Below are 115,343 nucleotides of genomic sequence, written 5' to 3' on the forward strand. Positions count from 1 at the left end.
CGCCAGCGGCGCCACTCGCGCCTCGGCAATGTTCCGCCCGCGTTGTTTGCTGAAAAATTCAGCAAACAACCACAGGCGGCTTGAAACAAGAGTGTCCGCTATTGACAGTACACCTCACAATACGCACAGAATGAATTGTTAAATCGGCTGCCGCTCGCACGCGGGCGACGCCAGATACAGGAGGCACGGCGCGGCCGCTTTCCAGCAATCCTGCCGAACACAGGGCCGGGAGATTGCCTTGCATGCTGGTGAGATGGCCGGTGGAGAAAAATTTGGGTAAAAAAGCGGCCTGACTTCTCAGTCATCCCGCCCTTTCGACGAACGGAGCGGTATTGCTGCCGCCATGTTCGCCTTACTATATAAAAACCGTGCATGCAAGTCCCTGCTGAAGAAGCGGCCATCAGCGCCTGCGTCATACCGAGATGCGTTGTACGACTGGAAGCGCTAGCAAGATTTACATAAACGCATCATCCTGACGCAGCGGGCGGAACAGTCGCTGGCCGACTGGGCCCGTCACCAGCCACCGCAAGCGATCACCGTGATGGTGGGCCGGAAGGCGGCTTTACCGAGGCGGAAGAAAAAGCCGCCATCGCGGCTGGCGCCATCGGCTTGGCTATCGGGCCGCGCATCCTGCGCACGGAAACGGCGGGATTGACGGCGCTGGCCACATTGACTGCATTGTGGGGCGGGATGTAGCGACAAAAAAAACCGCCAGGCGAACCTGGCGGGTTGTATTCAGACTATCAGCCAACGCGCCTTGCGGCGCGCCCGATTAGAAAGCCTGGTTGTAACGCACGTAGACGAAACGATCGATAGGCGCATTGGGGTCAACCGAGCTACCCGACGAATTGCCGCTGTAGGTGATGCGTGGAGCCTTGTCGAAAACATTGTTGGCGCCGACCAGGATCTGGCCTTTCCATGGCGTTTTGTAACCAACGCTCAAGTCGGTGTACGTAACCGAACCCATTTTATTGTAACGGCCAAAGCTTGCAACGTCATTTGGATTGCTGCACTCTTCCGTAGGCGAATAGCACTTGCCCTTCACACCGCTCGCATAACGCGAGGTAACAGCGGCGCTCCAGTTGCCCATGCTCCAGTCAACGGTCAAATTAGTCTTGAAGCGATTGTAGTTGTACTCACCGTTGTATTCTTGCCATTCAGCTTCATCGGAGCTCTTGCTCTTGAACGACTTGACCCAGGTTGAGTCCGAACGAATGTTGAATTGGCCATACGCAGTGCGTGGCAGACGATAGCCAAGACCGATGTCGACACCTTCAGTCGACAATTCGCCCAAGTTGGCATTGCCGCGAGCCAAGCTGATCACGTTACCAGCAACATCGCGCTTGATGACCGCGCAATACGACGACACATTTTTCAGGTAGCACTGTTCCAGCACGAAATCGGCGTCAACTGCCGTGATACGGCTCTTGACACTGACTTTGAACCAGTCCAACGAAGCGTTCATGCCAGGAATGAACGATGGGTTGTAGACGAAACCCAAGGTCTTTGTCTTGGCGATTTCCGGTTTCAGCGCGGCATTACCAGCACCTGCCTGGAATGCAACGTTCGACTGATTGCCGCCAGCATCGACAGGGTTGCCCGACTGATCGACTTGACGGTAACCGGCTGGTGCACCACCTGCAAGGCAGTTGGTTGCAACGGCCGGATTGTTACGCTGGCCATTGACGCTGTCGCAGATGTCCATGTATTCATCGAACGACTGCGTGCCGCCACCAAACGTGTCGCCCAGCGATGGAGCACGGAAGCCCTCGGCCCAGGTACCACGTGCCAGGAAGTCGTCAACCGGTTTCCACATGAAACTGACTTTACTATTGGTGGTGCTGCCAAAGTTGCTGTAATCGGAGTAGCGTGATGCCACGTTCAAGGACAGCAATTTTGCAAACGGCTTGTCTTTCAGTACTGGAATGTTTGCCTCCAGATACGCTTCCTTGACCGAGTAGTTACCATAGGTGGCATTGCCGGCTAGGTCGGACGAGTAACCCGATTGCTCAAACTGGCCAGGCTGGTCAAAACCACGCACAGAGCGGTGCTCAAGGCCACCTGCGATGCCGACTGCGCCAGCTGGCAGGGAGAACAACTCACCGGCCATGTCAGCGGTCGCGCTGTTGATCGTGCTGCCATAGGTGGATTGACCGGTGGCCATCACGTAGTCCAGCGCCTGCTTATTCGAAGCGGACGGGCCGCCCAGGACATTGAACGGCACGCAGGCACCCAAGGCAATCGGGTTCTCTGCCGTACCGCACTGTACTACGCCGCTGGCATTCTTGAACGATGGGCCGAGGGCCTTTTTAAGGTTCAGCAAGTTGAGGTTGCCCGTGCCCTTAATATTGCCCGCAACGGAGTTGTGGTTGTAACCTGCGCTCCAGTTCCACGGCAAACCGCGCACTGTGAAGTCGCCTTCCAGCACTGCATCAATATGCAGGGTCTGGCTACGATTTTCTGTTATGCGTGGACGCTCTACAGTTCGGCGGTTGAAGTACAGATCCTGCCCATTGCCAGCGCCTGCGACGGAACTGCCATACGGGTTGTAATAGCTGTCTTTGTCGACGTACACAGGGTACGCTTCTTGCGTCGCCGACTGCAATGGGTAGCCGCCATTTTGCGTGCTCGAAGTACGCTCGGAATACATTGCCGTCGTCTTCAGGCGCAGGTCCTTCGGCAAGGCGATTTCACCTTTGGTGATGATGGTCGTCAGGGCGGTCGGCGCCTGGAACATCATGTCATTGGTGGTGCTGTATTTGTCGTCGTTGATGCTGCTACTGGCAGGATGGTAGTTGGCCGGATTACGTGAATCGGCACCCACACCGTCGCCATACTTGCCGCCAGTGTGATTGAGAACCATTTGATCGCCCCAGTCGCCATCTGCATTCTTCAAACGGATCGCGCCCCACGGGCCGCCACCCAAACCGGCATCTGGGTGGCCAGGACCACGGCTGTATTTAGTAATTTCACGATCGCGGGCCCAGACGGTACGCTGTTCGCTGTGGCTGATGCCAAAAATCATGGACGCTTTTTCATCGCCAGCGCCGTACGTCAGCGAGTAGTCCTCCGATTTGCCGTCGCCGCCTTCGTTGATACCCTTGTAGAGGCTGACAGCGCCACCGGTCATGCGGGTTTTCAGGATGATGTTGATCACGCCTGCGATAGCATCTGAGCCGTAGATCGCCGACGCGCCATCTTTCAGAATTTCGATGCGCTCGATCATCGCCGTAGGCACGGTCGACAGATCGGTATAGCCATTGACGGACTGCGTCCAGCGCTTGCCGTCGACCAGCACCAGCAGGCGCTCGGGGCCGAGGTTGCGCAAGTCGATGTATTGACCGCCCATTTCCAGGTTCGACGTCAGGGTCGAACCCTTGCTGAAGCCGGTAGGAGGAGCCGACGAAGTCATTTGATTCAAAACGTCGCCAACCGTGACCAGGCCAGTAGCCTGAATCTGCTGTGCGGAAATCTTCGAGACCGGTTGTGCCGTTTCCAGGTCGACTTGGCGAATCCGCGAGCCGGTAATTTCGACGCGCTGAGGAGCTTCGGCTTCAGCTTGCGCTTGGGCGAATGCGGTAAGTGCGTTCAATGCCATCGCTACTGCTACTGCAATCTTGGTGCGTTGATGCATAAGTTCTCCGATTTGAATAATACCTACTGATCTAGTCAGGCTCTAGTAAACATAAAATTATGTTTAATGTCTTTCTTCCCGTGCCGTCGGCAGTGTCTCCAACCGTTTATCGCTTTATGAGCGAGTCAGCAACGTTACTATGACAGTACGTCATGAAAACACTTCTATAGCTGCACTGTCAATAATTCCAAAAAATACATTCGACAAAGAAACAACACTTTTTTTACTCTGCCGCCTGAATTCTTAGCCAAAACAATCGCTGCGACACCGATTAAAAATCGTAATCGCACCAGCGCAGTGCAGTCGCTACACAGCCGTATTCGACGCGACACTTTTTGGTGCATACAGACCAAAAATAGAATGGACGGGAGTACATGACGCTGCAAGAAACAACAGTCAATGAAGGTAAAAAACTCGTTTCCCCTATGACATGGCCCTGCATTACGCACCAATGTGGTACAGCATGTATTGGCATTCCCGCAGCCATCCTGCCTGGCATGCGCCCCCAGAAACCAGCCTCTTGGCGTCGGGAAAAAGAAGATGCGTTGGGAAAATACAACAAAATAAACTAAAGCTATCAAAACTCTATTTTTTGTACTACATTACTAATCGGCCTAAAACAAAATAACGTTTATCCAGAATACAACCATTAATGTAGCGACTGAGTTTATTTCATGCATATTTAATTGATTATTCGATACAATATTTTTCGCCTTTTATTGTGCGCCAATATATATTGGATTACCGAAAAAAAAATTAAATTGAACTCAATTCAATATCTTCCCGCGACACCCATCATTTCTGGGTTGCATCCAATATTCAGCAGGCGCATTGCCAGTCCAATTAGAGCGGCTCGCATTAATATTCTCCTGCATTGATTGTTGCTCTTCTCGATAAATTGCTTCCTGTTGCGCCACATTTCGCGTCGTTTCACAAAGCGCTGGAACAGGTATTGTATTTTCCGCGCCGCGCCAGCGATACGGGATCAAGCGGAACGGTCTGCGCGCTGTCATCGCACCACGGGACAGTCAACCCCGCCGCATCAACAAACCGCGCAGCAGGTAAGATAGCGTCCTGATGGCAGAGCAAGCGCCGCCTCACACACTCTCCGCTAACTACGGAGCCCGGTAATTTTTAAAAATACACACCATGTTGCGACTCAACGAAGTAAAACTCCCCCTCGAACACGACGAAGCGGCCCTGCCCGCCGCCATCCTGGCGCGCCTCGGCATCGCCGCAGCGGACCTGCTCGGCTTTACCGTCGTCAAACGCAGCTATGACGCGCGCAAGCGTAGCGCCGTGGTGTTGATTTACTCGCTGCATGTTGACGTCAAGAATGAAGCGGCCGTGCTGGCGCGCCTGCAGCACGATGTACACCTGATGCCCGCGCCCGACACCGACTACAAATTCGTCGCCGGCGGCGAACAGCTGGCCGGCCACACCAATGAACCGCGTCCCATCGTCATCGGCACGGGCCCCTGCGGCCTGTTCGTGGCGCTGATCCTGGCGCAGATGGGTTTGCGCCCCCTCATCCTGGAACGGGGCAAGCAGGTGCGCGAACGCACGGTCGACACCTTCGGTTTCTGGCGCAAGCGCGAACTCAATCCGGAGTCGAACGTGCAGTTTGGCGAAGGCGGCGCCGGCACCTTCTCGGACGGCAAGCTGTATAGCCAGATCAAGGATCCCAAGCACTACGGCCGAAAGGTATTGACGGAATTCGTCAAGGCCGGCGCGCCCGAAGAAATCATGTATGTGAGCAAGCCGCACATCGGCACCTTCCGCCTGGTCAAGATGGTGGAAGAAATGCGCGCGAATATCGAACAACTGGGCGGCGAATACCGCTTCAGCAGCAAAGTGGTCGATCTCGACATCGTGCAAGGCAGCGATGGCGGCCAGGTGCGTGGCGTCGTGCTGGAGAATGGTGAGACCATCGCCAGCAATCACGTGGTGCTGGCCATTGGCCACAGCGCGCGCGACACCTTCGAGATGCTGCATCGCCGCGGCGTGTACATCGAAGCCAAGCCGTTCTCGATCGGATTCCGCGTGGAGCACCCGCAATCCTTGATCGACAGCTGCCGCTTCGGCCCCAGCGCCGGCCACCCGATTCTGGGCGCGGCCGACTACAAGCTGGTGCACCACGCCAGCAATGGCCGCTCCGTCTACAGCTTTTGCATGTGCCCAGGTGGCACGGTAGTGGCCGCCGCCTCCGAACCGGGCCGCCTGGTGACGAACGGCATGAGCCAGTACTCGCGCAATGAGCGCAACGCCAACAGCGCCATCGTGGTCGGCATCACGCCAGCCGACTACCCGGGCGACCCGCTGGCCGGCATCGCCCTGCAGCGCGAACTGGAAGAACGCGCGTTTGCCTTGGGCGGCAGCAACTACGATGCGCCAGGGCAATTGGTCGGCGACTTCGTGGCAGGTCGCGCCTCGACCGAATTTGGCAGCGTGGTGCCATCGTACAAGCCTGCCGTGCACCTGACGGATCTGGCGTCAGCGCTGCCCGAGTACGCGATCACGGCCTTGCGTGAAGCCTTTCCGGCGTTCAACAAGCAGATCAAGGGCTATTACAAGGCCGACGCCGTGCTGACCGGCGTGGAAACGCGCACCTCGTCGCCGATCCGCATCAAGCGCCGCGACGACGACCTGCAAAGCCTGAACACGCGCGGCCTGTTCCCTGCAGGCGAAGGCGCCGGCTATGCAGGCGGCATTCTGTCGGCGGCCGTCGACGGCATCAAGGTGGCCGAAGCGGTAGCCTTATCGATGGCGGCGCGCGGCTAAGTCCCCTGGCCTACGGCTGGCACCATGAAAAAGGCCGAGCCTTGTGAAAGGCCCGGCCGCTTATCCATTGCATTCGATTGCGCCTCCACCAGGCGCCCATTATGCGCTTAGAAGGTGTACTTCAAGCCTCCAGAAAAATAGCGGCCAACGGCGCCAGCATAGTCCAGCGGATTGTAGGACACAGCACCATAGGTCAGCGGATCGAGCGGAGCACGTTTGTCGAACAAATTCTGCACCGTGCCGAACAATTCCATCTTGTCGCTGAGCTTGTAGCGGGCATTCAGGTCGACACTGGTGAACGATGCCAATTGGCAACCTGCCGGTGCATCGTCGCCATTTGCGTAGTGAAAGGCACAACCATCCGGATCATTCTTGAAGTTGGTGTTTTTCAACGCACCACGATAGTTGGCCGTGGTCGAAACACGCAGCTTGTTGAGCTCCCAGGTCAAACCCAGGTTGACGCGATTATCTGGCGTTCCCATGCAGTTACTCACATCGCAATTGCCGTGCGTACCAGCGAAGTCGCGCGAGGTGCCATCCTTTTCCGTCCGTGTGAACGTGAACAGATGCGTCCACTTGGCATCGAAAGTCAGCTTGCCGTAGCCCGCACCCAAATCAAAACCCTGACGGAAATCCAAATCGACGCCCCGTACTTTCGTTTGGGCCGAGTTCACATAGTTTGCCAGCACCGCCGTGATGGCGCCTGGATCGCCAGCAATGCCAGCCTGTGCGGTCGACGGGTCACGTGCCACATGTCCGGCTGCAATCGCCGCATCTGTTTGCTCCTGGTTAATCTCGTTGGTACGCTTGATTTGCCAGAAGTCCACCGTCAGATTTGTTTTAGGTAACGGATCCCAAACGAAGCCAATATTCGAGCTCTTCGATTTTTCTGGCGACAGATTAGGATTCGGTGACGTGATGATGGCAATCGATGCGGCCGAGCAAGCGGTGGTGACACCCAGGGCGCAACGGAGCGGATCGCTGGCCGACGAGAATGCCGCCAGACCACCCTTGCCGTTTTCCGCTGCGCTTGGCGCCCGGAAGCCTTTGGCGAACGAAGCGCGCAGGGCAAATTCCTTGACAGGATTCCATTTCAAGCCGACCTTCGGCGTGTAAGCATTGCCGACATCGGAAAAATGGTCAGCCCGGATCGCGCCCGACAACTCGACGCCTTTCCATACAGGCGCAACCAGCTCCGTATAGGCAGCCGTAACACTGCGGCTGCCTTCGTATGCCGAATAGCCCAAACCGATAATATTACCCTTGTCCGTACCCGCAGTAGGTGCCAATTCAGTCGATTCGTGACGGTACTCCGCACCGATAGCGATGCCAAGGGCGCCGCCTGGCAACGGCATCAGCTCGCGCGAGGCCTTGAAGTCGATCTGCGACATTTTGGTCGTTGCATCATTGGATATTTTCGGTGCCAGGGCAGCATATAACGCGGCCGAGTTCAAACCCGCATTTTCGCCAACGCGCCAATAACTGCCGGCCGGTAACGCAGCATATGCAGGATTTTTCATCGCGGCAGTGACATTAGCGACCGTCGGGTTCAGCAGCGCAAACATCACATCACGCTGCAGATAGCCGGAGCGGTCGTTGGAAACCTTGTTTTGCGAATAGAGCAAAGCTGTATCGAAATCCCATCCGGCTGCGCTACCTTTAAGGCCAGCAACGAAACGTGTGAAAGTCGAGTCGATATTACTGACACGAGGACCAACATCGGCTGCTAGGTAACGAAACCGCGCGGCCGTGCCAAAGTAAGGATTATCTGGATGACTGGCTCCCAAAGCCACGGCCGCATTACTGACCGGGCCACCAGGGTAGCCAACACTGCCACTGATACCGGACGGTGTCGTTGACGAAGATGATTGACTTGTGAAGTAGTTCGCTTCGGCATAAGCCTGAACGTCTTGATTGAGCTGTAACGTGCCGCGCAGGAAAATGTTACCCGTTTCCTGGCTCGGCTGCATCTGGCTGTACAGTTGCGGTGCATCGATCAGACATCCGCCACCTGGATCACCTTGTGGATGGTTGGTGAAGTTGGAGCAGGCAGCACCTGGGAAGGTCCGCGTAAAACCAACGCCATTCGGGTTGCCGCGGTTGTAGTAATCAAGCGTCGTCGGATTACGCACATTGCCGTTGATCGCACTGCCTGCAGCGTTGTTGCCCGTAATGGCACCCGTACCGCCGAGCGCCTGTTGTGCATCAAAACCGTACTTGCGTAAATCCGAAGCGCCAATATAGCCACGGTCGGAGCGGTCACGGTTCCAGACGGCATTTTTCTTGCCATATTCGGCACTCATAACCACGTTGTATTTGTCAGCGACGATATCGCCAAAGCCATGCGTCACGGCCAGGCGCACATCGCCGCCATCGCTGTAACCCGTCTGTCCATAGCTGACCTTCAGGGTGGTTCCCTGAAAATCACTGCGCAGAATGATATTCACCACGCCAGCGATTGCATCGGAACCATAAATTGCAGAAGCGCCATCCTTCAGAATCTCGACGCGCTCCACGGCATCGGCCGGAATGATATTCAGGTCAGAAAACACCTTTTGGCCATCGTCCGCCAGCCCGTAAGGCGCGATGCGTCGGCCATTGAGCAGAACCAGCGTCGAAGCGGTTCCCAGGCCGCGCAAGGAAATACCCGATGCACCGGCAGCAAAACCGTTGCCAAAACTAGTAGGTACCGACCCTTGGTTATCAACTGCCAGCGACTGAAGCAATTCCGCTACCGTCGATTTACCCGATTTTTCGATATCTGCCCGGCTCAGGGTTTGAACTGGAGAAACACCTTCAGCTTGCGCGCGACGGATATTCGATCCGGTGATCTCCACCCGTTGTACAGTAGGAGAGACAGGTGCGGTCTCTTGTGCGAGTACTGGCTGAGCCAGCACGCCAATGGCAATCCCTGAAAACATCAGGCGCACAGAGCGAGATAATACGGTTTCTTTAAGCATTGTTATATCCTTGAATAAGGCAAATTTAAGAAAACCGTCATCGTGTGGATGAGGGTTAATACATTGCAAATCCAACTAGCAGTCTTCGTGTAGCTCAGCCTTCAAAACCGCATCCCACGGAGATGCGCCGAAACAGCTGGGGAGTGTCTTGCGGCACCTTGCCAACTCTGCTACCGATTTACTAATACTTTGTTACAGGCTGATAAATTTCATCAAAACATGACGTAAATTCAGTGTCAATAATTGAATTTCCAGTTCATGCATAGAAACAACACTCGCGCCCGTTTTCACAAATATGCCTTCACATATTTGACGAACGATGCCCTTTGGCAATAAATTTAAGACGGGAAGGGGCGCGCCTTACGAAGCACGCTTGGGTCAACTGGCCAGCGGCAGCCTGATCTGTATATGACAGCCGGGAGTGCAGTCGATGGCGCACACCTGGCCGCCCAGTTGCTGCACGATGGTGTAGACGATGTGCATGCCCAGGCCGGAGCCGCCCTGGCCACGCTTGGTGGTGAAAAACGGTTCAAACATATGCTCGCGCACGGCTGGCGCCAAGCCGATGCCATCGTCGGAAAATTCCAGCAGCAGCCATTGCAAGGCCGCGTCATCCTCGTCCGCCTCGATGCGTGCACGTATCGTGATGCGTCCTGGTCCGCCCTGCGGGTAGCCGTGGCGGGCGCTGTTCATCAGCAGGTTCGAGAGGATTTGCGACAACTTGCCGGCCGCCAGGCGCACCTGGCAATCGGGCGCGATGTCGAGTTCCACGCCCAGCGCCGCTTTGCGCAGTTCCGGACTGTGCGCCGACACCAGGCCGTGCACATAGTCGTGCAGCGCCAAGTCGGCCACGTATTCGCTGACTTGGTCCACGGCCAGCTGCTTGAAATTGCCGATCAGGTCGGCGGCGCGCGCCAGGTTGCGTTCGATCAAGGCGGCCGCGCCTTTCAGGGATTCGGCAATGTCGACCAGTTCGGCACGGCTGACCTTGGCACCTCCCAGCAGCTGCACCAGCTGGTCGGCATAACTGCCCATGCTCGACGCCGCCGTCAGCGCCACGCCGATGGGCGTGTTGACTTCATGCGACACACCGGCCACCAGCGAACCGAGGGCCGCCATCTGTTCTTGCTCGATCAGGTTGGCCTGCGCCGCCAGCAGTGATTCTGTACGCACGCGCACGATTTCTTCCAGCTGCTGCGTGCGCTCCTGGTGCTGCAACTCGGCCGCGCCGCGGGCCGAGAAGATCGACAGCAGCAACAAGGCCAGCAAGCGCTTGTTTTCATCGATGGGACGCGTGTCGATGGCCGACAGGATGCCCAGGGTCTTGCCTTCGGTATCGATCAGCGGCATGCCGACATAGCTTTCCGCATGCATGTCGACCAGGAGGCTATCGAATGGAAAGCGACGCTGGATGTCACTGCCATGAAAACACATGCTCTGGCAGGTCACGTCCTGGCAAGGCGTGTGCTGCAGGCTGTATTCGATATTCGGCTGGTAGTCGTCGCCGCCCCACAAGGCCAGGGTGCGGATGCCTTCGCTGCCATCGGCCATGCGCACCAGGCGCCCCGCGATCACATAATGCACGTCGAGCGCTTCGGCCAGGTCCTTGACGAGGATGCGCAGGAAGTCGTCGCCACGGGCGTGCGCCGTCGAGGCCGTAATCGAGCGCAGGGCCGCTTCCGCCAGCCTGCGCCGCTGCTCGGGATCGAACAGGGGTTCTTGCGAATTCACATCAAACAACGGAATACTCATGAATGCTCCTGCGCAGCACTGGAAGCGCCAGCAAACCTGCCGGCGTGGCAACCCTCAGCCATGGCCCGCCCCAGCGGACCTGCCGCGATTGTACCCCTGGCTATTGTTTAATAATACAGATAGACAGGAATTTTTTACAGCCAGCCGGAACGCTTGAACAAGTAATACATATAACCGCAGACACAGCTCATCAGTCCCACGGCCACAGGATATCCGTATTGCCAGTCCAGCTCCGGCATGAACTTGAAGTTCATGCCCCACACGCCGGCAAACGCCGTGAACACGGCGAAAATAGCCGCCCAGGCTGCCAACTGCTTGTTCACTTCGCTCTCATCGATGGCCACCATCGACAAATTCACCTGGATGGCCGTACTGATGGTGTCACGGATGGTGTCGAGTGTGCCATTGATGCGCGCCAGATGATCGTGCACGTCGCGGAAATACTCCTGGGTATCGTGGCATAGCGGCGGCACCCTGCCTCCGTGTAATTTCCCCACCGCTTCCATCAGGGGCGCCACCACATGGCGCAAGACCATGACCTTGCGCTTCAACTGGTACAGGCGTTCGATATTGTCGCGCTCACTACCACGGTCGAAGATACGGTCCTCGATCAATTCCAGCTCCGATTCCAGTGCGTCGAGCACGGGAAAATAACGGTCGACGACGGCATCCATCAAGGCATACAGCACGAAAGCCGAGCCCTGGCGCAACAGATGCGGCTCCCGTTCGGCGCGCGCGCGCACACCGAGGAAACCTTGCGAGCTGTTGCTTCGCACGGACAGCACATAGTTGGCGCCGACAAAAATATCAACTTCGCCCAGCACCAGCTCATTGCCCACCATTTCCACGGTTTTCACCACGGCAAACAGGGAATCGCCATATTCTTCGATCTTCGGGCGCTGATGGCCCCGCTGTGCGTCTTCGACGGCCAGTTCATGCAGGCTGAACTCGTGCTGCATTTGTTTCAGCTCGTCCGGCGTGGCATCGAGCAGGGCCACCCAGACGAAGCAGTCGGGGCGCTCGACGTAATCGCTGATATCGTCAATCGGCAAGTCGGCCAGTTTTTTGCCATCCTGGTAGGCCACGCAGTTAATCAGCATACGAATCCCGGCATACAATTTCCACAATGTAAGTTAAGACCGGACGAAACAGTCCGGCAGGCGTCAGCTTACCTTATCGCTTGCCATTGTTGTGGGTGTTGTGGCGTGCAAGGGACGCCGGCAGGGAAAGCGGACGGGGCGAGGCCCCGTCCGGACGGGAATCAGTCGTCCTTGGCGCCGTCGATGCCCAGTTCGGATATCTTGCGGGTGATGGTGTTGCGGCCGATGCCCAGGCGCACGGCGGCATCGTTCTTGCGCCCGTGCGTATGCTTGAGCGCCGTCTTGATCAAGGCCGACTCGAATTGCCGCCCCAGCACGGCCATGACTTCCTGTTGCCCGGCGCCCAACATGCCGGCCGCCTGCAATTCCAGCAAGCCGATCCAGCCGGGCGGCGCGCCGGTGGCGGGCGCGGCGGCCTCGAACACCTGGCCGCCGTGCACATGAGCAACATTCGCTGGCGCCACGTCAGCAGACGCCGGCGCGGCTGCGCCATCGCCCTGCCCCTGCGTCAATTCCAGCGGCAAATCCTTGATTTCCACCGTCTGGCCTGGCGCCATCACGGTGATCCAGTTGCACAGGTTTTCCAGCTGGCGCACATTGCCGGGCAAATCCAGGCCGCTGAGAAATTGCATGGTCGGTTCGCTCATGCGTTTGGCTTCCACGCCCAGCTGGCGCGCGCTTTGCACCAGGAAGTGGCGCACCAGGATGGGGATATCCTCGCGCCGCTCCCTCAAACTGGGCAGGCGCAAACGGATCACGTTCAGGCGGTGATACAAGTCTTCGCGGAACAGGCCGTCGCGCACGCGCTGCTCGAGGTTCTGGTGCGTGGCGGTAATGACGCGCACATTCGCCTTCATGGGCTGATGCCCGCCGACGCGATAGAAATGGCCGTCGGACAACACGCGCAAGAGGCGCGTCTGCAGGTCGAACGGCATGTCGCCGATTTCATCGAGAAACAGGGTGCCATTCTCCGCTTGCTCAAAGCGGCCCCGGCGCGTCGTCTGCGCGCCCGTGAACGCCCCCCGTTCGTGGCCGAACAGTTCCGATTCCAGCAAATCCTTGGGGATCGCCGCCGTATTCAGGGCAATGAAGGGCTGCGCCGCGCGCGGACTGTGCTTGTGCAGCGCGCGCGCCACGAGTTCCTTGCCGGAACCGGATTCACCCGTGATGAGCACCGTCACGTTCGATTGCGACAGGCGGCCGATAGCGCGGAAGACTTCCTGCATGGCCGGCGCCTGGCCGAGGATTTCCGGCGTTTCCGACGGGCCCGATTCGACGCTGGTCTCGCGCAGGCTCTCTTCCAGCGCGCGGCGGATCAGCTCGACAGCCTTGTCGATGTCGAAGGGCTTGGCCAGGTATTCGAAGGCGCCGCCCTGGAAGGCAGCGACGGCCGAATCGAGATCGGAAAAGGCCGTGATGATGATGACAGGCAAGCCGGGAAAGCGCGACTTGACTGTCTGCAGCAATTCCAGGCCGGACGCGCCCGGCATGCGGATATCGGACACGAGCACTTGCGGCGTGTCAAATTCCAGTGCGGCGATGGCGTCGCGCGCATTGGCAAAACTCTTGGTGGCGAGATTTTCCCGCGCCAGGGCTTTTTCCAGCACCCAGCGGATTGATTCGTCGTCGTCAACTATCCAGATTGGCTTCATTAGTGTGTGCGTCCCGCAATGGATTTCATGGGTGGGATACCTCCTCGCTTATGGCAAGGGTAGAACGATCCTGAAATCGGTGTATCCAGGCCGGCTTTCGCACTCGATCACGCCCAAGTGCTGTTGCACGAAGGTTTGCGCCAAGGTCAGTCCCAAACCGCTGCCGCCTTCCCTGCCCGATACCAGCGGGTAGAAAATCCGGTCGCGGATCTGGGGTGCGATGCCCGGTCCATTGTCAATGATATGCAAGTCTAATGCCAGGCCGTAACGGACCTTGGCCAGGGTCACCTGGCGCGCCACGCGCGTCTTGAAAATCAGCTCCGCATCGCCCGCCTCGATGCGCTCGGCCAGGGCTTGCGCCGCGTTGTGCGCGATATTGAGCACGGTTTGTATCAATTGTTCCTTGTCGCCGCGAAACTCGGGGATCGAAGCGTCGTAATCGCGTGAAATGGTCAGGCCGCTGGGAAACTCGGCCAGGATCAGGCTGCGCACGCGCTCGCACACTTCGTGGATATTCACGTCGCCCACAATATGCGGGCGGCGATGCGGCGCCAGCAGGCGGTCGACCAGGGTTTGCAGGCGGTCCGCTTCCTTGATGATGACTTGCGTATATTCGCGCAGCTCGCTCAGGTGCAGGGCTGGCAATTCCAGCTCCAGCAGCTGGGCCGCACCGCGGATGCCGCCCAGCGGGTTCTTGATCTCATGCGCCAAGTTGCGGATCAGCTCCTTGTTGACCTGGCTCTGGTCGAGGATGCGCTCCTCGCGGTCGAGTTTTAACTGCTGCACGTTCTCGCGCAGCTCGATCAGCACGCTGTCGCGCGGCGCATCGAGCGCGCTGATGATGCTGTGCACGCGCAGCGGCTCGCGCCCCAGGCGTTCCAGGCTCAGGTCCTGGCGCAAATCGGAAAATTTATGTTCGAGCGCCTGCGCGCAGATGCCGGCCAGCTCCTCGGGATTGAGGAACAGCGCCGTCAGCTTTTGCCGCGACAGGGCTTTCAGCGAGCTTTCCAGCAAGTTTTCTGCCGCCGCGTTGGCATAGCTGATGCGGCCGTCGCCATCGAGCAGAATCACGGCCGAAGCCAGCAAATCAAGGCCGGCCAGGTGGGCGGGACGGCTGGAATGGTTGTCTATTGTCATGGTCTCGTCATCGGATATTGGCGATCTCGCGTTTCAGGGCTTCGACGTTTTGCTGCGTTCGGCCAATGTTGTCCTTCAACTGCGCCAACCGCTCCTGATATTTCGCATAGTTACGCTCATTGCCCTGGCGCTCAGCTTGTCCGGCGTTCAACTCCAGGCGCTGGGCCGCCAGTTTCTGCTCTTCGCTGCGCAATTCGTCCTGCAAGATCTGGCGCCGGTCCAGGTCGCGCGCCCGCTGCTCCGCGCCATCGACCTTGGGAAAAGCGCCGGCGGCAGGGGCCGCCGTGGCTGCCTGCATGGCGGGCCGGGCCGGCACACCGGCCAGCGGCGCCGTCTTGCGTGGCGGCTCCGTCATGGCGCCGGGCAAATCGAGCAGTTGGCAATGCGCGCCAGCACGCTTGTCCGTATACGTCTTGTGTCCCTGCGCATCGGCGCAGACATACAGCTGCGCGTGCGCCTGTGCCGCCGCGCCCAGCAATCCTGCCATCAGCGCTATTCTGTAATGCTTGGTCAATCTTCACTCCTGTCGGCACATGCCATATCGTTCCTGGGCCGACTATACAACACCGCACTCTCACCGCCTTGGCGTACTGCATAAAAAAACGCGGGCAAGACCATCGCCTCACCCGCGTTTTTTATTCACTACCGGCAAGTTGCCGGCATGGCGCCATTACAGCGAGTAGTACATGTCGAACTCGGCAGGATGCGTGGTCATGCGCATGCGCTGCACGTCCTGCATTTTCAGTTCCAGGTACGCGTCGATCATGGAATCGCTGAACACGCCGCCACGGGTCAGGAACTCGCGGTCCTTGTCCAGCGCATCGAGTGCTTCTTCCAGCGAAGCGCACACGGTAGGGATCAGTGCGTCTTCTTCTGGCGGCAGATGGTACAGATCTTTCGAGGCAGCTTCGCCCGGATGGATCTTGTTGGCAACGCCGTCCAGGCCAGCCATCAGCAGTGCGGCGAAGCACAGGTACGGGTTCGCCAGTGGATCCGGGAAGCGCGCTTCCACGCGGCGGCCTTTTGGATTGGCCACGTGCGGGATACGGATCGAGGCGGAACGGTTTTTCGCCGAGTACGCCAATTTCACTGGGGCTTCGTAGCCTGGTACCAGACGCTTGTACGAGTTGGTGCCCGGGTTGGTGATCGCGTTCAGTGCCTTGGCATGCTTGATGATGCCGCCGATGTAGTACAAGGCGAAATCGGACAGGCCGGCATAGCCGTCGCCGGCGAACAGGTTTTTGCCATCTTTCCATACGGATTGATGCACGTGCATGCCCGAACCGTTGTCGCCAACGATAGGTTTCGGCATGAAGGTGGCGGTCTTGCCATAGCTGTGCGCCACGTTCCACACCACGTATTTCAGGTTTTGCGTCCAGTCGGCGCGCTCGACCAGGGTCGAGAAGCGGGTGCCGATTTCATTCTGGCCTGCGCCAGCGACTTCGTGATGATGTACCTCAACCGGGATACCCAGCGATTCCAGAATCAGACACATTTCCGAACGCATGTCCTGGAAGCTGTCCACGGGTGGCACCGGGAAGTAGCCGCCCTTGACGGTAGGACGGTGGCCGCTGTTGCCGCCTTCAATGTCCTTGCCGGTCGACCATGAACCTTCGTCCGAACCAATCTTGACGAAGCAGCCCGACATGTCGATCTTCCAGCGCACGCTGTCGAAGATGAAGAATTCCGGCTCAGGGCCGAAGTAGGCGGTGTCACCCATGCCCGACGATTTCAGGTAGGCTTCGGCGCGTTTCGCGATCGAGCGCGGGTCACGGTCGTAGCCCTTGCCGTCCGACGGTTCGATCACGTCGCACTGCATGAACAGCGTGGTTTCTTCCATGAACGGGTCGATATTGGCCGTGTTTGGATCCGGCAGCAAGATCATGTCGGATGCTTCAATGCCTTTCCAGCCAGCGATCGAAGAACCGTCAAAGGCGTGGCCCGACTCGAATTTATCCATGTCGAAGTGCGACACGGGAACCGTCACGTGCTGCTCTTTACCACGGGTATCGGCAAAGCGGAAATCAACGAATTTGACTTCGTTTTCTTCTACCATCTTCAAGACTTCTGCGGCTGTCATTGCCATGCGTATCTCCTAAATGAATGTGGGGTGAGCCGACCTTAATGCGTCTGGGCTGATGAAGCGAAGCAAACATTGCGTGCCACCAAAACTCATAAGGATCATAGCAGATTCCATGCCAGCTCCAGGAGCACCCTGGCTCCAGCAACAAAATTACTGCCATCCCAGTGAAAGTTTTCCTGCCCGCGATTTTCACGCGCGTTTGCGCCACATCAAGAATGCACTATGCAAGTGCAAAAAACAAATAACGCACTATTATCGGGCATTTTTCGCGGCTTTCTGAAAAATGCCTTGTTGTGGTGCGCGCGCCGTGCACCTTGACTTCCCGTTTGCGGGACGCGGACGGCGCACTATAATCGTTCACACCTATCCACTTTCATCGAGGACGCCATGACTACCGCCGCCGACATCCTGACCACCGCCCGCAGCCGGGCCAATGAAGGTACGCCATATGCCGGCGCCGTCACGCCGCAGGAAGCGCATGCGCTGCTGCAGCACGATGCTGCCGTCAAACTCATCGATGTGCGCACGAATGCCGAGCGCGACTGGGTTGGCCGGGTCGACATCGCCGATACCCAGCATGGCGCGGTACAGTGGGCCACGTATCCGGGCGGCGTGCCGAATCCCGACTTCCTCGCGCAATTGGCTGCCCAGGCCGACAAGGACGAGGTGCTGCTATTCCTGTGCCGCTCCGGCGTGCGTTCGCGCCATGCCGCCAAGCTGGCGACAGAGCACGGCTATATCAACTGCTTCGACATCCTCGAAGGCTTCGAAGGCGACAAGGATGCGGACGGCCACCGCAAGCAGATCGGCGGCTGGTGCAAGGCGGGATTACCTTGGCTGGGCGCCTGACGCTGGCCGCCTGATTAACTGAACAGGGATTGATCCGGCGGGCCGCCGCGCTGCTCGGGCGCAAGCTGTCGACCACCCTCGTTTAAGTGCTCAGGCCGGCTCGCCCGCTTCAAGCGCAGGATGCTCACCCATCAAGGTCAAGATGCGCTTGCGCACGAAATTGATGTGGCTGCGCAAGCCATACAGACCATCGGCAAACGAGAGGGGAATCGAGATCTGGTTGACCATTTCCTCGATCTGGTCCAGCCTATTCAACTGCGCCGCATACACTTGCGCACGCTGCTCTTGCGGTACGTCTTCCAGCGCCTGCTCGACCGTGCGCAACTGGCCATACCAGCGGTACACGCGCGAGCGGATGCGCCACACGTACAGCGGCGGCACCACGCGCGACAGGGGCAGGATCAAGGCACCCAGCGCCACCACCAGCACCCACATGCGGTCAAAGAAATTGGCTAGCCAGAAACTCATATAGCGCTGCAGCACGGGCGCGCCATCCTTGTAGAACTTCAGTGCTTCAGGCGCCACGGGAATTTCCGTATAGCGCGCGGACGGGAACTGCCCCTGTTGCTGGAACCAGCCCGTACCGCCATGAATGCCGGCCGCCGCCTGCACGAACAGGTCGATCAAGGCAGGATGCAAGTCTTCGCGCGCGACTAAAGTGGCGGTCGGCGCGATCAGGTGATAATCCTGCGCGGGAATGTTGCGCCCCAGGTCAACGATGCCACGCGGTAAGACGACATGCGTGAGGAAAGGCAGGCGCCGCGTATAAGCTTCCGCCTGGGAAAAATCAAACAGCTTGATGCCGGGCGTTTGCAGCAGCATCTGGATCAGCGGCGCTTCCGGCGCCGAACTGAACACGAGGCCGTCGATGCGCCCTTCCAGCAACTCGACCGTGGCAGGCGTGTTTTGCAAATCGCTCACGGTCAACTCGTTCGCTTCCACACCATTCACGGACAGCAACTGACGGAACAGGCTGGGCACGCCCGTGCCTTCCGGTCCCAGGTTGATCTTCATGCCCTTCAATTGCGTCAGTTCGGTCACCGCCTTGTCTTCGCGCAAGAACAGCCAGACGGGTTCCGTAAACAGGCTGCCCAGGGAAATGAGACCATGCCGCTCGGCATCCGCGTGTTCCGTTGAGCCGCTTTGCACGAAGGCGATATCGGTCTTGCCGCTATTTAAGCGCTGCAGGTTTTCCTGCGAGCCCAGCGACGGCTGCAAGCTCACCTTGATGCCGTGCTTGGCCAGGGTGGCCGCGTATTTCTTGCCGAATTCTTCATACGCGCTATTGTCCTGCCCCGTCGACAGGCTCACCTGGCGCGGCGGCGCAGGGTCGACCAGCCAGTAAGCGAGCGCACAAAAAGCGCCGACCAGCAGCAGGGTGGGACCGGCGGTGGCGAGGAAATCGCGCACGGAAAAACGGCTGAACGCGAGGATTTTGGACATGTGGTGGCGCATAGGTTTCATGGGTGGCTACGATGCCAAGAAAAGCCCAACTATGCAAGACACTTTCACATGCGCGGCGTGGCCATTTCGGCTACAGTGGCAGATCGATCACCTGCCCCCTGGAGCCCCGCATGTTGAAAATTCTTGGAAAAGCCGCCTCGATCAATGTCCGCAAAGTCTTGTGGACGTGCGAAGAACTCGACCTGCCGTACGAACGCGAAGACTGGGGCAGCGGTTTTCGTGCTACCGACGACCCCGCCTTCCTGGTCTTGAACCCGAACGCCATGGTGCCCGTGCTGCTCGATGGCGACCTGGTGCTGTGGGAATCGAACACGATTTGCCGTTACCTGTGCGCCCAGGCGGGCCGCGATGACTTGCTGCCGAGTCATCCCCGCGCCCGCGCGGAAGTGGAAAAATGGATGGACTGGCAAATGGGTGACCTCAACAATAGCTGGCGCTACGCCTTCATGTCGCTGGTGCGCCACAGCCCGGTGCACCAGGATGCGGCGCAGCTGGCGGCCGGTATTGCCGGATGGAACAAGATGATGGGTGTCCTCGAGCAGCAATTGCAGCGCACGGGCGCGTATGTGTGCGGTGAACAGTTCACCCTGGCCGATATCGTGCTGGGCCTGTCCGTCAAGCGCTGGCTGACGGCGCCGATGCAACGTCCCGACACTCCCGCCATTGCCGCCTACCATGCGCGCCTGGAAGGTAAAACCGCCGTATTTGCTGGCTAGATCTGCTGCATGCTGTCCATGCATCCTTCTCTTCCTCAAAAAAAACCGGCCGTAAAGGCCGGTTTTCAGCTGTCACGGCGCCTTAATTCGTGCACTGTCTGGCCACGCCTTCGGCCGGCGCAGGCGGCTCGATCAGCGGCATCAGACTCGGCGCCAGGGACACCAGCAATTGCACAGGCAAGGCGCTGGTGAAATCGTAGTTCTTCGATTCCGGTCCCCGCACATACGCCGTCATGCTGCCATAGAAGCGTTCGCCGATATTGAACACAAACGTGGCCGAACGGTTCACATAACGCGACTCGATCAGGCGGCCGCCGGCGCCATACACGTCGAAGCGCTGGTCGCCCGTGCCCGTCTTGCCGCCCATGGGAATCGGCACGCCGTCGGCGCCGACAAACGCCGTCTTCGCCCGTTTCGCCGTACCGTCCGACACCACTTCGCGGATGGCCTTGGCGACAGCCTTGGCCACGTCCGGCGACAGCACTTGTTCCGCCTCCACCTTGCTGCCCCGCTTGACCATGGTGTCATACGGCGTATTGGCGGCGAAATGCATGGAATCAATGCGCACGCTCGGCTTGCGCACGCCATCGTTGACGATGATGCCCATCAACTCGGCCAGCGCGGCGGGACGGTCGGCCGAAGCGCCCAGAGTCGTCGCATACGACGGCACCAGCGAGTCGAACGGATAGCCCATCTTCTTCCACTGGCGGTGGATTTCCAGAAAGCCCTCCACTTCCAGCAAGTTGGCGATGCGGCGGTCCTGCGCATGCTTGCGATGCGTATTGAACAGCCATTTGTACACTTCCTGGCGTTCCTTTTCGCTGGCCGCCACCATCTGCGACAGAGTGGAACCTTCGTGTTGGCGCAGATACGCCACCATCCACAGTTCCAGCGGATGCACATTGGCCAGATATCCCCGGTCGGCCAGCGACCAGTTTTCCATCGCGTACTGCTGGTACATCTTGGCAACGCGCTCGGGCGGCACTTCGTTTTGCGATGTCAAGTTGGCGTTGAGGAAATCGCCGAATTCCGCTACCGTGCCCTTCGGATTGACGGTGCGGAAAATATTCGCCAGGCGCACAGGGGTCGGGCGGATGCTGGCCAGCAGGATCTTCTCCTGCTCGTCGACGCTCTTGCCGCGGTACTTCTGGTAGAAGCGGTGCAGGAACTCGCGCCCTTCCTTGTCGGCAAAACGGCTCAGGTACTGCGCGCGGCGCGGGTCGTCCGCATCCGCCAGCAGCGAGGCCGAGGAATCGGGGCGCGAGAACATGTAGTAGCGCGCCACGTCGCGCATCAGGCGCACGAACACCAGGTTGGTCGACTGGCGCAGCGCCTGCTGCAGCGTCATGATGCGGCTGTCGTCGAGCTTGGAAAAGTTGCCAAAATGGTGCAAGCCGCCGCCCGTGAAGAAGCCTTCGCCAGGGTTGCCCGAATATTTACGTTCCATGGCAGCGGCCAGCATGGCGGGCAGCTTGCGCGCCTCGCCGAGCGGCAATGGTTTCAGGTAAGCAATCGCCCACTGCGACAGCATGTCCTTGGGATCGACGGCAATCTTGCCCAGCTCGGCGGCGCCCATGCCGCTGTAGCGCTGGTGCAACTGGTCGATGATGTCCATATATGTCACCAGGGTGCGCAGCTTGGCCGTGGAACCGAGGTCGAGCTTGGCGCCCTCGTTGATGTCGAGCGGCTGGTCGAAGTTATCCGTTTGCACGCGCAGCAAATTGGCTTGCTCGCCCTTTTGCAGCAAGGTAAAGCTGTAGACTACATTGGCCGGGTCGCCATTGCCCAGCATGCCCTTGCCCGTCAGGCCGGCCGCTTTTGCCACTTCCGGATCGCGCAACTCGCGCAAGACCTTGGTGACGGCGTTTTGCGCCTGCGCGTCAAGCGTGCTGACCACTTTCAGGTCGAGGCGGTCGAGGTTGTACAAGCGCGGATCGCCGAGCATGCTGGCCAGGTGATTGCGCACGGCATTCGAGGCCTTGCGCGTGACGAACGAAGTGGACGCTTCCGACTGCACGCCCGAAGCCGTCGACGGGCGCAGCTTCTCGGCGATGGCCGCATTGCGCAACTGCGGCGAAATCACGCCCGCTTGCCCCAGCAAGCGCAGATGGCTGTTGGTCAATTCTTCCAGGTCGGCGCCACCGGCCACCAGATAATGCGAGGGACGGCGCTGCGCGATCAACAGGCTCAGCGCCTGCTTGTAGGCCAGCGCGCTGCCCGGTTGGTCCATCTTACCCTTGAGCATAGTCTTCACTTCGGCGAACGGACGGCCATACCAGACCCACATGCCATCGCCAATGCCGTTGACCTCGCCAAAACCGCTTTTGGCCGACAGCGGCACGGTATTCAGGTAATTGACGACGATCTTGCGCCGCGCTTCCATGGTATTTTCGCCATCCTGGTACGAGCGCAGGCTGGCCGAAATCATCTGCAGCAACTTGTCTTGCATGGAACTGGTGCGGCCGTCTTCCGAATGGCGGTATTTTTCGATCTGCGTGGCCAGGGTGCTGCCGCCACCGCCCCGGTGGCCGCCGAACAGGTTCAGCGCCTTGTCGAGGATGGCTTTGCTCAAACGGTCCCATTCCACGGCGGGATTGCGCTCGGGCGTGCCCGGGTCGAGCAATTCGCGGTTTTCGATGAACAGCAGGCTTTGCACCAGCGCCGGTGGCGCTTCGGCAAAGCTGTCGAACATGCGCTCGGGATAGCTGGCCGCGAACAGCGGCGCGGCGCGGCAATCGAGGATGGTCAGTCCGGCGCGGTTTTTCTCGTGATAGGTGGCAAAGATGCCCCGGTCGACCAGTTGCACCATCTTCGGCAACATGCGCGCCTGCGCCGTGACGGCATAGTCGCGCGCATTCAGCTTGCTAATAAAGTCCGGCAGGCTGGCATAGCCGAGCCGCTCGTCATACGGACCATGCTGCGGATAGCGGATGGCGCCCGCCGGTGCGGGGCCAGGCTCGACCTTGAACGTCACCTGGCGGTCCAGGCGCGTGAAAAACTCGGCCTGCAGGGCCGACGTGCGCACTTCGCGCATGACGAACCACGCCACGCCGGCGATCAGCGCCAGCACAATGATGGCAAAGATCGGCCAGATGCGCGAACGGCGCTTCTTCGGCGGGCTCGCCGGCGGCGGCGCCTCGGCAGCTGGATCAGAGGGGGGCCGCTCTTGCGCGGCCAGGTTGTCGCCTGTGTCTTTCATGGGATGCTGGGGTAAGGTTGGGTTTGGACGGCGCGGAAAATGCGGTAGCGATACCGCTCCGCGCAGGATAAGACGAGGGCCAGCCAGAGCCGGTCACAACAAAACTTGCTTAACATGATGTCCATACCAATGAATCAAAAAACACGCTACTGCACAGGCAGGCAACCCCGCGTTTGACACGCCAGGCTCCTGTTCACCATTCCACCACATCGGCATGAAAACGACTGACGAGCGCACACAAAAATCTTGCTTCATTGAAGATTTTCGCAAAAAAACAACGTCCTGGAACGTACGCTTGCGTACATAGATGCAAGGCGGACTGGACGCTGGCGAAAAAGCCGCCGGCGCCGGGCTGGCAGCAGCTCAGATGGTGGTGTATTCCGCGTGCAGGGCGTCGAGCGCGGCGCGCATGTCCGCAAAGGCGGCCGCCGCTTGCGCCGGTTCGCCCTTGACGCCCAGTTCGATATGCCGGCGCGTCTGCGCATCGCCCACGCTGGGCAGGCTGAACACCTTGATCAGCGGAAACTCCGCTTCCAGACGCACCATCAGCGGCGTCAGCAGGGACTCGGCCGTTTCATACACGAGCAAGGCATGTTCCGCGTGCGGCACCTGGTTGAACAGGTGCGCATAATGCGTGTCGAGTACCCATTCGATCATGGGCCAGGACATGACGGGAAAACCCGGCACGAAATAATGTTCGCGCACGGCAAAGCCGGCAATCTTGTTGTACGGATTCGGAATCAGCTCGGCGCCTTCGACAAACTCCGCCATTTTCAGGCGGTGCAGGTTTTCCGGCGAGTTCAAGTCCGCCGACACGCCCGCTTCCTCGCCCATTTCCGTGATGCGCTGCTCGATATTAAGCTTGCCCTGCGGATGCAGCACCAATGGCAGACCCAGCGCATCGGCCGCCGCCTGGCGCGTATGGTCGTCCGGCGTGGCGCCGATGCCGCCAAAGCTGAAAACGATGTCGCCGCTGGCAAAACTGCGCTTGAGCAAGGCGACCAGGCGGGCCGGTTCGTCGCCCACATATTCCGCCCAGCTCAGCTGCAAGCCGCGCTGCTTGAGCATGCTCACTACTTTCGGGAAATGCTGGTCAGTGCGCTTGCCCGACAGGATTTCGTCGCCGATGATGATCAATCCGATAGCCATGGAACTTCCTCGTAGAATTCGACAAAAATACTCAAGCGTCCGCCGGCGCCACGTCGGTCATGCCGCGTACGCCCCGCAAACGTGACAGTGCTTCCAGGCAGTAATACTGGAACCACAGACCCGTAAAGATAAAGATCAATACATACAGCCAGATGGCGAACGCCGCCAGGAAGGGGAAGAACACCACTGACATCACGCCGCCCATCCATAGCATGCCCGGCACGGCGCCGGCCGCGCCGGAGACCATGCCGATGGCCAGCAGGGGCCAGCGCTGCGTGCGCATGATGGCGTGGCGCTCTTCCACGCTGGCATAGTCGGCCATGGCGTCATACGCCATCACGCGGTAGGTCAGCCAGCCCCACAGCACCGCTTGCCCCACCAATGCGGCGGGCGGAAACGCGTACAGGGGCAGCATGAGCACCCACACGACGATGAACAACAAGAACGTGGCCAGCGAGGTGCCGACGCTGCCAGCCAAGCTGCCGCCATGTTTCTTTTCCAGTTGCGGAAAGTGCCGCCCGCCAATGTGGCGGCCGATGGCCGGCATGGCGAACAGGCCCATGAAGATCAGCGCCGTCAATATCATCAGCGGCAGCAACATGAACATGGCGATCAGGGGCACGATCACGGCTTTCAGCACGCCCAGGCCAAAGGTGGCCAGCACCTGGCCGCTGCTGCGGAAGAAATCGTATTCGGTAAACAGCGCATGCAGGCTGTCGATCAGCGGCTGCAGGCCCACATACAGCAGAGCGCCCCACAGGATCACCGACAGGATGAATGGCGCGACGCTCAGCAGCAGTATCTTGCCATGCAATTGCGACAGCAAGGCGCGGCCATACGAATTCAACACATTACGCATCAACGGCGTCCTTTTCGTTTCAATCTTGCAAATTCCACCATGCGGCGCAGACCCAGCCATTGCTGCTGCCAGAAGCCGTGTCCATAGTTGCGCCCCGGCCGGCCCACGCCATGACTGTCGATGCGAGCCAGCTGGTCGCGCACGCCCGTGCGCGCATAGCCCGCCGAGAAATTCGCGGTGCCCAGCAGCATATCCCAAATCGGCAAGACCACGCCGAAGTTGCAGCCGCCCATGCTGCCCTTGCCTTTCGACTCGTGCCCCACGCCTATCGCATGATGCGTGCGGTGGAAACGGGGCGAGATCAACAGCCGCTCGCCGATACGGCCGAAGTGTATCCGCACATTCGCATGCTGCAAGCTTTGCAGAATGCGCGAAATTGAGACCAGCAGCACATATTGCCCAGGCGGCACGCCAATACCGAGCGCCACCAGGGCCATCACCACGTCGCGCAAGAAGTCATCGAGCAAGTGGTTGCGGTCATCGCTCCACAAGTTCATATTTTGCTGGCTGTGATGCAGGCTGTGCAAGCCCCACCACCAGCCGAAATGGTGCGAGGCCCGATGGTAGCAATAATCGACGAAGTCCAGTATCACAAAATAAATGATAAAACTGAGCAAGGGACTGATGCCGGGCAACAGCGATTCCAGGTTGAAGGGATGGATATTATCGAAACGCAAGGCGCCCGCCAATGCATCCATCAGTGGATCGAGCGTGAAGAAGACCAGCACGGAAAACAGGCCGATGCGGTGCAGCACCGTGTAAATAAAGTCGTTCCATCGGGCGCGCGCATCGGTGATTTTTTGCGCGGGAATCAGGGCTTCGAGCGGACGCAACACAAAAAACAGCAGCACCAGCTCGCACAGGCCGATCAACAGCCACTCCGTGCCTTCGAACGCCTCTTCCGTGAATTCGCCAAAACCCAGGTGATATACGAGCGGGTTGACGATAGTCTGGAACAGCCAGCCTTGCGCCACGCCAAAGGCGTCGATCACCGTGTCGATGACGGGGGTGACGAGGCTGAGGATGTCGGCGGCGATCATGGCTGCCCCTTCTTCGGCGCGTAGGCAGGATGCTCGCGCAGGGTGGCAAAGCAAAAACCCTTGTCTTGCAAGCCGGAAATCAAGGCATCCAGGTTGGCGGGAGCCCATGGTTCCTTGCGCGACCAGATGCCCATGTGTGCAATGAAAATGTCACCGCTGCGCAAGTTCGCCAGGGCCTTTTTCAGCAGCATGGCGTTTGGATACTTGTCGCTGGGCAGCTCATCGCCCGAGTAGCCCGCTGGCGCCCAGCCCGCATGCTGGTAGCCGCAGGCGCTGCCGGCCGCCAAGGTGCGCGGCGACGTATAGCCGCCTGGCGCGCGCCAGAACGGATCGAGCTTGTGCCCGGTCAGCGCCTGGAAGCGCGTATCGACGCGGCGCAATTCCTCGCAGAACTGTTGATCGGTCAAAGACGCCAGCTTGCCGCCCCCCTTGCCGAACTGGGGCTTGACCTGGATCAAGCCATTGGCCAGATCCTTCTTCCAGTACACGTGGTCAAACGTATGCGTGCCGAACGCATGGCCTTCGGCGACCCTGGCTTTCCAGTACGGCGCCCACGACGGATCGAGCGAATAGTCGCCGCGCGTGGTCTTTTCATTGGCCAGGAAGAAGGTTGCCTTCACATGGCGTTTATTCAGCACGTCGGCGATCAGTTGCGCTTGCGACTGGCTGCCCGTATCGAACGTCATATAGATGGTGCCCTTGCAGGCGGCAGTTTCGGCTGATGCCGGTGCTACCGGTGCGGCCGCATGCGCGGGCGACAGCATGGCGCTGGCGCACAGCAGCATGGCGGGCGCACAGCCCGCAAAAATGAGGCGTTTCATCATCACACCCGTCATCACATGCGCGGCGAATGGGTGGCGAAATACACGCCGTGGGGCGAGCGGCCCACCGGTATCGTCTTGATCACTTTGCGCGTGGTCAAATCGATCACGGCCACTTTCTTGATCCAGCGCAACGTCACCCACATGGTCTTGCCATCGGGCGTGATTTCCATGCAGTCCGGGCCGCCGGGCACATTGATGGTGCCCACGTTTTCCAGCGTCTTCTGGTCGATGATGTTGATGGTGTTCGACACGCGGTTCGACACAAACGTCATGCGGTTATCACCGAGCGCGCGAAAATTATGCGTGCCGGCGCCCGCCTTGATGCGCTTGACGGTCTTTTGCGTGCGCCAATCGATCACTTCCACGTAATCGCTGCCCATGATGCCCACCAGCAAATGTTTGCCATCGGGCGTCATGGTGATGCCGGCTGGCGCGGGGCCGACAGGCATGGTCCATTTGACGGTTTGCGTGGCCAGGTCGATGGCGCTGACCTGGTTGCTGCCCTGCTGCGTAATGAAAGCCATGCTGCTGTCGGCCGTGAACGCCATGTGACTGGGCAGCTTCGGCAGCGCGATGCGCTTGGCCAGGGTCAGGTTCTTGCCGTCGTAGCGGTACAGGTCGATGCGGTCCAGACGCAGCGAATTCGAAATGAACCACTTCTGGTCCGGCGAAAAGCCGATCTGGTAAGGATCGAGGATATTACTGATGCGGCGCTGGATCTGGCCCGACACGGGGTCGAGGAAGATCAATTCATTGCCGACGGAACTGGCGACGATCAGCGACTTGCCATCCGGCGTCTCCATCAGATGGTGCGGTTCCTTGCCGACGGCAAAGGTGGACAAGGGAGCATAGGTTTTCTGGTCCAGCAGTTGCACCGTAGCATCACGGGAATTGAGCACCACCACCACTTCGGCTTGCGCCGTAGACATTGCGGAAACCAGGCACAGCGAGGAAAAAACAAGGCGGCGTAGACTGCGGAACATGGAAGAAATCACTGTTAAATACAAAATAGGCATTTTACGTGGAACACTGTACATATTGTGTGAAATCCCCCCTTAAATGCGACCGGTAGCCACACATCGCCGTAATTTCCCCTTTTTCCTTGCGCCGAGCCTGGAATGGCGCTTTGCAACTCATTGCTCTACAATCTGAAGCTTTCATCGCCTACACAAGGATTATCATGACCACCACCACTACCGCTTCCGGCCTGCAATACATCGACACCGTCGTCGGCGAAGGCGCTGAAGCGCAAGCCGGCAACAATGTTGTCGTGCATTACACGGGCTGGCTGCAAAACGACGACGGCAGCGCCGGTTCGAAATTTGACTCGAGCAAGGACCGCAACGACCCATTCGAATTCCCGCTGGGCGCAGGCCGCGTCATTCAAGGCTGGGACGAAGGCGTGCAAGGCATGAAAGTGGGCGGCAAGCGCCAGTTGATCATCCCGGCAGCACTGGGCTATGGCGCACGCGGCGCCGGCGGCGCGATTCCACCGAACGCCACCCTGATTTTCGACGTCGAACTGCTGGGCGTATAAGACTGCCAGGCAGTCCAGACACTGCCTGCCACCAGACGCCGTCCATGAGACGGCGTTTTTTTGAGTGTCTCCTCTAATGCACGGCGCCCTTTTTTCACTATGATGTCAGGCACTGCAGCACGCACGGTGGCCACTCCGCCGGGTCTGCCGCACTTTTCCAGCGATTCCATCAGCACACAGGAGCCATCATGAGTTTACAAGAGCAATTCGAACAAGCGCAGCTCGATTCCAAGACCCTGTCCGAGCGTCCGGACAATATGACCTTGTTGAAAATCTACGCCTTGTTCAAGCAAGCGTCGAGCGGCGACGCCACGGGCGAGCGTCCTGGCATGACCGACTTCGTCAACCGCGCCAAGTTTGACGCCTGGGCGGCCCTGGCCGGCACCTCGAAGGAAGAGGCGCAACAGCAGTACATCGACTTGATCGAAGACTTGAAGGATTAAATGCGACAGATGCCTGTTTTGCAGAGAAATAGGCCGAAAACGGCTGAAAACTCACAAAAAACCACCAAAACAGGCCGAAAACGCAAAAGTGGCTACCAGAACGGTAGCCACTTTTTTTTACGCCGGTAATAGCAGCAAACTTACTTTTTTGCCGCCGCCAGCGCTTGCGCGATCCAGCCGTCAAACTTTTGCTGGTGGTACTTGATCCAGCCGGCCGTGTGGCGCGCGATATCGGCCTGCGTGTTTTCGCCGCGCCGCATGCGCTCGTTCTGCGCATTGATGTCGGCCACCGGCAGTTGCATCACTTCGAACAGCTTGGCCGCCGCCGGGTTTTTCTCCGCCCAGGCCTTGTTGGAAACGATGCGTGCCGTGTTGACGGCAAAGCCGTAATCGCTGCCATCGTCGAGGCGGGTATTCATCTTGTCCGGATTGGCCGAGAATGGCACTTTCAGCCAGACCACATCCTTACCCGGCACCAGCACGCCGCTGACCCAGTACGGCGTCCACGTGTAGTACAGGATGGGTTCGCCGCGCTTATAGCGGCCCAGGGTGTCGGCGATCAGGGCCGCATAGCTGCCCTGCACGTGCGTCACCGTCTCGCGCAATTTGTACGCATCCATGTGCTTCTCGATCAGTGCTTCGCAGCCCCAGCCGGGGTTGCAACCCGTTAAGTCAGCTTTGCCATCGCCATCGTGGTCGAATAACTTGGCCAGGGTGGGATCGCGCAACTGGTCGATATTTGTGATGTTGTACTTTTGCGCCGTCGCCTTGTCGATCAGATAACCTTGCGCGGCTGGCCCAGCATACTGGCCAGTGCGCAACAGCTTGGCGTCGCCGCCTGCATTGTTATAGAAATCCTTGTGCATGGGGTCCCAGTGCACGGCCATGAAGGTGGCGTCGCCGTTGGCGATGGCGATATGCGCGGTCGGGTACTCCACTTCCTTGATCGGCTGCACTTCATAGCCCAGCTTTTCCAGTGCTTTATCGACCAGCATGGTCTGGAAGGTTTCTTCCGCGATCGAGCTTTGCAGCGGCTGTACCTTGACGCCCTTGCCGGGTAGCGCATCGGCGGGGGCGGCCGGCGTCTGCGCCATGGCCAGGCTGGTGGTCAGGGCCAGGGCGGCGATCGCCAGGGCTGAATACCACTGGAACTTGCGTTGCGATTTTTGCGTCACTTTAAAATTGTCAATTTGATGCATGTGTATCCTTTATTGTGCGTTGGCCAGCGTGGCTTGCTGTTCAACATTATTTTTTTCCGTGTTGCCGCGCACCAGGCGCAGCACGAAACCGGCAGGACCCGTCTGATACCAGTGGCGCACGCCACGGCGTGGCTGGCCCATCGCTTGCGTCAAGCGGTCCAGGGTAATAGCCAGCAGCACGATGCCCAGGCCACCCACGGTTGCCAGGCCCATGTCCAGGCGGCCGATGCCGCGCAATACCATTTGACCCAGGCCACCGACGGCGATCATCGAGGCAATCACCACCATCGACAGCGACAACATCAGCGATTGGTTGATACCAGCCATGATCGATGGCATGGCCAGCGGAAACTGTACGCGGGTCAGCAACTGCCACGGCGAGGCGCCATACGCGCGGGCCGCTTCAATCAGGTCCGGACGCACCTGGCGGATACCGAGGTTGGTCAGGCGCACCAGCGGCGGCAGGGCAAAGATGATGGTCACGATCACGCCTGGCGCATTGCCGATACCGAACAGCATCACCACCGGCACCAGATACACGAAGGCGGGCGTGGTTTGCATGGCATCGAGCATGGGGCGCAAGATATTCTGTGCGCGGTCGCTGCTGGCAAGGAAAATACCCAACGGCAAGCCGATGGCCAGGCAAAAAGCCAGCGACGTCAACACCAGCGACAAGGTGGTCATGGCTTCCGGCCAGATGCCCAGCATCGATACCACCAGCAGTGCCAGCACGGTGCCGATGGCCAGGGTGCGGCTGGTAAATTGCCATGCCAGCAAGCCGATGATGGCGATCACCGTCAGCGACGGAGCGGCCAGCAGCACGCCTTCCACGCCGGACAGCACGCTGTCGATCGGCGCACGCACGGCTTGAAAGAAGGGGCGGAAATGCGCCACGACCCAGCCCAGGCCCTGGTTAATCCAGCTTTCCAGCGGCAGCGAGCCGTCGAAAATCTGTGTCAGGTGAAAGCCGCTCGCATGTTCCGGCTGCACCGCAGGCGCGGCGGCGTCCAGCCAGGCGGTGCTGGCCTCGGTGGGCGGCGTCAGCGCCCAGGGGTTGATCTGGACCGCCTGTTCAACAACAGGTTCTACTGTGGAAACGGTGCTTGGGTTCATGCTTGTCCTTTCTGTAATTGTGGCTCGGCAATGGCTGGCGTATCGCGGTCAAGGAACTTCAGCAAGGTAGTCTTGCTGATGGCGCCGCGGAAGCTGCCATCATTGGCCACCACAGGGACGGCGTAAGGCAGTTGCGCCACCTGGCCAAACAGGCCGGCGACTGGCTCATCTGCATTGATAGTCTGCACGTCGGGCAGATAGGCATGCGCCAGGCCCAGCGGGCCGACATGGCCGTCGAGCGCATTGCGCAGCGAATCGACCGAGACGACGCCGAGGAACTTGCGCTGCGGATTGACGACATACGCAAAAGCACGATCCTGCTCTTCCAGCATCGACAGCGCGGCGCGCGAGCCGCGGCTCGGCGATTCCGACACCACGATCTGGCTCTTGCGGGCGATATCGCTGGCCTTGAAGACGGCCGCTGCATCGACGCCGCGCACGAAGTTGCGCACGTAATCGTTGGCTGGTTTGCGCAGGATTTCTTCCGGCGTGCCTACTTGCACCACGTGACCGTCTTTCATGATGGCAACGCGGTCGCCGATGCGCATGGCTTCGTCGAGGTCATGCGAAATGAAGACGATGGTGCGGCGCTTGATTTGCTGCAAACGCAGCAGTTCCGATTGCATTTCCGTACGGATAATCGGATCGAGCGCGGAAAATGCTTCATCCATCAGCAAAATCGATGGATCGCAAGCCAGCGCACGGGCCAGGCCCACGCGCTGCTGCATGCCGCCCGACAATTCGTCGGGATAGCTGGCGCCGTAACCGTCCAGGCCCACTTGCTCCAAAGCTTGCTGGGCCAGCGCATGGCGCTCGGCCTTGGGCATGCCGGCCAGTTCCATACCGAAGGCAGTGTTGTCGAGCACGGTAATTTGCGGCAGCAGCGCGAACGACTGGAACACCATGCTGATGTCCTTGCGGCGCAAAGCGCGCAGCTGGGCGTCCGGCAAAGTATTGATGTCGTTGCCGTCGATCAGGATGCGGCCGGCGGTCGGCTCGATCAGACGGTTCAGCATGCGTACCAGGGTCGACTTGCCCGAACCGGACAGGCCCATGATGACGAAAATCTCACCCGCTTCAATGGTAAAGGTGGCGTCGAAGACGCCGATGGTGCAGTCGGTCTTGGCTAGGATGTCTTGCTTGTGAACGCCCTGACGGACGAGTTCAAGTGCTTCTTCTGGCTTGTCGCCGAACACTTTGAACACATGGTCGATAATGATTTGTTTTGCCACGATGTGGTTCTCCCTCGATTTGACGAATGGAATGAAACCCAACAAGCTGCTAGCTTGCGGCGGGAATCAACAAACCCTGTTGCGTCGGCTACGCCACGGCGCAAAAGCGCACGGGAGCGACAGGAAACAGGGGGTGACACGCGTGTGACCAGCGGGTGGCCAAAGCCGATGCCGGGGTGCCGTGTGCGTGCTAAAAGAGGCTGTGGTTCAGGACTTTTAACAACGCTAGCGCCATGCAAATACATGGCACCAAATGTATTTAACCGAAAAAATCGATTACTTACGTTTAACTGGATGCGGGTGTAAAACCCAAGGAATTATTCACCACTCAGCGAGTGGGGAGTACTGCGAAGCAGAAGGTGAATCGCGGTGTAGCTGTTGTAAAGCTGTTGTAAATATGACTCAAGTATAACGCAAAAAGCCAGCAAAGTCCAATGGCTTTCCAAATAGAAATGTGCTAGCAATGTTCGCTAGCGCACGGTCAAACGTGAAAGAGGCGAAAAGAGACATGTTTTCATCGTCTTTTCGCCCATCACTGCGACACGCTTCCTAGCACTAAACAGGGCGCCAGACAAGCGGGTGAAACGCCATCAAACTGACTCAGTAAACACCTTGCGCATCTTCTCGGCAATCTTGCCTTCGATGGTGGAGGCAAAGGCGCTGAGCATGAAGCCCAGCTTGATTTGCAGTTGCGCCTGCTCTTTTTCCAGCGTCAGCGAACCATCGACGCCGCTGCGCTCGAAGCGCAACACATCGCCATCCCAGGCGCACGCCAGGTCATACTCCTGGGCCAGCTTGTCGGCCACTTGCTGCGCCGCTTCGCGCGCCTTTGCTGCTGTCAGCTTATGTTGCTGAACTATATTTATATCCGCCATCAAACGATCCTTTTATTAAAAACGGGGGCAATACGGCCAGCATCATACCAGCCGCCATGCGGCGGGCGCGACCATGCCCGGCACCGGCCTGGCAAAAAAAACGGCCGCCGCCCCACATGTCGTTTGCGCTGTATCAAACCGGACGCGCCGAAGCAGGACGACTATTCCAGTTCCAGTTGCGCGTGTCTTGGAGAGCTATCATGGACCAGAAAGTCATCGTGCCGGTCGAAGCCATATTGACCAAATGCGTGTCCCTGCCCGTCGGCTATGTCCCTACCCCATCGGCGCCCTACCGCCAGCACCGCAAGCATGCGCAACTGACCCTGCAGCCGGGCCCACCCCGCCTGAGCGAGGCAACGGCCCGCAACCTGGCCGCCGTGCCCATCGGTTCGCGCGTGCTGATCTGGAAACAAGACCCCTCCGTCAGCGACCTGGGCACGCGCAAGGCATTCCTGCCCGGCCTGATCCTGCAAGGCCCGCGCGACGCGCGCATCACGTTTGGCGAACCGGGCATCGCGCAGGTCAGCCCGAATGCCTTCGGCGACTTCATCGTCTCACCCAACACAGACCAGTTCGATGCCGTGCATACGTTTGCCATCGTGCGCATGACGCTCACCATGTACCAGCGCGCGCTGGCCAGCAACGACACGGCGCCGCCACTGCCCTGGCAATGGAATAGCGCCAGCAATACGGCACCCCTGCGCGTATTTCCGCACGGCTTGCCCAATGTTATGAATGCGTATTACAGCCGCAGCGACAAAGCCCTCAAGTTCGGCGACTTCATCCCCAGCGGCGCCACCGAGCGCGTCTACACCTGCCGCTCGCTCGACATCGTCTCGCATGAAACAGGGCACGCCGTGCTCGATGGCCTCAAGCCGAATTGGTTGCTCAACAATAATCCACCGCAGACGGGCGGCCTGCACGAATCGTTCGGCGACCTGACAGCCATCTTCCTCGCCCTGTCGCAGCTGGACCAGGTGGAAGCGGTGATTGCCCAAACCAAGTCCGACCTGCACGACAGGACCTTCCTGGCCGACTTGGCTGAGCAGTTCGGCCTGGCCCTGGGCCGGCCAAACGGCTTGCGCAATGCCGACAACGACATCAAATTGTCGGAAGCGGGCACGGAAGTGCACGCCATCTCGCAAGTGTTTACGGGCGCCATCTACGACATCCTGGCCGACATCTTTGCCCACGAACGCCAGCCCCAGCTGGAAGACGATGCGGCCGTGCTGCACCGCTGCGCCGATTACCTGCGCAGCCTGGTCCTGCGCGCCCTGGTGGCATCTCCCGACCATGCGGCCACGTATGCCGACGTGGCCGGCCACATGCTGACGATCACCGAGGCCGACGGCAACGGCGCCTACCTGGACTTCATTCGCAACAGCTTCACCGTGCGCGAAGTGCTCAAGGCCCATGCCATGACAGAAGATGGCCAGATGAGCTTTGCCCCCGACGTCGTGGACGAGGACGGCGCCGTGCAAGACAGACGCGCCTGCTGCGGTACCATGAGCCATGCGGAATACAGCGAGTCGGATCAATTGCTCGAAGCGGAGCGCGAAGCGCTGGCCGCCTGGTGCCGCAGTTACGCCCCCCGATAAACGCCCTACGCCGCAGGCCCGCCAGCAGTCAGCCGCAGGCGATGGCGATGGCATGCCGCATCACGTCCCACCACCGTTCTCAAGAAGGAGCACCATGAAAATTTCAGCCCGCAGCAGCGGCGGCTTTGCCGGCCTGAGTGAACAGTATGACATCGATACGCAAGCCCATCCGGCTGGCCCCGGGCTGGAGGCGGCATTGGTCAGTAGCGGCTTTTTCACACACCAACAAGCCACGGGCGAACAAGTGGGCGCGGATATCCCCCACTGGAAGATCACCGTCGATGCGCCCGCCGCGCGCCGCACCATCACATTTGCCGAGGATGGCAGTGCAGAAAATGTACGTTGGCAACAGTTGTTAACGCAAATACGTGCCAGCGCCTGATTTTTCTGGCACGCATTTGGTATCGATCTTGATTTGAGTAAAACAAAAACACCACACGGCAAGATAGCACGCCGCCCGCCCTGCACCCTGCCGCATCGGGCGACTGTCGCTTTCTTGCCCCGTTCGTCATGGCAACGTCCCGGATAGTCGCTGAATTGCACTCTCTGCGCGGCAACGGCAACGCGAAAAAATGAATTTGCTTATATGTATTGTATATAAGCGGGATTTGTGAGAAGTAGCGAATTGCCTTAAAATACTATGCTTTGCTTTAGTACGCGCCGCCGAGGTTCCTGCAGGCGTTACAGCACCTCCCCCAAATTGATAGGACTGTTATGACCCACGTTGTCACCGAATCCTGCATCGCCTGTCGCTATACCGACTGCGTCGATGTCTGCCCGGTAGATTGTTTCCGGGAAGGCCCGAACTTCCTGGCGATCGATCCGGACGAATGTATTGACTGCGCCGTCTGCGTGGCAGAGTGCCCGGTGAACGCGATTTTCGCGGAAGAAGACGTACCGGGCGACCAGCAAGCCTTCATCAAGATCAACGTCGATCTGGCCCGCAACTGGCCTTCGATCACCAAAACGAAGGCTGCCTTGCCGGAAGCCGAGCAATACAAGGACGTCAAGGACAAGCTCGACATGCTGGTGCGCTAAGCGCACGGCAGTTGCGGCGGCCATTCCGGCCGGAATATTCCTGCCGCAGGGGCGTGGCGACAAATAAATGTATCAAAAGCAGCGGAAACGCTGCTTTTTTTTACTTTTAAGACATCGTTGTAGGTCTATCCACGCAAGTGTGGCGCGCTATCACATCGATGCGCAAACTATGGACCTATGCGCGGTAAAGCACATTTTGTCCTCAACAAATATCGTAGAATTGGATTATGATCTTTGAGCCGATATTGGCGCTTGGAATTAAACAAGGACTCTATATGCTTTACCAACTGCACGAACTGCAACGCTCTTTCCTCACTCCGGTGATGCAATGGGCAGACATGTCCTCCAAGTTATTTACCAACCCGGTTTCCCCACTGGCCCACACTCCGTTTTCGCAACGCATCGCAGCCGGCTATGAGCTGATGTACCGCCTTGGCAAAGACTACGAAAAACCGCAATTCGACATCCAATCCGTGCTCGTCCAAGGCGAGAGCGTCGACATCCGCGAACACGTTGTCGTGACAAAACCGTTTTGCCGCCTGATTCACTTCAAAAAAGAAGCCACTGGTTTGCAACAGCCCAAAGTTTTGCTGGTTGCCCCCCTGTCCGGTCACCACTCGACCCTGCTGCGCGATACCGTGCGCGGCTTGCTGGCCGAGCACGATGTTTACATCACTGACTGGACGGACGCGCGCATGGTACCGCTGACGGAAGGCCCGTTCCACCTGGACGATTACATTTATTATGTGCAAGAGTTCATCCGCCTGCTGGCGCCTGACTTGCACGTGATTTCCGTCTGTCAACCGACCGTGCCCGTGCTGGCTGCCATCTCGCTGATGGCGACGGCAAAAGATCCGCACATGCCGAAGACCATGACGATGATGGGCGGCCCCATCGACCCGCGTCGCTCGCCCACGCAAGTGAATAACCTGGCGACGGAAAAGAAATTCTCGTGGTTTGAAAACACCGTGATCTACGCGGTGCCGCCGAACTACCCTGGCTTTGGCCGCAAAGTGTATCCGGGCTTCCTGCAGCACGCCGGTTTCATCGCCATGAACCCGGGCCGCCACGCACAAAGCCACCGCGAGTTCTACATGCACCTGGTGACGGGCGATGACGAGCCGGCGGAAGGCCATCGCCAGTTCTACAACGAGTACAACGCCGTGCTGGACATGCCGGCCGAGTACTACCTGGAAACCATTAAAACGGTTTTCCAGGAATTCAGCCTGCCGATGGGCACCTGGAAAGTGGGCGGCCAACTGGTGCGTCCGCAAGACATCACGAATGTGGCGCTGTTTACCGTGGAAGGCGAACTGGACGACATTTCCGGCGCCGGCCAGACGCAGGCGGCGCATGATTTGTGTTCCGGCATCCCTGCCGAGATGCAGCAAGACTTCGTGGCGCCGAAATGCGGCCATTACGGCATCTTCTCGGGTCGCCGCTGGCGCGAGATCATTTGCCCGAAAATCGGCGAATTCATCCAGAAACACGGCTGATAGCCTTCGTTTCGATCAAAACGGCACGCCAGGCTACCCTGGCGTGCCGTTTTCTTTTATGCTCAGCTCATGCGCGCGACGTTTCGATTTTCACTGTCGGACGCGTATTGACAAAGATTTGCTCGACTCTCGGCTCACCTGGCCCCGGCTTCTTCATCGCATAGCCATTCACGGGCTGCGAACGGTTCACCCACAGCGCGTAATACAGATGGTCTGCGCGCGGATCTTCCGTATTCGGGTGGATCAATATCGTCAGGCCCAGGCTGTTCAACTGCAGCCACGGCACGATCACGGGCAGCAAGTCATTGGTGAAGCCGAAATAAAACGAGGGCGTCACGTGCGGGCCGCGCGGCTCCAGGTTCCAGTCGCCCAGTTCGATCTGGAAGCGCTCGGCCGCCCACTTGCGTATCAGCACCGCCTTCTGATAGCTGTCTTCATCAAAATAGATGTGTGCGTGATAACTCTCGATATCCGTGTAGGCACGCGGCTTGCCCGGCAAGGTTTCCTCGCCGGGCCGCACGCTGACAGGGCGCGGCGTGGGTGCCGTATCCGTATGCTCGCCCCACGGGCTTTTCCCGGGCGCCGACGGTTTTACGTCTTTCACGCGTTTTACCGCGCCATCCTGCGCCAGCGCCGAACCAGCCAGGCCCGAAGCTGCCAGCGCCGCCACCAGGCCACCGCCACGCAAGACCGTGCGGCGTTGCGGCGACAGCAGATTCGCCCATTCCAGATCGATGACCACGTGTTGATTTTTGTCAGACATAGAAGATTTCCTGTTCTTGATTATGTGGAGATAGAGATGGCAAATCAAAAGTGCATCGTGGCGCGGGCGTAGTAATAAGCACCAAGGACGCCTAATGGCCCCGAGTTGTCGTACGCGCCCGTGTACTGCGCCAAATTCGACGCGCTGCGCGCTGCGCGCGGCACCTGACTTGGCTTCTGCTCAAAGACATTGTTGGCGCCCACCGTCACGTTGATGCGCTTGCTGATGTCGTAGCCGACGCTGACATCCGTCACGAAGGCGGCCTTCAGCTGATAATCGCCGCCCGTGATGGCGTTCAAGCGCTTGAGCTTGCCATAGCGCGTCTCGCGCACGTTGAATACCCAGCCGGCTTTTTCATACGCCAGCGTGACGATCTCCTTGTCGCGCGGTGCGCGGTACAGCAAGTCGTACTCGGCCGATTTGCTCAAGGTGCCGATATTCGGCAATCCTTGCAGCACGGCGGGCAGTTGCGCTTTGCCTACCAGGCTCGTGTGATTGATATTGGCCGCCGCCGTCCAGCGCAACTTGCCCTCGGCCACGCGCAGCACATCCTCGGCCGTCAAGTCGATGCCGCGCGTGCGCGTGTCGCCCACGTTGGCAAAGTAATGCGCGACGAGGCCATTGCCCACCGTCAAGCCTGCCGAGCGCAGCAGGTTTTCAATGACCGTCGCTTGCGTGGCCGTCAGCGGCCGGCCGCTGCCATCAAGCGCCACGCCCGAGCTGCGGTCGATGCCGATGTTCGACGACACACCCAGACGGTCGCTGACCTTGATTTGATATGCGTCAACGGCAAAGCGCAGGGTGGGCGTCGAATTGAAGGTCAGCCCGGCCGACAGATTCGTCGATTTTTCCGGCTTCAACGCTTGCGCGCCCAGGGCCCGCGCAGCGGTCGAATTCGGCTGCGCCAGAGTGTACGGCACACCCGCATGGTCCGAAGTGTTCGAATACGCTTGCGTCACCAGGCTCGGGGCATGGAAACCGTTGCTGACGGTGCCGCGCACGGCCACGGCGGGCGTGACGTCATAACGGGCAGACAAACGGCCCGTGGTCTTGCTGCCGAAATCGGAGTATTTCTCGGCACGCAGGGCCGTATCGAGCAGCAATTGCGGCGTCAGTTTGGCGCCCAGGCCCCCATATGCCGCATAGCTGTGGCGCGCCGTGTCGGAGGCATCGACGGGCAGGTAGCCAGCCAGCGCCGACGCGCCGCTGCCCTGCCAGGAAGCGGGTTCGCCCGGGCTGCGCTGCTGCGTTTCATGCGAATACTCGAAGCCGACGCTGAGGTCAGCCGGCTCGCTCAACCCCAGTTGCAGCGGGCGGCGCACGTCGACATTGGTGGTCGAACGGCTGTAGCGCTGATTGCCGATGTCAAAATCGGTCTTGCCACCCGGATAAGTCAGCGAGTAATTGGCCGAGTTTTCCACGCCCACGTCGATATCGTCGCGGCCGTAAGTGCTGCTGACATCCCAGCTCCAGCCGGCCGTCTCGCCCTTGATGCCGCCCGTCAGCGCAACATCGTTTTCGCTCGTCGTTTCATACGGCGTGAAACCGTCGGGATACACGGACAGCAAGCCGCGGTTGTTATTGAAAATGGTATTGGGCAGGCGGAAATTCTGCGCCGAGCGGGCATCGCGGTGAGCATACGTGCCAAAGCCGTACAGTTGCACCTCATTCGATACGTCATAGCCGAGGTTGGCGCTGAGCGAGGCAGTCGTGCTTTGCGGCACGCCCGTATTGCGCCATGGATTGCTGTTGCGCTTCGCTTCGGCCGGGTTCGGCGAGGCGCCGGCCGGCAAGCTGTTGTTCGGTCCCAATTTCACCAGTTGCCCATCGCTGTTGCGCACGGCCGGATAGGACAGATAAGCGGGATTCAGGCCGAAATTGCGCACGGCGATGCCCTGGCGCTGGACTTCGGCGCCGAAGTGGGCAAAGCCATGCTCGCCCAGGCGCGTGCCGCCATCGATGCGCACGGAACCGTTCGTGCCATCGCCATCGTAGGTGGAACCGAGCTGCGTGCCGAAGCTGCCCTTGTCATCAGATTTCAGGATGATGTTGATGACGCCGGCAATGGCGTCGGAACCGTAGATGGCCGAGGCGCCATCGCGCAAGATTTCCACGCGGGCAATGGCACCCGTGGGTATCAGGGCCAGGTCGGTGGCGACAGAACCGGGAAAGCCATCTTCATTGACGATGGCCGTGGTATGGCGGCGCTTGCCGTTGACCAGCACCAGGGTATGTGAGGGATCGAGGTTGCGCAACTGCCCGGCGCGCACGATGCTGCCCAGGTCGGGCTGTACGCGGGCTGGCAAGTTAAACGATGGCAAGGCCGTGTCCAGCGCATCGAGCAAATTCAATTTTCCGGTGGCCAGCAATTGCTGCGCGCTGATCACGTCGATGGGTGCGGCACTGTTGGCCACCGTGCGGCCCGTGCCGCGTGCGCCCGTGACGATGACGGTGTCAAACGGGGCACCAGCCAGCACGGCAGCATCGTCCGGCGTCGCTTGCGCATACGCTGCACCGGGCGCTGCCAGCACGAGCACGGCCAGCGAGACGGCGTGCGTCAGTTGCCGCAGGCGCGGGGTGGGGTCTTGCTTGTGAATCAGTTCCCGCATACGAAAACATCCTTTCAAAGTCGTCAACACAGTGGCCGGAGACTAAAGGATGGGCAAACAAACAAGAACGAATGGTTTCGTATTTAGATATTTCGTTTTGGCAATTAACAACAGAGACGTGGGACGTCAGGGGGAGGATGGGGCCGAGGCCAGGCTCTGGTCGAGGCGCTTCCAGTAATCGCGTTCCAGCCTGGCCGTATCGATGTCGCGCGCCGCCTCGTTGAAGCGTTTTTGCTGCGCGGCACCTTCGGCATCGCGCTGAAAGCACACATGCACGGGGCGTTCCTTGAAGACAGTATCGATGATGGCGATGCGCTCGCGCTCGGCCTTGCTGAAGTTGCGTCCCATCAGCAGGTGCTGCAGAACATGGCGCTCGATGACGATCACGCGGTAACGCTTGATGAACAGTTTCTTCAGATTCGTGGCGTCGTTCAAGCCCTCCTCCGTCTTCAGTTCGCCACGCGCCACCATGCCATCGAACTGTTCGCCATTTGAATAGCCGGCCACGGTGCCGATGCGCAGCTTGCCCAGATCGGCCAGGGTGGCGCCGGGAACGCCATCTTCCTTCAGGTAGGCCAGTACGCCTTGCGTATTGCCAACCGGAACAGAGAAGTGACAGAGTTTTTCCCGTTCGGGCGTGCGCCAGACGGCCAGGAAACCCGCGTAGCGGGGACTGGCCAGGCCAAACTGCATGGCGCGCTTCCACGGAAAATACTCATATTTGACGACATAGCCCATGCGTTCGAAGATGGCGCTGACCATCGCCCCGGACATGCCATCGGCAAGCAGACTGCCGGTTATGAACGGTGGCCAGTCTTCCGCAGCGAAGCGAACGATACGTGAGCTGGCAACACCCGGTGCCGCCATAGGGGCACCAGCCTGCTCGTGCGCAAGGGCAAGTGCAAGTGCAGAGTGCATGAAGAAACAGAAGGGCAAACCAACTGTTCGGAGGAAACGCATGTTTTGCTCCTATGGCCTGGCGCGCCGTGTAGTGCAGGCTCGGCAACAGGACTGGCGGTCGGCTTTTTTTAATCACAGGCTTGATAAAAATCATGCTCCCACAAAAAAAAGAAATTTCAAAGTTGTTTATTTGCACTTTGACATTCCTGAGGGAAATAAAATACGATTGCGGCGCGCTTGCAACAGCCCGCCACGGCACACGCTATCCCCTCTCACGACACAGGTTTTTACTTGCTGGCGGCCCAGATGGCCGATAATGATGTTTTACCGTGGAAGATGACCGTGCCGCATCCCGCCTCTCCCTCACTTGCCGACCAGATCGAAGACTTGCTGCCGCAAACGCAATGCACCAAATGCGGCTACAACGGCTGCCGCCCGTATGCGGAAGCGATCGCCGCAGGCAATGCCGACATCAACCAGTGCCCACCGGGCGGCACGCAAGGCATCGTGCGCCTGGCCAACTTGCTGGGCAAAAAGATCATTCCTCTCAATCCCGTCAATGGCCTCGAACGTCCGCGATCTGTCGCTTACATCGATGAATCGCTGTGTATCGGCTGTACCCTGTGCATCCAGGCCTGTCCCGTGGACGCCATCGTCGGTGCCGCCAAGCAGATGCATACGGTGGTCACCGATCTGTGCACGGGCTGCGACCTGTGCGTGGCGCCCTGCCCCGTCGACTGCATCGTGATGTATCCCGTCAGCGCCGACGCCACCGGTTGGGATGCCTGGAGCCAGGTTGAGGCTGACGACGCGCGCGCGCGCCACGATTTCCGCACGCAGCGGCTGCGCCGCGAAGCCGATGCCAACGACGCGCGCCTAGCCGCCAAGGCCGTCGCCAAGATGCAGGAAGTGACGCAGGAAGTGCCCGTCACGCCCGACGAACAGGCGGAAAAGGAGCGCAAGCGCGCCATCATCGCCGCCGCCATGGAGCGCGCGCGCGCCAAGGCTGCCGCCAGCGCCGCCGCCCAGACAGAAGCGCCCGCCCCCAACGCCCCGAAAAAAGACGCATGAACGCTGCCAAACGCCTGGAAATCTTTACGCGCTTCCGCGCCGCCAATCCTTCGCCGAAAACGGAACTCGAGTACACGACGCCGTTCGAGCTGCTGATCGCCGTGCTGCTGTCGGCGCAGGCGACGGACGTGTCCGTCAACAAGGCCACCCGCTTGCTGTATCCGGTCGCCAATACGCCAGCCACAATACTGGCGCTGGGCGTCGACGAGCTGGCCAGCTACATCCGCACCATCGGCCTGTTCCGCACCAAGGCGAAGAACGTCATCGCCACCTGCCAGATCCTGCTCGAGCAGCACGGCGGCGAAGTGCCACGCGACCGTGCCTCGCTGGAAGCCTTGCCCGGCGTGGGCCGCAAGACGGCGAATGTGGTCATGAACACGGCGTTTGGCGAACCGACCATGGCCGTCGACACGCATATCTTCCGCGTCTCGAACCGCACCGGCATCGCGCCAGGCAAGAATGTCGATATCGTCGAGCAAAAACTGCTGAAATTCGTGCCCAAGGAATTCCTGCACGACGCCCACCACTGGCTCATCTTGCACGGCCGCTACACGTGCATGGCCCGTAAACCGCAATGTTGGAACTGCATGATTGCCGACCTGTGCGATTACAAGAGCAAGTCACCGATGCCGGCTGTGGTGTAGGCAACGGCCCGAATAGGCCGTTTTCTATGTCTCTCCTGCAAGCTCGCGCTTACAGCAATACCATATTGTCACGATGAATCAGCTCATGGCCTTCCATGTAGCCGAGAATCACCTCGATCTCGGCAGAGGGCTTGCGCATGATGCGGCGCGCTTCGCCGCTCGTGTAGTTGGACAGGCCGCGCGCCACGGGCACGCCGGCGGCATCGACGCAGGTGATCACGGCACCGCGGCCGAATTCGCCGTTCACGCCCGTCACGCCGATCGGCAACAGGGACTTACCTTCCTGGCGCAGCTTTTGTACGGCGCCCGCGTCCAGCACAACGGCGCCAGCCGTGTGCAGATGATCGGCCATCCACTGCTTACGCGCTGTCAATTGCCCTGTTTGCGCCAGCAACTGCGTGCCGATCGCTTCGCCCTGGGCCAGCCGGCTGAGCACATCGCTGTCGCGGCCCCAGGCGATGATCGTGTGGGCACCGGACTTGGCGGCGCGCTTGGCGGCGAGGATTTTCGTCAGCATGCCGCCACGCCCCAGGCTGCTGCCGGCACCGCCGGCCATCGCTTCCAGCGCCGGATCGCCGGCGATGCCTTGCGTGATCAGGTAAGCGTTCGGGTCCTTGCGCGGGTCGGCCGAGAACAGGCCGTGCTGGTCAGTCAGGATGACCAGCGCATCGGCCTCGATCAGGTTGGCCACCAGGGCGCCCAAGGTGTCGTTGTCGCCGAACTTGATTTCATCGGTGACGACGGTGTCGTTTTCATTGATGATCGGCACCACGCCCAGGCGCAGCAGGGTCGTCAGGGTAGAGCGGGCATTCAGGTAGCGTTCGCGGTCGGCCAAGTCGGCGTGCGTCAGCAGCACTTGCGCCGTGCCCAACTGGTGGGCGCGGAAGCTGCTTTCATAGATTTGCGCCAGGCCCATTTGGCCGACGGCGGCACAGGCCTGCAATTCGTGGATATCGGTGGGGCGCCGCTCGAAACCGAGGCGCAGCATGCCTTCGGCGATGGCGCCGGAGCTGACCAGCACGACTTCCTTGCCCAGGGCGCGCAAGCCGGAAATCTGCGCAGCCCAGCGCGCGATGGCGGCATGGTCGAGTCCACGGCCATCGTTGGTGACCAGCGAGGAGCCGACTTTGATGATGATGCGGGTAGCTTTTTGAATCACGGAATCCATGGGGCGGCGCTCTTCCCTTAATAGACGTCAGCGCGCAGGACGCAGCAGCAGCAAGGCCAGCCCCGCCGTCAGCTCGATTGCGCACATGAACAACACAAAACCCTGGGGCAAGCCGAAGCTGATGGCCGCGTACAAACGGCCGGCGGGCTGCGCCAGGACCAACATTGCAGTGATATCGCCGAGGATGGGCGGTTCGCCCTGCCGTGCTGCGAACAGCGCCAGGAGCGCGGTAGCGCCCCAGACACCGACATGGGAAGCGTAGAACTGGCTGTAGCCATTGACGCCATTGAGGAAGATGCCCATGCCGGCCGCCATTGCATCGGCGAACAGCAGGCAGGCGACCGCGCTCAGCCCGTAAGCATACGCGATCAGATGCAATACACGGCGCTGCCACGCTTGCTTGCGCGATGACGCGACAGCGACCGCCTGTACTGACATCAGGATACAGCCTTAGTCGATAATCTTGAAACGTGGATCATCCGGGTCGATCGACGAGATACCGCGTGCTTCTTCGGTCATCTGCGTTTCTTCGGCACGGCTTTCGCTGTGTTTCTTCGCTTCCAGATGTTGATAAATCGCATTCACCAGTTCCGGGCAACCTTGATGGTTCAGCGCGGAGATCTCGAAGACGGGACCTTTCCAGGCGAAACGCTTGAGAAAGTCCTTCACCAGCTTCTTACGGTCTTCTTCCGGCACCATGTCGAGCTTGTTCAACACCAGCCAGCGCGGCTTGTCGACCAGCGACTCGTCGTATTTTTTCAGTTCCTTGACCAGCGCCTTGGCTTCCTTGACAGGATCGACGTTGGTTTCAAACGGCGCCAGGTCGACGATGTGCAACAGCAGACCCGTGCGCTGCAAGTGACGCAGGAATTGATGGCCCAGGCCCGCGCCTTCGGAAGCGCCTTCGATCAAGCCGGGAATATCGGCGATCACAAAGCTCTTCTCGTGCGACACGCGCACCACGCCCAAGTTCGGGTGCAAAGTGGTAAATGGGTAATCGGCAATTTTCGGGCGCGCATTTGAGACGGCCGAAATGAAGGTCGACTTGCCGGCGTTCGGCATGCCCAGCAGGCCCACGTCAGCCAGCACTTTCAGTTCCAGGCGCAGTTCCCGGCGTTCGCCTTCCTTGCCCTCGCCTTTTTGGCGTGGCGCACGGTTGGTCGAGGACTTGAAGTGAATATTGCCCCAACCGCCTTCGCCGCCCTTGGCCAGCATTTCGATCTGGCCGTGTTCGGTCAAATCGGCCAGGATTTCGCCGCTCGCGTTGTCGATGATCAAGGTGCCGACCGGCATGCGCAGATGGATATCATCCGCGCCCTTGCCATAGCAATCTGCGCCACGGCCAGGCTCGCCATTGCGAGCCTTGTGCATTTTGGAGAAGCGGAAATCGACGAGCGTGTTGATATTGCGGTCGGCGACTGCCCAAATGGTGCCGCCCTTGCCGCCATCGCCGCCATCGGGACCGCCGAAAGGCCGGAATTTTTCACGACAGAAAGAGGCGCAGCCGTTGCCGCCATCGCCCGCGATGACTTCGATTTTTGCTTCGTCGATAAACTTCATAATTTTGCCGCCATAAAACTAAAAAGGCTCTACCTTGGGCAGAGCCTTTCGATTGAAGGCTTGCGCCTTACATCATGCGATCACAGCGGAGCGAACTGGCGCCCCGCGATGAATTACGCTGGTACTGCTGCGTTAGGTACAACGGTCACGAATTGCTTCGAACCGGCGCCTTTGACAACGAACTTCACTTTGCCCGCGATCAGCGCGAACAACGTGTGGTCCTTGCCCATGCCTACGCCTTCGCCGGCGCGCACTGGGGTGCCGCGTTGACGAATGATGATGCCGCCAGCATTGATAGCTTGGCCGCCGTAGACTTTAACGCCCAGACGTTTTGATTCTGAATCACGGCCGTTTCGCGTTGTGCCGCCGCCTTTTTTGTGTGCCATTTAAGACTCCTTGATAGCTGATTAATTCAAACAGCGGCGATTAGCCGTTGATCGAAACGATTTGGATTTCGGTAAAATTCTGGCGATGGCCTTGATGCTTTTGGTAATGCTTACGACGACGCATCTTGAAAATTTTGACCTTATCATGGCGACCATGCGCCACAACCGTAACCAGTACCGTTGCACCTTCGACCAATGGCGCACCAAATTTAATGGTGTCGCCCGCGCCTACTGCGAGAACTTGATCGATGGTGATTTCGGAACCAATGTCTGCCGGTATCTGTTCTACTTTAAGTTTTTCGCCAGCGACAACTTTGTATTGTTTGCCACCGGTTTTTATGACCGCGTACATGATTTGAAACCTCATCAAATGTTGAAAGAATTTGTCCCACTGCCACGCAAAGCAAGCCGTACACAACAGGGAGAACCAGCGATTATACACGGACTGATAAATCGCGTCAAAAACTATTCACAAAGACTGATGATCGTGGTATGTCGACAACCTGACCATCATGTCAGGCTTGCGCCAGGCGGACAGAAAAGCGCGCGCCAGTGCCAACAAGGTCAAACAATTGCTCTACAGTCATAGGCAAACATCACGCTCGCGCAAGCCATGTCGTATAATCGCCGCACCCACAATCTAATGCAGGTTCGCCTTGTCTGACGCTAACAAACACGTTAACCAAAACACCATCGTGCAAACGATTGCCGCCGATATGGACGCAGTCAATACGGTGATCCGCCAAAAACTGCACTCCGATGTGATTCTGATCAATCAAATCGCTGAATACATCATCAGTGCAGGCGGCAAACGCATCCGTCCCGTGCTGATTTTGCTGGTGGCCAATGCCCACGCCTATCGCGGCACGGCGCACCATGAACTGGCTGCCGTGGTCGAATTCATCCATACCGCTACCCTGTTGCACGACGATGTCGTCGATGAATCGTCGATGCGCCGCGGACGCCAGACGGCCAACGCACTGTTCGGCAATGCCGCCTCGGTGCTGGTGGGCGATTTCCTGCATTCGCGCTCGTTCCAGCTGATGGTATCGCTAAATAATATGCGCGTCATGCAAATCCTCTCCGACGCCACCAACGTGATCGCCGAAGGCGAAGTGCTGCAGTTGCTGAACATGCACGATCCGGACGTGACGCAAGACAGCTACCTGAACGTCATCCGCTCGAAGACAGCCAAGCTGTTCGAAGCATCGGCGCAACTGGGCGCCCTGATCGCCGGCGCCAGCGAAGACGATATCGAAGCGGCTGCCGAATACGGCCGCTCGCTGGGCACAGCATTCCAGCTGATCGACGACGTGCTCGACTATGCGGGCGACGCCACCGAAATCGGCAAGAATGTGGGCGACGACTTGCGCGAAGGCAAACCGACCATGCCGCTGATCTGGCTGATGGAAAACGGCACGCCGGCACAGCGCGAACTGGTACGCAGCTGCATCGAACAGGGCGACGAACAGCATTTCGACGCCATCCTGGCCGCCATCACCAGTAGCGGCGCCCTCGACTACACGCGCAAGCAGGCGGAAATCGCCGGCCAGCGCGCCGCCGATGCCATCTCCGGCTGGCCGGACAGTGTCTACAAGCAATCCATGCTGCAACTATGCTCGTTTGCCGTCGACCGCAATCACTGATCGCGTTTTACTCGATACAATACAAAACGGCGCCACTGGCGCCGTTTTTTGATTGCATCCCTACTTACGCTCATGCTCCATGGCCGCGCCCGCCAATGCGCGCACGATGGCCGGCTCCGCTTCCAGCCGTTCGCTGTAGCGGCTACCCAGATAATCGCGGCGATCGCGTACCAGCAGGGTGAATTTGTACAACTCCTCCATCACATCGACCAGGCGCTCGTAGTACGGCGACGGCTTCATGCGGCCCGCATCGTCGAATTCCTGATACGCCTTGGCCACCGAAGACTGGTTCGGAATAGTCACCATGCGCATCCAGCGTCCCAGCACGCGCAAGCCGTTGACGGCATTGAACGATTGCGAACCGCCCGACACTTGCATCACTGCAAGGGTTCGTCCCTGCGTGGGCCGCACGCTGCCCGATTCCAGCGGCAGCCAGTCGATCTGCGATTTGAAGACTCCCGTGACAGCGCCATGCCGCTCGGGACTGCACCACACCTGCCCTTCCGACCAGAGCGAGAGCGCGCGCAGTTCCTGCACTTTCGGATGTTCGGGCGACACGCTGTCGACCATGGGCAAGCCATGCGGATCGAACACGCGCGTGTCGGCGCCAAAGTGGCGCAAGATGCGCTCCGCTTCCAGGGTCAGCAGCTTGCTGTACGAGCGTTCGCGCAGCGAGCCATACAGCAGCAGGATGCGCGGCGCGTGGGTGGATAGCGTGACTGGCGCCAATTTATCCAGGCTGGGCAAGTCCAGGTGCGCGGCGCTGATGTTGGGCAACTCATTGGGCAAATCATCCATCTCAGGCCACCGGTTTGCCATCGGCGCCCACTACTGGCTGGCCATCTTCCTTGGCAAAGGCGCCTTGCTGCGGCAGCGGCAGGATGTCCAGCACCTTTTCCGACGGCCGGCACAGGCGCACGCCCAGTTCCGTGACGACGATGGGACGGTTGATCAAAATAGGATGGGCTTGCATGGCATCGAGCAGGGCCGCATCGCTCAGCTCAGGATTGGCCAGGCCCAGCTCGTCATACAGGGCGCCCTTGTCGCGCATCACCGCGCGCACGGACAAGCCCGCATGCTTGATCAAGTCGACCAACTCGTCACGCGAAGGCGGGTTCTTGACGTAATCGATGATAACGGGTTCGACGCCCGTGTTGCGGATCAGGGCCAGGGTGTTGCGCGAGGTGCCGCAAGCCGTGTTGTGATAGATCGTGATCGTCATGTCGTCGTTTCCTTCAATAAATGTGGTTCGCTGACGCAACAAGGGGCGCCGGCGCAGCAGTTCTCGGTCAAAAAGGCCAGCAAGCCGTTCATGCCCGCATAGTTGGCCGCATAGATGATGGAGCGGCCCGCCTTGCACGCCGTCACCAGATTGGCGTGCGCCAGTTCCTTCAAATGAAACGACAGCGACGATGGCGCAATGGCCAACGCTTCGGCAATTTTCGTCGCGGCCATGCCTTGCGGCCCCGCTTGCACCAGCAGGCGGAACACGGCCAGCCGCGATTCCTGTGCCAGCGCAGCCAGGGCCACGATGGCGGAAGCACTCGTCAGCGGTGTCGCCGGGTCAGTGATCGTCTTTTCATTTTTCATAATTCAATAATACTCGAATTATTGAATCATTTCAAGCGACATGCCTTAGCTACATGCCTTACCTACATGCCTTACCCACGTATCTTACGTACCCCAGCGCACCGACTGTGATGGCCTATCGGTCTACCTTGATGAAAAAATCATTGTGATTGGATTACCATGACACGCTCAACCCCGCTCAACATCCTCGGCTGGAGCCTGGCCGCCCTGCTGACCCTCATCTCCCTCCTCGTCATCCTTGTGTTGACCTTCGACTGGAACCGCGCCCGCCCCTACATCAACCAGAAGGTGTCGGAAAGCACGGGGCGCAGCTTCGTCATCGGCGGTGACTTGCAGGTGCAGTGGCGGCAAGGCTTGAAGACGGAGTCGGGCTGGCGCCGCTATGTGCCGCGTCCCCACATCAGTGCCCAGGACGTGCGCATGAGCAACCCGGACTGGGCCACGGCCGGTCCGCAGCTGGCCAGCGCCAGGCGCATCGACGTGGTCATCCATCCACTGCCCCTGCTGCTGCACAAGGTGGTGCTGACGGACTTGACGCTGGACGCGCCGCAGATCGCCCTGCAGCGGCGCGCCGATGGCAGCAATAGCTGGACCTTGAAGGATAATGGCCCTTTGCCTTGGAAGGTGGAAATCCAGCGCATGGCCTTCGGCAACGGCGCCATCCGCTACCTCGACGATGGCATCGCCCTCGACGTGCGCGCCAAGGTCAGCTCGACGGCACCCGACGCCACGTCGGGCAATGCGCCAGGCAACGCGCCCGTAGAGAAATACGGCATCGCCTTTACCCTGGGTGGCAGTTACCGCAAGGCCCCCGTGACGGGCGGCGGCAAGGCAGGTGCCGTGTTGTCCCTGACCGATAACAACACGGTGTATCCCGTGCAGGCGCACGCCGTGCTGGGCAAGAACAAGGCCAGCATCGCCGGCACCCTGACGGACCCGCGCTCGCTGTCCGGCATCGATTTGCAGCTGAGCCTGGCGGGCGCCAGCATGGCCGACCTGTATCCGCTGACGGGCGTGCTGCTGCCCGAAACGCCGAACTACGCCACCAAGGGTCGCCTGCTGGGCAAGAAGGACGGCGGCACCTGGAGCTGGACCTATCAAAACTTCAAGGGCACGGTGGGCCAGAGCGACCTGGCCGGCACCTTGCAATACCTGCCACGCCAGCCGCGTCCCTTGCTGCGCGGTGAAGTGACGTCGCAGCAATTGCGCCTGGAAGACCTGGGGCCCACCATCGGCGCGGACAGCAATGCGCAGAAACAGGCACGCGGCAAGGCACCCGTGCAGCCCGAGAATAAAGCCTTGCCAGTGGAACAATTCAACACGGCCAAATGGAACGCGCTCGACGCCGACGTGAAATTCACCGGGAAAAAACTGGTGCGCACGCACGATATCCCGCTCAACGATCTCGTCGCCCACATCCACATGAAAGACAAGGTGCTGAGTCTGACGCCGCTCAATTTCGGCATGGCCGGTGGCGACATCACCTCGAATATCACCCTCGATGGCCGCCAGAAGACCATCGCCGCGCAAGCCAAGGTGACGGCGCGCCACCTCAAGATTCGCGAACTGTTTCCCAGGCTGCAATCGATGCAAGCGAGCTTCGGAGAAGTGTATGGCGATGCGGCACTCACGGGTCACGGCAATTCCATCTCGGCCATGCTGGCTAGCGCAAATGGCGAACTGGCGGCCACCGTCAGCGAAGGCTCCGTCAGCCAGTTCATGCTGGAACTGGCCGGGCTGAACCTGGCCAATGCCGTCTTTGTGAAAGTCTTTGGCGACAAGCAAGTCCACCTGAACTGCCTGGCCAGCGATTTCGCCGTCACGAATGGCCAGGCCGACGTGCGCCGCTTCGTGCTCGACACGGACACGGCCGTCGTGAATGTCACGGGCAATGTCAACCTGGCCCACGAAACCCTGAACCTTGACGTACGCCCGCGCACCAAGGGCGCCCGCATCATCACCTTGCGCACGCCGCTGTATGCGAGAGGCACCTTCAAGAACCCGGACGTGGGCCCGCAAAAAGGCCCGCTGGCCCTGAAAACTGCCGCCGCCGTGGCCCTGGCTACCCTGGTGACGCCGCTGGCCGCCCTGCTTCCGCTGGTCAACGTCGACAAAGCCCCCGACACGGACTGCGCCGCCGTCATGGCGCAAGCGAACGCCACGCGCAGGGCGCCCACCTCGCCTGCGACAAATGCACCGGCGAAAAAAGTCAGCGAAGCGGACATCAAAAAGGCGCAGCAAGAAAAGAAATAGGCCTTGACGCGGCAGCTTGAAACCCACCCCGCCATCTGCTGTAATACCAGTAAGCGGAGGGAGGGAGCGGCTCAGCCTGGTAGAGCGCTGCGTTCGGGACGCAGAGGCCGGAGGTTCGAATCCTCTTACCTCGACCAAAATACCCTTGAAAACAAATTGATTAGCGCTGATCTTCATCTTTGCCGAACCGTCCTGCCTGCCAATGGTACAACCTGGTGCAGCACAACGCTGCGGATACCAACGGGGCGGATCATGGCAAAGATAAATCCAAGTTTAATTTCAAGCCGGCATGAGCCTGGACCAATTCATGGCGCTCTACGGCGAGCAGGGGCAATGTGAGGAAGCGCTGGAGCGCTGCCGCTGGCCGAGTGGCTTCGCCTGCCGCCACTGCGACGCACGTCAACACTACGTCGTATGGCACGGCAAGGCGAAGACCTTCCAGTTACCAACCATGCCGAAGCAAAGGCTGACATTACCGATGACATCGTCGGCTTCTACAACTGCAAGCGCATCAATTCAGCATTGGGCAATCTGCCGCCCAGCGTCAATGAACAGAAAATGGCAGCACGCGCACCTATCGTTGTCTCCGAAATTACTTGACCACAGCAAACGTCAACACCTCGCCATCGGCAGGAATGCGCACGCGGTCACCGATCTTATGCTCTTTCACGTGGTCGCGCAGTTCCTTGCGGCTCAGCGTCATGTGATTGATGGCATCCATGTGGGTGGCGATGATGGTCGCGTTGGGCATGGCTTGGTAGGCATGCAGAACGTCGTCCTTACCCATGATGATGGAGCCTGTGTAACCTTTCATGCGGGCGTCGCCGGTGTTGAGGATGACGACATCGGGATTGAATTTTGCCAGCGTGCCATCCACTGTCGCATTCCACACTGTATCGCCCACGATGTACACGGTCTTCGCACCGGGAGCCTGGAAGACCACACCCATCGCCTCACCCAGCATGTCGCCCAGCGGCTTCTTGCCGTACATTTCGTCGGTGCCGTGCTGGCCTCCGGTCTTGGTCAGGCGCACGCCTTCGAACTCGGTACTTCCAGTCATGATACGGACATCGGTATAACCCTGGCCGCGAATCAACGCGGCATCGGCTTCATGCTGCACAAACAGTGGCATTGCCTTCGGTATGAAGTTGTGGTCACCGCCGTCCCAATGGTCGAGGTGCGTATGGGTGACGATTACAGCGTCCACTCCCTTCATGATGTCCTTGACTGGCAGCGGCAGTTCAATCGTCGGGTTGCGCAGCTCACTGTGGAAAGTGCCCGGAAAGCCGGGATAGGTCCCCTTTTTTGCCAGGAAAGGATCGACCAGGAAGGTCTTGCCGGCATACTGAATTTTTGCCGTGGCGTTGCGTATCTGTTGGACTTGTACCTGCACGGTGGCGCCGGTGGCGGCCGTCGCACCGGCATGGGCAGTGAAACTTGTGGATCCCATGGCCAAAGCCATCGCGATCACTAAAACTTTGATTGATTTCATGTTGTTGCTCCATTGAGTGAGTATCGACAAGCAACATTGTGGCGGTGTTAGTGAGAACTTAAAATTGACCCGGATGCCAATTACCGATGATTTTGGGCCAAAGTTAGCTATGGTCTGCCCATCATGCTAAAAACCCGTCTATCATCACTCTGATCCTGTATCCCACCTTCAGCTAACCCCTGCGTGTCCACGCCGATGTGGCGCTTGATGCCTGAAACCTTCTTGCGCGCGTCGTAACCCTTGCTAACGGCTGTATCCGTGTTCTTCACGCTCTGCGCGTCCACGATCAACAGCGTCGGCGTGTCGCTGCGCCCCAGTTTTTCGCGGGCCGCGCCAACCTGATTTTTTTAATGCCTGCTCCAGCACGCTGATACCGTGCTGGTCAGGCTCGCTCCATTTGGCAAAATACGAATGCACCGTCCTCCATTTGGGAAAATCCTTCGGCAATATCCTCCACTGAAAGCCACTGCGTAGCAGATACAACACCGCGCAGAACACTTCATACAAGTCCAACGTAGTCGGCTTCGTGCGTTTCCTCACGCTTTGCAATAGCGGCAGAACTTCTTCAAATTTTTCTCGACTGACGTCGCTGGCGTAGAGCTTTCTCATCCCTCAATTATCCGGCAATTCGGCTAGATCGTGAACACGTTCTTAGAGGTCCTGTGGCCGTACATGGCTGCAAAACGGCGTGCGGATGCTCGCTCATTGGCAAGGTTAACGCGATAGTGGAATAGTTGGCCGTTGGCATCTGTCTCTACGCGCAATCCTTGACCCGCGTGTTGGCATGTTGCCTAAAAGTATGATATTAATTGAACAATTAATTAATTGAACACTTTCATCGTGCAAGGGTACGGTCTTCATGTCTTTCCTGATAGTTCTGGCCGCACTGGCCTTCCTCATGCTGGCCGCCTACCGCGGCTACAGCGTGATCCTGTTTGCGCCCGTCGCCGCACTGGGCGCCGTGCTGCTGACCGATCCGTCTGCCGTGCCGGCTGTCTTCAGCGGCATCTTCATGGAAAAGATGGTGGGCTTTATCAAGCTGTACTTCCCCGTCTTTTTGCTCGGCGCCGTGTTCGGCAAGCTGATCGAGTTGTCCGGCTTTTCCCAGTCCATCGTCGTGGCGGCCATCCGCTACATCGGCAGTACGCGCGCGAATGCCGTGATCGTTGCAGTCTGCGCTGCGCTGACCTATGGCGGCGTATCGCTGTTCGTGGTGGTGTTTGCCGTGTATCCGTTCGCGGCCGAGCTGTACCGCCAGAGCAATATCCCCAAGCGGCTGATGCCGGGCGCCATTGCCCTGGGCGCGTTTTCCTTCACCATGGATACCTTGCCCGGCACGCCGCAAATCCAGAACATCATCCCTACCACCTTTTTCAACACGACCGGCTGGGCCGCGCCGTGGCTGGGCACCATCGGCGCCGTGCTGACGGTGATCATGGGACTGGCTTTCCTCGAATGGCGCCGCCGCTCCGTCATGGCAACGGGCGAAGGTTATGGAGTGGAAGCGGAACAGGCCAAGACCGGCGGTGGCGAGCTGCCCCATCCGCTGCTGTCGGTGGCGCCTTTGGTGCTGGTGGGCGTGGCCAACTTTGCGCTGACCAAGCTGATTCCCCACTGGTATGGCGACAGTTACGTGCTCACCGCCGAGACCCTGCCCGGCTTGCATGTGCCCGTGTCGACATCGATAGGCTCCGTGACGGGTATCTGGGCCGTGGAAGGCGCCTTGTTGCTGGGCATCTTGCTGGTGTGCGTGACAGCCTTCGGGCGCATCCGCACCGCCTTTGCCGAAGGCACCAAGGCGGCCGTGGGCGGCGCGCTGCTGGCGGCTATGAATACGGCGTCCGAATATGGCTTCGGCGGCGTCATCGCGGCGCTGCCCGGCTTCCTCGCCGTCAGCAATACCTTGCGCAGCGTGCCCGATCCCCTCGTCAATGCGGCCGTGTCCGTGACGACCCTGGCCGGCATTACCGGCTCGGCCTCGGGCGGCATGAGCATCGCGCTGGCCGCCATGTCGGACAGTTTTATCCAGGCCGCGCAGCAGGCGCACATTCCGCTCGAAGTGATGCACCGCGTGGTGGCCATGGCCAGTGGCGGCATGGATACCTTGCCGCACAATGGCGCCGTGATCACCCTGCTGGCCGTCACCGGCCTCACGCACCGCCAGTCCTACCGCGACATTTTCGGCATCACCGTCATCAAGACGGTGGCCGTATTCCTCGTCATTGCCATCTATTACCTGACGGGGCTGGTCTGAGGGTTGGGGCAAGCTACAGCCGCGACGACGATGCCGGCTTCGCCGATGCCACTTGCGCCGACTTGAACAAATGGCTGATGCCCATGGTCAGCAGCGGGCCAGCCAGCGCCAGATAGGAACTGTCCACGCCATACGGATTGCCCGCCAGGAACCAGCCGATGGTGGCGATCACGGAGACGATCACGCCGACAAAGGCGCCGCGCGGCGTGCCGAATTTCGGCGCATAGAAGGCCATCAGCACCAGCACGGCCAGGGTGGCGCGCAGGGCCTTGCCGAGGAAGGCGATCATCAGCAGTTTTTCCGCATACAGCGCCAGCACCAGCGGCAGCAAGCATGCGACGACGATGGCGATGCGCAGGAACATCAGCGATTTCGCGTCATTCTTCGCCTTGTTGTACCAGGGATCATAAAAATCCTTCATGGCCAGGGTGGCCGACGCCAGGGTGGTGGCGGAAATGCCGCCGAACAGGGCGCCGGCCAAGCCCACGATCATGATGCTGGCGGAAAACGCCGGCATGTGGGCGATCAGGGTAGGAAAGGCATCGATCGACTTCATGCCCGGATACAGCACGGCGCTGCACATGCCGATCAGGGCCGCCATCAGGCCGAACGGAATCATCAGCGACGACACGTAATAGCAGGCGCGCTTGGCCACGGCCGGGTTGTCCGTGCTGACCAGGGCCTGGATCACGTATTGCGTGGCAAAGATGGAACCGATGCCGCCGATCATCCAGGCAATGATCTGGCCCCAGCCGATCTCGACCCAGTTGAACATCTTGGCCGGCAATTGCGCCTGCAGCGCGCCGATGCCGCCCGTCGCTTCCAGCGCATAAGCCAGCGCCAGGATCACGCCCAGGTACTTGACGATGGAGTGGGCGAAATTGGTGTACACGACCGAGCGCATGCCACCCAGGCTGACATACATCACGGTAATGGCACCCACCAGCAAAATGGCCACGGTTTTATTGATGTGCAGCACCGCTGCCAGCACGGCGCCGCCGCTCGCGTACAGGGCCACGGCAACGATGCTCAGCGCGACGATGGTAAGTATCGATGCGGCATAGCGCACGGGTTCGCCGTAGGTTTGCGCCAGGATGCCGGAAATCGTCGACTGCCCGCTTTCCTTGTATTTTTTCACTAACACGATGGCCAGCAGCAAGAAGCCCAGCGACAGCGCCACCAGATTCCATGCAGCGGAAATGCCCAGTTCATAGCCTTTTTGCGCCGTGCCGATGCTCACCGAACTGCCGATGAATTCCGACAGCAGCAGCGCGCCGATCAGGTAAGCGGGATAATTGCGCCCGCCCGCCGTCATGCCCTCGGCGCTGTTGGCATGCTTGCGCACGCTGTAAGTAATGTAGGACATGAGGGCGAAATAGCCCACCGTGACCGCGGCGATAATGATCAATCTGTTTTCCATCCGTCTACTCCAAGTCTGCTTTTCTTATTATTATTTTTCAAGAAAGCTTCCCCTGCCGCATGCCGTACCAATTGGTGGCAGTGCTCAGAGGAAAGTCAAATTCCTGCCGTACCGATAAGGTACAGCAAGCCTCACACTAAAAAAGTCCGCAACTGCGCCGTAAACAAGTCCGCCGCCTCGATATTCGAGATATGCGAAGCGGGCAGGCTTGCCAGGCGGGCGCCAGCAATCTGCTGCTGCAGCCAGCGCCCGTCGTCGATGGTGGTGACGGGATCGTGCTCGCCCACGATGATCAGGGTGGGCACGGCTATCGTGCCGACGCAGGCGTGCAAGTCCGCCTGGGCCAGCACTTCGCAGCAGGCCGCGTAGCCGCCGGCATCCTGGCCGCGCAAGGTGCTTGTCAGGCGCGCCACCGTGTCCGCCTCGCGCGCAATAAACTGCGGCGTGAACCAGCGCACCGCGGCGCTCTCGGCCACCGCGGCCATGCCGTCGCTGCGCACTTGCTCCGCCCGCAGCTGCCACGGCGCGGCGCCACCGATGCGCGCCGCCGTATTCGCCAGCACGAGCTTCGTCAAGCGCAGCGGCCGGTGTATGCCCAGCCACTGGCCCGTCAAGCCGCCCATGGAAATGCCGCAGAAGGCGGCACGGGCGATATCGAGGTGGTCGAGCAACGCCACCACGTCCAGGCCCAGTCGCTCGATGCCGAACGGCGCGCTGCCGCTGGCCGACTGGCCATGGCCGCGCGTGTCGTAACGCACGACAAAAAAGTCGCCGGCCAGCGCGGCCGCTTGCGCATCCCACATGGACAGGTCCGTGCCGAGGGAATTCGACAGGACCAGGCAGGGCTTGCTGCGCTCGCCATCGGTACGGTAATGCATGCGGGTAGCGTCCACCTCGCACATTTTCCCGGCAGTGTCGTTGCCTGTATGCGTCATCGCATGTCTCCTCAGGAATCGTCGTCGCGCACCGACGAAGAATGGCGGCACAGCGGCATCACGTCGATCTGCATGTAGGGGAACAGGGGAAGCGAGGTCAGTAAATGATGCAGTTCGTCGACACTATCGACGTCGAAGACGCTGACGTTGGCGTACTGGCCGGCGATGCGCCACAGGTGGCGCCATTTGCCCTCTTGCTGCAAGCGCTGGGCCAGTTCCTTTTCCGTCTGCTTCAGCCGCGCCGCCTGTTCGGCGGGCATGCTCAATGGCAGGTTCACGTTCATGCGTACATGGAATAACATGGTTGCTCCCTTATTGACGCTGCATGGAGTGCAGTTTGTCGGTATCAATCTCGACGCCCAGGCCCGGGCCAGTCGGCACTTGCAGCATGAAGTCGCGATACACGAGCGGCTCGCGCAAGACTTCCTGCGTCAGCAGCAAAGGCCCGAACAATTCCGTGCCCCAGGCCAGTTCGGCAAACGTGGAGCACACGTGGGCCGTGGCGGCCGTGCCGATGCCGCCTTCGAGCATGGTGCCGCCGTACAGGCCCACGCCGGCCAGGCGCGCCACGGTGGCCACCTCCAGTGCGGGCAGCAAGCCGCCCGATTGGGTAATTTTGACCGCATACACGTCGGCCGCATCGGCCTGGGCCAGCGCCAGCGCATCGTCGGGGCCGTGCAAGGCTTCGTCGGCCATGATGGCCACGTCGAAGCGCTGCGTCAGGCGTGCCAGCGCGGCGCGGTTGCCCGCCTTGACCGGCTGCTCGATCAGGTCGATGCCGCCCGCTTCCAGCGCGGCGATGCCGCGCACGGCGTCCATCTCGCTCCAGGCCTGGTTGACATCGACGCGCACGCTGGCCCGTTCGCCCAGCGCCCGTTTGATCTCCAGCACGTGGGCCACGTCATCCATCACGTCACGCAGGCCGATCTTCAGCTTGAAGATGCGGTGGCGACGCAAGTCCAACATTTTTTCCGCTTCGGCGATATCGCGCGCGGTGTCGCCGCTGGCCAGCACCCAGGCCACGGGCAGCGCATCGCGCACCCGTCCGCCCAGCAGTTCCGACAGCGGCACGTTCAGGCGGCGCGCCTGGGCGTCCAGCAGCGCCGTTTCAATCGCGCACTTGGCGAAGCGGTTACCCTGGATGACCTTGCGTACCTTGGCCATCGCCTTGGCGACCTCGCTCGCTTCCATGCCGACCAGCAGCGGCGCGATATAGGTATCGATATTCATCTTGATGCTTTCCGGGCTTTCGCCGCCGTAGCTCAAGCCGCCGATGGTGGTCGCTTCGCCCCAGCCGGTGATGCCGTCGGCGCAGCGCAGCAGCACCAGCACCAGCGTTTGCGTGTTCATGGTGGCGACGGACATCCGGTGGGGACGAATGGTTGGCACATCGACCAGGTAGGTCTCGATATTTTGAATCATATTTATTCCGTATAATTCCATGGATTGGTGACACGATATTCCCCGAATGTTCCCACGTCCAACACCGAGTTGGTATTGAACCTATACCTGAAAGGTATGAAGATGGAATTACGCCACTTGCGCTACTTCGTTGCGGTCGCAGAGGAAAGGAACTTCACGCGGGCGGCCGCGCGCCTGCATATCGCGCAGCCGCCACTCAGCCGGCAGATGCAGCAGCTGGAAGAAACGCTGGGCGTGGCGCTGATCGAGAAAGGCTCGCGGCCCCTGCGGCTGACGGAAGCGGGCGAGTTTTTCCTCGCCCATGCGCGGCCTCTGCTCGACCAGGTGCGTGACCTGAAGGCGATGACGCAGCGCGTGGGCAAGCTGGAACGCACCCTGTCGATCGGCTTCGTCGCCTCGACCCTGTATGGCGAATTGCCCGACATCGTGCACCGCTATTGCGAGCGCCATCCCGAGGTCGACGTGAGCCTGCACGAAATGACGACGGTGCAGCAGCTCAAGGCCCTGAAGGAAGGCCGCATCGACGTGGGTTTCGGGCGATTGAAAAGCGAAGATCCCAGCATCCGCCGCATCCTGCTACGCGAGGAGCGGCTGGTGGTGGCCCTGCCGCCCGGCCACCGGCTGGCCGAGGGCGAAGGCGGATTGCGCCTGACCGACCTGGTGCATGAAACCTTGCTCGTGTATCCGAAAGCGCCCCGCCCCAGCTTTGCCGACCAGGTACTGACCATGTTCAGTGTAGGCAATGTCACGCCCGGCCGCGTCACGGAAGTGCGCGAGCTGCAGATTTCCATGGGACTGGTGGCGGCCGGCCAGGGCATTTCCATCGTGCCCGAAAGCGTGCAGGCCATGCATCACAGGAACGTGGTCTACCGCAAGCTGGACGACAAGCATGCGTTCTCGCCCATCCTGTTCAGCATGCGGCATATGGATCGCTCGCCGGAACTGGACAACCTCCTCGCCGCCGTGTATTCGATCTACGATGAACACGGCATTGCGCACGTCAAGGAAAGCCTGTAGCAACTAGAGGGCGGCGTCGGCCAGCAATGCCGGGCGCAGCGCGCGGATGCGCAGCTCCGTGAAATAGCCGCCCGCTTCGTTGTAGCGCAGATAGTGGCGGCCGCAGTTCAGGCAACGCGCCACCTGGCTCAGGTTAGCGGGGTAGTAACGCGGTGCGATGGGCGCGTCCATGCTGTCATAGCGCGTGCCGTGCGGATGGTATTCGGCGAACGTCGGTTCCTCGTACGGATCTTCGCGCAAGGTGCCAATTTCTTCGAAGCGGTCCAGCTCCAGCGAAGTAGGAAGACGCTGCCAGGCGTCCAACGGCACGGCGCAGCAACTGCATTTTTTTGTCACCAGCGCCGACGTGGCGGCCAATGCGGACAAGGCGGGAAAGTCGATGAATAACATGCGTCAACCAGTACAAAGGGGCGGCCCATGGCAACGAGCCTGGCCGCGCCCCTTATTCTAGCGCAGACGCATCCTGCCGATACGCGCCCCCCATCTTGCCAGGATCAGCTCCAGCAGCATCAGCATGCAGGCGGAAATAAGCAGCAATGGCATCAGCGCGCACATGGCGGCGGCAAGCAGCCAGGCCAGCGCCGAAGGCGAGGTCCAGGCACCTGGCAGCAGCCGGGGCAAGCCCAGCGAACCTGGCAAGCGCCGCTTGAAAAACATCACCCAGCCCGACACCAGCGAGAACAGCACGCTGGCGCCGAACAGCAGTAACAGCGCCTGATTCCACCAGCCGAATTCGCCCCGATGGAAGGGGATGCCGATGGCCGTCGCCTTGCCGAACGCAGTCTGCGCCTCCCACCCCGCGTAATACAGAGGCTTGCCGCTGTAGGCATCGAATTGCAGATCGAAGCGCAAGGTGGGCTGGCTGCGGTCGGCCATGGTGGCGCGCCACACATCGTCCTGGCTTGCCGGCGCCGTCAGTTGCACGGCGATGGCGGGTGCATGGCTGCGCGCCACCCGCCAGGCATCCTGCCAGTCGAGCGGAGCACCCTCCTCGGTCGAGTGTAGGCCGCGCGGCACGGGCGGCGGCGCCTGGCCGCTGACGTCACGCAGCGCGCGTATGCGCCCGCCCGCTTGCTGGCTCCACGTCAAGCCTGTCGCCAGGATGACCAAACTGATGACGCCGAACGCCACGCCCAGGAAGGCATGCCATTGGCGCCAGCCATTGCGCCCCCGCGCGCCCCGCTTCGGCAAGCCCGCTTGCGTGCCGCGCGGCCACCACAGCACCACACCCGTCACCAGCATCACCATTAGCCAGCTGGCCGCCAGCTCGATCATCCAGCGCCAGTCATCGTTTTGCAGCAGGCGCGAATGCAGCTTTTTGGCCCAGTTGCCGAAGCGCTCACTGCTGGCCAGGCTGCCCAGCACGCGCGCGTCATAGGGATTCACATACACGATGATGGCTTGCGCGGGCAGGCCGAACTTCGGCCTGGGGGGCGTGGCCGGCGCGGCATGTCCGCCATGGCCCGCATGTTCATCCTGCACGCCGCCGGGCGGCGCGAACGCCACCTGCACCGCATCGTCCTGTTGAAACGGCGGCACCACGTGCTGCACTGCCCAACCGCGCGGCGCCGCCTGTTCCGCTGCCGCCACGGCGGCGTCCAGCGGCAGCATGGACGCTTGCGGCGCCACATGGTCAAGGTGCTGGTACAGCCGTGCCTCGATCTGCGGCGTAAACACATACAAAATGCCCGTCAGGGTAGCCACCAGCGCAAACGGCGAGGCGATCAGCGCGGCCCAAAAGTGGATGCGCCAGTACAGGCTTTTACGCCGTGCGATGAGAAAAGTTGCGTCGTCCATGACCATCCTCACAGTGCGTTGAAGGTATAGCCCAGGCCCAGCATCACGCTGCGCGGTGCGCCGGGCGTGTACTGGTTCTGGCTGTTCGGCGCATAGCTGCCCACGCCGGCGTAACTGCTGCTGGCCGAATCGGCATAGCGTTTATCGGCCAGGTTACGCACCTGCGCCCACGCTTCCAGGCCGCGCGCAAGCTGGTAGCTGGCACGCAGGTTCAACAACGCGTGGCCCTTGTACTCCACCGTGTTGGCATTGTTCATCCAGTAGCGGCCCTGGTGCACGACTTCGAGCGCTACCCTGGCGCCAGCCACGGGCTTGTAGCCGACCTCGAACGAAGTGATGTCGCGCGGCGCCTGCGGCATGGCGCGGCCGCTGTAATCGAGGCTGGACGACACCTGGTAGCGCAGGTAGCGATGGCGCGCGATGGCCGTGGCGAAGCGCGCGTCGAACGGGCCGCTGTCGTAGTTCAGCCCAAGCTCCAGGCCTTCGCTGCGCGTGCGTCCCGCATTGCGGTTTTCGCTGTTGCCCGGCGAGAGCGTATAGCTGACGATGGTGTCACGCCCATCGAGCCGGTACAAGGCCGTATCGAGTTTCAAGCGCCCCTGCAGGAAGGCCCAGCGCAAGCCCAGTTCATAGTTGTTGTAGACGGACGGCTGCAGGTCGGCGATGCCCGTCTTGCCATACAGTTGGCTGACCTCGGGCGGGGTAAAGCCCTGGCTGACGTTCGCATACGCGCTGCCCGCATGGCCGATGGCGTAGGTGGCGCCCAGTTTCGGGCTGACGTGGGAAAAGCTGCGCGACTCGTCGGGCGCGCCGTAATTGACGCTGCCGCCCGGTGCCAGCTTGTTGTGGTAATCGTAGCGGATGGCATCCGAGCGTCCGCCCAGCACCACACGCGTGCCCGCCAGCGGAGAAAACTCCCATTGCGCGAAGACGGCCGTGTTCAGAATGTCCGTCTGGTAGTCGCGCACGCCCTGCGGATTGCTGGCATTGGCCAGCGTATAGCGCAGATAGCGGCCCGTGGCGGCATCGCGCACGATGGACAGGTTGTCGCTGACAAAGGGATTGTCGCTCTTATCCACGTACACACCAAAGATCAAACGCGCATTCAGCCACGCAAAATTCTGCTGGTGTTTCACGTCCAGCCCCAGCGAATCGACGTGGTTGTTGTTGATGACGCCCTTGCACAGCATGCCCGCGCAACTGCCGATGGAATACGCGGGAATCTGCCCATGGCCATTCTTGCGCGTAAACACGGTGACGGTGCTCGTGCCATTGTCCGACGTCGGCCCTTCCCACGCCAGATTCATGCGCGTGGTCTTGTCCTTGCGGTAGGTAAACGTGTTCAGACTCCTGCCGCGATTGTTACGGTAATCGTTCTCGAACAGGCTGCCCGTCATGGCCGCATCGAGATCCGTATGGACGATGGTGGCGCGCAGCTGCGAGGTGGGGCTGAGCGCATAGTCGGCGCGCAGCGAAAACGAATCCTTGTCGCCATAGCTGTACTCTTGCCAGTTGTCGCGCGAACGGCGCGAACTGTAATGGGAAAAGCGCAGTCCCAGCGGGCCCCAGGTATCGCTGGCGGAGGTGTCGTAGCGGGTGTAGCCGCCCACATTATCGCGCCGCACGCCCACCTTGGCCGTCGGCGTGGCGCTGGCGCCGGCCGTCAGGAAATTGACGGCGCCGCCCACGGCATTGCTGCCGTACAGCGAGGAAGCAGCGCCCTTCACCACTTCCACGCCGCTGGCCCCCGCCATGTTCATTTCATTGAGCGAGTTGTGGTTGAAGACGCCCAGCGGGCGGATGGGGATGCCGTCTTCCAGGTACTGGTAGACGGCATTCGTGCCGATGGGCTGGCGGATGCTCATGCTGTGCTGCTCGTTGCCCAGGTCATTCCAGTACACGCCGGCGATGCGGTTGAGGATATCGCCCATGGTCTTGGGCTTGTCGCGTTCCAGCATTTTGGCATTGACGACGCCGATGGCCTGCGGCGTCTCGGACAGCCACGCTTGCGCGCGTGAGCCGGAAACGACGACGGTGTCGATGGCGTGATCAGTTTGGTCAAGTTGCTGCGCCTGCGCGCAGGGGTAAGCCACGGTGATGGCCACGGCCAGCACCAACAGTTTCTTGTTCATGTGATTCTCGTTTAAGTGTGCGGATGCTGCCCGTCGCGCTGGAGGGCGCGCAGGGCAAGCACTAAATATGCAAAGACTTAAATGAGGGCGGGCGGCGCGCGCGATTGCGCGGTGGACCAGATGAACAGCGGTGATGGCGACTGGTAGTACAGGGCCGGGAAAATCGCCGTGCCGCTGGCGACGGACAGCGGCAGCACAGGACTAGGTGGTAAGCCCACGGAACCCGCATGCGTGGAACAGAAGGCGCAATGCTCCATCTGCATGGCCTTGCCGCCAGACTTGTCATCGGCGGCGCCGTCATCGTCGACCTGGACAAGCTGGACAAAACGGATGCCGGCCACCGAGCAGATTTCCGCCCAGCCGGAGCTAGACTCCTGCTTGGCGTTGGCGACGGCCTGGGAAATCGATGGCGCGAGCGCCGCCAGCAGGATCGCAAAACAGGCGATCCATGCGGCAAAGCGGCGCGTGAACAAGGTCATTCCCATGGCCGCATTTTACCAGCGGCCGCCGGGACTGGGTAGTGGAAAGCGGCTCAGGCGGCCGGGCAGGCGGCGTTACCGCTGTCAAAAGCACGCACTACGCTCGCCGCATCGGCGGCGATGCGGTTCACGGCGCGGCGGTGGCCCAGCACCAGTTCATCGTAGCCTGCGCCCACCTTTTCATTGGCTATCGTGCGGCAAGTGACCACCTTGTTGCTGGCCAGCTGACGCACGCTCCACACGGCATCGATCAGCGCATACTGGCCCATCACGGACTCGAAGCGCTGCACATTGGTGCTGATGCGGTACACGGGCAGGTTCTCGGGGTGCGGCGTGCGGAACACATCGATGGCGCCCAGGTCGTTCGTCACGGCCGTCGACAGGGCCTGGCCGATTTCGCCTGCCAGCGGTCCCGCCCAGCGCTGCTGCTCCAGCAATTCGATGCGTCCCGATGGCGCCGTCACGACGAACTGGTTGCGGCTCACCTGTTGCGGCACGCTGACGGCCAGCACCTCGACATAGTATTTGACGGGTTTGGCCGGCTGCGCGTCGGCACCGCCGCTGAGCGTATAGAAATGCTCGGACTGGGGAGTGGAGCAGGCGCCGAGCAGGCTGGCCACCATCAGTAGCGCAAAAATTGGTTTCCTCATTTTTTTTCATCTCCTTTTTTACCGCGGATCAGGGACTCGGGATGACGTTCCAGATAATCCGACAGCGCGTTCAGCGATTGCAGGGTTTGCGTCAGCTGCTGCAATGCCTGGCGCACGTCAGACTGCAGCGGCGAATCCTTTTGCAGCACCTGTTCGGCCGTGCCGAAGGTCTGTTTCGCCGCCGTCAAGGTATCGCGCATTTCCGGCACCACCTGGCCATCGAGCTGCTTGAACAGGGTATTGGCCTGCTTGATGGTGGCGTTCAAATTGTTGCCGATCTCCGCGTACGGCACCTGATCGAGCTTGCGGGCGATGCTGGCAATCTGCGTCTGCAGTTCATCCAGAGTATTCGGCACGGTGGGCACTTCCAGCGGATAGCTGTTCAAGTCCAGCGCCACCTTCGGCGCTTTCGGGAAGAAGTCCAACGCGATATACAGCTGGCTGGTGAGCAGGTTGCCCGTGCGCAGCTGGGCACGCAAACCGCGGCTGACCATGCGTTCGATCAGCTGGTGGCCGGCCGATCCTTCCGCATCGTCGACGGCCGCCTTGAAGCGCATGCCCAGGCGGGCCGGGTACAGATTGACGGTGACCGGCATGCGGAAGTTCTTTTTCACAGGGTCGAATTCGATACCCACCGAGCGCACTTCACCCAGTACGATGCCGCGGAAGTCCACCGTGGCGCCGGGCTGCAAGCCACGCAGGGACTGGTCGAAATAGAATACGGTGGTAATGGCTTCACCATCGGGCTCGCGCATGGCACTGGCCTCGTCGGCCGCCAGACGGAAATTGGTATCGGCCGGCGCCGGTTCTTCGGGCTTGCGGCCATTTTCCGCCTCGAAGGCGATGCCACCCACCAGCATGGCGGCCAAGGACTGCGTATTCAATTTGAAACCGTTGGAGTCGAGGCGCACGTCGACGCCACTGGCATGCCACCAGCGCGCGTTCTTGCCGACGAACTGGTCGTACGGCGCATTCACGAAGACCGACAGGGTGATGCCATTGCCATCCTTGTCCAGCGCGAAGCTGACCACCTTGCCCACGCGCAGGCGGTGGAAGAACAGGGGCGAACCCACGTCGACAGAGCCGAGGCTGTCCGCATGCAGGGTGTACAGCTTGCCCTTCTGGTCGCCGGCCACGGCGGGCTGATTTTCCAGGCCGACGAAGTTGTCCTTCTTCTGCTCAGACTTGCCCGTGTCGACGCCGATGTAGGCGCCCGACAGCAAGGTGCCCAGGCCCGTCACGCCGCTGGCGCCGATCTGCGGGCGCACCACCCAGAAGCGCGAATCGGCCGTGGCGAAGCGCCGCGCTTCCTTGCTCATGTCGATCGTCACCAGCACCTTGCTCAAGTCGTCGCCGAGGGTAATGCCGCGCACCTGGCCGATATCGACATCTTTGTACTTGACCTTGGTCTTGCCCGGCTCCAGGCCTTCGGCGCTCTTGAAGCTGACCGTTACCGTGGGGCCCTGGTCAAGGATGGACTTGGCGGCCAGGCCGGCGCCGATCAGCGCAGCCAGCAACGGAATGAGCCATACCAGCGACGGCAGCCAGCGGCTGCCCTGTTCCACATCGGGTTCCGTCAATGGCCGGCCACCCGTTTCGGCAAGGTCGCCTGCTTCTTTGTCAGACATGCTGTTCTCCATTCACTGTATTGTTTCCGGTATTTGTCACCACCACGGGTTCTTCCTCGCCAGGCACCTGCCCGTCGACGGGGTCCCAGATCAGGCGCGGGTCGAACTGCATCGCCGCCAGCATGGTCAGCACCACCACGGCGCCAAAAGCCAACGCGCCGGGACCTGCCGTGATCACGGCCAGCGACTTGAAACGCACCAGCGCCACCGTCAGGGTAACGACAAAGATGTCGAGCATGGACCAGCGGCCGATGAATTCCACCATGCGGTACAAGATGGTACGCTGGCGCGGCCGCCAACGCGAACGCCGCTGCGCCGTGAACGCCAGCAGCGCCAGTACGCCCAGCTTGAGCATGGGCACAACCACGCTGGCGATGAAAATGATGATAGCCAGGCCCTTCGAGCCGCTGGTCCAGAACAGCACCACGCCGCTCATGATGGTGTCGTTCTGCGCGCCAAACAGGGAATACGTGACCATCACGGGCAGCAGGTTGGCGGGAATGTAGAGGATCATGGCAGCGATCAGCAAGGCCCAGGTGCGGTTGATGCTATCTGGTTTACGCACATGCAGGGCCGTGCCGCAGCGCACGCACGCCAAGTGCTTGCCCTTGCCCAGAGGCGGCGCCACCAGGCCGCAGGCATGGCAAGGCACCACCTTCGCGCCGGGCGCGAAGGCCTTGTAGCGGATGCCGGGCAGCGCTTGCCGCGTCAGGTCATCGCCCAGGTTCCACAAGGCCTTGGGGTCGAACGAGACGACGATGGCCAGCAACAAGGTCAAGGCGCCAAACGCGAACAAGCCAGGTTGCGGCAGCACCGTGGCCAGGCTGGTCATCTTCACGACGGTGATCAGGATGCCGATCATCAGCACTTCCGTCATGCCCCATTCGCGCGCCGTCTGCACGGCGCGCAGCACGCGGTTGAAGCCGGGCACCTTGACGCCGCCGCGCAGACCCAGCGCCACATACAGCAGAGAGCCCAGTTCGATGGCCGGGAAGAGAATGGTAAACAGGAACACCATGGTCGCCACCACCTGCATCTGCTCGGACCACAGCACGCGAATAGAGCCGAGCAAGGTGGCGCTGGAGGTCAGGCCATTGACGTCAAGTTCGACGATGGGAAAAAACTGGGCGATCAGGAAAACCAGGGCGGCGCCCAGGGTGAGCGCCACCACCTTATCCAGTCCTGCGGAGGCGCCCCGGCTCGATACGGCCCGGTACAGCACCGAGCGGCAACGGATGCAGCGCGCCTTCTCGCGCGGACGCAGCGGACGTTTGCGGTATAGCACGCCACAGTCATGACAGCTAATCAGGTCGTATCGGTGCACAGTGTGAAGTTTGCCGGCGCACGAAGCGCGACTATCCATGTCAATGCCAGTCATCATGACAGAGTTGGCATTTTCCTGCACCTCAGCACTATTTATTCTTGTGCGTCTAACAATATCTCGACCGCCCGGCCAATTTGCAGCACTCTTTCATCCGCGCCCGCCAGGCCGCAGATACCCAGTCCCACGGGCAGTTCACCGTCGGCATGGCAAGGCAGCGACAGCGCGCAGCCGTCGAGGAAGTTGATCACGCTGGCGTTGCGCAGCACCAGGCCATTCGTGGCAAAAAAAGTGGCGTCGTCCACTTCCAGCGGCGCGACTTCCGGCGCTAGAATAGCCACGCTGGGCATCAGCCAGGCATCGAATGGCGCCAGGCGCTGCTCTGCGATGGCGATCAGGCGCGCGCGCGCATCGAGCAAATCAATGTAATCAGCTGCGCCCTGCTGCTGGCCGCGGCGAATGCGCGCCGCCACGCGCTGGTCGTACTGCGCGCCTTTCTCTTCGAGCAACAGCCTGTGCCAGTGCCAGGCTTCCGCAGCCACCAGGCCACCGCCGCCATTGATCGTCGGCAGCTCCAGCAACTCGGGGAAATCGAACTGTTCTACCTGCGCACCGGCCGCGCGCAATTTGTCCAGCGCGCGCTCGAAAGCCTGCTGCACTTGCTGCTCCAGGTGCGTGCCGACGTAATCGATGGTAAAGCCGAAGCGCAAGCCTTTCAGGGCTGGCGCGCCATCGGGGATAGCGTGGCCGGACAAGGCCGCATACAGGATGGCGCAGCAATCGACGCTGTGGGCAATGGGCCCGGCCGAGTCGAGAGAGCGCGACAAAGGCACCGTGCCCGCCAACGACACGGAAGCCGCCGTCGGCTTGAACCCGGTCAGGCCGCAAAAGGCGGACGGGATGCGGATCGAGCCGCCCGTGTCCGTGCCCAGCGCGCCGGCCGCCATCGCCAAAGCCACCGTCACGGCGCCGCCAGAAGTAGAGCCACCCGCCACGCGTGCGCGGTCGTACGGATTGCGCGGCGTGCCGTAGTGGGGATTCAAGCCCAGGCCGGAAAACGCGAATTCACTCATGTTGGTGCGGCCCAACAGGATGGCGCCGGCCGCGCGCAGGCGCGCCACGGCGCCCGCATCGGCATCGGCGGGCGGCGCATCGGCCAGCGCCAGCGAGGCGGCGCTACTGACCTGCCCCCTGACGTCGAACAAGTCCTTGACCGAGATGGGCACGCCGGCCAGGGACGAGGCAACGATGCCCGCCGCGCGCGCAGCGTCGCTGGCACGCGCTTCCATCAGCGCCTGTTCGCCATCAAGACTGACATAGGCATGGCCACCTTGCGCCCGGTGCGCCTCGGCGCGCGCCAGCATGCGCTGCGTCAGTTCCACGCTGGTGATGCAGCCGGCGGCCAGGTCGGCCGCCAGTTCCCTTATCGTCCTCTTGCCAGTCAAATCCATGCTGCCTCCTCGATTTTCCAGGCATGCATCTTACCGGATGCAAGCGGCATAGTCGCCGCCTTGTCAAGCAGCCAGGAAGTCGAGCAATGTCAAGGCGACGATCTTGCTGGCCTTGCGCAAATCGTCCAGCGCCAGGCGTTCATCGGCCTTCTTTGCATTCGATTCAGGCACCGTGCGCGGACCGGCGCCATACAGCACGGCAGGAATGCCCCGTTCGCCATACAGGCGCGCATCCGCATACAGGGGCGTGCCGACGGCGGGTATCATCTCGCCGAGGATGACTTGCGCATTCTTTTGCAGGCTGCCGACCAGCTGCTCAGAACCGGGCAAGGGCCGCAGCGCATGCGACAGCAGCAGGCGGCGAATCTCGATGCGGATGCCTGGCTCGCCGCGCACGGCGTCTTCGATCAGCGCGCGCACCTGCGCTTCCACCGCCACCGGATCTTCTTCCGGAATCATGCGGCGGTCCATCTTCATGACCACCTTGCCTGGCACCACATTGGTATTCGTGCCGCCGTCGATGCGCCCCACCAGCATGGTCGGCGAGTCGATACCCGCCACTTTGGATTTGATCTTTTTCAGCTCCGGCAACTGGCCATAGATGGCGTTGAGGATCTTGTTGGCTGCCTGCAGGGCGTCATGCCCCGTTTCCGGCATGGAGCCGTGGCCCGACTTGCCGTGCACAGTGATTTCCAGCTGCAGACAGGCGTTGTGCGCGGTGACGATGCCGTAGCTGAAACCGGCGGCGATGACGAAATCGGGCTTCGTCAGTTGCTGCTCCAGCAGCCAGCCCGGCCCCAGCAAGCCGCCGAATTCCTCGTCGTAGGTAAAATGCAGTTCCAACTGGCCTTTCAAGAAAATGCCCAGCGCTTCAAGCGCGCGCGCGGCGAACACATAGGTGGCGAAATCGCCTTTTGAGACAGCCGTCGCGCGGCCATACATATATCCGCCGTCGATCTGGCCGCCATACGGCGGATACGTCCAGTTGTCGCCAGGCGGCACCACGTCGCCATGCGCATTCAGGGCCACCGTCGGCCCGCCCGCCGCATACGGCCGGCGCACGATCAGGTTGGTGATGCTCTGCATGCCGTACGCCACCACCTGGTCCGCTGGCACGGCATGCTTTTCCGCCTGCCAGCCATACGCCTGCAGCAACTGCGCCACCAATTCCGCATGGGGCGCGTTATTGCCGGGCGGCGTATCCGTCGGCTGCTGCACCACTTTCTGTAAAAATGCGACTTCTTCGTCGAAGTGTTCGTCGATCCAGGCCGTGATTCGTTCCGCGTGCGTTGTCATTTTGCTCCTTGCATGGTCTGTTGCAGCCAGGCGCCCAGTTCACTGCGCTCGGCGTCGGTCATGTTGGTCAGGTTCCCGATCGGCATGGCTTTGAGCTCGATGGCCTGCTTGTAGATTTGCGCCGCGTGCTGGCGAATCTCCGTTTCATTATCCAGCATCATGCCGGCCGGCGCCGTGGCGAAACCGGGCTGCGTGGGCCGGAGCGAATGGCAGGTGGCGCAGCGCTGGGCGATGATGGCATGCACGCCCTTGAACTGCGCTGCCGGGTCCACCGCCGGTACGGCCGCCACGGCCACGGGCGCTTTCGGCGCGATGGCCACGGCCACGCCCAACAGCAGGGCCACGCCGATGGCCGGATAGCGCCACTCGACCCGGCCCTTGTGGCGCAGGTTGAAGAAGTGGCGAATGAACACGCCGGCCGCCATGATCAGCGCCAGCACCAGCCAGGCGTGATCGTTGCGGTAGGTCATCGCATAGTGGTTGCTGATCATGATGAACAGTACCGGCAAGGTAAAGTAATTGTTATGCACGCTGCGCTGCTTGGCTTTCAAGCCGTGCTTGGGGTCGGGCAGCTTGCCGGCCGCCATGGCTTCGACCATCTTGCGCTGGCCGGGAATGATCAGCATCAGCACATTGGCCACCATGATGGTGCCGATCATGGCACCCACGTGGATGTAGGCGGCGCGCCCGCTGAGCAAATGCGTGAGCACGTACGCGGCACCGACGATCAACGCGAACACCGTCACGCCGAACCACAATTCATGTTTGGCCAGCGGGGAACGGCACAGCAGGTCGTACACGGTCCAGCCGATGACGAGCGTGGCAATGCCGATGCCGACGGCCTGGCCGCTGGAGATATCGGCCACGGCTTTGTCTATCATCATGGCCTGCGCATTGAAGTAGTAGGCAATCGTCAGCAGCGCGAAACCGGACAGCCAGGTCGAATACGCTTCCCACTTGAACCAGTGCAGTTCCTTCGGCAGTTCGGCGGGCGCCACCAGGTATTTTTGCGGGTTGTAGAAGCCGCCGCCATGCACGGCCCACAATTCTCCCGAGACGCCCTTCTTTGCCAGCTCGGAGCCGGGCGCGGGCGGGCGGATCGAGTTGTCGAGCCAGACGAAATAAAAGGAAGCACCGATCCAGGCGATGCCCGTGATGACGTGCAGCCAGCGGACGATCAGGTTCAGCCACTCCAGGCCGTACGGAATCAGGTAGGCAAATACTTCCATAAATTTCCTCTAGTCAGACCGAACCCATATTCGTGCCAATCTACACAAGATAAACGGATTTACCGCCCATCACATGAAAAATATCGTATATTTGACATATTCAAATCGATATACAACCGAGCCGCCGCCACATGTCCAGCCTGCCGCAACACCTCGACCTGCACCTGATCCGCATTCTCTACCTGCTGCTGGTGGAAAAGAATGTCTCGCGCGTGGCGCTCAAACTCAATCAGCCGCAACCCTCGATCTCCGCCTCCTTGCGCAAGCTGCGCGAACTGACGGGCGACCCGCTGCTGGTGCGCGGCGCGCGCGGCATGGTGCCCACCCAACATGGCGAAAGCCTGCTCAATCCGGCCAAGCGCATCCTCGACCAGACGGAGAGCCTGTTCGTCAAGAAGACGCCATTCGTGGCGCAGGAAGAGGCGCGCACCTTCCATATCGCCGCGCCCGACTACCTGGACAGCCAGTTCCTGCCCAACGTGGTGGCCCTGCTGCGCCGCGGTTCACCGAAAAGCCGCGTGGTGCTGCATAGCCTGGGGCCGGGCATCGACCATATCCGCCAACTCTCCGATGGAGGCCTGGACCTGGTCATCGCCAACTGGGACGAGCCGCCCGCCCATCTGCATATCTCGAAACTGTTTGAAGACCCCATCATCTGCGCCATGCATGCGGAAAACGCCTATGCGCGGCGTACGGCCAGCGATGCCATGACCCTCGACGATTATTTGAGCCTGCCCCACGTGGCGCCGTCGCAGATGATGCCTGGCTACCACGGCGTGATCGATTCCTTCCTCGAACGGCAAAACCTGCAGCGCAACGTGGTGGTCGAATCAGCGTACTTCGGCCTGATCCCCTACATGCTGACGCAGACCGATCTGGTGCTCACCACGGGACGGCAATTCATGCGCTTCTATGAAAAAACCCTGCCGCTGAAAACGTATACCGTGCCCTTGAAATTCCCACCCATGCGTTTTTACCAGTTGTGGCACCAGCGCGTGCACCAGGCACCCGAGCACAAATGGCTGCGCGACCAGGTCAGCGCGGCGGCCAAGGCGCTGGTGCAGCGATAGCAGCTATCAGCACGCGCATATAATGGAGACAGGAACGGGGCGCTATCATCACCGCTTGCATGATCGGAAAACCATGACCACCCTTTCAGACCTGAACGCCGGCAGCCAGGCCGATTTTATCGCGCACCTGCACGGCATTTACGAACATTCGCCCTGGATCGCCCAGCGCGCGGCCCCCGCCCGGCCATTCGCCAGCCTGACGGTACTCAAGACGGAATTGCAGCGCGTGCTGGCGCAAGCCTCGCCCGAAGAGCAGCTGGGGCTGATACGCGCCCACCCGGAGCTGGCCGGCAAGGCCGCCATCGCGGGCCAGCTGACGGCGGAATCGACGCGCGAGCAGGCCAAGTCCGGCTTGAACCTGTGCAGTCCTGATGAATTTGCCACGCTGCAGCGCCTCAACAGCGAGTACAACGCCAAATTCGGCTTTCCCTTCATCCTGGCCGTCAAGGGTCCGACGGGCGAAGGCTTGACGCGCCAGGACATCATCGCCACGTTTGCGCGGCGCCTGAAAAACCGTCACGCCGATGAGCTGGCCGAATCGCTGCGGCAAATCAAGCGCATCGCCGAGCTGCGCCTGAACGACCTGTTCGACGTGCGCCTGGACTTCGGCCCGGCCATCATGCAGCACGCGGAAACCCTGGCCGGCTGGAGCGACAGCGACTACAACCTGACCTGCGCCTACCTGACGCCGGCGCACCGGAAAACGGCAGCGCAGCTGGCCGACTGGATGCGGGACGCGGGCATGCAGGTACAGATCGACGCCGTCGGCAATGTCGTCGGACGCTATCTGTCCGACGCGCCAGGTGCAAAAACCCTGATGACGGGATCGCATTACGACACGGTGCGCAACGGCGGCAAATACGATGGCCGGCTGGGCATCGTGCTGCCGATCGCCGTCGTGCGCCACCTGCACGAACGAGGCGAAAAACTGCCCTTCCACGTCGAGATCGTCGGCTTTGCCGAGGAAGAAGGCGTGCGCTTCAAGAGCACCTTCCTGGGCAGCACGGCCGTGACGGGCAAGTTCGACGTGGCGCTGCTGGAACAGCTTGATGCGGACGGTGTGAGCATGCGCGAGGCGCTGGCCGCCGCAGGTCACGAGGCGAGCGCCATCGGCGCCATCGCGCGCGATCCGGCCGACTTGCTTGGCTATGTGGAAGTGCATATCGAACAGGGGCCCGTGCTGCTGGAGCGCGACCTTCCACTGGGCATCGTTACGGCGATTGCCGGCAGCTCGCGCTACCTGGTGACTCTTGGCGGCGTGGCCAGCCACGCAGGCACCACACCCATGACCATGCGCAAAGATGCCGCCAGCGCGGCCGCCGAAATCATCCTGCTGGTGGAACAGCGCTGCAACCAGGGCGTAGCGCTGGTAGGTACCGTAGGCCAGCTGCAAGTGCCCAACGGCTCCGTCAACGTGATCGCCGGCGCTTGCACCCTGTCGCTCGATATCCGCGCCGCCAGCGATGCTGTACGCCAGGCGGCCGTCGACGATATTCTCGATGGCATCGCCGCCATCTGCGCGCGGCGCCAAATCGACTATCAGCTGGAGCTGCTGCTGTCGGCACGTGCCGCGCCGTGCGCGCCATGGCTAATGGCGCAGCTGGCGCAGGCAGTGGAATCCGTCGGCATCGCACCGTATGCGCTGCTATCGGGCGCCGGCCACGACGCCATGGCCATGGCCGCCATCACCGACGTGGCCATGCTGTTTACGCGATGCGGCAACGGCGGCATCAGCCACAACCCGCTGGAAACCATGACTGCGGACGACGCCGACATCGCGGCGCAGGCGCTGCTGGCCTTCCTGCGCAACTTCCAACCCAAACCCTAGGTGGGGGACGTGGGCCGGTGACCTACACCGCCACGGCCCGCTCCAGCATCGCGTGCAACAGCACGTTGCAACCCGCTGCCAGGTGCTCGGGCTTGGCGTCCTCGATTTCATTGTGGCTGATGCCATCCTTGCACGGCACGAAGATCATGCCGGCCGGCGCCAATCTGGCCGCGTAGATGGCGTCGTGACCGGCGCCGGAGACTACGTCCATCACGGAGTAACCGAGTTTGGCCGTGGCATTGCGCACGGCACCCACGCAGTCGGGGTGGAACGGGCATGGCGGGTAATAGGAAACCCGTTCAAGAGATATATCCAGTCCCGTGCCGGTGCGCGTGGCGTCGATGAAGGCCGTGATCTCGCCATGCATGGTATTGAGCAGTTCATCGTTCACATTGCGCAGGTCGATGCTGAATTTGACTTCCCCGGGGATCACGTTGCGGCTGTTCGGGAACACCTGCACCATGCCCACTGTGCCGCGGCCATATGGCGGATAGCGCTTGGCAATGGCGACGACTTCCTGCATGATCGTGGTGGCCACCTGCAGCGCGTCCTTGCGCAGCCCCATGGGCGTGGGTCCCGCATGCGCCTCCATGCCCGTAACGACGCAGTCGTACCACGACAACCCCATCACGGCCGGCACCACGCCGATGACCTTGTCGGCATCTTCCAGCACGGGCCCCTGCTCGATATGCGTTTCAAAGTAGGCGCCGATGGGATGCTCGCCCGGCACCTGGTCGCCCTTGTATCCGATGCGCGCCAGTTCCTCGCCTACCGTCTTCCCTTCCATGTCCCTGGCCGCATACGCGGTTTCGAGCGAGAAGGCGCCGCAAAATACGCCGGAACCCATCATCACGGGCACGAAGCGCGAGCCTTCCTCGTTGGTCCAGAACGCCACCTCGATGGGCGCTTGCGTCTTGATCTGCAAATCGTTCAGGGTACGCACCACTTCCAGGCCGGCCAGCACGCCATAATTGCCATCGAACTTGCCGCCCGTGGGTTGCGTATCGATATGGCTGCCCGTCATCACGGGCGGCAGGGTATTGTCGGTGCCGTCGCGGCGCATGAAAACATTGCCGATCTGGTCGATGGTGATGCTCATGCCCGCCTCGCGGCCCCAGCGCACCACCAGGTCTCGCCCCTGCTTGTCCAGGTCCGTCAGGGCCAGGCGCTTGACGCCGCCTTTCACTGTCGCGCCGATCTGCGCCAGCTCCATCAGGGCCGCCCACAATCGTTCGCCATTGATGCGTAAATCATCCCGTAGATCATCCATTGTTGTCTCCTGACTTCATGCTGTGGTGGCGGAAAACGCCGGGCGCTCGATATAGCGCCCCGCGCCCTCGACGGCCGTCAGCTCGCCCTGGTGGAACACCACCTTGCCGGCGGCAATCGTGGTGCTGGGGATGCCGCGCACGGTGCGCCCTTCGAAGACATTGAAGCCCCCTTTGGCGAACTGCGTGGCGGCGGAAATGGTGCGCGTGCCTTGCGGGTCCCACAGCACGATGTCGGCATCGCTGCCCAAGGCGATGACGCCCTTGCGTGGATACATATTGAATATCTGCGCCGCATTGGTGGAGCTAACCTTGACGAATTCGGAGGGCGTGAGCATGCCGGAATTGATGCCAGCATCCCACACCACGGCCATGCGTTCCTCGACGCCGCCACAGCCGTTCGGGATACGCGTGAAGTCGTCCTTGCCAGCCGCCTTCTGTTCGGCGCAAAAGGTACAGTGGTCGGTGGCGGTCGTGTGCAGGTTGCCGCTCTGCAGGCCATGCCACAAGGCCGCTTGATGGTGCTTGCCACGGAACGGCGGGCTCATGACGTGGCCCGCCACGTAATCGAAATCATCGCTCTGGTAGACGCTATCGTCGATCACCAGATGGCCCGCCAGCGCTTCGCCATACACGCGCTGGCCATTCGCGCGCGCCCGCGTGATGGCGTCGAGCGACTCAGCGCACGAGACGTGCACGATGTACACGGGCGTATTGAGGACATTGGCGATGGCAATGGCGCGGTTGGCCGCCTCGGCCTCCACGGCGGGCGGGCGGGACAAGGGATGCGCCTGCGGTCCGGTGATGCCCTTTCTCAGCAAGGCTTGCTGCAATTGAAAAACCAGTTCGCCGTTTTCCGCATGCACGGTGGGCAGCGCCCCCAGTTCCAGCGACCGGCTGAAGCTTTTCACCAGCGTTTCATCGTCGGCCATGATGGCGTTCTTATAGGCCATGAAGTGCTTGAAGCTGTTCACGCCATGTTCGCGCACGAGGATGCCCATCTCTTCATATACCTGCTCGCTCCACCAGGTAATCGCCACGTGGAAGGTGTAGTCGCCGGCCGCCTTGGCCGACCACTCGCGCCACTGGTGATACGCCTCTATCAGGGACTGCTTGGGTGCCGGAATGACGAAATCCATAATGGTGGTGGTGCCGCCCGCCAATCCCGCTGCCGTGCCCGTGAAAAAATCGTCCGATGTCACGGTACCCATGAAGGGCAGATTCATATGCGTGTGGGTGTCTATCCCGCCCGGCATCACGTACAGGCCGCCCGCGTCGATCACGGTGGCACCAAAGGGAACAGCGAGATTCTCGCCGACGGCGGCGATCGTGTCGCCCTCGATCAGCACATCGGCGCGAAAGGCGCGGTCGGCGTTGACGACAGTACCGCCACGTATCAGTGTAGTCATCTTGTCTCCTTCTCGAAAAGATCAGGACTGCGGCGCCCGCTGCACGTGCGCCACGGCCTTGCCCTTCATCATGACGCCGTAGACGACTGCGGCGATGGCCACGCCCACGAACCAGGCGTAGGTGTAAATGGTTTTAAAGCCTTCGGCCACATCGGGAAACGCCGTGGGAAAGGCTGCATTCAGGAAGCCCGGGATATTCGGCAGCACGGCGATGACAAAGGCAATCAAGGCTGCCATATTCCAGCCATTGCCATACGAGTAGATGCCATCGTCGCGGTACAGCTGCCGGACGTCGAGCTGCGTCTTGCGCACAAAGTAGTAGTCGACGATCAAGATGCCGGCGATGGGGCCCAGCAGGGCCGAATAGCCGATCAGCCACGTGAAGATATAGCCCTGCGTCGATTCGAGCACCTTCCACGGCATCATGACGATGGCGATGAAGGCCGTGATATAGCCACCCATCTTGTACGAAATCTGCTTCGGTGCCAGTGAGGAAAAGTCATAGGCCGGGCCCACCAGATTGGCCGCCAGATTGACGCTGACCGTGTCGATCAGCAGGATGATCAGGGCGATCAGCACGGCGGCGCCCGTCATGCGGCTGGCCAGGTCCACGGGGTCCCAGATAGCCTTGCCGTACATGACCACGGAGCCTGCCGTGACGATCACGGCCAGCATGGCCAGCAATCCCATGGGCACAGGCAAACCGATGGACTGGCCGATCACCTGGTCGCGCTGCGTCTTGGCGAAGCGCGTGAAGTCGGGGATGTTCAGCGCCAGCGTTGCCCAGAAGCCCACCATGGCGGTGAGCGACGGCCAGAAGACGCTCCAGAACTGGCCCGCCTTTTTACCGCCGGGGATGAATTGCGATGGCTGGTCCAGCAGGCTGGCCACGCCGCCGGCCTTGCTGTGCACCCAGTACAGCAGCACGAAGCAGATGAGGATTTTCAGCGGCGCCGTGTACGTTTCCAGCTTGCGGATCGACTCCATGCCATGCAGGATGTAGTAGAACTGGATGGCCCAGAAAGCCAGGAAGCACAGCAACTGGCTGCCGTTGATGCCCAGGCCTGCGATCTTTTCGCCGCCCAGCTCATGGCCCACCAGCACGCCCATCAGGGTGTAGATCATCTGCCCGCCAAACCAGGTCTGGATACCGTACCAGCCGCAGGCGACGATGGCGCGCATCAGGGCCGGCAAGCGCGCGCCCATGGTGCCGAACGAGGCGCGCGCCAGTACGGCATACGGGATGCCGTACTTGGTGCCCGCATGGCCGATCAAGAGCATGGGCAAGAGCACGATGGCGTTGGCGAGAAATACCGTGAGCACGGCCTGGTAACCGGACATGCCGCTGTCGATCAGGCTGGCCGACAGGGTGTAGGCGGGAATGCACATCACCATGCCGACCCACAGCGCGGCGAAGTGATACCAGCGCCAGGTGCGCTGCGCCGCCGTGGTGGGCGCCAGGTCTTCATTCCAGAGTTGCGTGTTGCCTGAATAGTCTTGGTTCACAGGTATGCTCCATCGGTTGGGAGGGGATCGGTTTTATAGAAACGGCTCGACTTTTAAGTCAATCTAGCTTACCGCAAAGGCCAGCCGCTGTTTATAAAATAAACACACGCAAGATATATGCCTTGATGCGTGCCCTACACCGTCTCTACCAACGCATGCGGGTTGCGCGGATCCTGCGTCCAGTTCATGTACGGTTTGTCCGTGACCTGCGGCACCATCGTGATGCAGCCCTGCACCGGACAGGTGATCTCGCACAGGTTGCAGCCCACGCATTCCTCCTTGATCACCTCATACGTGCGCGTGCCGGCAGCGTCGATCAGTTGCGCAATCGACTGGTGCGACGTGTCTTCGCAAGCCACATAGCACTTGCCGCACTTGATGCAGTCGTCCTGGTTGATCTGCGCGATGACCTGATAATTCATGTCCAGGTATTTCCAGTCCGTCGTGTTGGCCACGGCCTTGCCGGAAAAGTCGCTGATGCGTTCGTAGCCCTTCTCGTCCATCCAGCGCGACAAGCCATCCTTCATCTCTTCGACGATGCGAAAACCATGCAACATGGCCGCCGTGCAGACCTGCACGCAGCCGGCGCCCAGAGCGAGGAATTCGGCGGCGTCGCGCCAGTTGCCGATGCCACCGATGCCGGAAATGGGCAAGCCACGCGTCTGCGGATCGCGGGCGATTTCCGCCACCATGTTCAGCGCGATCGGTTTGACGGCCGCACCGCAATAGCCGCCGTGCGTGCTGGCGCCGCCCACGATGGGCAAGGCCACCATGCGGTCCAGGTCCAGTGAGGTAATCGAGTTGATGGTGTTGATCAGCGAGACGGCGTCCGCACCGCCCGCCTTGGCCGCGCGCGCCGGCATGCGCACGTCCGTGATGTTGGGCGTGAGCTTGACGATGACGGGTAATTTGCTGTGCTTTTTGCACCAGGCGGTCACCATTTGTACATACTCGGGCACCTGGCCCACGGCCGCGCCCATGCCCCGCTCCGGCATGCCGTGCGGGCAACCGAAATTGAGTTCGATGCCGTCCGCCCCCGTCGCCTCGACCTTGGGCAGGATGTCGGCCCAATAGTGTTCTTCGCAGGGCAGCATCAGCGAGACGATCATGGCGCGGTCCGGCCAGTCCTTTTTCACCTGCGTGATTTCGCGCAGATTGATTTCCAGAGAACGGTCGGTAATGAGTTCGATGTTATTGAAACCGACCACTTCGCGGTTCTTGCCATACAGGGCCGAGTAGCGCGACGAGACGTTGACGGCGGCCGGGTCTTCACCCAGGGTTTTCCACACCACGCCGCCCCACCCCGCTTCGAAGGCGCGTACCACGTTATAGGCCTTGTCGGTCGGCGGTGCGGACGCCAGCCAGAAAGGATTCGGCGCCTTGATGCCGAAAAATTCGATGCTGAGATCAGCCATTATGCAGCCTCCACTTTGGAAAGAAGATCGTGATGGATGGCCAGTGCGGCCAGCTTGCCATGCTGGACAGCTTGCACCGTCAAGTCCTGCCCCGGCACCACGCAGTCGCCGCCCGCGTAGATGCCCGGCAGCACCGTGCGAAAGCCCGTGTCGACGGCGATCTTGTCGCCCTCACGTTTCAGCAATGAAGCCATGGGATCGCGCAGCACTTGCGCATCGAGGCTCTGGCCGATGGCCTTGAAAATGGCATCGGCCGCCACGTCGAACGTTTCGTCCCTCCCCGCCAGGCGCGTGCCCTGCATCCGCGTTTTCTCGAAACGCATGCCCGCCACATGGCCAGCCGCGTCGAGCAGCACCTGCTGCGGCTGGGCCCACGTCAGCATGCGCACCTGGTTGGCCTTGGCGATATCCTGTTCGTGGTGGGTGGCCGTCATGGCGTCGAAACCGCGTCGGTACACGAGGGTGACTTCCTCCGCGCCCAAACGGCCAATCTGCACGGCCATGTCGATGGCCGTATTGCCGGCGCCAATCACAATCGCCCGCTTCGGCACGGGCAGCGCGGCCAGGTCGTCCGCCTGGCGCAGCGCACTGATATAGTCGACGGCGGCCAGCAAGCCCGGTGCATCCTCGCCCGTCAGGCCCAGCTTGCGGCTGGCACCCAGGCCCAGGCCCAGGAAGACGGCATCGTACTGCGCGTGCAGGTCGCGCAGCTGCAGGTTCGTGCCCAACGCCTGGCGACATCGGATCTCGATGCCGCCTATCTGCAGCAGGAAGTCGATTTCCTTTTGCGCAAAATCTTCCGTGAGCTTGTACTTGGCGATGCCGTATTCATTCAAGCCGCCCGCCTTATCTTCCTTTTCAAAGATCACCACGTCGTGCCCCAGCATGGCCAGACGGTGCGCGCAGGACAGTCCCGCCGGTCCCGCGCCGACGATGGCTATCGTCTTGCCCGTGGCGGCCGCCCGCTGGAACGGGTGCTGCGCGAAATGCATGTGGTCGACAGCGTAGCGCTGCAGCAGGCCAATCTTGACGGGCTGGCCTTCCGCGTCGTGGTTGCGCACGCAGACGTCTTCACACAGGATTTCCGTGGGGCAGACGCGGGCGCAGCTGCCGCCCAGGATGTTCTGCTTCAGGATGCCGGCGGCGGCGCCGTTGATGTTCTTGTCGTGGATATTGCGGATGAAGCTGGCAACGTCGATTTCCGACGGACAGATACGACTGCACGGCGCGTCGTAGCAATACAGGCAGCGGGCGCTTTCGATGGCCGCCTGGCGCGCCGTCAGGGGCGGCGCCAGGTCCGTGAAATGACCCGCCAATTCCTCGTTGGGCAGGGCGGGATGCGGCAAATACTTCAAGGACTCGATCATCGCGTTTTCCTTCTTTGAGCCTGCGGTGGATTTAGTGTATAACCGTCACTTCATCTGGGGAAAAGCAAATTCCACACCAGCGCTTGCCGTGTTCGGCCAGCGCTGCATCACGGCCTTGTGGCGCGTGTAGAAACGCACGCCTTCGGGTCCATACGCGTGGTGATCGCCGAACATGCTGCGCTTCCAGCCGCCAAAGCTGTTGAAGGCCATCGGCACGGGCAAGGGGATATTGACGCCCACCATGCCGACCTGGATCTGGCGCACGAATTCGCGCGCCACGCCGCCGTCGCGCGTGTAGATGGCCACGCCGTTGCCATACTCGTTGGCGTTGATCAGCTCCACCGCATGCACCACATCAGGACAGCGCAGCACGCACAGCACGGGGCCGAAAATCTCTTCCTTGTAGATGCTCATCTCGCGGGTCACATGGTCGAACAAGGTACCGCCGACAAAGAAGCCCTTCTCGCGGCCCGGCACCACATGGTTGCGGCCATCGACCACTAAAGTCGCGCCCTGCTCCACGCCCGAGGCGATGAGTTTTTCGATGCGCTGCTTGGCTGCCAGCGACACGACCGGCCCCATTTCCGCACCATCAGCCATGCCGTCGCGCACTTTCAGTGCAGCCGTGCGCGTTGCCAGTGCATCGATCAACTTGTCGCCCGCGTCGCCCACGGCCACCACCACCGAGATGGCCATGCAGCGTTCGCCCGCCGAACCGTAGGCCGCGCCGATCAACGCGTCGACCGTCATCTCCATGTCAGCATCGGGCATCACCACCATGTGATTCTTCGCGCCACCCAGGGCTTGCACGCGCTTGCCGCTGGCGCTGCCGCGCGCATAGATATATTCGGCGATCGGCGTCGAACCGACAAAGCTGATCGCCTGCACCACCGGGTGGTCGAGCAAGGCGTCGACCGTGACCTTGTCGCCCTGCACCACGTTGAAGACGCCGTCGGGCAAACCCGATTCTTTCAGCAATGTCGCGTGCAACAGGGAGGCCGACGGATCGCGCTCGGACGGTTTCAGGACGAAGGTATTGCCGCAGGCGATGGCGACGGGGAACATCCACATCGGCACCATCACAGGGAAGTTGAATGGCGTGATGCCGGCCACCACACCCAGCGCCTGGCGCATGGACCAGGCGTCGATGCCGCGCGAAATCTGGTCCGTAAATTCGCCCTTTAACAATTGCGGAATACCGACGGCAAATTCCACCATCTCGATGCCGCGCGCCACCTCGCCCTGCGCATCGGCAAAAGTCTTGCCATGCTCGCGCGTGAGCATGGCGGCAAATTCGTCCGTGTGCTGTTGACACAGCTGCAGGTAACGGAACAGGACACGGGCGCGGCTCAACGGCGGCGTGGCCGACCATGCGGGAAAGGCGGCGGCGGCCGCCTGCACGGCAGCGTCCACGTCTTCCACGGTGCCGAGTGCGACCCGGGCGACCGGTACGCCCAGTGCCGGGTTATACACGTCGCCATAGCGTCCGCTGGTGGTGTCGACCTTGGCGCCGTTGATGAAGTGGGTGATGGTGTCGAGAGTGTTCATGGTGTTCCTTAGTCGAGATTTCTTAATACCTTGGCCAGCTTGCCAAACAGCTCATCGACATGCTGTTTTTCCAGCACCAGCGGCGGCGACAGGGCGATGATGTCACCCGTAGTGCGTATCAGCACGCCGTCAGCGAAGGCCTGCTTGAAGGCGTTGAAAGCGCGCGCGCCGGGTTTACCGGCGATGGGGGCAAGCTCGATGCCAGCGATCAGGCCGATGCTGCGCAAGTCGATCACGTGCGGCAGTCCCTTGAGCGAATGCACGGCGTCGCTCCAATACGCCTGCATCGCTTTAGCGTGGCCCAGGATGTCCTGTTCCTCGAACACTTGCAGGGTCGCCAGCGAGGCGGCGCAGGCAAGAGGGTGGCCGGAATACGTGTAACCGTGGAACAGTTCGATGCCGGCTGGCGCGTCCATGAAGGCATCATGGATGTACTGTTTGCTGAACACGGCGCCCATCGGCACCATACCGTTGGTCAAGCCCTTGGCCGTCGTCATCAGATCAGGCTCGACGTCAAAATAGTCGGCTGCAAATGGCGTCGTCATGCGGCCGAAACCCGTGATGACTTCATCGAAGATGAGTAGGATGCCATGCTTGGTGCACAGCTCGCGCAAGCGTTTCAAATAGCCTTTCGGCGGAATCAGCACGCCAGTGGAACCGGCCACCGGTTCGACGATGACGGCGGCAATCGTCGAGGCGTCGTGCAGCGCGACGATGCGTTCCAGTTCATCGGCCAGGTGCGTGCCGTATTCGGGCTCTCCCACCGTGTAGGCGTTCTTGTCCAGGTTGTGCGTGTGCGGCAGGTGGTCCACGCCCGGCAGCAAGGGGCCAAAGGCCTTGCGGTTGCCGCCGATGCCGCCCACGGAAATGCCGCCGAAGCCCACGCCGTGATAACCGCGCTCGCGCCCGATCAGGCGGGTACGTGCGCCCTCTCCGCGCGCCCGGTGGTAGGCCAGCGCGATCTTCAACGCCGTATCGACGGCTTCGGAACCGGAGTTCGTATAAAACACGTGGCCAAATTTATGCCCCGTATAGTCCATCAGTTTTTCCGCCAGGTCGAAGGCGGCCGGATGACCCATCTGAAAGGTGGGAGCGAAGTCCAGCTGGCCCACCATGTCGCGGATGGCGCCGACGATTTTCGGCTGCGCATGGCCGCACGGCACGCACCACAGGCCGGCCGTGCCATCGAGGATAGCGTTGCCATCGACGTCCTTGTAGTACATGCCTTCGGCCGAGACCAGCAGGCGCGGATTAGCCTTGAAATCGCGGTTATTCGTAAACGGCATCCAGAATGCCGACATCGATTCCGGCCTTGTTTCGTTCATGACCTTCTCCTTGGGATGGGCTGCCGCAGCGCCAAGATCGTTTTTGACGAAGCGTAAAATAATTTACCAGTTGGCAAAAAGCTGATGTAATAATAGACAGGCCATCCCCAATGGCACAGATACACAAACGGCAAAGTATCCCAACCGTACAGGTCGGAAAAACAGTACAGTTTTGTGCAAGGCCGCATAAGGAGCCACCGTGAAGTACAGCGACAGCACAGACGATGCCCCCGAGCAAGCGACCGGCTGGCCCGTGCTGGACATCGACCGCCAGAAAAAGGGTGGCCTCGTCGAGCAGATCGTCATCGCCATCAGCGTCATGGTGGGCAGCCGCGCCCTGCGCATCGGCACGCGGATGCCGTCCGTGCGCCAGTTCGCCAGATGCAATGGCGTATCGACCTTTACCGTCGTCGAATCGTATGACCGCTTGGTCAACCTGGGCCTGTTGTCGTCACGGCGCGGCTCCGGCTATTTCGTCGCGCGCCACGATATCGCCGCCTCGCCGCAAGCGGCCCTCATTGCCAACACCCTTGCCAGCCCCACCGCCATCGACGCCCTCACGCCCGACCTGTATTCGGGCGTCTCGGAAGCGCTGCCAGTGGGTGCGGGCTGGCTGCCACCCGAGATGTATGGCGAAGCGACCGTGCTCGATGCCGTGCGCCAAGCCATGCGCATTCCCGCCAGCCGCCTGCGCGGCTATGGCCATCCGCTGGGCTTTCCCTCGCTGCGCCAGCACCTGGCAACAAGCCTGTCGGAAGAGCTGTTCCAGGTGGCGCCGGACCAGGTCTTGCTGACGCACGGCGCTACGCATGCCTTCGATCTGATCCTGCGCAGCCTGACCAAGCCGGGCGACACGGTGCTGGTGGAGGACCCCGGCTACAGCAATTTGCAGTCGTTGATCCGGCACCACGGCTGCATCCCCGTCGGTATAGCGCGTGGCGAGGCGGGCCTCGATCTCGATACGCTGGCCAGCGAGGCCGCGCGCACCCAGCCCAAACTGATGTTCGTCAACACGGTGCTGCAAAATCCGCTCGGTACCTCGCTCAGCCAGGCGCAAACGCACCGCCTGCTGGCGCTGGCCGAACAATTCGATTTCTGGCTGGTGGAAGACGATATCTACCGCGAACTGGCGGCGCGCGGCGAAGCATCGCTGGCGGCGATGGATGGCTTGCGCCGCGTGATCCGCGTGGGCAGTTTTTCCAAAACCCTGTCGCCGGTGCTGCGCGTGGGGTCGATTTGCGCCTCGCTGTCGCTGGTGGCCGAACTGGTGCGCGTGAAAATGCTGGCGGGACTGACGACGTCGGAAATCAACGAGCGCGCCGTCTACCACGCCATCTGTGCGCGGCCCTACAAGCGCATGGTCGAGCGCCTGGTGGCGCAACTCGATGCGGCCCGGGAACGCAGCATCGACTGCCTGGCGCAGGCAGGCATGGCGCCCGTGGCGCGGCCCCGCGGTGGCATGTTCGTCAGCGCCGGCTGGCCCGACCTGCAAACGCCGGAGTGGAATGGCAAGATCATCGCCGACATGGCTTTGAAGGCCGGCATCCTGCTGTCGCCGAATGAATTTTTCATGCTGCGCGCGCCCGAGACGGTGTGGTTCCGCTTCAACGTGGCCTACACCGATACCCCCGTGCTGCAAGTTTTCCTGCAATCGATACGCCCACGCTAAAGAATCCGCCATGGCCAGCGATAAATCCCCTGCCCTTCCTGTGAAAAATGCCGGCGGCCGGCGCCTGCAAAACCGCGACCGCCTGGAAGCGGACATCCTGGAACAAGCCGTGCGCGTGTTCGCGGAAAGCGGCTATGAGGGCGCCTCGATCGCCACCATCGCCGAGCGGGCTGGCCTGTCGAAGCAAAACCTGATGTATTACTTCCCGTCCAAGCAGCTGCTGTACCAGCGCGTGCTCGACGACGTGCTCGACGACTGGCTGGCGCGCATGGAGTCGCTGGCCAATGAGCACGACGAACCGCGCGATGTGCTGCGCGCCTATATCGGCGCCAAGCTGCGTTTTTCGCGCGAACAGCCATGGGCTTCGCGCGTGTATGCGCTGGAAGTGATCAATGGCGCGCCTCTGTACGGCGCGCAGATACGCGACAGGGTCGTGCCCCTGCTGCGCAAGGATATCGCCGTCTTCGAAGGCTGGATCGCGGCCGGCAGGATCGCGCCCGTCAACGCCACGCACCTGATGTTCGCCATCTGGGCGATGACGCAATCGTATGCCGATTTTTCGGCGCAAATGGCCCTGGTGCTGGAACGCAAGCAGCTCACGCGCAAGGATTACGAGGATGCCGAAATCCTGCTCACGCACATGGTGCAGGCGGCGGTGTCCATGCCGCCAGCAGGCGAAAAAAAACCGCCTTGAAAGGCGGTTTCCTGAACAGCGCGAACGCTTACGCTACCGTCTTGCTTTTGCGGCGGCGCGCCATGCAGCCAACCAGCCCCAGGCCTGCCAACAACATCGCATAGGTTTCCGGTTCCGGCACGGCCGAGACATAACCGGCCACGTTGGTAGCGTTGAAATAATGGTTGGCGTTGACCTGGATGTTAGAGGCCCAGTTACCCACCACCACGTTGCCGTTGATCTGGCCATTGCCACCGGCCAGGGTCGCCAGCGGCGCCAGAATGCTGCCATACAGGCCCACGCCGTTCAAGGTAATGCTTTGTGCTTCATAGAAGTTGTATAACACATTGTATTTGCTGAAATCGCCGTAGCCACCGGACAGCTTCACGTTCGTGCCGCTGATATTGAGGATCAGGGTGTCGTTCGTGTGCAGGTTGCTGAACTTGAAGTTGTTCACAGAGCCCAGCGTCGCGGAAGTCAGGTCGAACACTTGCACATTGCCCGTGCCACCCTTCAGGGTCATGCCACCATAGGCTACCGAGCTGCTGCCCGTGGACGCCACTTTCGCCAGCGAGGTCGAGGTGTTTTTCAGTTGGGCCGAGGTGGAGGCAAACGATACCGGCGACACCGTGGTCTTGGTCGCCTTGTTCAGGCCCACGCTGCTCGTCGTCGTGCTGCCGCCCACAAAGTAGTTGCCGTTCTTGATCGAACCGGAGCTGTAGTTCAGGTTGCCGCCAACGACCAGCGCATAGCCGGTATTACCGTGCTTGACGTAGGCGTCCTTGTTCTTGTCATTGATCGAATAGTTAGACCCCGTCAGATTACCGGCGACCAACACGCCGCCTTCAACATCGCTGCCGGACGCGCTGAAGTTGCTCAGAGAATACAAATTGGCGCCACCGATACCCAGATCGACAACACCGGCTTGCGCGGCGCCGGCAGTGAACACGGTCGACAGAACGAGAAGGAGTGACAATTTAGGCATGTTTGACATTTTATTTCCAGAAAGAAAATTAACTTGACGTCAGAATATCATATACATTGGATTTGAGATGTCGCAAACCAACAAATTTTGTAACAATAATACAAACATAGTTGCACAATGAGAATTATTCTCCTGTCGCTGCCCGAAGAACGCCCAAGCCAGCCGCATTACGCTTAAAACAGACGAGCAAACAGCCGTCTGTTCTGCACTTTCAATATTGCTTAGAAGCATAGCCAACTTGGTGATACGATCGCGGCAGCGCCAGACGAGGCCAGCCCACAGAGTACGAAATCATAAGGATAAAGCACGCATGAAACGATTGTTCCTAGGCGCACTGATGCTGGCATATGCCTGCGGCGCACACGCCGATGTTCTTAACATGATCGACAATCAGCCGCTCAGCGAAACCTGGCTCAACGCAGGCTTTTATTCGTACCACTTTCAGCGCGACAAGAACCTGAACGACAGCAATCCGGGCCTGGGCGCCGAATACCGCTTTTCTACGGTCGCGTCGGTCACGGCCGGGCGCTTCTACAATAGCGATCGCGCCTACTCGAACTACCTGGGCGTGTACTACCAGCCCATCAAAGTAGGCCCGCTGCGCATCGGCGCCGTCGTTGGCGGCTTCAGCGGCTATCCAAAGATGCGCGATGGCGGCTGGTTCCCGGCGCTGGTCCCCACCATCAGCTATGAATACCAGCGCGTAGGCGTGAATATCGCCATCGTGCCTTCCTACAAGGACCGTTTGTATGGCGCCCTCAGCGTCCAGCTGAAACTCAAGGTCTTTGAATAACCGTTTGTCCCAGCCTTTCACCGTTCGCTCCGCCATTCCTGCCATTCGTCGCATACGCGATGTTCGGCGGCAAGGTTTTGCCTATAGTGGACTCATCGCCAGCCTGCATACGGCAGCGGCAACCACAGGAGAACGGCATGAAAGACATCAATTCGGCACCGGGCAGCACTTCCTTCAGCGCTTTCTGGAGCGAACTGTGCGCTTACGCGCGCCAGGGCATGGCCGCCCTGCGCGCCATGTCCTGGCCCATGCTGCTGGGGTGCTGCCTGGGACTGGCGTTCTTGATCACCATCTTGCCACTGGCCATCATGCTGTTTGCCCTCGTCATGCTGCTGAGATGGTCAAGCAACAGCGACGACACGGGCACGGAGACGAAGGCGGCGAACTCTCCTCAGTCAACGCAATAAAAATTTTCGTCGTGGCAAGAGTGCAATGATTGTTCTATGGCACTATGAGTGCGCGCAGCATTGACGGGCATCAAACCCATCTCGATCGATGGGTTTGAGACGGAACGCTACGCAGGATAGACAATCAAAGCTACTCCCCCTCTGCCATAGGAGTTTTCTGATGACCACGACAGCAAAAGCCACAGCAGCTACGACCATTCCCTGCCTGCGCTACCGCGATGCCCCCGCCGCCATCGAATGGCTGTGCACCGCACTCGGTTTTGAAAAACAATTGATCGTGCCTGACGGCAACGGTGGCGTTGCCCATGCGCAACTGAGCTTTGGCAATGGCATGGTCATGGTGGCACCGGCCCTCGACAGCGACTATGGCCGCCTGATGAAGCTGCCTGGCGACATCGGTGGCGCCAACACGCAGAACTGCTACCTGGTCGTCAGCGACGCAGACGCCGTCTACCGCAGCGCGCGCGAGGCCGGCGCCGAGATCGTGCTCGACATCAAGGATGAAGACTACGGCGGACGGGGCTTTACCTGCCGCGACCCGGAAGGCCACATCTGGAGCCTGGGCACCTACGACCCATGGTAAGACGGAGAACAATGATTATCAGCACCCTCACCGCCGCCAGCCTTGCGCTGGTCGGTGGCTTCCTGTCCGCTCCCGTCCTCGTCGACGAGCACCTCAACCGTGTCCACCCGCCGTCCGGCAAGGTGCCATCGACAGCCACTGTGGCCCTGCACCAGAGCCTGTGGATCGCCGACCTGCACGCCGACAGCTTGCTATGGCAACGCAATCTGAACCGCGACAGCCAGCGCGGCCATGTCGACTTCCCCCGCCTGCAGCGGGCCAACGTGGCGCTGCAAGCGTTTTCCGTCGTCACCAAGACGCCGCGCAAGATGAATATCGAGCGCAATGGCAGCGATACGGACAACATCACGACACTGGTGATGGCGCAAGGCTTGCCGCCCGCCACCTGGAACAGCCTGCTGGCACGCGCCACCTACCAGGCCGACGAGCTGCGCCAGCAAGCGGCCAAGAGCCATGGCAAGGTCCGCGTGATCGGCAGCCGCGCCCAGCTGCGCGGTTTCATCGCCGCGCGCGAAAAGGATCCCGCCCTGCTTGCCGGCTGGCTGACACTGGAAGGCGCGCATGCGCTCGAAGGCAAGCTGGACAACCTCGATACCTTGTACCGGGCGGGCTTCCGCATGGCCGCACCCACGCATTTCTTCGATACGGAACTGTCCGGCTCCCAGCATGGTTTGAAAAAAGGCGGCCTGACGCCACTGGGCCGGCAATGGCTGCGCGCCATGGAGCAGCGCAAGATGATCGTCGACCTGGCACACGCCTCGCCTGCCACCATCGACGACGTGTTAACTTTGACGAAACGCCCCGTGATGGTGTCGCACACGGGCGTGCGCGGCACCTGCGCCAATGGACGCAACCTGAGCGACGCACAATTGAAACGCATCGCCGCCCAGGGTGGCCTGGTGGGCATCGGTTTCTGGAATACGGCCGTCTGCGGCAAGGATGCGGCATCCATCGCGCGCGCCATCAAGTACACGGTAAAACTGATCGGCGCGGAACACGTGGCCTATGGCTCGGACTTCGATGGCGCCGTCACCACGGCCATCGATGCAAGCGGCTTGCCGCGCTTGACGCAGGCGCTGCTCGATGCGGGCTTGTCGGAGGCGCAAATCCGCCGCGTGGCGGGCGAAAACGTGCGCGACTTCTTACTCAAGAACCTGCCCGACGACGACGCCTAGCCCAAGGCGCTGATCAAAGCCTGGTGAGCCACCTGGCGTGGCCGGATGCGTATCAGCTTGCGGTACAGGGGCGGCATGGCGTCGCACAGCGCCAGCAGCGCGTCTTCCGCCATGGCCGGGTGCACGTACTGGAATTGTGCCGGATTATTCTCCGGCAGCGCCCCTTCCATGGTGGAGCCATAGGCGCCCAGAGTCATGAAACTGGCGGCGCTGTCGTCCGGGCCGATGGCCAGCACGAAAGTGCCATACTTGGGGTGACCCAGGTAGCTTTTGATCTCCTCCTGCCGCGCCGGCTCCGCATTCACCATCAATTCATAACGCAATTGCGCATACTGGCGCGTGCATTCCATAAATGGCGTACGGATGGTCGACTGCGCCAATTTTCCCGGCATGCACAACAACAGGTTGCCAAAGGAATCGAGCAAGGCGGCCGCGTCGCCCTGGCCGCCATCGCGCACATCCTGCTCCATGGCCGCCTGCAGGAATGGCGCCAGGCCAGCATCGGGCGCATGTGGCTCGCAGCGGTAAGTCAAAGCGTCGGGATAGCGGCGGCGCAGAGCGCGCACCACGGCATGCTCGGACGGCAAGGTGGCCGGATCGCGTAGATGCACGTCGTCGCCGGCGTTCAGCAACTGCATCACCTGCGCCGATGTCGCTTCGAACACGAGCGAGCACAATGCCTGCGTCGCCTCGTGGATGCTCTTGCCGATGAAAAAAGATCTGGGCGCGGCGCCGGACGGCAGGCGCGCATACTCGGTGGCACCGCGCACGGCCGGATAGCAAAAGCTGCGGCCGGCCTGGGCCTGCAGCGGCGCCGGCAAAGCCGTGAACGTGGCAGCGCCATCGTAATTGATGCCCGCCTTGACGTCGGGCGCGGCTACCACTACGTTGAAACCGGCCGCCAGAATGGCACCCGTGCACATGCAGCACGGGTCGAGCGAGGTGACGATGGTCAGCTCACCCGGCGGCGGCAAGGGCGTGCCCTTGGCCCGTTCGGCAAAATACCAGTCCACCAGTTGGCGCTCGCCATGCGCGGTGGGGTCGAACACCAGGCCCTGGCGCACGACATTGTTATGCATCGATTGCAGCACATTGCCGGCGCCATCGAGCAGCACGCCACCCACGCCGAAGGTACCCTGCGTCTTGGCGGCCATGGCTTCGGCCGCGGCAATCGCCACGGCGGCCTGGATGTCGATCGTCTTGTTCAAGCGGATCCTGTTACTGCATGTCCAGGTCGGAATTGCCGAAGCCGTGCGGCAGCAGCCAGCCCGCCGTCACTTCCATGACATCGTTTTTCAGGTTCGTCAGGATCACCGGCAGGTCGGCGCCGCCCATCTCGAAGATCACCTGGCGGCAGGCGCCGCATGGCGAGATCGGTTCCGCCGTATCGCCCGTGACGGCCAGCTTGGCGAAATCGCCCGGCTTGCAGCCATGCGCGATGGCGCTGAAAAACGCCGTGCGCTCGGCGCAGTTGCACAGGCCATACGCGGCGTTTTCCACGTTACAGCCACGGAAGACGCGGCCATCCTTGCACAGCAGGGCTGCGCCCACCTTGAAACGCGAATACGGCGCGTAGGCCAGTTCACGGCCAGCATTGGCTTCGGCGATCAGTTCTTGGTTATTCATTTTTATATCTATGTGTTGAGGTCACCCCAGATCTTGCTATGGGGCTAAAAGTATTTACGGACGAATGGTACGGTAAATGACAGGATTGGGCGTCAGCGCCACTGCGCTGATGGCATACGCATCCTGGATTTCCTTGACGGCTTGCTGCGCTGCCGCTGGCGTACGCGCATGCACCATGGCCAGCGGCTGGCCGACAGCCACTGGCTCGCCCAGGCCCACCAGATCCGTCAGGCCGACAGCGAAATCGATACTGTCCGTCGGGCGACGGCGGCCACCACCCAAGGCCACCACGGCCAGGCCGATGGCGCGGCAATCGCGCACATTCGCGTAACCGGACGACAGCGCTGGTGCCGGCACGACGAACGGCGCCTGCTCCAGGTGCTTGTCCGGATCCTCGATCAAGTCCGCCGGGCCGCCCAGCGCGGAGACCATGCGCGAGAAGCGCTCGGCCGCTTCGCCCGAATCGAGGGCAGCCATCAATTTCACGCGCGCTTCTTCTTCAGTCGCAGCCAGGCCGCCCAGCACCAGCATCTCGGCGCACAGCGCCAGGGTGACTTCATGCAGGCGCGCGGGACGCGAACGGCCCGTCAGGTAATCCATGGCGCCACGCACTTCCAGCGCATTGCCAGCATATGGCGCCAGCGATTCGTTCATGTCCGTCAGGATGGCCGACGTCTGCATGCCCGCGCCATTGCCGACGGCGACAATGCTCTCGGCCAGCTCCACCGACTTGTCATAGGTCGGCATGAAGGCGCCCGTGCCCACTTTGACATCCATCACCAGCGCGTCCAGGCCGGCCGACAGTTTCTTCGACAGGATGGAGCCGGTGATCATGGCCACCGATTCCACCGTGGCGGTGACGTCGCGGATGCTGTAAAAACGCTTGTCGGCCGGCGCCAGCTGCGCCGTCTGGCCAATGATGGCCACGCCGATATCCTGCACCACCTTGCGGAACAGTTCATTGTCCGGCACGGTGCAGTAGCCGGGAATGGCATCGAACTTGTCCAGCGTGCCGCCCGTGTGGCCCAGGCCGCGGCCCGAGATCATCGGCACGTAACCGCCGCACGCGGCGACCATAGGGCCCAGCAGCAGGGAAACGACGTCGCCCACGCCGCCCGTCGAATGCTTGTCGACGACAGGGCCGGGCAGGTTCAGCGAACGCCAATCGAGCACGTGGCCGGAATCGCGCATGGCCAGGGTGAACGCCACGCGCTCGTCCATGTTCATGTCGTTGAAAAAGACGGCCATTCCCAGCGCCGCGATCTGGCCTTCGCTGACGCTGCCGTCAGTGATGCCACGCACGAAAAACTGGATTTCCTCGGCGCTCAACACGCCCTTGTCGCGCTTCTTGCGAATAATTTCCTGGGTTAACAACATCGAATAACTCCGATCATGAGATTTGGGGTCAGAGCCGACAGCTCTGACCCCAGCTTTGCCAGCACTACTTATCGATTAGACGCCGTAAGGAATCCACACGTTTTTCACTTGCGACGCATGCGCCAGCACGGCACGGCCGCCGCTTTGGGCGGCGCTATACCAGTCGCGGCCTTTGGCGCCGCCGACCCAGGTGCGCTTCAGGGTAGCAGCCGACAAGCGCTCGACTTCCGCGCAGCCTTCGGCGGAACCGTCGTGGCGCCAGACGGCGTCGATGTCGGCGTGCGTGGCCAAGGTGCGCGCCAGTTCATCGGCGTTGCCGCTGATGATGTTGACGACGCCGCCAGGCAAGTCGGACGTATCGAAAACCTGGTACAGGTCCAGCGCGGAGAGCGGATGCGCTTCCGATGGCACCACCACCACGCGGTTGCCCAGCGCGATGGCCGGCGCCACCAGCGAGATGAAGCCCAGCAAAGGCGCTTCATTCGGGCAAACGATGCCGATCACGCCAACCGCTTCGTTCAGCGCCACGGTGATGCCCTTGGTGGGCGGCTGGTGCGCCAGGCCATCGTACTTGTCGGCCCAGGCCGCGTAATAGAACAGGCGTTCAATCGATGCCTGCACTTCCTTCTCAGGATCTTTACTGCCCGTCATGGCGGCAATGCGGGCGGCAAATTCATCGGCGCGCGCCGCCAGGTTTTCGGCGATGTAGTACAGCACTTGCGCGCGATTGTGCGCCGTCGCGCTGCTCCAGCCGGACGCTTTATGCGCCGCTTCGACAGCGTTGCGGATATCCTTGCGACTACCCACGCCCACTTCGGCCAGCAGGGCGCCGTTCGCGCCGAATACGGGCGCGCTGTAGGCGCTGTCAGGGCGCGCCTGCTTGCCGCCGATGTACATCTTGGCCGTGCGGTCGATGGCGATGGGGTCGGCTACCGCCGGTTTCGCATTCCCTTTGGCCTTGGCCTGCACCACCGGCAAGGCCGGGCGCGCATCTTCGGCCAGGGCCGTCATGTATTCCAGCATGCCTTCGCGGCCGCCTTCGCGGCCGAAGCCCGATTCCCGATAGCCGCCGAAGCCGCAAGCGGCATCGAACTGGTTGGCGCTGTTGATCCACACCACGCCAGCCTTGATGGCGGGAGCGATATCGAGGGCCAGGCTGATCGACTCGGTCCACACGCTGGCGGCCAGGCCGTACACCGTGTTGTTCGCCAGTTGCACCGCTTCAGGCGGCGTGCGGAAGCTCATCGCCACCAGTACGGGACCGAAGATTTCAGCCTGTGCCACGGCGGCCGACGTGGACGCGCCCGTGATCAGGGTGGGCGGGAACCACGAACCATCGGCAGGCAATTCACACGCCGGTTGCCACACGTCGCAGCCTTCGGCGCGGGCGGTATCGACCAGCGCGGCGATGCGCTGGCGCTGCACCGGATCGACCAGCGCGCCCACGTCCATCGATTTGTCCAGGGGCGAACCGAGGCGCAGGTTTTCCATGCGCGCGCGCACCTTGTTCAGGAAGCGTTCCTGGATCGATTCCTGCACCAGCAGGCGCGAACCGGCGCAGCACACTTGTCCCTGGTTGAACCAGATCGAATCGACCAAGCCTTCCACGGCGCCATCCAGGTCCGCGTCTTCAAAGACGATGAACGGCGACTTGCCGCCCAGCTCCAGCGACAGCTTCTTGCCGCTGCCGGCCGTCGCTACACGAATCAAACGGCCCACTTCCGTGGAGCCCGTAAACGCGATCTTGTCGACGCCAGGATGGTTGACGATGGCCGAACCCACGCGGCCGTCGCCGGTGACGATATTGACCACGCCGGCCGGCACGCCAGCTTGCAGGCACAACTCGGCGAACAGCATGGCGGTCAGCGACGTGAATTCAGCCGGCTTGAAGACCACCGTGTTACCGGCCGCCAGGGCCGGGGCGATTTTCCACGACAGCATCAGCAGGGGGAAATTCCACGGCACGATCTGGCCCACCACACCCACGGCGCGGTAGTCGGCGAATTCTTCCGATTGCAGCTGCGCCCAGCCGGCGTGATGATAAAAATGGCGCGCGGCCAGCGGCAGATCGATATCGCGCGTTTCGCGGATGGTCTTGCCGTTGTCCAGGGTTTCCAGTACGGCGAACAGACGCGAATGCTTCTGCAGCAAGCGTGCCAGCGCGTACATGACCTTGGCGCGGCCATGGCCACCCATGCCTTGCCAAACGGGCAGCGCGCGGCGCGCCGCTTCCACGGCGCGTTCCACGTCAAGGTCGCTCGCTTGCGTCAGCTCGGCCAGGGCACTGCCGTCGGCCGGATTGGTCGAAGCGAACAGCTCGGCCGGCTCGCTCCAGACATTGTCGATGAACAGGCCGAATGTGCGCTGGTGGCCGTCGAGCCACGCCTGTGCTTCTTTTTGACTTTCGGGAGCAGGGCCGTAGTCCATAGTAGTGAGAATCTCGTTAATTGTAGGCATGACGAATGTTCTTTAAGGTTGTGCGTGACGATGATTGGCCGAGTAGCTGCCGGTGACGTAGTGCTCGAGCTGGCGCTCGATGTCGGTCAGCAGGCTGGAAGCGCCGATGCGGAACAGGTGCGGCTGCAGCCATTCGTTGCCCAGTTCTTCCTTCATCAGGGTCAGGTATTGCAGCGCGCTCTTGGCCGAGCTGACGCCGCCGGCAGGCTTGAAGCCCACCTGGAAGCCCGTCTGCTCGTGGTATTCGCGGATCGTGCGCACCATCGTCAGGGCCACGGGAATGGTGGCGTTCACGCCTTCCTTGCCGGTGGAGGTTTTGATGAAATCGGCGCCTGCCATCATGCAAACCCACGAAGCCTTGGCCACGTTTTCCATGGTCAGCAAATCGCCCGTGGCCAGAATCGCCTTCACGTGCGCTTCGCCGCAGGCCTTGCGGTAAGCCAGCATTTCGTCGTACAGCACTTGCCAGTTGCCGTTCAGGACATGCTGGCGCGTGATGACGATATCGATCTCGGAAGCGCCGGCGGCGACCGACAGTTCGATCTCGCGCAGCTTCGTTTCCATGCTCGTCAGGCCGGCCGGGAAACCCGTCGACACGGCGGCGATGGGCAAGCGGCCCTGGATGACTTTCACGGCCGGCTGGATCATCTCGTGGTACACGCACACGGCGCCGGTGCTCAATTGCGTCAAGCCCAGGGCATCCATCAGGTCGGAGCGCAAGGGGCGCATGGCCTTCATGCACAGGCGTTCCACGCGGCCCGGCGTATCGTCGCCGCCCAGGGTGGTCAGGTCGATCATCTGGATGGCTTTCACCAGCCAGGCGGCCTGGTATTCCTTTTTCACCGTACGGCGGTTCGCCAGGCTGGCCGCGCGGCGGTCTGTCGCGGCGCGGTTGACGCGGATCTGGTTGATCCAGCCCAGGTCGAGGCCTACGGCCTCGTTACGCTTGAATTCGGGGTGCATGAGTGTCATAACAAGCTGGTTCCATTAGCAAGTGGTGGTACGCCAAGGTGCTTGGCGAGGGTTTGGCCAATATCGGAGAACGTCTCGGAAATACCCAGTGCGCGCGGGGCGACGCCGGGACCGAAGAAGATCATCGGAATGTGTTCGCGGGTGTGGTCGGAGCCGTGCCAGGTCGGGTCGCAGCCATGGTCGGCGGTGATCACGACCAGGTCGCCTTCCTTGAGCTTGGCCATGAATTCCGGCAGGCGGGCATCCATTTCGCGCAGTGCGTCGGCATAGCCCTCGACGTTGCGGCGGTGGCCGAAGGCCTGGTCGAAATCGACGAAATTGACGAAGGTGAGCGACTTGTCCTGCACTTCATCGGCCGTCTTCAACAGCGCTTCGAACAGCGCCATGTTGTCGACGCCCTTGACGACGCGCGAGATGCCTTGAGCAGCGAAAATGTCGCTGATCTTGCCCAGGCCGACGACTTCGCCACCGGCATCCTTGACGTGATCGAGCAGGGTCTTGCTTGGCGGCGCGACGGCATAGTCGTGGCGATTGCTGGTGCGCGTGTAGTTGCCATTGCTGCCGGTGAACGGGCGTGCGATGACGCGACCGATGTTGTACGGTTCGACCAGCTTGAAGGCCATTTCGCACACCTGGTACAGGCGCTCGAGGCCGAACGATTCTTCGTGCGCGGCGATCTGCATCACCGAGTCGCCCGACGTATAAATAATCAGCTTGCCGGTGGCGACGTGTTCATCGCCATGCTTGTTGATGATGTCCGTGCCCGAAGCATGGCAGTCGCCGAGGAAGCCGGGCACGCCCGACATGGCTTTTAGTTTGTCGGTCAAGTCGGCGGGGAACGACGGCGTGGTGCGGGGAAAATATCCCCAGTCGAATTCCACGGGCACGCCGGCGATTTCCCAATGGCCGCTCTGTGTATCCTTGCCGGTGGAGCGCTCGCGCGCCGCGCCGTAGGCGCCGGTGAAACCGTCGCGCTGGTCGAAGCCCGTGGCCCATTCGCCGCTGGCCAGGTGCGCCGCGGCGCCCAGTCCCAGGCGTTCCATGTTCGGGAGTTTCAAGGTCTTGCCGCTTTTGGCGACAGTGCTGGCAATGTGGCCAAAGGTATTGGCACCTGCGTCGCCATACTTGGCGGCGTCTGGCGTCGCGCCAAGGCCGAAGGAATCAAGCAGGAGGATAAATGCGCGTGACATGATAAGGCTCGCTTTATGGAATGATGCGGGATGATGCGGATAGTGTAGGCCGGATTTCCCCGGCCTGCCGCGCGGCAGCGCCGGTGGCCGGCGCGCCGCTACTGCGTAAAAAAGTGCTTAAGCTTGCGGTTTTTCAGCAACCTTGGCCAGGAAAGCCAGGATCAGCTTGACCAGGTCTTTCGCGCCGATGGCCGCGTATTTCAGGGTTTGTTCGTGCGACAGGGCGAATGGCGACATGCCTTCGGCCAGGTTGGTGATGACGGACACGCCCACCACTTTCAGGTCGCAATGACGGGCCGAGACCACTTCCGGCACCACGGACATGCCAACCGTGTCGGCGCCCAGGCGGGCCATCATGCGGATTTCCGCAGCGGTTTCGAAGTTCGGGCCAGGGTAGGCGACGAACACGCCTTCGTGCAGGGTGATGCCGCTGGCGGCCGCCGTGTCCTTGACTTGCTGGCGCAGTTCGGCGTCATAGGCGTTGGCCATGCTGAAGAAGCGCGGACCGAAGCGGTCGTCGTTCGGGCCGACCATCGGCGTGCCTGGCAGCAGGTTGATATGGTCGCTGATGGCCACCAGGCTGCCGGCGTCCACTTCAGGGCGCAGGGAACCGGCGGCGTTGGTGACGAACAGCATTTCGCAGCCCAGCAGTTTCAGGGTGCGGATGGCGCTCGTCATCACGCCCATGCCATAGCCTTCATAGAAGTGGCCACGGCCCTTCATGCAGACGACGGCGACGCCCGACAGGTTGCCGACCACCAGTTCGCCGGCATGGCCGTGCACGGTGCTGATCGGGAAACCCGGCAATTCGTCAAAGCTGATGCTGACGGCGTCCGTCATCTGCTCGGCCAATACACCCAGGCCGGAGCCGAGGATCATCGCCACGCGCGGCTTGAAATTTTCTGGGGCGCGGGCACGGATGATTTCGGCGGCGTGGAAAGGGGTGTTATTAGACATGGTTATCCTCTGTTTGACTGATGATGATGGTTGCTTCCCCGGTAAGGGACTGCGGCCCAGGTATCGGGTATGTATGGTGTTACAGGTATATCGAAATGCGTATTGCCTCTATTTGCCGCCACTATGCATCAAACGGAATATGTATGGCAAATACCATTTTTCTTGCCCATTTATATAATTCAAATATAAATGGCCGATATTATAGTCGAGACAAGCCCAGGTTCGCCATGCCCGGGAAATGCATGCATACAAGCTCCATACGACCACTTTTGGCGCATGCCTGACACGAATCTCACACACGCTTGACACAACAAAGACAAATGTTTACAGTTTAAGACAAATGTTTAACCCTTCGACGAAAACCCAGTGAACGATACCAATAAAAAAGACCAGCTGTACACGCTGATCCGCAACAACCCCTTCATCTCGCAGCAAGACCTGGCGAGCGAGCTGGGCTTGTCGCGCTCGGCCGTCGCCGGCCATATCGCTGGACTCATACGCGAGCGGCGCCTGCTGGGACGCGCTTACGTGCTGCCCGACAGCCGCCCCGTGCTGTGCATCGGTGCCGCCAACCTCGACCGCAAGATGCGCACTCTGGCGACCCTGCAGATGGGCACCTCGAATCCCGTGCGCTCGGAAGAAGTGTTTGGCGGTGTAGGCCGCAACATCGCGGAAAACCTGGCCCGCCTGTCGATCCCGGTCGCCCTGCTGACGGCGCTGGGCGACGACGCTGCCGGCCACGCCCTGCAGACGCATGCGGAAGACGCGGGTATCGATATGCGCGGCAGCTTACATCTGAGCAACACCAGCAGCGGCACTTACACGGCCGTGCTCGACGAACATGGCGAAATGCTGCTGGCGATGGCCAACATGCAACTCTACGAACAGCTGACCCCAACCTTTTTGCATAGCCGCCAGCCGCAGCGCGCCGCCGCCGCTCTCACCGTCTGCGACCTGAACCTGGGCCACGACAGCGTGCAAACACTGCTGGCCGACGCGCGCCAGGACGCGGCCCACGCAACGCCGCTCGTCATCGTCGCCGTCTCGCAGCCAAAGATGGCGCACCTGCCGCAAGACCTGACGGGCTTGCACCTGCTGATCTTGAACCGGGGCGAACTGGAAACGCGCGTGGCGCGCGCCTTGCCGACGGCGTTTGAGGTGCGCGCCGCCTGCCGCGAAGTGCAGCGCCAGGGCGCGCGCCAGGTGATCGTCACCTGCGGCGGCGAAGGCGTGTACTTTACGGATGGCGACAGCCCGGACGCGCCTATTGTCCACCTGGCCGCGCGCGAAGTGGACGCCGTCGACGTGACGGGCGCTGGCGACGCGTTTTCCGCCGCCGTCTGCTGGTCGCTGTACCACGACAGCAGCGATTTGAAACTGGCGTGCCGGCGCGGTCTGAAGCTGGCCGCCATGACCCTGGAATCCGACGCCACCGTCTCGCCCCTGATTTCGGCCGGCGCGCTCGACGACATCGACGACGCCGATCTGGCGCCGCCTCCCCCTAGCCTCTTTCAACAGGACTAACATGACCCAATTACAGAATTTCCTCTTGTTCTCGCAAGAAGTACTCGACGCGCGCGCCGCCGGCAAGGCCATCGTGGCGCTGGAATCGACCATCATTTCGCACGGCATGCCGTATCCGCAAAACGTGGAAATGGCGCGCGAAGTGGAACAGATCATCCGTGACGGCGGTGCCGTGCCGGCCACCATCGCCATCATCGGCGGCAAGATTTGTGTGGGCTTGTCGCCAGAGCAGCTGGAACTGCTGGGCACCTCGCCCGACGCCATGAAGGTCAGCCGCCGCGACCTGCCGTTCGTCTTGTCGCAGGGTAAATTGGGCGCCACCACCGTGGCCGCCACCATGATTTGCGCGCAGCTGGCCGGCATCGCCGTGTTCGTTACGGGCGGCATCGGCGGCGTGCACCGCGGCGCGGAAACCAGCTTCGACATTTCCGCCGACTTGCAGGAACTGGCGCAAACCTCGGTGGCCGTCGTCTGCGCGGGCGTCAAATCCATCCTCGACATCGGCCTGACCCTGGAATACCTGGAAACGCATGGCGTGCCCGTCATCAGCGTGGGCCAGGAAGGTTTTCCCGCTTTCTTTACGCGCGAAAGCGGCTTCAAGGCCGATTTCCGCCTCGATACCGCCGCCGAGCAGGCCGCCTTCATCGACACCAAGTGGCAGCTGGGCTTGACAGGCGGTGTGATCGTCAGCAACCCGGTGCCGGCCGCGCAAGCCATGCCGAAGGAAGAAATCGACGCGATCACCACGCAAGCGCTGCAAGAAGCGGACGCGGGCGGCGTGAAGGGCAAGCAAGTCACGCCATTCCTGTTGTCGCGCATCAAGCAGTTGACGGACGGGCGCAGCCTGGCGACGAATATCGCCCTGGTCAAGCACAATGCCCAGGTCGGCACCGCGCTGGCCATTGCCATGCAGGCGCTCGTGGCACGATAATAAGACTGCTGTATAGAAGTGTGCGCACTGCCAGCGGTGCACACACAGTTCCATCGCCTAGCAAGACGCAACGCCAAGGAAAGCATGTCCATCGATCTGAAACAGTTAAAGTATTTTCTTGCCGTCGCCGAGGAGAAAAGCTTCAGCCGCGCCGCCGAGCGCCTGCATATCTCGCAGCCGCCCCTGAGCCAGCAGATCATGAAACTGGAAAGCGAATTGGGCGTGCGCCTGTTTGCGCGCACCACGCGCACCTTCGAGCTGACCGTGGCGGGCAAGGCGCTGATGAACGAGGCAGCCGATCTGCTGGCCAAGATGCGCATGACCATCGACACCATCCGTCAGATCGACCGCGGCGAAGTGGGCCGCTTACGCGTGGGCATCGTCGGCTCGGCCATGTGGGGTCCCATCCCCAGCCTGCTGGAAGAATTCCAGACCAAATTTCCCCGCGTCACCTGGACCATCCATGAATTCGGTCCCACGGTGCAATACGAAGCCTTGCGCGCCAAGCAGATCGACGTGGGTTTCTGGCGCGAACCGAAGCTTAACGACGACGACTTGCGTCACGATAATTTACGCCAGGAATTGTGCTTCCGCGAAAACGTCTGCGTGGCCGTCAATGAACACCATCCGCTGGCAAAAAACACGGCCATCGAGCTGATCGACATCGCTCACGAGCCCATGCTCACCTTGAACCTCGACAAGTCGGCCTTTCCCCGCTACCTGGTGCAATGCTGCATCAATGCCGGTTTCGAGCCCGTGATTTTCCAGGAAGCGAGCGAGCCGCAAACCTTGCTGGCCATGGTGGGCGCGGGCCTGGGCGTGACCCTGGTGCCGGAAACCACGAGCCGCATCGGCTGGCCCGGCGTCGTCTTCCTGCCGATCAAGACCAATCCCCCATCGGCCAATCTGTACATCAGCTACACCACACTGGACGACGCCCCTGTCGTGCGGGCCTTCCTGAATATCATCAATCCCCCGTCAACCTGACGCCAGGCTGACGCGGCCCGGTCTGACGCGGCCAATTTATATGACTTTCATATAAATAGCTAAACAAAAACGTATTTGTCATACATATCTGGCATGATGCATAGTGATCCGGACGCCCATCGCGGCGCCGGTTCCGTGCTTGCCCTGCCCGTCAATTGACGGCGCATCCCAGCCCGCTCCGGCAGCCACATTCGATGTTGTACCTATAAAAGAGACGGGGCGCGACTGTTGCATGAGCATCACATTGACGACATTAAAGCAGACAAGGCCAGCAATGATCTTGTGCAATACAGTGCAATGTTGATAAGGAATCATCACCTCGTGCATCAAAAACAGGCTAAATCGGCCCCAAATTATATGTTTCACCTATAAAAAATATACAATATCGATCTTCCAGGAGCCACTCATGAAACTTACACAATTTAGTTTGACGATCGCAGCCGTATTTTTAACTGCTCAAGCGTCCGCGGCTACCCCAAAACTGGGTGTCGTGTATGACGCGGGCGGCAAGTTCGACAAGTCGTTCAACCAATCCGCTTTCGAAGGCGCATCACGCTTCAAAAAAGACACAGGCATTTCCTTCATCGAAGTGCAGGCCTCAAGCGATACGCAGGCTGAACAAGTCATGCGTGGCCTGGCCCGCAAGAAACTCGACATGATTGCCGCCATCGGCTTTGCGCAAACGCAAGCCGTGCAAAAGGTCGCCAAGGAATTTCCGAATGTGAAATTCGTGCTGATCGACGGCCAGGCTGCCGGCAGCAACGTCAATTCCGTCGTCTTCAAGGAAGAAGAAGGCTCCTACCTGGTGGGCGTGGCTGCGGCCATGGCCAGCAAGAGCAAGAAAGTCGGCTTTATCGGCGGCATCGATATTCCCCTGATCCGCAACTTCGCCTGTGGCTACGCGCAAGGCGTCAAGGCCGTGAACGCGAAGACGGAAATCACGCAAAACATGGTTGGCACCACCTCCGGCGCCTGGAATGATCCGGCCAAGGGTGGCGAACTGGCCCGCTCGCAATTCGAGCGCGGCGTCGATGTCGTCTTCGCCGTCGCTGGCGGCAGCGGCATGGGCACCCTGCAAATGGCCAAGGAAAAAGGCAAGCTGGCGATCGGCGTCGATTCGAACCAGAATGGTTTGTATCCAGGCAGCATCCTGACTTCGATGGTCAAGCGCGTCGACAACACCGTGTATGACAGCTTCATGCAAGTCAAGAACGGCACCTGGAAGGGCGGCGTCAGCTACAAAGGATTGAAAGAAGGCGGCGTGGATTGGGCGCTCGACGCCAACAACCGCAAGCTGATTACGCCAGAAATCGAAAAGCGCGTGTTGGGTGCGCGTAAGGACATTATCGATGGCAAGATCAAAGTGATCGATTACCGCGTCGGCAGCAGCTGCCCGGTTTAATTTTTCTCCGTATCTTCTAGCGCGCCGCCGGGGCCTGTCCCCGCGCGGCGCGTTTCCATGAAACTATCCAGTTATGAACCTATGCAGCCAGCAGTAGAATTTCGCAGCATTTCCAAGCAGTTTGGACATGTGAAGGCGAACGCCGACGTCAGCTTCTCCATCGCCAAGGGCAGTATCCACGGCCTGGTGGGGGAAAACGGCGCCGGCAAATCGACCTTGATGAGCATCCTGTACGGGTATTACCGTGCCGACGGCGGAGAAATCTTGCTCGACGGAAAAGTACAGCCTATCCGCAACAGCCAGGAAGCGATCAATCTCGGCATCGGCATGGTGCACCAGCATTTCATGCTGGTCGAGAACTTCACCGTCCTCGACAATATCATGCTGGGCACGGAAGGCGGTTTTCGTCTGGCCAGCCATCGCACCGAAGCGGAAGCCAAATTGCGCGACATTTGCACGCGCTACCGCCTCGACGTCGACCCGCTGGCGAAGATCGAAGACCTCTCCGTCGGTGCGCAGCAGCGGGTGGAAATTCTCAAGCAGATTTACCGCAGCGCCAATATCCTGATCCTCGACGAGCCGACGGCCGTGCTGACGGCGCAAGAAACGGCCTCGCTGTTTGAAATCCTGCGTCTGTTCAAGGAGCAAGGCAAAACCATCATCCTGATCACGCACAAGCTGCAAGAGATCCTGGAAATCACCGACAACGTCACCGTCATGCGCGGCGGCACGGTGGTGGGCGCCGTCGCCACGGCGACCACCTCGAAAGAGGAACTGGCCAATATGATGGTCGGCCGCCCCATCCAGAGCCATCTGCCGCGTGCGCCCTACAACCCGGGCGCCACGGTGCTGGAAGTGGATGGTTTGCAACTAGCCGACGCGCAACAGGTCAAATTGCTGGCCGACATCGGTTTCAACTTGCGTGCCGGCGAAATCGTCGCCATCGCGGGCGTTTCCGGCAATGGCCAGAGCGAACTGCTGGAAATTTTGTCCGGCATGCGTTTGCCCACTTCGGGCAAGCTGCGCTTCCTGGACAAGGACTTGCCATTTGCCAAGCGCACTGACGCCGACGGTTTGCCGCTGGCCTTCCGCGAACTGGGCATCGCCCATATTCCGGAAGACCGTTTGCGCGATGGCGTGGTGAAGAATTTCTCCGTCATGCAAAACACCATCCTCGGCTACCAGGATCACCTGAAAAACCGCTGGGGCTTGTTCAACTTCAAGGCTATCGGCGCCCGCTGCGCGGAACTGCTGAAGACTTTCGACGTACGCCCGGCCAACCCGGACTTGCGCATCGGCTTGTTGTCGGGCGGTAACCAACAAAAGGTGGTGATCGCGCGCGAAGTGCTGGCCAAGCCGAAACTGATGCTGGTGGGCCAGCCCACGCGCGGCGTCGACATCGGCACCATCGAAAGCATCCATACGCAATTGCTGGCCCTGCGCGACGCAGGCGTGGCGATCCTGCTGGTGTCCGTCGAACTGGAAGAAGTGCGGGCGCTGGCCGACCGCATTCTCGTCATGTGCGGCGGACGCATCACCGGCGAACTGAAAATTGAAGAATTCGATACCACCCGCATCGGTCTGTTGATGGGGGGAATGCATAAATCATGAATAACGACTTGCCACGCTGGGCGACAGCCTTTGTCATGCCCATGTTAAACCTGCTGTCGGCCTTGCTGGTCGCCGCCCTGGTAATTTATATGCTGGGCGAAGACCCAGCCGAATCGCTGGGTATCCTCGTCAACAGCGCCATCCTCAATCCGGAAGGCCTGAGCTACACCCTGTTCTACGCCAGCACCTTCATTTTCACGGGCCTGTCGGTTTCCGTGGCGATGCAGGCCGGCCTGTTCAATATCGGTTCCGAAGGCCAGATGTATATCGGCGGCCTGGGCTTGACGGTGGCCATGCTGGCCTTCGATCAGACCCTGCCCGCCTGGCTCTTGATTCCCGCCGCCATGATCGGTGCGGCCCTGTTCGGCGCGCTGTGGGGCTTGCTGCCCGGCTATCTGCAAGCTAAGCGCGGCAGCCATATCGTCGTCACCACCATCATGTTCAACTTCATCGCCGCCAGCCTGATGAACTTCATCATCGTGAAGTACCTGATTCCACCGGGCGAGCAGAACACGGCCAGCCGCGTGTTTGCGGAAAGCGGCGAAATGCCGCGCCTCTCCACTTGGTTCCCGTCGCTGGGCGACACGCCGCTGAACATCAGTTTCCTGCTGGCAATTGCCGCGCTGGTCATCTATGGCGTGATGGTCTGGCGCTCGTCGTGGGGCTTCAAGCTGCGCGCCACGGGCCTCAACAAGCATGCGGCCCACTATGCGGGCGTGTCAATCAGCAAGATGATCATCATCGTCATGCTCATTTCCGGCGCGCTGGCGGGCTTGGGTTCCGTCAATTCCATCATGGGTTCGACGCATTATTTGTCGCTCAACTTCGTCGGTGGCGCCGGCTTCATCGGCATCGCCATCGCGCTGATGGGCCGCCAGCATCCGGTCGGCATCTTCCTGTCGGCCGTGCTGTTCGGCGCGCTGATCCAGGGCGGCTTCGACCTGTCGCTGGAAAAACCGAATATCCCGACGGAAACCTTCATTTTCATCCAGGGCTTGATCATCCTGTTCTGCGGCGCGATGGAAAACTTTTATGCTCCGGCCATTTCCGCCCTGCTCAAGCGCACCAAAGGCTAAACCATGACACTCGACGACTTCCATTTCGCCAGCATCCTGGTATCGACCGTGCGCAATGCGCCCGTCCTGATCTTTGCCGCCATGGCCGGCCTGTTTGCCGAACGCAGCGGCATGATCGACATCGGCCTGGAAGGCAAGATCCTGGCCAGCGCCTTCGCTTCCGCCGCCGTGGCCTACACGACGCAAAACCCGTACTACGGCATGGCGGCCGGCATGCTGGTCTGCGTCGCCCTGGCCCTGCTGCAAGCGTATGTCAGCATCACGCAAAAGGGCAATCAGCTGGTAGCCGGCATGGCCATCAATATCGCCATGAGCGGCCTGACGTTTGTTCTGGCGCAATTTTTCTTCCAGCAAGGCGGCCGCACGCCCGACCTCGGTTCGGCGCGGCTGTTCGACGTGGTCTTGCCGGGCACACAGTACGTGGAGCACATTCCCTTCATCGGCTGGGTGTATGCCCATCTGATCGGCGGCCATTCCATCCTCGTCTACGTGGCCTTCCTGCTGATTCCGCTCGTGCACTGGCTGCTGTACCACACGCGCTTCGGCCTGCGCCTGCGCGCCTGCGGCGAAAACCCGCATGCGGCGGACTCGGCCGGCGTCAGCGTGGAAGCGACGCGCTACCTGGCCATGCTGGTGGCCGGCATCCTGTGCTCGTTCTCGGGCGCCTACCTGGCCATCGTGCAAAGCGGCTTCTTCCTGCGCGACATGTCGGCCGGCGCCGGCTACCTGGCCCTGACGGCCATGGTGTTCGGCAACTGGCGTCCCGTCTACACTTTCCTGGGCTGTCTGATGTTCGGCTTCTTCGCCGCCATCCAGATCCAGATCGAAGGCGTGGACTTGCCTGTCGTGGGCCGCATCCCCGGCTCGCTGATCCAGATGGTGCCGTACGTGGTTACGGTGATCGTGCTGGCGGGCTTGATGGCGAAATCCATCGCGCCAAAGGCTATCGGTATCCCATTCGTGAAATCGCGTTAGGAGCACCTGAGAAAATACCCATGGCGTCGTTGCATTGCCTCGTCGTACATTCGTACTGCCTTCGGCAAGACGCCTAGCCCTGGGAATTTTTCAGGCGCTCCCTAAAATGACAAAAAGCGAAGCCCGTGGGCTTCGCTTTTTTTACGCCTGTGCAATCTCGTCCAGCGAGAAAAATACAGGGAGACCCAGGCCGCGCGCCACGGCCACCATCTGGTCGGCGCCCTGGGACGCGCCGACTAGGCGCAGTACGGCATCGCAATGGCTGAGCAAACGCGTCGCATGCGCGTGGAACAGTTCCTCATACACGGCATCGCCCACCCGGATTGAACCGGCCAGCGCCAGCATAGGCAGAGCCAGCCATTCACCGAGCACGGGCATGTGTCCCTTGGCATACAGCGGCAGGCAGACGGCTTGCATGGCCGCCAAATTCGCCGCCATCAGGGCGGGATCGTCGCCCGTGCCGGAACGGTAGGGGCCGGCAACCAGAATCTGCAGGCCCCGCCGCATCGCTTGCGCTGGCGGCATCAAGTGCAACTGCGCATGCTGCAGCAACATGATGGTCTTGCCATCGCAGATGCGGCCATCGGCCACCATCTGCAGCGCTTGCGCCAGAGGCAGCTCGAGCACTTCAATATCCTCGCCTTCATGCGCCAGGCCGCCGCCGTTGCCGATGCGGCTGGCGGGGTCGTATTCGGCAACAAAGAAATGCAGGCGCTCCGTCACGGAACCGGGGCTCATGAAAGCCTGGAATATCTTTTGCACCTGCCCCACCCGGTAACCGGTTTCCTCTTCCACTTCGGCGCGGATGCGCTGCTCCGCACTAGCCTCTTCCAGCAAGCCGGCCGCTGTTTCGATGAGGAAACCATCGTGGCCCTCGCGGTAAGTGGGAAAGCGGAACTGGCGGATCAGGATCACCGTGCGTTTGACTTTGTTGTAGAGCAGGATGGTGGCCCCATCGCCGCGGTCATAGGTTTCCCGCGTCTGCGTCTGCCACCGGCCATCGTGGCGCAAGTAATCGAACGTGGTCTTTTGCAATAAATACCAGTCGTGCGACAGGGTCTGCACGTGCTGTATGCGTACCCGTTGCTGTTCAATATTTTCTTCGCGCATAGTGTCTCCGTGTGCTTGCGTGTGCTTGCCTTTGTCGACTTTATCATGCAAACTCGTGCAATATCAAGAAAATATAAGATAACTCAAGAAACCCATGCTGACACATCAACGCAAACAGTACTTGCTGGACTTGCTCCAGCGCGACGGGCAAATCGTCGCCAGGGCCGTCAGTGATGCCTTGGGCTTGTCGGAAGACACGATACGGCGCGACCTGCGCGAGCTGGCAAAAGAAGGGTTATTGGAACGCGTACACGGTGGCGCCCTGCCCTTGCTGCCGCGCTCGCCCGCGCTGGCGGCGTTTGCGGGGCGCGAACGGATATCGCCCGAAGCCAAACCCGCCATTGGCCGCGCGGCGGCCGCCATGATACAAACGGGACAAGTGGTGTTCCTCGATGGCGGCACGACCGCCGTGCAACTGGCGCGCCAGTTGCCGCGAGAATTGCGCGCCACCATCGTCACGCATAGTCCGTCGATTGCCGTCGAACTGGTGAATCACCCTGGCATCGAGGTGCTGATACTGGGCGGACGCCTGTACAAACACTCCATCGTGGGCGTCGGCGCGGCCACCGTGGAAGCCATAGCCCGCATCCGCGCCGACCTGTATTTCATGGGCGTGTCCAGCCTGCATCCGCAAGCGGGCATCACCACGGGCGATTACGAAGAAGCATGCGTGAAGCGCGCGCTGAGCGAGGCGTCAAACCGCACCGTCGTGCTAGCCTCGCCGGAAAAATTCAATACGGCTTCGCCGTTCCAAATCGTGCCCTTGAGCCAGGTCAACGACATCATCGTGCACCGTGACGTCGACGATGCGTTACTGGCCCCCTACCGCGAGATGGGAATTACCGTTACCCTGGCATGAAAAAAGCGGCCCACAGGCCGCTTTCAAATGACACTTTTACTGTGGCCAGATCGCCTGCAACACGGCGGCCAGGTGATAGCCGCCCTCGATCAGCTGCTGCTTCGCCAGCGCCGAACTGGGCACGGGATAATTGTCCGGCACCGTCAAGGCCCAGACGTTATACACCTCGCCCTTGCGGCTGGCCTGCTGGGTGGCGGGGCCGGCCACCACGTCCGTAAAAGCAATCTTTGACGCCGCCAGCGAGGCATCGGCCCACTGATACGGCCAGATGGAAGGGTCGCCGCTATTGGCGCTCACCACAGGCGAGCTGGCGATCACGGTGCGGGCGAACTGCTGCGGCGTACGCGTGCTCAGGCGGCGCATGGCGTAATCGACCACGGTCGTATCCCAGTAGGAATGCAGGGGCTTGGTGGGCGACTTCGGATACGCGCTGGCGGGCTTGAGCGCGCCCTCTTCCGCCGGTAGCGGCGCGGGAATCACGGCGTCCGACAGTGCCGTCATCTTCGCATCGTCGAGCAGCAGGTCGTTGCCGCCGCGTGCGTTGAAAATGGCGACGTCGTCGATTTGCGCCTGCGTCGCGGGCACGAAAAACTGGCCATCCTTGCCGAGAAACGCATTGCCCACATGCAAAGGCTGGTGGATATCGCCCACCAGGTGCGTGATCAGGATCAGGGCTTCGCGCTGGCTGAAGCCATGCGAATTGCTGGCCGCATCAGCCTTGCCTTGCAATACCAGGATCGCCTGCTTAAGCGTCTGCACGATATCGTCATCGGCCGTGCCCACGCCATGATCATGGTAGTGCGCGTTCTGGAACGGCACATTCGTGTAATGGTATTCGCCATGCTTGGGGTTTGCCGCGACAAAGGTCAGCATTTCCGGCGTTTGCGGACCGCAATACGTGCCCTTCACGCAATCGGGCCAGTTGGCGATCTTTTCCAGGTTTTCGCCAGGCAACAGCAATTGAGTGATGTGCGCCTGCGCCGCACTACCCTTGAGCAATTGATCGGCGATGGCGCCCACGGCGCGGTGACCATCGTTGCCCCACGCCAGTACATTGCCGGAAGCGAAAGCGGCGCCCAGCGCCAGCACGCAGAGTAATTTTTTCATGTTCAGCATTACTCCTTGCCTTGCGGCGCGGCCTTGGCCGGCTTCGGATACTGCTTGTTGATGTCGATGGGCTGCGCATAGACCGAGCTCCACGTCTGCTCATGCAGCGCGGCAATACGCTGTGCCATGGCGTCGTTGCGCAGCACCACTTCCAGGTTGCGCGACAAATCGAAATAGCCGCCCGCCCAATTGCTCGTGCCGACCCAGGCCAGCTTGCCATCGATACTCATGGTCTTGCTGTGGATCACGCGCGCAAATGGAATGAAACCCGTCGAAGCGGCAGGAATCGTCACGATGCGGATTTCCACGTTCGGCACCAGGGCCAGGCTTTTCAGGTAGGCGATGGCGGGCGCTTCCGTGTTCCAGCTTGACACCATCAGCTTGATCTTGACGCCACGCTGGGCGGCTGCGCGCACGGCGTTGTCAATCACGGCATAGTATGGCCGCGTGCGGTTCGGGCCGTAGGACAAGGGCGCGTAATCGAGCAGCTGGATGCGCACTTCGCTTTTCGCTTCCGCCAGCAAGGCGGGCAAACCCGTTTCCGAGTCGCCCACGCCGGCCGGGTTATACGCATTCGGGCTGGCCAGCAAAAAGGCGTTTTGCGCGTAGTTAGCCGGCACGACCTTGCTGTTGAGCACCGTGGCACGGCCGCCTTGCGACGTCAACGCCTGGGCTTGCCAATCCTGCTCGAAGATGGCTTGCACCTGGCCCACCATCGTCGCTTCCGTGATCTTCAAGCCCGCCTCATGGATGTGCTCGAACGAACGCCAGTCGAAATTCTGGCTGCCGATGTACGCCACCTGGCCATCGACGGCCAGGTATTTCGCGTGCACGATACCGTTGCCCGTGATTTTATTGAAATCGATGAGGCGCAAGTCCAGGTTGGGAATGGCCTTGATCTGGGCGATGGTCGCCGCTTCCGACAAGCCCACGCCCTTCTGGTCCAACAGGAAGCGGATTTTCACGCCACGCTGGCCGGCCGCCGTCAAACTGGCCAACACCTTGTCAAAAGCCGTGCCCGGCTTGCTGACAGCATAAAACTGGGCGATGACGATTTCTTTCTTGGCCGAATCGAACAGCTCGCTCCACACGGCAACGGGTTCGCGCAGGTCGGGATTGGTCAAGCTCGTTTCCACGGGCGAAGTGTGCACCAGCTCAAAGCCGGGAATGGTGAAATCCGCGTGGGCCGTGCCCGCGAACAGGGTAGTGACGAGCAGAGAAACAGATAAACGACGCATGGTTATTCCTTGTAAATTATTTGATGCGCACGATGCGCCCGGCCGCCGTGGCGCTGCCAGCGGGCTTGCCGGCGCGCGCACGGTCGATCAGGTAATTGCTGAAAGCGTCGATGTCGCGCACGCCCGTGTCCAGGCGGCGCGTGCCCGCCGCCAGCACGGTAAAGCGGTCGCCGCCATCGGCCAGGAAACTGTTGGCGGCGACACGGTATCGTTGGCCGTCATCAATGGCCACGCCATTCAGCATGATGCTGCCCGGCAGCACGCGCTGGCCCAGCGGCTGCGTGCTGTCCCAGCGGTAGCTGAAGCCTTCCGACACTTGCAGCAGATTGCCCTCGCCGGCCTCTTCGCCCGGCCATTGCTGTTCGAGCAAGGTACGGATTTGCGCGCCAGAAAGACTCACGACGATAAGGGTATTGCCGAACGGTACAACTGCCTGGTTCTGGCCCACGTTCGTCATCAGGTCGGCGCCCGCTTCCAGGTCCTTGCGGATGCCGCCATTATTCATCAGGGCGATTTGCGCACCGGCAGCGCGCGCGCCGAACAGGGTGCTGTCAGCCACCAGGTCGCCCAGCGCGGAAGCACCGCCACCCTTGGTGCTGCGGCCCACGTTCGGCACGGCGATGATAGCCACGGGGCGCGACAATTCGGCCGCACTACGCTGCTTCACCGATTCCAGGTAGGCTGCCACGGCCGGGTCCGGCTCATACATGCCTGGCAGCATGACGACGTTTTGCGCGCTGGCATCGACGACCGCATTCTTGACGGGATCGACCTTGAGCTTGATGCGCGTCAACATGTGTCCGCCCATCTGTGCCTGCGTCACCAGCCGGCCATCGACACGGCACAGATAGCCCTGATGCGAATGGCCGCTGATGACCAGCTGAATGGCCGGGTCGAGGCGTTTCACCACGTCGACCACTTCGCCCTTCAAATGGCTGCAATCGGCCTGATCGACGGCTTCCTTCGTCTCGCCGCCCTGGTGCAGCAGCACGACGAACACGCCCACGCCTTGCGCGCGCAACTGCGGCAAGGTGGCGTTGATGGCGTCCGCTTCATCGCCGAACTGCAGGCCGGCAATGCCAGCGGCCGTCACCACGGACGGCGTATCCTTCAGCACGGCGCCGATCAGGCCCACCTTGACGCCATGTGCCTCTTCGATCCGGTAAGCGGGCAGCAGGGACTTGCCCGTTTGCGTATCGATCACGTTGGCTGCCAGATAGGTATAGCTGGCGCCCTTGAAATTGGGTGTGAACTTGCACGCCTTGTCCGCGCGCGCGGAGTCGCAACCGCCGCGCTGCTGGCGCAGCAATTCCGCCTTGCCCTGGTCAAATTCATGGTTGCCGACCGAACTGGCCTTCATGCCCAGCATGTTCATGGCCACGATGCTGGGCTCGTCCGCCCACATCGCCGACATGGCGGGGCTGGCACCGACCAGGTCGCCATTGCCGACAAAAATCAGTTGCGCATCTTCGCCCCGCCACGCTGTCAGGGCGCCAGACAAGGTATCGATGCCACCGGCCTGCACCGTCCTGCGCTCGGCATCGGCGGTACTCGTGTAGGTGAATTTGCTGCGGTCGAGGTTGCCGTGGAAGTCGTTCAGGGCGACCAGATTGATATCGACGGGCGCCACGGGATGGGTGGCGCAACCGCTCATCAACAGGGCAAGCATGAGCAGACGTGGCAACCTCGCTAGAGGCAGGTGGAGGGAAAGGGGTGGGATCATGCGGAGACTCCTGGACAGGGGGCACCAATGGCAAAGACGGTGAAACATCCTTACCCATAAAAAAACAGGCCCGAAGGCCTGTACTCTTGTTATCTCAGCCTGGTGGATACAACTTCGCGCTGCTCTGCAGGGCAGCTACGAAGTTGACAGCCATGCTTAGAAGTCGACGCGCAGGGTGACCGATGCAAAGCGCGGCGCACCCATATAGTAAGTTGGTGCGCGACCGGCGAACGTACCAGCAGCCGTAACGATATCATTGGCGCCAATACCAGTGCCGGAACTTGGGTTGCGGTACTCACGGTTCAACAAATTCGATACGTTCAAGGTCAGCTTGGGATTCTTGAACATGCCGAAAGT

98 protein-coding genes, 1 tRNA gene and 4 pseudogenes (1 of these 103 running past the window's edge) are annotated in these 115,343 nt (G+C 60.8%); 36 read left to right on the forward strand and 67 right to left on the reverse strand.

Going from position 1 to position 115,343, the window contains the following annotated elements; all coding sequences use genetic code 11:
• Window positions 1–448: 448 nt before the first annotated feature.
• Window positions 449–696 (forward strand): annotated as a pseudogene (locus tag ACQ4W7_RS23380) (RsmE family RNA methyltransferase); the annotation flags it as partial.
• Between the two features lie 76 nt (window positions 697–772).
• Here ACQ4W7_RS23380 and ACQ4W7_RS23385 read toward each other — a convergent pair.
• Window positions 773–3,634 carry a TonB-dependent receptor domain-containing protein gene (locus ACQ4W7_RS23385; protein ID WP_436533630.1) on the reverse strand — a complete coding sequence of 954 codons (2,862 nt, stop codon included), beginning with the start codon at window positions 3,632–3,634 and terminating at the stop codon, window positions 773–775.
• A 374-nt stretch (window positions 3,635–4,008) separates the two neighbouring features.
• On the opposite strand from ACQ4W7_RS23385, the gene ACQ4W7_RS23390 reads away from it, so the two are divergent.
• On the forward strand, window positions 4,009–4,206 hold the full coding sequence (locus tag ACQ4W7_RS23390) for a hypothetical protein (RefSeq protein ID WP_436533632.1): 198 nt from the start codon (window positions 4,009–4,011) through the stop codon (window positions 4,204–4,206).
• Window positions 4,207–4,783: 577 nt separating this feature from the next.
• Window positions 4,784–6,415, forward strand: coding sequence for an NAD(P)/FAD-dependent oxidoreductase (locus ACQ4W7_RS23395; protein WP_436533634.1), 1,632 nt, complete (start codon window positions 4,784–4,786; stop codon window positions 6,413–6,415).
• A 107-nt stretch (window positions 6,416–6,522) separates the two neighbouring features.
• Here ACQ4W7_RS23395 and ACQ4W7_RS23400 read toward each other — a convergent pair whose 3' ends face one another.
• The 7 genes from ACQ4W7_RS23400 to glnA form a co-directional block, all read right to left on the reverse strand.
• On the reverse strand, window positions 6,523–9,375 hold the full coding sequence (locus ACQ4W7_RS23400; RefSeq protein WP_436533636.1) for a TonB-dependent receptor: 2,853 nt from the start codon (window positions 9,373–9,375) through the stop codon (window positions 6,523–6,525).
• A gap of 378 nt (window positions 9,376–9,753) precedes the next feature.
• The gene (locus tag ACQ4W7_RS23405) at window positions 9,754–11,127 is read right to left on the reverse strand and encodes an ATP-binding protein (RefSeq protein WP_436533638.1); all 1,374 of its coding nucleotides are present in this window, start codon (window positions 11,125–11,127) and stop codon (window positions 9,754–9,756) included.
• A gap of 134 nt (window positions 11,128–11,261) precedes the next feature.
• Entirely contained in the window at window positions 11,262–12,227 is a 966-nt protein-coding gene (gene corA / locus ACQ4W7_RS23410; RefSeq protein ID WP_436533640.1) for a magnesium/cobalt transporter CorA, read from the reverse strand.
• 161 nt (window positions 12,228–12,388) lie between these two features.
• A complete protein-coding gene (ntrC, locus tag ACQ4W7_RS23415) occupies window positions 12,389–13,879 on the reverse strand; it encodes a nitrogen regulation protein NR(I) (RefSeq protein ID WP_436533642.1) in 1,491 nt (496 codons plus the stop codon).
• 48 nt (window positions 13,880–13,927) lie between these two features.
• Window positions 13,928–15,016, reverse strand: a complete 1,089-nt coding sequence (gene glnL / locus ACQ4W7_RS23420) for a nitrogen regulation protein NR(II) (protein WP_426074290.1) — start codon at window positions 15,014–15,016, stop codon at window positions 13,928–13,930.
• Window positions 15,017–15,023: 7 nt separating this feature from the next.
• Window positions 15,024–15,530 carry a DUF4124 domain-containing protein gene (locus ACQ4W7_RS23425; RefSeq protein ID WP_436533644.1) on the reverse strand — a complete coding sequence of 169 codons (507 nt, stop codon included), beginning with the start codon at window positions 15,528–15,530 and terminating at the stop codon, window positions 15,024–15,026.
• Between the two features lie 156 nt (window positions 15,531–15,686).
• Complete coding sequence (glnA, locus tag ACQ4W7_RS23430; protein ID WP_225243482.1) at window positions 15,687–17,102, reverse strand: type I glutamate--ammonia ligase; 1,416 nt, start codon at window positions 17,100–17,102, stop codon at window positions 15,687–15,689.
• 384 nt (window positions 17,103–17,486) lie between these two features.
• Here glnA and ACQ4W7_RS23435 point away from each other — a divergent pair, with 384 nt between their 5' ends.
• Entirely contained in the window at window positions 17,487–17,948 is a 462-nt protein-coding gene (locus tag ACQ4W7_RS23435; RefSeq protein WP_426074288.1) for a rhodanese-like domain-containing protein, read from the forward strand.
• Between the two features lie 90 nt (window positions 17,949–18,038).
• Here the strand turns inward: ACQ4W7_RS23435 and ACQ4W7_RS23440 are convergent, their stop codons facing one another.
• On the reverse strand, window positions 18,039–19,391 hold the full coding sequence (locus ACQ4W7_RS23440) for a TAXI family TRAP transporter solute-binding subunit (RefSeq protein WP_436533647.1): 1,353 nt from the start codon (window positions 19,389–19,391) through the stop codon (window positions 18,039–18,041).
• Window positions 19,392–19,522: 131 nt separating this feature from the next.
• Between ACQ4W7_RS23440 and ACQ4W7_RS23445 the strand changes: the two genes are divergently transcribed.
• Window positions 19,523–20,128 carry a glutathione S-transferase family protein gene (locus ACQ4W7_RS23445; protein WP_426074286.1) on the forward strand — a complete coding sequence of 202 codons (606 nt, stop codon included), beginning with the start codon at window positions 19,523–19,525 and terminating at the stop codon, window positions 20,126–20,128.
• 82 nt (window positions 20,129–20,210) lie between these two features.
• On the opposite strand, the gene ACQ4W7_RS23450 is transcribed toward ACQ4W7_RS23445, so the two are convergent.
• From ACQ4W7_RS23450 to ACQ4W7_RS23475, 6 genes are all read right to left on the reverse strand, one after another.
• Window positions 20,211–23,327, reverse strand: a complete 3,117-nt coding sequence (locus ACQ4W7_RS23450; RefSeq protein WP_436533649.1) for a transglycosylase domain-containing protein — start codon at window positions 23,325–23,327, stop codon at window positions 20,211–20,213.
• A 363-nt stretch (window positions 23,328–23,690) separates the two neighbouring features.
• The gene (locus tag ACQ4W7_RS23455) at window positions 23,691–24,476 is read right to left on the reverse strand and encodes a competence/damage-inducible protein A (RefSeq protein ID WP_426074284.1); all 786 of its coding nucleotides are present in this window, start codon (window positions 24,474–24,476) and stop codon (window positions 23,691–23,693) included.
• A 31-nt stretch (window positions 24,477–24,507) separates the two neighbouring features.
• Complete coding sequence (locus ACQ4W7_RS23460) at window positions 24,508–25,335, reverse strand: EI24 domain-containing protein (protein WP_436533651.1); 828 nt, start codon at window positions 25,333–25,335, stop codon at window positions 24,508–24,510.
• Window positions 25,335–26,375 (reverse strand): sterol desaturase family protein, encoded by a 1,041-nt coding sequence (locus tag ACQ4W7_RS23465; RefSeq protein WP_436533653.1) that lies wholly within the window; start codon window positions 26,373–26,375, stop codon window positions 25,335–25,337. Before ACQ4W7_RS23465 ends, ACQ4W7_RS23460 begins: the two co-directional genes overlap by 1 nt.
• Complete coding sequence (locus tag ACQ4W7_RS23470; protein WP_436533770.1) at window positions 26,372–27,196, reverse strand: polysaccharide deacetylase family protein; 825 nt, start codon at window positions 27,194–27,196, stop codon at window positions 26,372–26,374. Before ACQ4W7_RS23470 ends, ACQ4W7_RS23465 begins: the two co-directional genes overlap by 4 nt.
• Before the next feature lie 14 nt (window positions 27,197–27,210).
• Window positions 27,211–28,182, reverse strand: a complete 972-nt coding sequence (locus ACQ4W7_RS23475) for a YVTN family beta-propeller repeat protein (RefSeq protein ID WP_495542749.1) — start codon at window positions 28,180–28,182, stop codon at window positions 27,211–27,213.
• 197 nt (window positions 28,183–28,379) lie between these two features.
• On the opposite strand from ACQ4W7_RS23475, the gene ACQ4W7_RS23480 reads away from it, so the two are divergent.
• Both ACQ4W7_RS23480 and ACQ4W7_RS23485 read left to right on the forward strand, forming a co-directional pair.
• The gene (locus ACQ4W7_RS23480) at window positions 28,380–28,736 is read left to right on the forward strand and encodes an FKBP-type peptidyl-prolyl cis-trans isomerase (RefSeq protein ID WP_010395194.1); all 357 of its coding nucleotides are present in this window, start codon (window positions 28,380–28,382) and stop codon (window positions 28,734–28,736) included.
• A gap of 188 nt (window positions 28,737–28,924) precedes the next feature.
• Entirely contained in the window at window positions 28,925–29,179 is a 255-nt protein-coding gene (locus ACQ4W7_RS23485; protein WP_034782468.1) for an acyl-CoA-binding protein, read from the forward strand.
• A 140-nt stretch (window positions 29,180–29,319) separates the two neighbouring features.
• On the opposite strand, the gene proX is transcribed toward ACQ4W7_RS23485, so the two are convergent.
• The 4 genes from proX to ACQ4W7_RS23505 form a co-directional block, all read right to left on the reverse strand.
• A complete protein-coding gene (gene proX, locus ACQ4W7_RS23490; RefSeq protein WP_436533655.1) occupies window positions 29,320–30,378 on the reverse strand; it encodes a glycine betaine/L-proline ABC transporter substrate-binding protein ProX in 1,059 nt (352 codons plus the stop codon).
• A 9-nt stretch (window positions 30,379–30,387) separates the two neighbouring features.
• Entirely contained in the window at window positions 30,388–31,491 is a 1,104-nt protein-coding gene (gene proW / locus ACQ4W7_RS23495; RefSeq protein WP_436533657.1) for a glycine betaine/L-proline ABC transporter permease ProW, read from the reverse strand.
• Entirely contained in the window at window positions 31,488–32,723 is a 1,236-nt protein-coding gene (proV, locus tag ACQ4W7_RS23500) for a glycine betaine/L-proline ABC transporter ATP-binding protein ProV (RefSeq protein ID WP_436533659.1), read from the reverse strand. Before proV ends, proW begins: the two co-directional genes overlap by 4 nt.
• Before the next feature lie 590 nt (window positions 32,724–33,313).
• Window positions 33,314–33,598: a polyhydroxyalkanoic acid system family protein gene (locus tag ACQ4W7_RS23505; RefSeq protein ID WP_099760480.1), complete on the reverse strand. Its 285-nt coding sequence runs from the start codon at window positions 33,596–33,598 to the stop codon at window positions 33,314–33,316.
• Between the two features lie 200 nt (window positions 33,599–33,798).
• Between ACQ4W7_RS23505 and ACQ4W7_RS23510 the strand changes: the two genes are divergently transcribed.
• From ACQ4W7_RS23510 to ACQ4W7_RS23525, 4 genes are all read left to right on the forward strand, one after another.
• Window positions 33,799–35,196, forward strand: coding sequence for a gluzincin family metallopeptidase (locus tag ACQ4W7_RS23510; RefSeq protein WP_436533661.1), 1,398 nt, complete (start codon window positions 33,799–33,801; stop codon window positions 35,194–35,196).
• A gap of 94 nt (window positions 35,197–35,290) precedes the next feature.
• Window positions 35,291–35,578 (forward strand): protealysin inhibitor emfourin, encoded by a 288-nt coding sequence (locus tag ACQ4W7_RS23515; RefSeq protein ID WP_436533663.1) that lies wholly within the window; start codon window positions 35,291–35,293, stop codon window positions 35,576–35,578.
• A gap of 332 nt (window positions 35,579–35,910) precedes the next feature.
• Entirely contained in the window at window positions 35,911–36,234 is a 324-nt protein-coding gene (gene fdxA, locus ACQ4W7_RS23520; RefSeq protein ID WP_010395176.1) for a ferredoxin FdxA, read from the forward strand.
• A gap of 275 nt (window positions 36,235–36,509) precedes the next feature.
• Window positions 36,510–37,730: a polyhydroxyalkanoate depolymerase gene (locus ACQ4W7_RS23525; protein WP_070260064.1), complete on the forward strand. Its 1,221-nt coding sequence runs from the start codon at window positions 36,510–36,512 to the stop codon at window positions 37,728–37,730.
• Between the two features lie 67 nt (window positions 37,731–37,797).
• Here ACQ4W7_RS23525 and ACQ4W7_RS23530 read toward each other — a convergent pair whose 3' ends face one another.
• The 3 genes from ACQ4W7_RS23530 to ACQ4W7_RS23540 form a co-directional block, all read right to left on the reverse strand.
• On the reverse strand, window positions 37,798–38,493 hold the full coding sequence (locus ACQ4W7_RS23530) for a DOPA 4,5-dioxygenase family protein (RefSeq protein WP_436533665.1): 696 nt from the start codon (window positions 38,491–38,493) through the stop codon (window positions 37,798–37,800).
• A 44-nt stretch (window positions 38,494–38,537) separates the two neighbouring features.
• Entirely contained in the window at window positions 38,538–41,102 is a 2,565-nt protein-coding gene (locus tag ACQ4W7_RS23535) for a TonB-dependent receptor plug domain-containing protein (protein ID WP_436533667.1), read from the reverse strand.
• 126 nt (window positions 41,103–41,228) lie between these two features.
• A complete protein-coding gene (locus ACQ4W7_RS23540) occupies window positions 41,229–42,062 on the reverse strand; it encodes a substrate-binding periplasmic protein (protein WP_436533669.1) in 834 nt (277 codons plus the stop codon).
• A 246-nt stretch (window positions 42,063–42,308) separates the two neighbouring features.
• Between ACQ4W7_RS23540 and rsxB the strand changes: the two genes are divergently transcribed.
• Both rsxB and nth read left to right on the forward strand, forming a co-directional pair.
• Window positions 42,309–43,073, forward strand: a complete 765-nt coding sequence (gene rsxB / locus ACQ4W7_RS23545) for an electron transport complex subunit RsxB (RefSeq protein ID WP_426074271.1) — start codon at window positions 42,309–42,311, stop codon at window positions 43,071–43,073.
• Entirely contained in the window at window positions 43,070–43,717 is a 648-nt protein-coding gene (gene nth / locus ACQ4W7_RS23550; protein ID WP_426074270.1) for an endonuclease III, read from the forward strand. The genes rsxB and nth overlap by 4 nt, the downstream gene beginning before the upstream one ends.
• 49 nt (window positions 43,718–43,766) lie before the next feature.
• Here nth and proB read toward each other — a convergent pair whose 3' ends face one another.
• The 5 genes from proB to rplU all read right to left on the reverse strand — a co-directional run bounded on the left by proB (window position 43,767) and on the right by rplU (window position 47,183).
• Window positions 43,767–44,885 (reverse strand): glutamate 5-kinase, encoded by a 1,119-nt coding sequence (gene proB, locus ACQ4W7_RS23555; RefSeq protein WP_426074263.1) that lies wholly within the window; start codon window positions 44,883–44,885, stop codon window positions 43,767–43,769.
• A 27-nt stretch (window positions 44,886–44,912) separates the two neighbouring features.
• Window positions 44,913–45,323, reverse strand: coding sequence for a hypothetical protein (locus tag ACQ4W7_RS23560; protein ID WP_426074262.1), 411 nt, complete (start codon window positions 45,321–45,323; stop codon window positions 44,913–44,915).
• A 12-nt stretch (window positions 45,324–45,335) separates the two neighbouring features.
• Window positions 45,336–46,445, reverse strand: coding sequence for a GTPase ObgE (gene obgE, locus ACQ4W7_RS23565; protein ID WP_101484030.1), 1,110 nt, complete (start codon window positions 46,443–46,445; stop codon window positions 45,336–45,338).
• Between the two features lie 113 nt (window positions 46,446–46,558).
• Entirely contained in the window at window positions 46,559–46,831 is a 273-nt protein-coding gene (rpmA, locus tag ACQ4W7_RS23570) for a 50S ribosomal protein L27 (RefSeq protein ID WP_010395157.1), read from the reverse strand.
• 40 nt (window positions 46,832–46,871) lie between these two features.
• Window positions 46,872–47,183, reverse strand: a complete 312-nt coding sequence (gene rplU / locus ACQ4W7_RS23575) for a 50S ribosomal protein L21 (RefSeq protein ID WP_038500602.1) — start codon at window positions 47,181–47,183, stop codon at window positions 46,872–46,874.
• A gap of 304 nt (window positions 47,184–47,487) precedes the next feature.
• On the opposite strand from rplU, the gene ispB reads away from it, so the two are divergent.
• Window positions 47,488–48,477: an octaprenyl diphosphate synthase gene (gene ispB / locus ACQ4W7_RS23580; RefSeq protein ID WP_426074260.1), complete on the forward strand. Its 990-nt coding sequence runs from the start codon at window positions 47,488–47,490 to the stop codon at window positions 48,475–48,477.
• Between the two features lie 60 nt (window positions 48,478–48,537).
• Here ispB and arsH read toward each other — a convergent pair whose 3' ends face one another.
• Genes arsH through ACQ4W7_RS23595 form a run of 3 tightly spaced genes read right to left on the reverse strand, consistent with a single transcriptional unit; the run spans window position 48,538 to window position 50,067 of the window.
• Complete coding sequence (arsH, locus tag ACQ4W7_RS23585) at window positions 48,538–49,266, reverse strand: arsenical resistance protein ArsH (protein WP_436533772.1); 729 nt, start codon at window positions 49,264–49,266, stop codon at window positions 48,538–48,540.
• Between the two features lie 10 nt (window positions 49,267–49,276).
• On the reverse strand, window positions 49,277–49,699 hold the full coding sequence (arsC, locus tag ACQ4W7_RS23590; protein ID WP_436533673.1) for an arsenate reductase (glutaredoxin): 423 nt from the start codon (window positions 49,697–49,699) through the stop codon (window positions 49,277–49,279).
• Window positions 49,696–50,067: an ArsR/SmtB family transcription factor gene (locus tag ACQ4W7_RS23595; RefSeq protein ID WP_426074256.1), complete on the reverse strand. Its 372-nt coding sequence runs from the start codon at window positions 50,065–50,067 to the stop codon at window positions 49,696–49,698. The genes arsC and ACQ4W7_RS23595 overlap by 4 nt, the downstream gene beginning before the upstream one ends.
• Window positions 50,068–50,226: 159 nt before the next feature.
• On the opposite strand from ACQ4W7_RS23595, the gene ACQ4W7_RS23600 reads away from it, so the two are divergent.
• The 4 genes and pseudogenes from ACQ4W7_RS23600 (at window position 50,227) to ACQ4W7_RS23615 (ending at window position 52,920) form a co-directional block, all read left to right on the forward strand.
• Window positions 50,227–52,320: an AsmA family protein gene (locus ACQ4W7_RS23600; protein ID WP_436533675.1), complete on the forward strand. Its 2,094-nt coding sequence runs from the start codon at window positions 50,227–50,229 to the stop codon at window positions 52,318–52,320.
• 59 nt (window positions 52,321–52,379) lie between these two features.
• Window positions 52,380–52,457, forward strand: a tRNA-Pro gene (locus ACQ4W7_RS23605).
• 170 nt (window positions 52,458–52,627) lie between these two features.
• Window positions 52,628–52,711: pseudogene (locus ACQ4W7_RS23610) on the forward strand (transposase); the annotation flags it as partial.
• Window positions 52,712–52,734: 23 nt separating this feature from the next.
• Window positions 52,735–52,920, forward strand: coding sequence for a hypothetical protein (locus ACQ4W7_RS23615; RefSeq protein WP_436533677.1), 186 nt, complete (start codon window positions 52,735–52,737; stop codon window positions 52,918–52,920).
• On the opposite strand, the gene ACQ4W7_RS23620 is transcribed toward ACQ4W7_RS23615, so the two are convergent.
• The gene (locus tag ACQ4W7_RS23620) at window positions 52,913–53,812 is read right to left on the reverse strand and encodes an MBL fold metallo-hydrolase (RefSeq protein WP_436533679.1); all 900 of its coding nucleotides are present in this window, start codon (window positions 53,810–53,812) and stop codon (window positions 52,913–52,915) included. The genes ACQ4W7_RS23615 and ACQ4W7_RS23620 overlap by 8 nt on opposite strands.
• Before the next feature lie 173 nt (window positions 53,813–53,985).
• Window positions 53,986–54,421: pseudogene (locus ACQ4W7_RS23625) on the reverse strand (IS5 family transposase); the annotation flags it as partial.
• A 250-nt stretch (window positions 54,422–54,671) separates the two neighbouring features.
• Here ACQ4W7_RS23625 and ACQ4W7_RS23630 point away from each other — a divergent pair.
• Complete coding sequence (locus ACQ4W7_RS23630; protein WP_436533681.1) at window positions 54,672–56,066, forward strand: GntP family permease; 1,395 nt, start codon at window positions 54,672–54,674, stop codon at window positions 56,064–56,066.
• Between the two features lie 13 nt (window positions 56,067–56,079).
• Here ACQ4W7_RS23630 and ACQ4W7_RS23635 read toward each other — a convergent pair whose 3' ends face one another.
• From ACQ4W7_RS23635 to ACQ4W7_RS23650, 4 genes are all read right to left on the reverse strand, one after another.
• Entirely contained in the window at window positions 56,080–57,486 is a 1,407-nt protein-coding gene (locus ACQ4W7_RS23635; RefSeq protein ID WP_436533683.1) for a sodium:solute symporter family protein, read from the reverse strand.
• Window positions 57,487–57,617: 131 nt separating this feature from the next.
• The gene (gene pcaD / locus ACQ4W7_RS23640) at window positions 57,618–58,421 is read right to left on the reverse strand and encodes a 3-oxoadipate enol-lactonase (RefSeq protein ID WP_436533685.1); all 804 of its coding nucleotides are present in this window, start codon (window positions 58,419–58,421) and stop codon (window positions 57,618–57,620) included.
• 11 nt (window positions 58,422–58,432) lie between these two features.
• On the reverse strand, window positions 58,433–58,723 hold the full coding sequence (gene catC / locus ACQ4W7_RS23645) for a muconolactone Delta-isomerase (protein ID WP_436533687.1): 291 nt from the start codon (window positions 58,721–58,723) through the stop codon (window positions 58,433–58,435).
• A gap of 10 nt (window positions 58,724–58,733) precedes the next feature.
• Entirely contained in the window at window positions 58,734–59,843 is a 1,110-nt protein-coding gene (locus tag ACQ4W7_RS23650) for a muconate/chloromuconate family cycloisomerase (RefSeq protein ID WP_436533689.1), read from the reverse strand.
• Between the two features lie 102 nt (window positions 59,844–59,945).
• Here ACQ4W7_RS23650 and ACQ4W7_RS23655 point away from each other — a divergent pair, with 102 nt between their 5' ends.
• On the forward strand, window positions 59,946–60,860 hold the full coding sequence (locus tag ACQ4W7_RS23655) for a LysR family transcriptional regulator (protein ID WP_436533691.1): 915 nt from the start codon (window positions 59,946–59,948) through the stop codon (window positions 60,858–60,860).
• A 3-nt stretch (window positions 60,861–60,863) separates the two neighbouring features.
• On the opposite strand, the gene ACQ4W7_RS23660 is transcribed toward ACQ4W7_RS23655, so the two are convergent.
• The 10 genes from ACQ4W7_RS23660 to ACQ4W7_RS23705 all read right to left on the reverse strand — a co-directional run bounded on the left by ACQ4W7_RS23660 (window position 60,864) and on the right by ACQ4W7_RS23705 (window position 72,843).
• Entirely contained in the window at window positions 60,864–61,250 is a 387-nt protein-coding gene (locus ACQ4W7_RS23660) for a hypothetical protein (protein WP_426074241.1), read from the reverse strand.
• A 57-nt stretch (window positions 61,251–61,307) separates the two neighbouring features.
• A complete protein-coding gene (locus tag ACQ4W7_RS23665) occupies window positions 61,308–62,657 on the reverse strand; it encodes a PepSY-associated TM helix domain-containing protein (RefSeq protein ID WP_436533694.1) in 1,350 nt (449 codons plus the stop codon).
• An 8-nt stretch (window positions 62,658–62,665) separates the two neighbouring features.
• Window positions 62,666–64,789, reverse strand: coding sequence for a TonB-dependent receptor family protein (locus ACQ4W7_RS23670; protein ID WP_436533696.1), 2,124 nt, complete (start codon window positions 64,787–64,789; stop codon window positions 62,666–62,668).
• A 77-nt stretch (window positions 64,790–64,866) separates the two neighbouring features.
• A complete protein-coding gene (locus tag ACQ4W7_RS23675) occupies window positions 64,867–65,274 on the reverse strand; it encodes a DUF2946 domain-containing protein (protein WP_436533698.1) in 408 nt (135 codons plus the stop codon).
• Window positions 65,275–65,321: 47 nt separating this feature from the next.
• A complete protein-coding gene (locus ACQ4W7_RS23680; protein WP_436533700.1) occupies window positions 65,322–65,918 on the reverse strand; it encodes a PqiC family protein in 597 nt (198 codons plus the stop codon).
• The gene (locus ACQ4W7_RS23685; RefSeq protein ID WP_436533702.1) at window positions 65,915–67,546 is read right to left on the reverse strand and encodes a PqiB family protein; all 1,632 of its coding nucleotides are present in this window, start codon (window positions 67,544–67,546) and stop codon (window positions 65,915–65,917) included. Before ACQ4W7_RS23685 ends, ACQ4W7_RS23680 begins: the two co-directional genes overlap by 4 nt.
• On the reverse strand, window positions 67,539–68,909 hold the full coding sequence (locus tag ACQ4W7_RS23690) for a paraquat-inducible protein A (RefSeq protein WP_426074333.1): 1,371 nt from the start codon (window positions 68,907–68,909) through the stop codon (window positions 67,539–67,541). Before ACQ4W7_RS23690 ends, ACQ4W7_RS23685 begins: the two co-directional genes overlap by 8 nt.
• Window positions 68,910–68,962: 53 nt before the next feature.
• The gene (locus tag ACQ4W7_RS23695; protein WP_426074235.1) at window positions 68,963–70,318 is read right to left on the reverse strand and encodes an amidase; all 1,356 of its coding nucleotides are present in this window, start codon (window positions 70,316–70,318) and stop codon (window positions 68,963–68,965) included.
• A gap of 63 nt (window positions 70,319–70,381) precedes the next feature.
• Window positions 70,382–71,614, reverse strand: a complete 1,233-nt coding sequence (locus ACQ4W7_RS23700) for a M20/M25/M40 family metallo-hydrolase (RefSeq protein ID WP_436533704.1) — start codon at window positions 71,612–71,614, stop codon at window positions 70,382–70,384.
• Window positions 71,611–72,843 (reverse strand): urate hydroxylase PuuD, encoded by a 1,233-nt coding sequence (locus tag ACQ4W7_RS23705; RefSeq protein ID WP_436533706.1) that lies wholly within the window; start codon window positions 72,841–72,843, stop codon window positions 71,611–71,613. The genes ACQ4W7_RS23700 and ACQ4W7_RS23705 overlap by 4 nt, the downstream gene beginning before the upstream one ends.
• A 131-nt stretch (window positions 72,844–72,974) precedes the next feature.
• On the opposite strand from ACQ4W7_RS23705, the gene ACQ4W7_RS23710 reads away from it, so the two are divergent.
• Window positions 72,975–73,913, forward strand: a complete 939-nt coding sequence (locus ACQ4W7_RS23710; RefSeq protein ID WP_034754583.1) for a LysR family transcriptional regulator — start codon at window positions 72,975–72,977, stop codon at window positions 73,911–73,913.
• Window positions 73,914–73,986: 73 nt separating this feature from the next.
• Entirely contained in the window at window positions 73,987–75,741 is a 1,755-nt protein-coding gene (locus ACQ4W7_RS23715; protein WP_436533708.1) for an allantoate amidohydrolase, read from the forward strand.
• Window positions 75,742–75,763: 22 nt separating this feature from the next.
• Here ACQ4W7_RS23715 and ACQ4W7_RS23720 read toward each other — a convergent pair whose 3' ends face one another.
• The 7 genes from ACQ4W7_RS23720 to aptA all read right to left on the reverse strand — a co-directional run bounded on the left by ACQ4W7_RS23720 (window position 75,764) and on the right by aptA (window position 85,579).
• A complete protein-coding gene (locus tag ACQ4W7_RS23720) occupies window positions 75,764–77,011 on the reverse strand; it encodes a Zn-dependent hydrolase (protein WP_436533710.1) in 1,248 nt (415 codons plus the stop codon).
• 15 nt (window positions 77,012–77,026) lie between these two features.
• The gene (gene hydA, locus ACQ4W7_RS23725; protein ID WP_436533712.1) at window positions 77,027–78,418 is read right to left on the reverse strand and encodes a dihydropyrimidinase; all 1,392 of its coding nucleotides are present in this window, start codon (window positions 78,416–78,418) and stop codon (window positions 77,027–77,029) included.
• Between the two features lie 21 nt (window positions 78,419–78,439).
• Window positions 78,440–79,924, reverse strand: a complete 1,485-nt coding sequence (locus ACQ4W7_RS23730; RefSeq protein WP_426074229.1) for an NCS1 family nucleobase:cation symporter-1 — start codon at window positions 79,922–79,924, stop codon at window positions 78,440–78,442.
• Window positions 79,925–80,058: 134 nt separating this feature from the next.
• Entirely contained in the window at window positions 80,059–81,339 is a 1,281-nt protein-coding gene (preA, locus tag ACQ4W7_RS23735) for an NAD-dependent dihydropyrimidine dehydrogenase subunit PreA (RefSeq protein WP_436533715.1), read from the reverse strand.
• Window positions 81,339–82,706: an NAD(P)-dependent oxidoreductase gene (locus ACQ4W7_RS23740; protein WP_436533717.1), complete on the reverse strand. Its 1,368-nt coding sequence runs from the start codon at window positions 82,704–82,706 to the stop codon at window positions 81,339–81,341. The genes preA and ACQ4W7_RS23740 overlap by 1 nt, the downstream gene beginning before the upstream one ends.
• A gap of 45 nt (window positions 82,707–82,751) precedes the next feature.
• A complete protein-coding gene (locus ACQ4W7_RS23745; RefSeq protein ID WP_436533719.1) occupies window positions 82,752–84,254 on the reverse strand; it encodes a CoA-acylating methylmalonate-semialdehyde dehydrogenase in 1,503 nt (500 codons plus the stop codon).
• An 8-nt stretch (window positions 84,255–84,262) separates the two neighbouring features.
• Complete coding sequence (gene aptA, locus ACQ4W7_RS23750; RefSeq protein ID WP_436533721.1) at window positions 84,263–85,579, reverse strand: omega-aminotransferase AptA; 1,317 nt, start codon at window positions 85,577–85,579, stop codon at window positions 84,263–84,265.
• A 199-nt stretch (window positions 85,580–85,778) separates the two neighbouring features.
• Here aptA and ACQ4W7_RS23755 point away from each other — a divergent pair, with 199 nt between their 5' ends.
• On the forward strand, window positions 85,779–87,248 hold the full coding sequence (locus ACQ4W7_RS23755) for an aminotransferase-like domain-containing protein (protein ID WP_436533723.1): 1,470 nt from the start codon (window positions 85,779–85,781) through the stop codon (window positions 87,246–87,248).
• Window positions 87,249–87,258: 10 nt separating this feature from the next.
• Window positions 87,259–87,942 (forward strand): TetR/AcrR family transcriptional regulator, encoded by a 684-nt coding sequence (locus ACQ4W7_RS23760; protein WP_436533725.1) that lies wholly within the window; start codon window positions 87,259–87,261, stop codon window positions 87,940–87,942.
• A 28-nt stretch (window positions 87,943–87,970) separates the two neighbouring features.
• Here ACQ4W7_RS23760 and ACQ4W7_RS23765 read toward each other — a convergent pair whose 3' ends face one another.
• Window positions 87,971–88,915 (reverse strand): choice-of-anchor A family protein, encoded by a 945-nt coding sequence (locus ACQ4W7_RS23765; protein WP_436533727.1) that lies wholly within the window; start codon window positions 88,913–88,915, stop codon window positions 87,971–87,973.
• Between the two features lie 301 nt (window positions 88,916–89,216).
• Between ACQ4W7_RS23765 and ACQ4W7_RS23770 the strand changes: the two genes are divergently transcribed.
• The 4 genes from ACQ4W7_RS23770 (at window position 89,217) to ACQ4W7_RS23785 (ending at window position 91,864) form a co-directional block, all read left to right on the forward strand.
• On the forward strand, window positions 89,217–89,699 hold the full coding sequence (locus ACQ4W7_RS23770; protein ID WP_436533729.1) for a hypothetical protein: 483 nt from the start codon (window positions 89,217–89,219) through the stop codon (window positions 89,697–89,699).
• A gap of 137 nt (window positions 89,700–89,836) precedes the next feature.
• Window positions 89,837–90,106, forward strand: a complete 270-nt coding sequence (locus tag ACQ4W7_RS23775) for a hypothetical protein (RefSeq protein WP_426074220.1) — start codon at window positions 89,837–89,839, stop codon at window positions 90,104–90,106.
• A gap of 160 nt (window positions 90,107–90,266) precedes the next feature.
• Window positions 90,267–90,689 carry a VOC family protein gene (locus tag ACQ4W7_RS23780; RefSeq protein ID WP_426074219.1) on the forward strand — a complete coding sequence of 141 codons (423 nt, stop codon included), beginning with the start codon at window positions 90,267–90,269 and terminating at the stop codon, window positions 90,687–90,689.
• An 11-nt stretch (window positions 90,690–90,700) separates the two neighbouring features.
• Window positions 90,701–91,864, forward strand: coding sequence for a dipeptidase (locus tag ACQ4W7_RS23785; protein ID WP_436533732.1), 1,164 nt, complete (start codon window positions 90,701–90,703; stop codon window positions 91,862–91,864).
• Here ACQ4W7_RS23785 and ACQ4W7_RS23790 read toward each other — a convergent pair.
• The 7 genes from ACQ4W7_RS23790 to xapA form a co-directional block, all read right to left on the reverse strand.
• The gene (locus tag ACQ4W7_RS23790) at window positions 91,861–93,078 is read right to left on the reverse strand and encodes a nucleoside deaminase (protein WP_436533774.1); all 1,218 of its coding nucleotides are present in this window, start codon (window positions 93,076–93,078) and stop codon (window positions 91,861–91,863) included. The two genes, ACQ4W7_RS23785 and ACQ4W7_RS23790, sit on opposite strands and share 4 nt — an antisense overlap.
• Before the next feature lie 4 nt (window positions 93,079–93,082).
• A complete protein-coding gene (locus ACQ4W7_RS23795) occupies window positions 93,083–93,490 on the reverse strand; it encodes a cytidine deaminase (protein WP_116743284.1) in 408 nt (135 codons plus the stop codon).
• A 54-nt stretch (window positions 93,491–93,544) separates the two neighbouring features.
• Window positions 93,545–94,867, reverse strand: a complete 1,323-nt coding sequence (gene deoA, locus ACQ4W7_RS23800) for a thymidine phosphorylase (RefSeq protein ID WP_436533734.1) — start codon at window positions 94,865–94,867, stop codon at window positions 93,545–93,547.
• Between the two features lie 75 nt (window positions 94,868–94,942).
• Window positions 94,943–97,324: an aldehyde dehydrogenase family protein gene (locus tag ACQ4W7_RS23805; RefSeq protein WP_436533736.1), complete on the reverse strand. Its 2,382-nt coding sequence runs from the start codon at window positions 97,322–97,324 to the stop codon at window positions 94,943–94,945.
• A gap of 12 nt (window positions 97,325–97,336) precedes the next feature.
• A complete protein-coding gene (gene deoC, locus ACQ4W7_RS23810; protein ID WP_436533738.1) occupies window positions 97,337–98,296 on the reverse strand; it encodes a deoxyribose-phosphate aldolase in 960 nt (319 codons plus the stop codon).
• A complete protein-coding gene (locus tag ACQ4W7_RS23815; protein WP_436533740.1) occupies window positions 98,293–99,486 on the reverse strand; it encodes a phosphopentomutase in 1,194 nt (397 codons plus the stop codon). Before ACQ4W7_RS23815 ends, deoC begins: the two co-directional genes overlap by 4 nt.
• A gap of 117 nt (window positions 99,487–99,603) precedes the next feature.
• The gene (gene xapA / locus ACQ4W7_RS23820; RefSeq protein WP_436533742.1) at window positions 99,604–100,443 is read right to left on the reverse strand and encodes a xanthosine phosphorylase; all 840 of its coding nucleotides are present in this window, start codon (window positions 100,441–100,443) and stop codon (window positions 99,604–99,606) included.
• Window positions 100,444–100,809: 366 nt separating this feature from the next.
• On the opposite strand from xapA, the gene ACQ4W7_RS23825 reads away from it, so the two are divergent.
• The 3 genes from ACQ4W7_RS23825 to ACQ4W7_RS23835 all read left to right on the forward strand — a co-directional run bounded on the left by ACQ4W7_RS23825 (window position 100,810) and on the right by ACQ4W7_RS23835 (window position 103,885).
• Window positions 100,810–101,967 (forward strand): carbohydrate kinase family protein, encoded by a 1,158-nt coding sequence (locus ACQ4W7_RS23825; RefSeq protein ID WP_436533744.1) that lies wholly within the window; start codon window positions 100,810–100,812, stop codon window positions 101,965–101,967.
• A gap of 1 nt (window position 101,968) precedes the next feature.
• Window positions 101,969–102,898, forward strand: coding sequence for a pseudouridine-5'-phosphate glycosidase (locus tag ACQ4W7_RS23830; protein ID WP_436533746.1), 930 nt, complete (start codon window positions 101,969–101,971; stop codon window positions 102,896–102,898).
• Between the two features lie 84 nt (window positions 102,899–102,982).
• A complete protein-coding gene (locus ACQ4W7_RS23835; RefSeq protein ID WP_426074212.1) occupies window positions 102,983–103,885 on the forward strand; it encodes a LysR family transcriptional regulator in 903 nt (300 codons plus the stop codon).
• Between the two features lie 78 nt (window positions 103,886–103,963).
• Here the strand turns inward: ACQ4W7_RS23835 and ACQ4W7_RS23840 are convergent, their stop codons facing one another.
• On the reverse strand, window positions 103,964–104,200 hold the full coding sequence (locus ACQ4W7_RS23840) for a hypothetical protein (RefSeq protein WP_426074211.1): 237 nt from the start codon (window positions 104,198–104,200) through the stop codon (window positions 103,964–103,966).
• 91 nt (window positions 104,201–104,291) lie between these two features.
• Between ACQ4W7_RS23840 and ACQ4W7_RS23845 the strand changes: the two genes are divergently transcribed.
• The 4 genes from ACQ4W7_RS23845 to ACQ4W7_RS23860 all read left to right on the forward strand — a co-directional run bounded on the left by ACQ4W7_RS23845 (window position 104,292) and on the right by ACQ4W7_RS23860 (window position 108,949).
• Window positions 104,292–105,287, forward strand: coding sequence for a BMP family lipoprotein (locus tag ACQ4W7_RS23845; RefSeq protein WP_426074210.1), 996 nt, complete (start codon window positions 104,292–104,294; stop codon window positions 105,285–105,287).
• An 81-nt stretch (window positions 105,288–105,368) separates the two neighbouring features.
• Window positions 105,369–106,898, forward strand: coding sequence for an ABC transporter ATP-binding protein (locus ACQ4W7_RS23850; protein ID WP_426074209.1), 1,530 nt, complete (start codon window positions 105,369–105,371; stop codon window positions 106,896–106,898).
• Entirely contained in the window at window positions 106,895–107,974 is a 1,080-nt protein-coding gene (locus ACQ4W7_RS23855) for an ABC transporter permease (RefSeq protein ID WP_436533749.1), read from the forward strand. The genes ACQ4W7_RS23850 and ACQ4W7_RS23855 overlap by 4 nt, the downstream gene beginning before the upstream one ends.
• A 3-nt stretch (window positions 107,975–107,977) precedes the next feature.
• Window positions 107,978–108,949, forward strand: coding sequence for an ABC transporter permease (locus ACQ4W7_RS23860; RefSeq protein WP_086145100.1), 972 nt, complete (start codon window positions 107,978–107,980; stop codon window positions 108,947–108,949).
• A 525-nt stretch (window positions 108,950–109,474) separates the two neighbouring features.
• Here the strand turns inward: ACQ4W7_RS23860 and ACQ4W7_RS23865 are convergent.
• Window positions 109,475–110,059, reverse strand: a pseudogene (locus tag ACQ4W7_RS23865) (NUDIX domain-containing protein); the annotation flags it as partial.
• 94 nt (window positions 110,060–110,153) lie between these two features.
• Here ACQ4W7_RS23865 and ACQ4W7_RS23870 point away from each other — a divergent pair.
• Window positions 110,154–110,918, forward strand: a complete 765-nt coding sequence (locus tag ACQ4W7_RS23870) for a DeoR/GlpR family DNA-binding transcription regulator (RefSeq protein WP_436533751.1) — start codon at window positions 110,154–110,156, stop codon at window positions 110,916–110,918.
• A 36-nt stretch (window positions 110,919–110,954) separates the two neighbouring features.
• On the opposite strand, the gene ACQ4W7_RS23875 is transcribed toward ACQ4W7_RS23870, so the two are convergent.
• The 4 genes from ACQ4W7_RS23875 to ACQ4W7_RS23890 all read right to left on the reverse strand — a co-directional run.
• A complete protein-coding gene (locus tag ACQ4W7_RS23875; RefSeq protein WP_436533753.1) occupies window positions 110,955–112,025 on the reverse strand; it encodes a S1/P1 nuclease in 1,071 nt (356 codons plus the stop codon).
• Between the two features lie 8 nt (window positions 112,026–112,033).
• Entirely contained in the window at window positions 112,034–113,263 is a 1,230-nt protein-coding gene (locus ACQ4W7_RS23880; RefSeq protein ID WP_436533755.1) for a phospholipase D-like domain-containing protein, read from the reverse strand.
• A gap of 16 nt (window positions 113,264–113,279) precedes the next feature.
• Window positions 113,280–114,986, reverse strand: a complete 1,707-nt coding sequence (locus ACQ4W7_RS23885) for a bifunctional metallophosphatase/5'-nucleotidase (protein ID WP_436533757.1) — start codon at window positions 114,984–114,986, stop codon at window positions 113,280–113,282.
• 156 nt (window positions 114,987–115,142) lie between these two features.
• Window positions 115,143–115,343 carry the 3' portion of a TonB-dependent receptor gene (locus tag ACQ4W7_RS23890; RefSeq protein ID WP_436533759.1) on the reverse strand. The gene runs 2,223 nt beyond the window's last position, so only the last 201 of its 2,424 coding nucleotides appear in the window; the start codon falls outside the window, past its right edge; the stop codon is at window positions 115,143–115,145.

It is taken from the genome of Janthinobacterium algoris (genome assembly GCF_051380935.1).
Lineage (GTDB): Bacteria > Pseudomonadota > Gammaproteobacteria > Burkholderiales > Burkholderiaceae_D > Janthinobacterium.

Excerpts from the sequence above, each read along its gene's own strand:
- ACQ4W7_RS23860 (WP_086145100.1), top strand. The coding sequence starts at position 107,978 with ATGACACTCGACGACTTCCATTTCGCCAGCATCCTGGTATCGACCGTG.
- ACQ4W7_RS23635 (WP_436533683.1), bottom strand. The coding sequence starts at position 57,486 with ATGGAAAACAGATTGATCATTATCGCCGCGGTCACGGTGGGCTATTTC.
- pcaD (WP_436533685.1), bottom strand. The coding sequence starts at position 58,421 with ATGACGCATACAGGCAACGACACTGCCGGGAAAATGTGCGAGGTGGAC.
- arsC (WP_436533673.1), bottom strand. The coding sequence starts at position 49,699 with ATGACGATCACGATCTATCACAACACGGCTTGCGGCACCTCGCGCAAC.
- hydA (WP_436533712.1), bottom strand. The coding sequence starts at position 78,418 with ATGACTACACTGATACGTGGCGGTACTGTCGTCAACGCCGACCGCGCC.
- ACQ4W7_RS23690 (WP_426074333.1), bottom strand. The coding sequence starts at position 68,909 with ATGGATAGTCGCGCTTCGTGCGCCGGCAAACTTCACACTGTGCACCGA.
- ACQ4W7_RS23880 (WP_436533755.1), bottom strand. The coding sequence starts at position 113,263 with ATGCGTCGTTTATCTGTTTCTCTGCTCGTCACTACCCTGTTCGCGGGC.
- ACQ4W7_RS23835 (WP_426074212.1), top strand. The coding sequence starts at position 102,983 with ATGTCCATCGATCTGAAACAGTTAAAGTATTTTCTTGCCGTCGCCGAG.
- ACQ4W7_RS23785 (WP_436533732.1), top strand. The coding sequence starts at position 90,701 with ATGATTATCAGCACCCTCACCGCCGCCAGCCTTGCGCTGGTCGGTGGC.
- ACQ4W7_RS23465 (WP_436533653.1), bottom strand. The coding sequence starts at position 26,375 with ATGATCGCCGCCGACATCCTCAGCCTCGTCACCCCCGTCATCGACACG.
- ACQ4W7_RS23715 (WP_436533708.1), top strand. The coding sequence starts at position 73,987 with ATGACCACCCTTTCAGACCTGAACGCCGGCAGCCAGGCCGATTTTATC.
- ACQ4W7_RS23390 (WP_436533632.1), top strand. The coding sequence starts at position 4,009 with ATGACGCTGCAAGAAACAACAGTCAATGAAGGTAAAAAACTCGTTTCC.
- ACQ4W7_RS23770 (WP_436533729.1), top strand. The coding sequence starts at position 89,217 with ATGAAACGATTGTTCCTAGGCGCACTGATGCTGGCATATGCCTGCGGC.
- deoC (WP_436533738.1), bottom strand. The coding sequence starts at position 98,296 with ATGACACTCATGCACCCCGAATTCAAGCGTAACGAGGCCGTAGGCCTC.
- proW (WP_436533657.1), bottom strand. The coding sequence starts at position 31,491 with ATGAACCCAAGCACCGTTTCCACAGTAGAACCTGTTGTTGAACAGGCG.
- ACQ4W7_RS23680 (WP_436533700.1), bottom strand. The coding sequence starts at position 65,918 with ATGAGGAAACCAATTTTTGCGCTACTGATGGTGGCCAGCCTGCTCGGC.
- ACQ4W7_RS23805 (WP_436533736.1), bottom strand. The coding sequence starts at position 97,324 with ATGCCTACAATTAACGAGATTCTCACTACTATGGACTACGGCCCTGCT.
- ACQ4W7_RS23665 (WP_436533694.1), bottom strand. The coding sequence starts at position 62,657 with ATGGACGACGCAACTTTTCTCATCGCACGGCGTAAAAGCCTGTACTGG.
- ACQ4W7_RS23700 (WP_436533704.1), bottom strand. The coding sequence starts at position 71,614 with ATGACAACGCACGCGGAACGAATCACGGCCTGGATCGACGAACACTTC.
- ACQ4W7_RS23660 (WP_426074241.1), bottom strand. The coding sequence starts at position 61,250 with ATGTTATTCATCGACTTTCCCGCCTTGTCCGCATTGGCCGCCACGTCG.
- ACQ4W7_RS23600 (WP_436533675.1), top strand. The coding sequence starts at position 50,227 with ATGACACGCTCAACCCCGCTCAACATCCTCGGCTGGAGCCTGGCCGCC.
- ACQ4W7_RS23870 (WP_436533751.1), top strand. The coding sequence starts at position 110,154 with ATGCTGACACATCAACGCAAACAGTACTTGCTGGACTTGCTCCAGCGC.
- ACQ4W7_RS23480 (WP_010395194.1), top strand. The coding sequence starts at position 28,380 with ATGACCACCACCACTACCGCTTCCGGCCTGCAATACATCGACACCGTC.
- catC (WP_436533687.1), bottom strand. The coding sequence starts at position 58,723 with ATGTTATTCCATGTACGCATGAACGTGAACCTGCCATTGAGCATGCCC.
- ACQ4W7_RS23515 (WP_436533663.1), top strand. The coding sequence starts at position 35,291 with ATGAAAATTTCAGCCCGCAGCAGCGGCGGCTTTGCCGGCCTGAGTGAA.
- ACQ4W7_RS23620 (WP_436533679.1), bottom strand. The coding sequence starts at position 53,812 with ATGAAATCAATCAAAGTTTTAGTGATCGCGATGGCTTTGGCCATGGGA.
- ACQ4W7_RS23710 (WP_034754583.1), top strand. The coding sequence starts at position 72,975 with ATGTCCAGCCTGCCGCAACACCTCGACCTGCACCTGATCCGCATTCTC.
- ACQ4W7_RS23455 (WP_426074284.1), bottom strand. The coding sequence starts at position 24,476 with ATGGCTATCGGATTGATCATCATCGGCGACGAAATCCTGTCGGGCAAG.
- ACQ4W7_RS23765 (WP_436533727.1), bottom strand. The coding sequence starts at position 88,915 with ATGTCAAACATGCCTAAATTGTCACTCCTTCTCGTTCTGTCGACCGTG.
- ACQ4W7_RS23530 (WP_436533665.1), bottom strand. The coding sequence starts at position 38,493 with ATGTCTGACAAAAATCAACACGTGGTCATCGATCTGGAATGGGCGAAT.
- xapA (WP_436533742.1), bottom strand. The coding sequence starts at position 100,443 with ATGTCTAATAACACCCCTTTCCACGCCGCCGAAATCATCCGTGCCCGC.
- preA (WP_436533715.1), bottom strand. The coding sequence starts at position 81,339 with ATGGCTGATCTCAGCATCGAATTTTTCGGCATCAAGGCGCCGAATCCT.
- corA (WP_436533640.1), bottom strand. The coding sequence starts at position 12,227 with ATGCTGATTAACTGCGTGGCCTACCAGGATGGCAAAAAACTGGCCGAC.
- ACQ4W7_RS23775 (WP_426074220.1), top strand. The coding sequence starts at position 89,837 with ATGAAAGACATCAATTCGGCACCGGGCAGCACTTCCTTCAGCGCTTTC.
- ACQ4W7_RS23850 (WP_426074209.1), top strand. The coding sequence starts at position 105,369 with ATGCAGCCAGCAGTAGAATTTCGCAGCATTTCCAAGCAGTTTGGACAT.
- ACQ4W7_RS23510 (WP_436533661.1), top strand. The coding sequence starts at position 33,799 with ATGGACCAGAAAGTCATCGTGCCGGTCGAAGCCATATTGACCAAATGC.
- aptA (WP_436533721.1), bottom strand. The coding sequence starts at position 85,579 with ATGAACGAAACAAGGCCGGAATCGATGTCGGCATTCTGGATGCCGTTT.
- ACQ4W7_RS23485 (WP_034782468.1), top strand. The coding sequence starts at position 28,925 with ATGAGTTTACAAGAGCAATTCGAACAAGCGCAGCTCGATTCCAAGACC.
- rpmA (WP_010395157.1), bottom strand. The coding sequence starts at position 46,831 with ATGGCACACAAAAAAGGCGGCGGCACAACGCGAAACGGCCGTGATTCA.
- ACQ4W7_RS23440 (WP_436533647.1), bottom strand. The coding sequence starts at position 19,391 with ATGTCCAAAATCCTCGCGTTCAGCCGTTTTTCCGTGCGCGATTTCCTC.
- ACQ4W7_RS23720 (WP_436533710.1), bottom strand. The coding sequence starts at position 77,011 with ATGGATGATCTACGGGATGATTTACGCATCAATGGCGAACGATTGTGG.
- ACQ4W7_RS23830 (WP_436533746.1), top strand. The coding sequence starts at position 101,969 with ATGACCCAATTACAGAATTTCCTCTTGTTCTCGCAAGAAGTACTCGAC.
- ACQ4W7_RS23400 (WP_436533636.1), bottom strand. The coding sequence starts at position 9,375 with ATGCTTAAAGAAACCGTATTATCTCGCTCTGTGCGCCTGATGTTTTCA.
- ACQ4W7_RS23505 (WP_099760480.1), bottom strand. The coding sequence starts at position 33,598 with ATGGCGGATATAAATATAGTTCAGCAACATAAGCTGACAGCAGCAAAG.
- glnL (WP_426074290.1), bottom strand. The coding sequence starts at position 15,016 with ATGACAATAGACAACCATTCCAGCCGTCCCGCCCACCTGGCCGGCCTT.
- ACQ4W7_RS23780 (WP_426074219.1), top strand. The coding sequence starts at position 90,267 with ATGACCACGACAGCAAAAGCCACAGCAGCTACGACCATTCCCTGCCTG.
- ACQ4W7_RS23470 (WP_436533770.1), bottom strand. The coding sequence starts at position 27,196 with ATGAAACGCCTCATTTTTGCGGGCTGTGCGCCCGCCATGCTGCTGTGC.
- ACQ4W7_RS23815 (WP_436533740.1), bottom strand. The coding sequence starts at position 99,486 with ATGTCACGCGCATTTATCCTCCTGCTTGATTCCTTCGGCCTTGGCGCG.
- ACQ4W7_RS23875 (WP_436533753.1), bottom strand. The coding sequence starts at position 112,025 with ATGAAAAAATTACTCTGCGTGCTGGCGCTGGGCGCCGCTTTCGCTTCC.
- fdxA (WP_010395176.1), top strand. The coding sequence starts at position 35,911 with ATGACCCACGTTGTCACCGAATCCTGCATCGCCTGTCGCTATACCGAC.
- nth (WP_426074270.1), top strand. The coding sequence starts at position 43,070 with ATGAACGCTGCCAAACGCCTGGAAATCTTTACGCGCTTCCGCGCCGCC.
- ACQ4W7_RS23705 (WP_436533706.1), bottom strand. The coding sequence starts at position 72,843 with ATGGAAGTATTTGCCTACCTGATTCCGTACGGCCTGGAGTGGCTGAAC.
- ACQ4W7_RS23560 (WP_426074262.1), bottom strand. The coding sequence starts at position 45,323 with ATGTCAGTACAGGCGGTCGCTGTCGCGTCATCGCGCAAGCAAGCGTGG.
- obgE (WP_101484030.1), bottom strand. The coding sequence starts at position 46,445 with ATGAAGTTTATCGACGAAGCAAAAATCGAAGTCATCGCGGGCGATGGC.
- ACQ4W7_RS23855 (WP_436533749.1), top strand. The coding sequence starts at position 106,895 with ATGAATAACGACTTGCCACGCTGGGCGACAGCCTTTGTCATGCCCATG.
- ACQ4W7_RS23655 (WP_436533691.1), top strand. The coding sequence starts at position 59,946 with ATGGAATTACGCCACTTGCGCTACTTCGTTGCGGTCGCAGAGGAAAGG.
- ACQ4W7_RS23695 (WP_426074235.1), bottom strand. The coding sequence starts at position 70,318 with ATGGATTTGACTGGCAAGAGGACGATAAGGGAACTGGCGGCCGACCTG.
- ACQ4W7_RS23525 (WP_070260064.1), top strand. The coding sequence starts at position 36,510 with ATGCTTTACCAACTGCACGAACTGCAACGCTCTTTCCTCACTCCGGTG.
- ntrC (WP_436533642.1), bottom strand. The coding sequence starts at position 13,879 with ATGAAGCCAATCTGGATAGTTGACGACGACGAATCAATCCGCTGGGTG.
- ACQ4W7_RS23685 (WP_436533702.1), bottom strand. The coding sequence starts at position 67,546 with ATGTCTGACAAAGAAGCAGGCGACCTTGCCGAAACGGGTGGCCGGCCA.
- ACQ4W7_RS23795 (WP_116743284.1), bottom strand. The coding sequence starts at position 93,490 with ATGAATAACCAAGAACTGATCGCCGAAGCCAATGCTGGCCGTGAACTG.
- proB (WP_426074263.1), bottom strand. The coding sequence starts at position 44,885 with ATGGATTCCGTGATTCAAAAAGCTACCCGCATCATCATCAAAGTCGGC.
- ACQ4W7_RS23405 (WP_436533638.1), bottom strand. The coding sequence starts at position 11,127 with ATGAGTATTCCGTTGTTTGATGTGAATTCGCAAGAACCCCTGTTCGAT.
- ACQ4W7_RS23445 (WP_426074286.1), top strand. The coding sequence starts at position 19,523 with ATGTTGAAAATTCTTGGAAAAGCCGCCTCGATCAATGTCCGCAAAGTC.
- ACQ4W7_RS23630 (WP_436533681.1), top strand. The coding sequence starts at position 54,672 with ATGTCTTTCCTGATAGTTCTGGCCGCACTGGCCTTCCTCATGCTGGCC.
- ACQ4W7_RS23745 (WP_436533719.1), bottom strand. The coding sequence starts at position 84,254 with ATGAACACTCTCGACACCATCACCCACTTCATCAACGGCGCCAAGGTC.
- ACQ4W7_RS23385 (WP_436533630.1), bottom strand. The coding sequence starts at position 3,634 with ATGCATCAACGCACCAAGATTGCAGTAGCAGTAGCGATGGCATTGAAC.
- rplU (WP_038500602.1), bottom strand. The coding sequence starts at position 47,183 with ATGTACGCGGTCATAAAAACCGGTGGCAAACAATACAAAGTTGTCGCT.
- proX (WP_436533655.1), bottom strand. The coding sequence starts at position 30,378 with ATGCATCAAATTGACAATTTTAAAGTGACGCAAAAATCGCAACGCAAG.
- ACQ4W7_RS23845 (WP_426074210.1), top strand. The coding sequence starts at position 104,292 with ATGAAACTTACACAATTTAGTTTGACGATCGCAGCCGTATTTTTAACT.
- ACQ4W7_RS23760 (WP_436533725.1), top strand. The coding sequence starts at position 87,259 with ATGGCCAGCGATAAATCCCCTGCCCTTCCTGTGAAAAATGCCGGCGGC.
- ACQ4W7_RS23670 (WP_436533696.1), bottom strand. The coding sequence starts at position 64,789 with ATGAACAAGAAACTGTTGGTGCTGGCCGTGGCCATCACCGTGGCTTAC.
- ACQ4W7_RS23595 (WP_426074256.1), bottom strand. The coding sequence starts at position 50,067 with ATGAAAAATGAAAAGACGATCACTGACCCGGCGACACCGCTGACGAGT.
- rsxB (WP_426074271.1), top strand. The coding sequence starts at position 42,309 with ATGGCCGATAATGATGTTTTACCGTGGAAGATGACCGTGCCGCATCCC.
- ACQ4W7_RS23460 (WP_436533651.1), bottom strand. The coding sequence starts at position 25,335 with ATGCGTAATGTGTTGAATTCGTATGGCCGCGCCTTGCTGTCGCAATTG.
- ACQ4W7_RS23535 (WP_436533667.1), bottom strand. The coding sequence starts at position 41,102 with ATGCGGGAACTGATTCACAAGCAAGACCCCACCCCGCGCCTGCGGCAA.
- ACQ4W7_RS23475 (WP_495542749.1), bottom strand. The coding sequence starts at position 28,182 with ATGTTCCGCAGTCTACGCCGCCTTGTTTTTTCCTCGCTGTGCCTGGTT.
- ACQ4W7_RS23840 (WP_426074211.1), bottom strand. The coding sequence starts at position 104,200 with ATGATTCCTTATCAACATTGCACTGTATTGCACAAGATCATTGCTGGC.
- ACQ4W7_RS23740 (WP_436533717.1), bottom strand. The coding sequence starts at position 82,706 with ATGATCGAGTCCTTGAAGTATTTGCCGCATCCCGCCCTGCCCAACGAG.
- ACQ4W7_RS23435 (WP_426074288.1), top strand. The coding sequence starts at position 17,487 with ATGACTACCGCCGCCGACATCCTGACCACCGCCCGCAGCCGGGCCAAT.
- ACQ4W7_RS23395 (WP_436533634.1), top strand. The coding sequence starts at position 4,784 with ATGTTGCGACTCAACGAAGTAAAACTCCCCCTCGAACACGACGAAGCG.
- ACQ4W7_RS23540 (WP_436533669.1), bottom strand. The coding sequence starts at position 42,062 with ATGCGTTTCCTCCGAACAGTTGGTTTGCCCTTCTGTTTCTTCATGCAC.
- ACQ4W7_RS23615 (WP_436533677.1), top strand. The coding sequence starts at position 52,735 with ATGGCACGGCAAGGCGAAGACCTTCCAGTTACCAACCATGCCGAAGCA.
- ACQ4W7_RS23885 (WP_436533757.1), bottom strand. The coding sequence starts at position 114,986 with ATGATCCCACCCCTTTCCCTCCACCTGCCTCTAGCGAGGTTGCCACGT.
- ACQ4W7_RS23450 (WP_436533649.1), bottom strand. The coding sequence starts at position 23,327 with ATGAAAGACACAGGCGACAACCTGGCCGCGCAAGAGCGGCCCCCCTCT.
- ACQ4W7_RS23650 (WP_436533689.1), bottom strand. The coding sequence starts at position 59,843 with ATGATTCAAAATATCGAGACCTACCTGGTCGATGTGCCAACCATTCGT.
- deoA (WP_436533734.1), bottom strand. The coding sequence starts at position 94,867 with ATGTTGTTAACCCAGGAAATTATTCGCAAGAAGCGCGACAAGGGCGTG.
- ACQ4W7_RS23675 (WP_436533698.1), bottom strand. The coding sequence starts at position 65,274 with ATGGGAATGACCTTGTTCACGCGCCGCTTTGCCGCATGGATCGCCTGT.
- glnA (WP_225243482.1), bottom strand. The coding sequence starts at position 17,102 with ATGGCAATGACAGCCGCAGAAGTCTTGAAGATGGTAGAAGAAAACGAA.